Raw genomic sequence first — 112,676 nt, 5'->3', positions numbered from 1 at the left:
TCGCTGATTCTGGCGTCTCCACTGTCCAGGGAGGGCGGTTCAACCCTCGACCTGGTTCTGCGCCGCGCCCGCCGCCCAGGTCGCGATGTTGTGCAGCGTGGTTGCGGCAATCGCGCCCAGCGCCTCGCGGGTCAGAAACGCCTGGTGCGCAGTAATGATCACGTTTGGAAAGGTCAGCAAGCGCGCGAGCACATCGTCCTGCAACGGCAGGTCGGAGCGATCCTCGAAAAACAGCTGCGCCTCTTCTTCATAGACATCCAGCCCCAGATAGCCGAGTTGACCGTCCTTCAACGCGTCGATCAGCGCTGGCGTGTCCACCAGTGCGCCACGCCCGGTGTTGATCAGCATCGCGCCCGGTTGCATGTGCGCCAGGGATTCACGGTTGATCAGGTGTTGGCTCTGCTCATTGAGCGGGCAATGCAGGCTGATGATCCGCGATTGCGCGAGCAGTTGCGGCAGGCTCAGATAACGCGCACCCAAGGCCAGCACGTCGGGATTGGGATACGGGTCGTAAGCCAGCAGCTCACAACCGAAACCGTGCATGATTTTCGCGAACGTTGCGCCAATCTGCCCGGTGCCGACGATGCCGACAGTCTTGCCGACCAGGTCGAAACCGGTCAGGCCATGCAGGCTGAAATCGCCTTCGCGGGTACGGTTGTAGGCGCGGTGCAAACGGCGGTTGAGGGCGAGGATCAGCGCCACGGCATGTTCGGCGACCGCGTGGGGCGAGTACGCCGGCACGCGCACGACGGCCAGGCCCAGACGTTTCGCCGCTGGCAGGTCGACATGGTTGTAACCCGCCGAGCGCAGGGCGATCAGCCGCGTGCCGCCAGCCGCCAGACGTTCGAGCACTGGCGCGCTGAGGTCATCATTGATAAACGCGCAGACCACTTCGTGCTGCTCGGCCAGTGCCGCCGTATCGAGGCTGAGCCGGGCAGCCTGAAAGTGCAGTTCGAGCCCGGCAGGGCAGGCGGCGGCGAGAAAGCTGTCGCGGTCGTAGGTCTGGCTGCTGAAAATGATCGTGCGCATGAGTCCTCCTGGAGCATCGACGCGGGCCCAATGGCCCGCGACAACTGTAGCGCTTTGCGCGCGCCGCGCCTTGCCGTGGATCAGGCGCTGATGCGGGCTTGCGCCGCGAGGCGGTTGATCGAGCGTTCCAGTTCATCCAGCGCAGCGGCGGATTTCGGATCGTCCTGCTTGAGCAGGGTTTCGCTGCGCTGGCAGGCGGCGCGCAGTTGCGGCACTCCGCAATATCGGGTGGCGCCGTGCAGCCGGTGTACGCGTTCGAGCAGCGCAGTCTGGTCGTTGCTGTCACGGGCGACGCGGATCGCTTCACGGTCGGCTTCCAGCGAGGCCAGCAGCATGGCGAGCATGTCCGCCGCCAGATCCGCCTTGCCCGCCGCCAGACGCAAGCCTTCTTCATGGTCGAGCACCGGCAGTTCCTGTTGGCCCGCCGCGTTGTCGCCGCTGCGCTCCGGCGCCTGATTGCGCAGGGCCAGTCCGGTCCACTTCAGCACCACCTGCGCCAGTTGCCGCTCGCTGATCGGTTTGGTCAGATAGTCGTCCATGCCGCTTTGCAGCAATGCACGTTTTTCATTGGCCATGGCGTGGGCGGTGAGGGCGACGATCGGCAGCGGCGTGCTATGCCGTTCGCTTTCCCACTGGCGGATGGTTTCGGTGCTCTGGCGACCGTCCATGCCGGGCATCTGCACGTCCATCAGCACCAGATCGAACGACTCGGTCTGCACCGCTTTCACCGCCGCGTAACCGCTTTCCACCGCGAGCACCCGAGCGCCCATGTCTTCGAGCAGGGTTTGTACCAGCAACAGATTGGCCGGGTTGTCGTCGACACACAGCACGCGCGGCGCCCGGCTCGACAGCGGCTCGCCCGGTTCGCTGCGCGGCTGGCGCGGGTTGACCAGATCCGACAAGGCCCGACGCAACTTGCGCGTGCACGCCGGTTTGGCTTGCAGCTGGCTGTGCGGGTTGGGTACCGACAGGTGGAACAGTGTCTGTTCGGTGGTCGGGCACAGCACCAGCACTTTGCAGCCCAGATGTTCCAGATCCCAGATGTGCTGGTTCAAACGCTCCGGCAGCATGTCGTTGCTGGTGATGCCGATGACCGCCAGATCGATCGCCTGATCGGTCTGATGGGCGCCAGTGACGCCATTGCTCAGACTCTCCAGGGTGTTGAACGGCGTGACGTCGAGCCCGCAGTCTTCGAGTTGATGCTGCAAGGCCTGGCGCGCCAGTTCGTGATTTTCCAGTACGGCAACACGACGCCCGAGCAGCGGCGCGGCGGGCAGGTCTTCGGCATCGTCACGCGTCTTGGGCAGGCTCAGGCTGATCCAGAATTCCGAGCCTTCGCCCGGCGTGCTGTCGACGCCGATCTCGCCGCCCATCTGTTCGATCAGACGTTTGGAAATCACCAGCCCCAGGCCGGTGCCGCCGGGTTGGCGCGACAGCGAATTGTCGGCCTGGCTAAAGGCCTGGAACAACGCGCGGACATCCTGATTCGACAGGCCGATGCCGGTGTCCTGAATGCTGATGCGCAACTGCACACTGTCTTCGTGTTCTTCTTCGAGCATGGCGCGGGCGACGATGGTGCCTTCGCGGGTGAACTTGATCGCGTTGCTTACCAGATTGGTCAGGATCTGTTTGAGGCGCAAGGGATCACCTACCAGCGACAGCGGCGTGTCGCGATAGACCAGACTGACCAGTTCCAGCTGCTTGGCGTGTGCCGCCGGGGCCAGAATCGTCAGGGTGTCCTGCAACAGATCGCGCAGGTTGAACGGGATGTGATCGAGGACCAGTTTGCCGGCCTCGATCTTCGAGAAGTCGAGGATCTCGTTGATGATCCCCAACAGACTGTCAGCGGACTTTTCGATGGTGCCCAGATAATCGAGCTGGCGCGGGGTCAGTTCGCTTTTCTGCAACAGGTGGGTGAAACCGAGAATGCCGTTGAGCGGCGTGCGGATCTCGTGGCTCATGTTGGCGAGGAATTCGGATTTGATCCGGCTGGCTTCCAGCGCCTCTTTGCGCGCCAGGTCCAGTTCGATGTTCTGGATCTCGATGGTTTCCAGGTTCTGGCGCACGTCTTCGGTGGCCTGATCGACGCTGTGCTGCAATTCCTCGCGGGCGTTCTGCAAGGTGCCGGCCATGCGATTGATGCCCGAGGCCAATTCATCCAGTTCCTGACTGCCGAGGGGCGGTAAACGGGTTTCCAGATGACCGTCCTTGAGTTGGGCGACGGCCTGTTTGATCTGGCTCAGCGGACGGTTGATGGTGCGGCCCATGCGCAACGCGAGGAGGGCAGCGCCAGCCAGTCCGGCGGCGATCAGCAGCAGGCTGGCGAACAGGCTGCGATAGCCGCGCAGCAGCATGCCGTTGTGCGACAGCTCCAGTTCGACCCAGCCGAGCAGCCGTTCGGATTCCTCGGGAATGACCTCACCGGCAAGGTTGCGGTGCTTGCCGAACACCGGCATCAGGTAGCGCGTGGCATCGTTGCCGCTGCGCCGTTGCAATAACGCGCTGTCGCCGCTGGGGGCCTGATTGAGCATGGTCGGGCCGGCGTGGGCCAGCGGCGAGCGATCCGGGGCGAGAAACGTCACCGCGCGCACGTCGGGTTGTTCCAGGGACTGGGTGGCGATGCGTTCGAGCAGGTCGGCATCGCCATGACCCATCGCCGGTGCCACCAGCGGCGCCAGTTGCTCGGCGATCATTTCGCCGCGCTGCATCAGTTGGCTCTGCAGGTCGGTCTGCTGCGTCCAGGTGAAATAGCCGCCCAGCACCAGCGCCATCAGGCTGGTCGGCAACAAGGTCAGCAACAGCACGCGACCCTTGATTCCCAGTTTCTTGAGCACGCCTAATCTCCCGCATCCAGCTGATCTGTTCACATGCGTGCATCCGGCACGCGACATGGGCGCAGTGTAGCGATTTGCAGGCGGGCAATCTCGCGCAAATTACAGCGCCTGGCACGCGCTCGTTCGTCCGACGGGCGATCCTTGTGTTGCCCGCTGTCGGACAATCTTGAATAATCCGCCAACTGAGAATTACTTGCAGATACTCATGACTCCTGTTTCCGTTGGCCAGCCACGCATCCTTTCCATTGAAGACGATCCGGTTCTCGGCGCTTATGTGCACGAGCATCTGGGTCGCAGCGGTTTCCAGGTGACCTGGTGCCAGAACGGTCAGGAAGGTCTGCGCATCGCGCAACGCCAGCCGTTCGACGTGGTGCTGATGGATATCCTGCTGCCGGGGCTTGATGGCCTGAAACTGTTGACGCAACTGCGTCAGAGCCACTCGACCCCGGTTTTGCTGATGTCGGCGCTGGGGGCCGAGGCCGATCGCATCAGCGGTTTCCGCTTGGGCGCTGATGACTACCTGCCCAAGCCATTCAGCATGGCCGAGTTGCACGTGCGCATCGAAGCGATCCTGCGGCGGGTGGCACTGGATCGGCGTCCGCCTGCGGTGGCCGCTGTGGTGGCCAGCGGCACGCTGCGTTTCGACGACGAACAGTGCGAGGTGTTCTTCCGCGAACAAGCGGCCGGACTGACCCGCAGCGAATTCCGTCTGCTGGAGACCCTGCACCGCAACAATGAGGAAGTGCTGAGCAAAGCCTTCCTTTATCAGCACGTCCTGCAGCGCGGCTATGCGGCCCACGACCGCAGCCTCGACATGCACATCAGCCAGATCCGCCGCAAACTCAAAGCCATCGGTTACACCGAACGCGAAGTGCGCACGGTGTGGGGCAAGGGCTATGTCTTGAGCACCGCCGATGAAACTGTCTGAGCTGCCCGGTCGGCATTCACTGTTCTGGAAACTGGCGTGCCTGCTGGTGGCGTTCTGCCTGCTGATGATCTGGCTGAGCTGGTCGTGGGGTCGTTACATGGAGGAGCGCAATCAGTTCCTCTCCAGCGAAGCGCGCAACACCCTCAGCCGTTATGCCGCACAAGCCGAACAGGCGTGGCAGCGCGGCGGGCGCGACGGCGTCGATGACTGGTTGCAGAGCATGCAATTGCGCGAGGCCAGTTGGGTCGGCGTGATCGGCGCTGATTTGCAGTCGCTGAGCAGCCAGCCGCTGGACGCGGCAGAGGTGCAGCACCTGACCTTTCTGCGCGGTCTCGACTGGCCCGTTCACAAGAAAGGTCGGCCGTGGCTGCGCGTGCCGTTTCCCCAGGATCCGGCGGCTGGCATCCTCGTCATCGAGTTGCCCGAACGTTTCGTGCCGGGCAAGTACCGGGTGTTCTGGCGCGTTATCACCAACGGCGTGATTCCCGGGCTGTTCACCTTGTTGCTGTGCGTCGGCCTGTATCGCCTGCTGGTGGTGCCGTTGAACAACCTGCGCGAACAGGCCAACGCCTGGCGCGCAGATCAGTTGAACGTGCGGCTGTCGAGCGGTATCACCCAGCGCCCGGATGAGCTCGGGGAGCTGGCGCGGGCGTTCGACTCCATGTCCGAACGCCTGCAAACCACCGTGGCTGTGCAGCAGCAATTATTGCGTGATCTGTCCCACGAACTGCGCACGCCGCTGAGCCGCCTGCGCGTGGCCAGCGAGAGCGAACAGGGCTTGCTGCAATTGCGTGAACGCATCGGCCGCGAAGTCGACGGCATGCAACGGCTGGTCGAAGACACCTTGCAATTGGCCTGGCTCGACACCGATCGCTCGCCGTTGCCGGATGAAGCGATCCAGATTCAGGCCCTGTGGGAAATGCTCACCGACAACGCCTGCTATGAAAGCGGCTGGCCGAGTTTGCAGTTGCAATGCACGGTCGAGGCGTCGTGCTGGGTGCGCGGCAATCTCAATACCCTGGCGCAGGCGCTGGAAAACATCCTGCGCAACGCCATTCGTCACTCCCCCGAGGGCGGCATCGTGCGGCTCGAAGGCCGGCGCGATGGCGATTATTGGCATTTGTGGCTGGAAGACCAAGGCGGCGGCGTGGCTGAAGGGGATCTGGAGCGGATCTTTTCGCCGTTCATTCGACTGGACGGATCGAGGCCCGGGGATGGTGGGTTTGGGCTGGGGTTGAGCATTGCGCGCAACGCGGTGCAGCGCCAGGGCGGGGTGCTCTGGGCGGAAAATGCAGGGGCGGGGTTGCGCTTGAATCTGCGTTTGTTGGCGGATGATGGTGTCGTCCAGGCGGCCGCCTTCGCGAGCAGGCTAGCTCCCACATTGGAATTGCGTACGCCGCAGATTATTTGAACACCGTAGATCTCCTGTAGGAGGGAGCCTGCTCGCGATGTAGTCCGTTCGCGCCCCCAATCCAACTGACTTGCCGGAGTGCTCGTCTTTTTCTGTATGACATTTCCCAAGCTGCACCAGCGGTCATTTCAAGCTTCCTGAACGGTTTAGGCTCGTGCTTCACCAAACCTTCAAGGAATTGCGCATGAATGCATCCAGCCTTACCGGCAGCTCAGATGGCGATCGTTTCAATGAAGTGCTCGCGCTGATTCACAGTTCCAGACACAAGGCCATGCAAGCGGTCAATACTCACCTGATCGAGCTTTACTGGCAGGTGGGCGCGCATATCAGTCGCAAGATTGAGCGGGCGGAGTGGGGGGATTCGGTGGTCGGCCAATTGGCTGAGCATCTGGCCAAAACGCAACCGGGGCTGCGAGGCTTTACACGCTCCAACTTGTTTCGCATGCGCCAGTTTTATGAGCTTTATCACGCCGAAGAGAAAGTCGCACCACTGGTGCGACAATTGTCCTGGTCCCACAATTTGATCATTTTCAGCCAGTGCAAAAGGCCGGAAGAGCGCGAATTCTACGTACGAATGGCCGTTCGAGAAAAATGGTCAAAGCGCGAACTGGAGCGGCAACTTAAAGCCGCTCTGTTCGAGCGAACCATCGCCGATCCAGCGAAAGCCTCCGCCGCGCTCAAACAAACGCACCCGGCAGCGCTTGAGATATTCCGCGATTCCTACATGGTCGAATTTCTCGACCTGCCTTCTGCTCATTCTGAAACCGATCTGCACCAAGGGCTCCTGACAAGGCTAAAGGACTTCCTCATTGAGCTGGGTCGGGACTTCTGCTTTGTCGGCTCCGAATATCCGCTGCAAGTCGGCGGCCGGGATTTTGCTTTGGATCTTCTGTTCTTCCACCGGGAGCTTAATTGCCTGGTCGCTATCGAACTCAAGGTCGGGCGTTTCGAGCCAGAGTACTTGGGCAAGCTGGATTTCTATCTGGAGGCGCTGGATCGCAATATCCGCAAGCCCCACGAAAATCCGGCGATTGGCGTATTGCTCTGTGCCAGTAAAGAGGACGAAGTCGTCGAATACGCCCTTAACCGCAGTCTTTCGCCTGCATTGATCGCGCAATATCAAACATGCTTGCCGGATAAACAGTTGCTGCAAGCCAAGCTCCATGAGTTTTACGCCTTGGATACGGCCCATATGGAAAACACCGACTAGCGATCCCTTATTCCCAGAAACCATAAGCACCGCACTTTGCGTGATATGGCCTGCGCGGGTTTGCCGGTATGATAGGCGCCCCCGCACGTCTGGATTGCGAATACGCCATGACCCTGCAGTACCCAACCATTGCCGATTGCGTCGGCAACACGCCGCTGGTGCGTTTGCAGCGCCTGCCCGGCGCCACCAGCAACACTCTGTTGCTCAAGCTCGAAGGGAACAACCCGGCGGGTTCGGTCAAGGACCGACCGGCGTTGTCGATGATCACGCGCGCCGAGTTGCGCGGGCAGATCAATCCCGGCGATACGTTGATCGAGGCGACGTCCGGCAACACCGGTATCGCGCTGGCGATGGCCGCTGCGATCAAGGGTTACAAGATGATCCTGATCATGCCGGACAACTCCAGCGCCGAACGCAAAGCGGCGATGACCGCTTACGGTGCCGAGCTGATTCTGGTCACGCAGGAAGAGGGCATGGAAGGCGCCCGCGATCTGGCCCAGCGCATGGAAGCCGAAGGCCGTGGCAAGGTGCTCGACCAGTTCGCCAACGGCGACAATCCCGAAGCGCACTACACCACCACCGGTCCGGAAATCTGGCGTCAGACCCAGGGCAGCATCACCCATTTCGTCAGCTCGATGGGCACCACCGGCACCATCATGGGCGTGTCGCGCTACTTGAAAGAGCAGAGCGACAGCGTGCAGATCGTCGGCCTGCAACCGATGGAAGGTTCGGCCATTCCCGGCATCCGCCGCTGGCCGCAGGAATACCTGCCGAAGATCTATCAGGCTGATCGCGTCGATCGTATCGTCGACATGGCGCAAAGCGAAGCCGAAGACGTCACCCGGCGCCTGGCCCGTGAAGAAGGCATATTCTGCGGCGTGTCCTCCGGCGGTGCGGTGGCAGCGATGCTGCGCCTGTCCAGAGAAGTTGAAAACGCGGTGATCGTCGCGATCATCTGCGACCGTGGCGACCGTTACCTGTCGACCGGCATTTTCGACGCACCCAACTGATGGCCAGACACGAGAGAGGCCTGCGCTTCCAGCCCACCGGCGGCAGCAAGGCCCCGCAAGTCCCTACCGGTAAAAAGCAGCGCTTGAGCATCGAGCGCCTGGCCAATGACGGTCGCGGTATCGCGTTTTTCGAAGGCCGTACCTGGTTCGTTCTCGGCGCCCTCGCGGGTGAAGAGGTCGAAGCGCGGGTGCTTGGCGCCCACGGCAAAGTGGTCGAAGCGCGTACCGAGCGTGTGTTTACCGCCAGCGATTTGCGCCGCCCGGCAGCCTGCCCGCACTTCGGCCGTTGTGGCGGTTGCAGCGTTCAGCATTTGCCTCACACCGAACAGCTCGCCCTGAAACAACGCATGCTTGCCGAGCAGTTGTCGCGGGTTGCCGGTGTCGAACCGCGAGAATGGACAGCGCCGCTGACTGGCCCGGAATTCGGCTACCGTCGTCGCGCGCGCATCGCCGTGCGTTGGGACATGAAAGCGAAACAGCTTGAAGTCGGCTTCCGCGCTGCCGGCAGTCAGGACATCGTCGCGATCAGCGAGTGTCCGGTGCTGGTACAGCCCTTGCAGCCGATCATGACCGGCTTGCCGCAGATGCTGCGACGCTTGAGCAAGCCGCAAGCGCTGGGTCATGTCGAGTTGTTCAGCGGCTCGTCACTGGCGCTGTTGCTGCGGCACATGGCGCCGTTGTCCGAAGCGGACCTGACGATCCTCAAGGACTTCTGCCAGTTCCACCAGGCGCAGCTGTGGCTGCACGGCGAGGGTGAACCGCAACCGGTCGAGGCCGGTCAGAGCCTCGGTTATCGCCTGGAGCAATGGGATCTGCAGTTGGCTTACCGGCCGGGAGATTTCATTCAGGTCAACGCCGGGGTCAACGAAGCGATGGTCGCCCAGGCGCTGGACTGGCTGAACCCGACCGCCGAAGAACGTGTGCTGGATCTGTTTTGCGGTCTCGGAAATTTCGCTTTGCCGCTGGCCAGACACGTGCGCGAAGTGGTGGCGGTAGAAGGTGTGCAAACCATGGTCGAGCGGGCGGCCGGCAACGCCGTCAGTAACAATTTGCATAACACAAAGTTTTTTCAAGCCGATTTATCCCAGCCTTTGACCGATGCCCAGTGGATCGGAAGCGGCTTTTCTGCGGTACTCTTGGACCCACCGCGTGACGGTGCTTTCGAGGTGGTGCGCAAGCTCGCGACCCTGGGTGCCAAACGGTTGGTGTATGTGTCGTGCAACCCGGCGACGCTGGCGCGCGACACGCTGGAATTGATCAAGCAGGGCTACCGGTTAAAACGTGCCGGGATTCTCGATATGTTTCCTCAGACGGCACATGTCGAGGCCATGGCGTTATTTGAAGCGAGCCAGGACGGCTCGTCTGAATCCGTCTGATCTGTCCGCGCAGCGCTCGCCTGAGCCCCGCGAGCGCGAACCGACACTGAGGATCAGCGATTTGACGCATTGAATCTGCGTCGTAGGGAAGGTAAAGCAGCATGGTACAGGTGAGAGCACACCAGCCGATCAACACCGACGGCAGTATCAATCTCGAGGCTTGGCTCGATCACGCGGTCAGTGTCGATCTGGCACTGGATCGCGAGGCCTTGAAAGAAGCCTGCGAGTTCGCTCGCGAGGCCGAGCAGCAATCCAACGCTGCGAAGAATCTGTGGGCTGAAGGCTCCGGCAGTTTCAGTACCGGGCTTGAGATCGCCGAAATCCTCGCCGACCTCAAGCTGGATCAGGATTCGCTGGTCGCCGCCGTGCTGTATCGCGGCGTGCGCGAAGGCCAGATCGAACTGGCGGCCGTCAGCCAGCGCTTCGGCCCGGTGGTAGCCAAGCTGATCGACGGCGTGCAGCGCATGGCGGCCATCAGCGCCAGCCTCAGCCCGCGGCAGTCGATGGTCATGGGCACCCAAGGGCAGGTCGAGAACCTGCGCAAGATGCTCGTGGCGATGGTCGACGATGTGCGCGTTGCGCTGATCAAACTGGCCGAACGCACCTGCGCCATCCGCGCGGTAAAAACCGCCGACGACGAAAAGCGCAACCGCGTTGCCCGGGAAGTCTTCGACATCTATGCGCCCCTCGCGCATCGCCTCGGCATCGGCCATATCAAATGGGAGCTGGAGGACTTGTCCTTCCGCTACCTTGAACCGGATCAATACAAGCAGATCGCCAAGTTGCTCCACGAGCGACGGCTGGATCGCGAGCGCTTCATCAGCGACGTGATGACCCAGCTCAAGGACGAACTGCAGGCCACAGGCGTCGACGCCGACATCAGCGGTCGGGCCAAGCACATCTACTCGATCTGGCGCAAAATGCAGCGCAAGGGTCTGGAATTCAGCCAGATCTACGACGTTCGCGCCGTGCGCGTGCTGGTCCCGGAAATGCGCGACTGCTACACCGCGCTGGGCATCGTCCACACCCTGTGGCGGCACATCCCGAAAGAGTTCGACGACTACATCGCCAACCCGAAAGAGAACGGCTACCGCTCGCTGCACACCGCAGTGATCGGCCCGGAAGGCAAAGTCCTCGAGGTGCAGATCCGCACACATTCGATGCACGAAGAAGCCGAACTCGGTGTTTGCGCGCACTGGCGCTACAAGGGTACCGACGTCAAATCCGGATCGAACCATTACGAAGAGAAAATTTCCTGGCTCCGTCAGGTCCTCGAATGGCATGAAGAGCTGGGCGATATCGGCGGGCTGGCCGAACAGCTACGCGTCGATATCGAGCCGGACCGGGTCTACATCTTCACCCCGGACGGTCACGCCATCGACTTGCCGAAAGGCGCGACGCCGCTGGATTTCGCTTACCGCGTACACACCGAGATCGGCCACAACTGCCGGGGCGCGAAGATCAATGGGCGTATCGTTCCGCTGAACTACAGCCTGCAGACCGGCGAGCAGGTCGAAATCATCACCAGCAAACACGGCACGCCGAGCCGCGACTGGCTGAACCCGAACCTGGGTTACGTCACTACCTCGCGGGCGCGGGCGAAGATCGTTCACTGGTTCAAGTTGCAGGCCCGTGACCAGAACGTTGCGGCCGGTAAAACCCTGATCGAGCGCGAGCTCAATCGCCTTGGCCTGCCGGCGGTGGATTTCGACAAGCTGGCTGAAAAGGCCAACATGAAAACCGCCGAAGACATGTTCGCCGCCCTCGGCGCAGGCGATCTGCGTCAGGCGCATCTGGTCAATCTTGCGCAGCAACTGGTCGAGCCGGAACGCGGCAACGAACAACTGGAGCTGATCCCGCGCAAGGCCACCGGTTACAAACCGGGCAAGCGCGGCGACATTCAGATCCAGGGCGTCGGCAACCTGATGACGCAAATGGCCGGGTGCTGCCAGCCGCTGCCCGGCGACGCGATCGTCGGTTACATCACCCAAGGCCGTGGCGTGAGCATTCACCGTCAGGACTGCGCCTCGGTACTGCAACTGGCCGGGCGCGAGCCGGAGCGGATCATTCAGGTCAGCTGGGGGCCGGTGCCGGTGCTCACTTATCCGGTGGACATCATCATCCGCGCCTACGACCGTTCCGGGCTGCTGCGTGACGTCTCGCAGGTGCTGCTCAACGAGCGCATCAACGTGCTGGCGGTCAACACCCGCTCGAACAAGGAAGACAATACCGCGCTGATGTCGCTGACCATTGAGATCCCGGGCCTGGATGCGCTGGGGCGTTTGCTCGGGCGGATTTCGCAATTGCCGAATATCATCGAAACACGGCGTAACCGTACCCCGTGATGCGATTGATTGTTCCCTGTGGGAGCGAGCCTGCTCGCGAAGGGGGCGAGTCAGTCGACATCTTTGTTGCAGACACGCCGGTTTCGCGAGCAGGCTCGCTCCCACATGTGTTTTGTGGTGAGACAGATAAATGATGTATTCACTTGAAGACCTGCTCCACCTGATGTCCCGCCTGCGTGACCCGCAGTTCGGTTGCCCGTGGGACATCAAGCAAACCTACGCGACCATCGTTGCGCACACCCTCGAAGAAGCCTATGAAGTGGCCGATGCCATCGAGCGTGGCGATCTCGATCATTTGCAGGGCGAATTGGGCGATCTGTTGTTTCAAGTGGTGTATTACAGCCAGTTGGCCAAGGAAGAAGGGCGGTTCGAATTTGCCGGGGTGATCGACAGCATCACGCGCAAACTGATCCGCCGGCATCCGCACGTCTTTCCCACCGGCGATCTGTACGCGCCACTCGATGTGCCGCGCTTGAACGAAGAGCAGGTCAAACGGCGCTGGGAAGAAATCAAGGCCGAAGAGCGCGCTGAGAAAGCCTTGGCGCCTGAGCAATTGTCCTTGCTCGATGATGTCCCGGCGACGCTGCCGGCACTGTCACGCTCGGCCAAATTGCAAAAGCGCGCCGGGCAGGTCGGTTTCGACTGGCCGGACGCCTTGCCGGTGCTCGACAAGGTGCGCGAAGAGCTCGATGAAGTGCTCGAAGCCATGTCGGAAAATGATCCCGTGGCAGTGGCGGACGAGATTGGCGACCTGCTGTTTTCCGTGGTCAATCTGGCCCGGCATCTGAAGGTCGACCCGGAAACCGCCCTGCGCGGCGCCAACGGCAAGTTTGAACGACGTTTCCGTTTTATCGAACAGGCATTGCGCGACACCCACCGTCCCATGGAAGATTGCACCCTCGAAGAGTTGGACGCCCTGTGGGGCGAAGCCAAACGCCAGGAAAAGAATGAGCCCAGCTGCGGCTGAGCCGTTGCCCAAGTGAGTAAGCATTGATGAGCCTTTCCCTTCGCGACCAGTTGCTCAAAGCAGGCCTGGTCAACCAAAAGCAGGCCAAGCAGGTCAGCAAAGACAAGCAGAAGCAACAGCGTCTGGCGCACAAAGGCCAGGCCGAGCTGGACGATTCACAGGCGCGCGCCGCTCAGGAAGCCATGGCCGAGAAGGTCAAGCGCGACCAGGAACTGAACCGCCAGCAGCAGGAGAAAGCCGAAGCCAAGGCCCGCGCCGCGCAGGTCAAGCAGTTGATCGAGGTCTCGCGTCTGCCCAAGCTGACCACTGAGGACTACTACAACTTCGTCGATGACAAGAAGGTCAAACGCATCTCGGTCAACACGCTGATGCGCAACAAGCTCAGCAGCGGTTCGCTGGCGATTGTGCACCACAACGGCGGCTACGAAGTGATCCCCCGTGAAGCGGCGCTGAAGATCCAGGAGCGCGACCCGCAGCGCATCGTCCAGCTCAACGTGCAGACTGAAGAGGTCAATGCCGAGGACGATCCGTACGCGGCCTATCAGATCCCAGACGATCTGATGTGGTAAGCGACTGTGGCGAGGGAGCTTGCTCCCGCTGGGGCGCGAAGCGGCCCCGCTCTTTATCCTGAGAGCAGGGCCTGCTGCGCAGTCCAGCGGGAGCTAGCTCCCTCGCTACAGTGTGCAATGTTTGCCTGATCAGGCGGACTTCAGCTCTCTTTGCTGTTCCTGCGCTTCGAGTTCGGCCTTGTAATTGTGGGCATCGATCTCGTTGTGGAACATGCCGACCAGCAAGTCCTGTTGATGCACATCCCAGATACGGATACCGGCGGCCAGGCCTTCGTGGGACATGTGTGAATCGTCGCGTTCAGTTACTTTTACAGTCATCTGCTAGCTCCAGATCTCAAGTTATCTGCACCAAGGCATGTGCAGGACTCTGTTATAGGATTTGTTAGCCAGCTAAGTAAACCGCTGATGGGCGCAAGGTGTTGTTGCGGATTTCGCAACAGTGCTGCAGGCCGCGTAATCCGCGACATTCGGTCGCAGGGCGGTTGGTTTCATGACGAATCTTTCATCTCCAGACCCATGCGAACCCTTGTGTAGGAGCTGCCGAAGGCTGCGATCCTTTGATCTTGTCTTTTAAAATCAAAGTCAAAAGATCGCAGCCCTCGGCAGCTCCTACACAGGGGATTTGTGTTGAGTCATGAGGTTTTCTGCAGGCAAAAAAAACGCCCCGAACCAGTCGGGGCGTTTTCATGGGTGACTCAGCAGCGGGGAATTACTTGCCTTCCCAGCGCTTCAGTACCAGCGTTGCGTTGGTGCCGCCGAAGCCGAAGCTGTTGCTCATCACGGTGTTGATGGTGGCGTTTTCGCGGGTCTTGGTCAGCACCGGCAGATCGGCCACTTCCGGGTCCAGCTCGTCGATGTTGGCGGAGCCAGCGATGAAGTTGCCTTCCATCATCAGCATGCAGTAGATCGCTTCGTGAACGCCGGCGGCGCCCAGAGAGTGACCGGACAGGCTCTTGGTCGAGCTGATCGCTGGCGCCTTGTCGCCGAACACTTCACGCACACCTTTCATTTCCGCGACGTCGCCGACCGGAGTCGAAGTACCGTGGGTATTGAGGTAGTCGATCGGGGTGTCGACGGTGGACAGCGCCTGCTGCATGCAGCGGATCGCGCCTTCGCCGCTTGGAGCGACCATGTCGTAGCCATCGGACGTCGCGCCGTAGCCAACGATCTCGGCGTAGATCTTCGCACCACGGGCCAGAGCGTGTTCCAGCTCTTCGACTACCACCATGCCGCCGCCGCCAGCGATGACGAAACCGTCACGGTCGGCGTCGTAGGCGCGGGAAGCTTGCTCAGGGGTGTCGTTGCGTTTGCTGGACAGGGCGCCCATCGCGTCGAACAGGAAAGACTGGCTCCAGTGCTCTTCTTCGCCGCCACCGGCGAAAACGATGTCCTGCTTGCCCATCTGGATCTGTTCCATGGCGGTACCGATGCAGTGCGCACTGGTGGCGCAGGCAGACGCGATGGAGTAGTTCAGGCCCTTGATCTTGAACGGCGTGGCCAGGCAAGCGGAAACGGTGCTGCTCATGGTCCGCGTGACGCGGTACGGGCCGACGCGTTTCACGCCCTTCTCACGCAGGATGTCCAGCGCTTCCATCTGGTTCAGCGTGGAAGCACCGCCGGAGCCGGCGATCAGGCCGGTGCGCGGGTTGGACACCTGCTCTTCGGTCAGGCCGGAGTCAGTGATGGCGTCTTTCATGGCCAGGTAGGCGTAAGCCGCTGCGTGGCCGACGAAGCGATAGATCTTGCGATCGATCAGTTCTTCAAGGTTGAGGTCGATGGAGCCGGAAACCTGGCTACGCAGACCCATTTCAGCATATTCCGGGTTGAACCGGATGCCAGGGCGGCTTGCACGCAGGTTAGCGGAGACGGTCTCTTTGTCATTGCCCAGGCACGAAACGATGCCCAGACCAGTGATAACGACGCGGCGCATGCGAATAACCCTTAGAAGTTGTCAGTGGAGGTGAACACGCCGACGCGCAGGCCTTCGGCGGTGTAGATTTCGCGTCCGTCGACACTGACCGAGCCATCGGCGATGGCCATGTTCAGCTTGCCTTTGAGGACGCGCTTGATATGAATGTTGTAAGTGACTTTCTTCGCGGTCGGCAGCACCTGACCGAAGAATTTCACCTCGCCCGAACCCAGCGCACGGCCGCGGCCCGGCAGGCCTTGCCAGCCCAGGAAGAAACCGACCAGTTGCCACATGGCGTCCAGACCCAGGCAGCCCGGCATCACCGGATCGCCTTCGAAATGGCAAGCGAAGAACCACAGGTCAGGGTTGATATCCAGTTCGGCGACCAATTCACCTTTGCCGTACTTGCCGCCTTCTTCGCTGATATGGGTGATGCGATCCACCATCAGCATGTTCGGGGCGGGCAGTTGCGCGTTACCTGGGCCGAACAGCTCACCGCGACTGCAGCGCAGCAGATCTTCCCGAGTAAAGGCGTTTTGTTTGGTCATGCGAGCTCCTCAATAATCCCATGCGGCAGGTGGGGCGAATCTTCCCGACCGATCAAAGCGTTCATGCCTCGAACCGGCAGCCTACTCATAGACTATTGCGTTGTGGTGAAAGTCACAGCATCAAGGACATGAATGTACACTTGTGCACTGAAATTTTTAATCAAGCCCCTTTTGGGGCTCGTTCGGGTGCCTAAGACTGCCGCACTTTCGCTTTTCACGCCAGTCGCAGATGGTCGAAAGGCCCACACTACGACACCCAGCGCTGCAAAATCTGCTGCAGGTCATTGCGTTTGAACGGCTTGGCCAGGTAATCGTTCATACCCGCCGCCAGACAGGTTTCGCGGTCGCCCTGCAAAGCGTTGGCGGTCAGCGCGATGATAGGCACGTCGCGGCATCCGGGCAGGTCGCGAATCTGCCGCGTGGCCTCGTAGCCGTCGATGATCGGCAGCCGGCAGTCCATCAGAATCACCTCGAATTCGCCGCCCTCGGCACTGCGCACCGCTTGCGCGCCATCGGTCGCCACGCTGACGGCAAAACCCAGGCTGCGCAGCATCGCTTCGATCACGGTCTGGTTGACCGGGTTGTCTTCGACCAGCAATACCTGTCGTCCTTCACCCTGGCCACTGCCGTTCAACGCACGCGGCGCGGCCAGTGCTGGCATTGCCTGCTTATAGAGCGCCAATGGAATTTCCAGCGTGAATACCGAACCGCGTCCTTCTTCGCTCTGCGCGCGCAGGGTACCGCCCATGCGTTCGGCCAGCGTCCGGGCGATCGGCAGACCCAGACCGGTGCCACCATAACGGCGGGAGATCGAGCTGTCAGCCTGCTGGAAGGCATTGAACATCAGCTCCAGACTCTGCGATGAAATACCGATGCCGCTGTCGCGCACCGAACAGGTGAACCACACCAGCTCATGGTCCAGCGATTGCCATTGCGCCTCGATGCTGACCCGGCCCTGTTCGGTGAATTTCAAGGCATTGCCGACCAGGTTGACCAGAATCTGCCGGATTCGCGTCGGGTCGCCCTGCACTTGCAAGCCGCGCATGTCGTCGGGGATGCGCAGATTCAGCGCCAGGCCACGCTGCACTGCGCTGTGCTGGAACGACTGCGCACAGGCACCGATGAGTTCGGCGAGGTTGAAGGGAATGTGCTCAAGCTCCAGTTCCGAGCGCTCGATCCGCGAAAAATCGAGAATGTCATTGATGACCTTGAGCAGGTGCTCGGTCGATTCCGAGGCGAGTGCCGCGTACTCGACCTGCTCCTCGGTCATCTCGGTGGTTTCCAGTAACTGCAGCATGCCCAGCACGCCGTTCATGGGCGTGCGCAGTTCATGGCTCATCATCGCCAGAAAGTCGGATTTGGCATTGTTGGCCTTTTCCGCTTCCTCGCGGGTCTGGATCAGTTGCGCCATCGCCTGCTGCTGTTCGCGACTGGCCTGTTCCAGCGCCTGGGCGAGGTTGTTGATGTGCTGTGACAGCGCACCCAGTTCGGTGTCATCGACAATCGGCAATGGGGTTTTGTAGTCGCCTTCCTGAATCGCCTTGACCGCGTCGCCAATGTCGCGGATCGGCTGCGACAGGCTGCCGGCCAAACGCCGCGCCAGCAAAAACGTGAAGAGCAAGGCGAACAGCGCCAGAATCGCGGCCTTCAACAGGATTTCCTGCTGACGCTGGCTGAAGGCATCGTTGGACAGCCCGACGATCACCCGCCCCAGATAATCCTCGCCGGCGGCACTGGTGCTGACTTTGCCGTCCTGGAAAAAATCATTGTGCAGGGCGATCCGTTGCAGACGCACCGGGGCCTGGAACACTTCGACCTGATGCGGACGACTGTGGGCGGCGGCCGGTTGTTCGACATAGACCAGAATCCGGTTGGCGCTGTCCTGCACCTCGAGAAAGCGCACATTGGGTGTGGCCAGTGTCGCTTTGAGCAGGCTTTCGAGCACTTCGTTGTTGCCGGAAATCACCCCGTATTCCGTGGCCGGGGCCAGTTGGTTGGCGATCAACTGGCCGGTGTGGTTGAGCTCCTGCCGCAAATCCTGGATACGCACGAAGGTAAAGAAACTGATCAACAGCAACGTCAGCAGCAGCGCCGGCCCGAGGCTGATCAACTGCGTGCGGGTGTTGATGTCCCAGCGGCGACGGAAACTCATGGGCGGCGCTCTCCTTCGGCCAAGGCACTGGCAACAGATGCTTCATTCAACGGTTCGATGCCCAAGGAACGAGCCACCTGCGCATTACTTGAGACTTTGAATCGAGCCGGGTACAGCGTTCGCGGCCATGCGCTCGGTGGCTGGTCGAGCAAGTGGTCGAGGATCGCCAGCCAGTCGCTCTGATCGCTGTAGGTGCTGGCGAGGCTGCCGGCCCGGACGAATGCAATGTTGGGGCCGATCAGCGCTACCTGCCGCGAGTAGCTGCTGAGCAAGAGATTCTTCGCCGTCTGCGAGTTGTACAGATCGGGGTCGTCGAGGCCGAGCAGCACGTCGCTGTTCTTCAGCACGGTTTGCAGCGCGCGATTGTCGTGGGTGTCGTCCCAGCGCTGACTGACGATGTCCAGCTTCAGCGGCCGGGCAGCCAGGCGCAATTCATCGAGGAGGAATTCGCCGTGCGCGTCGAACAGCACGCCGACGCGCCGGGCCTGCGGCAGGATCCGCCGGATCAGTTGCAATTGCCGGCTCAGCGGCGGGTCGCTCCACAACAGGCTCAGGCGCGCCGGTTGGGCATCACCGAAACGCTGGCGCGCCTGCAATCGGCTGATGCGCAACACCAGCGTCGACGGGCCTTGAGCATCCTGCAGGCGCCAGTCGAGGCTCGGCAGATCGAGCAGGATCAGACGCAGGCTGGCCGGCAGCTTGCCCGGCGCGGGCAGGCTGGCCAGCGGCTGGAATCGCACACTGTCGGTCGGGCGCAATTCACTCAGGGCGTGAACGAAAGCCTGCACGCCGGGGCTTTCCTCGGCACCGGTCAGCAGAATGTCTGCGGCCTGCACCGCGACGCCGTGCAGCCACGCAGTCAGGAACAGGCAGCACCCTGCCAGCCAATGGCCAAGGGCTGGCGTCTTGCGTGACGGGCGGTTGCGCATCCTAGAACTCCAGCTCGGCGCTGAAATACAGCACCCGGCGTTCGTCATAATTGTTATCGACGAAGGTGTTCGGCTGATGGTCGAGACGCTGTTGCAGCACGCCCGCCAGTTGCAGTTGCGCTGTGCCAATGGCGATGCGTTTGGCGATGCGCGTGTCGACGCGTTCAAAGCGATAGCCATTGAGCGCGTTGTCACCGTAATAGAAGAGGGCGCTGTTCCAGCCATGGCCCCAATTGCGCAGCCAACCGGCAGATCCGCTGTTGCGCGAGGTGAATTGCTGGTCCAGCGGATTGCTCGCCTGGGCATCGACGAAGGCGTAAGTGAAGCGCAAACGGTCGGCGTTGCTGAAGCGCCAGTCGAGTTGCGTTTCCGTGCCGCGAAAGCGCGAGCTGTTGGCGTTGCTGGCGATGTATTGGTTGTTGCGCAGCGGCTCGCTGATCATCCCGGTGATTTCGTCGTAGAACAGCTTCACGTCCACCGCCAGACCGAGCTCGGCGAAGTAGCCGTTGTAGCCCAACTCGCGCGAGCGCATGTGCTCCTGATCGAGATCGCCGGGGCCACGGGTCTTGACGAAATAGCGCGCCGACGATTGGCCGTAGGCCGAGGGCCGCAGGTTGCTGACCTGATAGCTCCAGTTGACGTTGTTCTCGAACATGTCCGGCGAGCGGATCGCTTCCGAATACACCGCGCGCAGGCCGTGGCGCGGGTTGATCAGGTAATTGACCGCGAAGCGCGGCGTCAGCGAATTGCCCACCAGTTGCGTGTCTTCGAACATCGCTCCGCCCTGCAACAGCCAGTGCTCGCTGGCGCGCCATTCCAGTTGGCCGAAGGCGCGCCAGGTGCTGTCGTCGAGTGTGCCGTTGAAGTAGGTCTCGGAGTCGGCGCGGTCGTAACGGTAATTGACGCCGCTGACCAGACGCAGGCCGTCGGACAGGCTGAGGGTGTCCTGCAGTTCGAGGTCGTAGCGCGATTCGCGGGCGCTCTGATCGATGTCGCCGCACAGGGTTCGGCTGGCACCGTTGCGCCATTGCTCGAGCACCTGATTGGCCAGGGCCATTTCCTGCGGCGTACCGGGCGCCGCGCCAGGCCCGGTGAATTGGCTAATGTTGCGTGCCAGCCGTTCGGTGTAATTCGGGTTGAGCTGCCACAACTGCGTGAGCTCGGGGCTGAACGACACCTCGGCATCGCAGGCGCGCCAGACTTGCTGGCGATCCCAGTGCTGCGCCGAACCTTGCACATAAAGGCTGTGCTCGGGATTGATGTCGAGATTCCAGCGCACCGAACCGGCGTAATCCTTGGCCATCACGTCGGAATTGTTACCGGCATCGGTAATCCCCGAGAACACCGGGCGGTAGGTATAAGGCCGCTGGTTGCTGCCGTCCTTGGCGTTGAGCTGCCAGTCGAGGCTCTGGTCTTCATTGAGGCTGTGGCTGACCGCCAGATTCAGCCGATTCAGGCGCCGGCTGTCGCGGTAATCGGCGCCGTTGCGATCGCTGTCGAAACCGTCATCCTGCTGGCCGGACAGCGACAGGCGCAGGTCGCCGCCATGCCAGCCGGTGCCCTGGCTGGCATAAAAGTCGTTGATGCCGCGCTGACCGCGAGTGATCTTCAGGCGCGTGCCGTGGCTGTCGGCCGGGTGGCGAGTGATGATGTTGATCACCGCCATCAGCGCGTTGGCGCCATAGCTGACGGTGTTCGGGCCGCGAAACACTTCTACCCGGTCGACGTCATCCATGGCCACCGGGATATCGCTCCAGTCCACCGTGGCCAGACCGGCGCGATACACCGAGCGGCCGTCGATCAGCACCTGCATGCGCCGTGCTTCGCTGGCGTTTGTGCCGTGGTAATTCACCGCCGGCTGATTGCCGTTGATGTTGCCGACCATCATCCCCGGCACTAGCCGCAGCAGTTCGCTGATGTCGCGGGCCCCGCTGGCGATGATCAATTCGCTGTCGAGCACGGTCATGCTCCCGGGCACTTGCGCCGGCGTCTGTTTCAGGCGCGTCGCCGTCAACACTTGCGGCAGCGCCTGGCTGTCGACGAACAGGTCGTCCGCCGGCACCAGCGGGCTGAACAGCAGCGCCAGTATCAGGGACGAGCGTGGGGGAGGAGGGCCAGAAAACACGACACAACCTGTATAGAAAAGAATTGGCGCGCATGTTAACCGAGGGCATCGACTTTTCCAGTGACGTTGCAGGCATTTTCCTAGGTTTTATTGGTCTTCTTCCTACAAGTGTCGGTAATTGTTGCTGGGGCTGGCCGCGACCGGGTCGCCCCGTATAATGCCCGGCATCGCCACTGGTATGGATTAACGGATTGCATATGACTGAACAGCGCCCGATTGCGGTCCTGGGAGGCGGAAGTTTTGGTACCGCCGTGGCCAATCTGCTGGCCGAGAACGGCCATCAAGTCCGGCAGTGGATGCGTGACCCCGAGCAGGCCGAGGCCATCCGCGTCAACCGGGAAAACCCGCGTTATCTCAAAGGCATCAGGATTCTGCCGGGCGTGACCGCCGTCACCGACCTGCAGGCGACCCTCGACGCCTGCGACTTGTGCTTTGTCGCGCTGCCGTCCAGCGCTTTGCGCACCGTGCTCGCCGCCCACGCTGAACGCTTGAGCGGGAAGATGCTGGTCAGCCTGACCAAGGGGATAGAAGCGCAGACCTTCAAGCTGATGAGCCAGATCCTCGAAGAAATCGCTCCGCAAGCGCGCATCGGCGTGTTGTCCGGGCCGAACCTGGCACGGGAAATCGCCGAGCACGCGCTGACCGCCACGGTGGTTGCCAGCGAAGATGAAGCGCTGTGCAAGCAGGTGCAAGCGGCGCTGCACGGTCGCACCTTCCGTGTTTACGCCAGCGCCGACCGTTTCGGCGTCGAGCTGGGCGGGGCGTTGAAAAACGTTTACGCGATCATCGCCGGCATGGCGGTGGCGCTGGAGATGGGCGAGAACACCAAGAGCATGCTGATCACCCGCGCACTGGCGGAGATGACCCGGTTTGCGGTGAATCAAGGCGCCAACCCAATGACCTTCCTCGGTCTGGCCGGGGTTGGCGATCTGATCGTCACCTGCTCGTCGCCCAAGAGCCGCAATTATCAGGTCGGCTTCGCCCTCGGCCAGGGGTTGAGCCTCGACGAAGCGGTATCGCGTCTCGGTGAGGTCGCTGAAGGGGTCAACACCCTGAAGGTGCTCAAGGCCAAGTCGCAGGAAGTCGGCGTGTACATGCCACTGGTCGCCGGGCTGCACGCGATCCTGTTCGAGGGACGCACGCTGGAGCAGGTGATCGGTCTACTGATGCGTGCCGAGCCGAAAACCGACGTCGACTTTATTTCCACCAGCGGTTTCAACTGATTCAGCTGTTACACGGACAGGAAGCAAGCCATGAACGATCCGAAAACCGAAGCCCAGTACGAATCCATCCTCCTGCGGGTGTTGTGGATGATCGTTTATCTGCTCGTCTGGCAAGTGGCGCAGTTCATCCTCGGCGCGGTGGTGCTGGTGCAACTGATCTATCGCTTGATCTACGGGGCGCCGAGCGCCAGCCTGATGAATTTCGGCGACAGCCTGAGCCAGTTCCTCGCGCAGATCGGCCGTTTCGGCACATTCCACAGCGACCAGAAACCCTGGCCGTTCGCCGACTGGCCAGCGCCGCGCGCCCCGGAAGGAGAAGCGCCGCACGCCGTCGCCCCTGCAGCGCATCCGGTGCGCGATGAGGAGCCCAAGCTATGAAGATCTGGGTATTGCGTCATGGTGAGGCGGTGCCTCACGGGTCGAAAATCGATTCCGAACGTGAGCTGACCGAGCACGGCCGCGAGGAAGTCCTGCGCAGCGCCGAGCATCTGATGGGCGAGCCGCTGACGGCGATTTACGCCAGTCCTTATCTGCGCGCGCAGCAAACCGCGCAGATTGTTCGCGAGGCACTGGGTTTCGAACCGGAGATTCGCACGGTCGAGTGGCTGACGCCGGAAGTTGATCCGGACAAGGTGACTGATCAACTGGTGTCGGTAAGCAACGTGCTGCTGGTCAGCCACAACCCGTTGGTGGGCAGTTTGCTCAGTTACCTGCAACACGGCGCCGGGCATCCACCGGAGCGCGTGAGTACAGCGGGACTGGCGGAGCTCGAGCACAGTGAACTGCTGATTGGCTCGATGAAGCTCAATAGCCTCAAGCACCCTTAAGCCTGGCCCTTGTGGGAGCGAGCCTGCTCGCGAAGGCGATGGTCCATTCGACACAAATGTTGTCTGACCCGACGCTTTCGCGAGCAGGCTCGCTCCCACATTGGTTCTGCGGACATCATGAAATTATTTGTTTGAAAATTCCGACCAAGCACTTGCTTGGTTGACTACGCTTGCTCCAGACCAAAAAAACAGGAGCGAGTCGCATGTCTGCTGCCTTCCGTTTGCCGCTGGACGTGTTCTACGAACGGGAAGCCCGGCACCCGCGCCAGCGCTTTCTGGTGCAGCCCATCGGTGGCGGCCAGGTCGAGACGCTGAGCTGGGCGGATGTCGGCCATCAGGCACGCTGCGCCGCGCATTGGTTGCGAGCCCGGGAGTTGGCGCCGGGCAGCCACATCGCCCTGATCTCGAAAAACTGTGCGCACTGGATCATCGCCGACCTGGCGATCTGGATGGCCGGGCATGTGTCAGTGCCGCTGTATCCCAACCTCACCGCTGAATCCGTGGCGCAGGTGCTGACCCACTCGGAGAGTGCGCTGGCGTTCATCGGCAAGCTCGATGACTGGGCAGGCATGTCCCAAGGTGTGCCGGCGGGTTTGCCGACCATCAGTCTGCCGCTGCATCCGCCCGGCGAATTCGATTTCAGCTGGGCGGACCTGCAAAGCTGTTCGCCGATCCAGGACGATCCCCGTCCGGCCGCCGAGCAACTGGCGACCATCATTTATACCTCCGGCACCACCGGCCTGCCCAAAGGCGTGATGCACAGTTTCGCCAACCTCGGTTTCGCCACCAGTCGCGGTACGCAGTTGTTCGGCCTCAATGAAAACGACCGGCTGCTGTCGTACCTGCCGCTGTGCCATGTCGCCGAGCGCATGTTTGTCGAGTTGGCCTCGATCTATACCGGCCAGACCGTGTTCTTCGCCGAAAGCCTCGACACTTTCATCGCCGATCTGCAGCGCGCACGGCCGACCGCGATGTTCGGTGTGCCGCGCATCTGGACCAGGTTCCAGATGGGCGTGTACGGCAAGATCCCGGCCAAGCGCCTGGATTTTCTTCTCGGGCTGCCCTTTATCGGCAAACGGGTCGGGCACAAAGTGCTGGCCGGGCTTGGTCTGGATGCCTTGCGCGTGGCGTTGTCCGGCGCTGCGCCCGTGCCGCCGACCTTGCTTGCCTGGTATCAGAAACTCGGCCTGGATGTACTGGAGGTCTACGGCATGACCGAGGGCTGCGGCTATTCGCATATCTGCCTGGCGGGGCAATACCGGCAGGGCTGGATTGGCAAGCCGTGCCCCGACGTCGAAGTGCGCATCGATGAGTCAGGTGAAGTGCAGGTACGTAGCCAGGCCAACATGCTCGGCTATTTCAAGGAGCCGCAAAAGACCGCCGAGACCCTGACCGAAGACGGCTTCCTGCGCACCGGCGACAAGGGTGAGCAGGACAGCGAAGGGCGCCTGCGCCTGACCGGGCGACTGAAGGAAATCTTCAAGACCAGCAAAGGCAAATACGTATCGCCGGCACCGATCGAAAATCGTTTGGCCGTGCATTCGCGGATCGAGCAGGTGTGCGTGGTGGGCGATGGCCTGAGCGCGCCGCTGGGGTTGTGCGTGCTCTCGAACGTGAATCAACAAGAGCCGCGGGCAAATCTGCAATCGAGCCTGGAGAAACTGCTCGAAGAGGTCAACACCGCGCTCGACAAACACGAGCGCCTGCGCCGGCTGGTGGTGGTCAAGGACAACTGGGCGGTGGATAACGGTTTCCTCACGCCAACCCTGAAAATCAAACGCAATGTCATCGAAGACCGCTACGGGGCGCGTTTCGAAGAATGGAGCGAGCGCAGCGAGGCGGTGCTGTGGCAGGATTGAGCGTCGACCAAAACAACAAAGGAAGTCTGCGATGAGCCTGTGGCGAACTACTCCCGACATCGAACAGTTGAATGCGATCCAGAAGAACACCATCGGCGAAGTGCTGGATATCCGCTTCGAAAAGTTCGACGAACAATCGCTGACCGCGAGCATGGTCATCGACCATCGCACCCATCAGCCCTACGGTCTGCTGCATGGCGGCGCTTCGGTGGTGCTGGCGGAAACCGTCGGTTCGATGGCCAGTTACCTGTGCATCGATGCCAGCAAGTTCTACTGCGTCGGACTTGAGATCAACGCCAACCATTTGCGCGGTTTGCGCAGCGGCCGAGTGACGGCGGTGGCTTCGCCGATTCATATTGGCCGCACCACGCATGTCTGGGACATCCGTCTGACCAGCGACGAAGGCAAGGCCAGTTGCGTATCGCGGCTGACCATGGCGGTGGTGCCGCTGGGGGAACAGCCGCCGCTGCGCTGATGGGTTAACGATCAAGGATCGCAGCCTTTGGCAGCTCCTGCATTGGATTCGGGTTCCTGTAGGAGTTGCCGAAGGCTGCGATCTTTTGCTTCTGAAGCGTCTCCACCACCATTTCTGGCAGTTATGGTCATTGCTGCAACGCGGGGTCTTACGGACAATCAACGCCACGTTCCCCGCTCATGGATTTGCCCGCATGTCGCAACCGATCTTTTTCGCCCACGCCAACGGCTTCCCCTCGGGAACCTATGGCAAGTTGTTCGCGGCGCTGGCGCCGGAGTATCGGGTCGTGCATCTGGAGCAGCATGCCCATGACCCGCGTTTCCCGGCGGACGATAACTGGTACAACCTTGTCGACGAACTGATCCATCACCTGGAGCAGCAGGAGCAACCGGTGTGGGGCGTCGGGCATTCCTTTGGCGGTCTGCTGCACCTGCACGCGGCGTTGCGTTGTCCCGAGCTGTATCGCGGCGTGGTGATGCTCGATTCGCCGGTGCTGACCCGCACCGATCAATGGGTGATTCGCGCGGCCAAGCGCTTTGGCTTCATCGACCGGCTGACCCCGGCCGGACGCACGCTCGGGCGCCGTGAAGAATTCGCCGATCTGGACAGCGCGCGTAGTTACTTTGCCGGTAAAACCCTGTTTCGTGGCTTCGACCCGGAATGCTTCGACGCCTATCTGCAACACGGGCTGCATCAGGTCGACGACAAGCTGCGCCTGCGTTTTGATCCCGCCACGGAGATCAGCATTTATCGCGGCGTGCCGCACACCAGCCCGGGGCGTACCCGGCAATTGCAGGTGCCACTGGCCATGGTGCGCGGGCACAAGAGCCGCGTGGTGATGCGTCATCACAGCCGTTTCGTCTCGCGCCTGCCGCAAGGCGAGGCGCTGAGCATGCCCGGTGGGCATATGTTTCCATTGGAACGGCCGCAGGATACGGCGCGGTTGCTGAAAAATCTGTTCACGCGCTGGGAACAGCGGCGGAACAAGGACTGCGCATGAGCCCGACCTGCGAAGAAGTGCGCCTGAACCTGCCCCATATCGAGTTGGCTGCGCATCTGTTCGGCCCCGAGAACGGCTTGCCGGTGATCGCGCTGCACGGCTGGCTCGACAACGCCAACAGCTTTGCCCGGCTGGCACCCAAGCTCAACGGCTTGCGCATCGTTGCCCTGGACATGGCCGGGCATGGCCATTCCGGGCATCGGCCGAACGGTGCCGGTTATGCCTTGTGGGACTATGCCCATGATGTATTGCAAGTCGCCGAGCAACTGGGCTGGAAGCGTTTCGGCCTGCTCGGGCATTCGATGGGCGCGATCGTCTCGATGGTGCTGGCCGGTTCGCTGCCCGAGCGCATCAGCCATCTGGCGCTGATCGATGGAGTGATTCCTCCGACAGACAAAGGCGAAAACGCTGCCGAGCGCATGGGCATGGCCCTGCAGGCGCAACTCGATCTGCGGGAAAAGCGCAAACCGGTCTACAGCACCCTCGACCGTGCCATCGAAGCGCGAATGAAAGGTCTGGTGGCCGTCAGTCGCGAGGCCGCCGAACTGCTGGCACAGCGCGGTCTGATGCCGGTCCCCGGCGGCTATACGTGGCGCACCGACAATCGGCTGACGTTGCCATCACCGCTGCGCCTGACCGAGGAGCAGGCAATGGCGTTCGCCCGGCGCGTCAGTTGCCCGGCCCATCTGGTGGTCGCGGCCGATGGCATGCTGGGCAAGCATCCAGAGTTGCTGGAACGTCTACCCCTCAGTCACGAACAGCTGCCGGGCGGGCATCATCTGCACCTGAACGACGAGACAGGCGCAGGTCTTGTCGCAGACTGTTTCAATCGCTTCTTCGTCATGCCTTGACTTGCTGCGGGCAACTGCCGAGGCTGGGCGGGTTGAAATGGGAGACAAAGACGATGGATTTCTATACCGCTGCGACCCCGACCCGCCCAGCCATGACCGTCCGGTGAGCCCGACTATGCGGTCACTCACGCTGTTGGCGCTGTGCTGCTTCAGCTCTTTATCGTTCGCCGCCGATGTGCCGGGCAGCCATGACTTGCAAATCGTGCCGCGTCTGGCCGATGCGCAAATCGTCGACTATCGCCCGGCCGCCGAGCTGGAGCGCATCTACCCGCTGGGCTCGATCCGCAAGATCAGTGGCCAGTTGCGCTTCGATGGCCAGATCACCGCCCGCGGCCAGACCACCTCGGTGACCTATGAGTTGCCGCCCGAGCATTCCGCCACCGAAGCCTTTACTGCCGCCCGCCAAGCCCTGCAAAAGCAGGACGCCGAGTTGCTGTTCTGGTGTCAGGCCCGTGACTGCGGCGAAAGCAGTCTGTGGGCCAACGAGGTGTTCGGCAACGCCAAGCTCTACGGTTCTGACGAGCAGCAGGCGTATCTGTTGTTGAGATTGGCCGCGCCCAGGGACAACACGCTGGTAGCGCTCTACAGCATCACTCGCGGCAATCGCAAAGCCTATCTGCACGTCGAGCAGTTCGAGGCGGCCGCGCCTTTGGGTGAGTCGCTGCCGACCTCGGCAACCCTGCTGCGCCAACTCAAAAGCACTGGTGAACTGGACTTTCCGAAACTGACAGATGATCCGGACGCCACCTGGCTGCGCCTGATTTCCCGTGGCCTGAACCTCGATACAACCTTGCGGGTCACGGTTTCCGGGCCCAAGGCCGAAGCCTGGCGCCAGGCGCTGATCAGTCAGGGCGTTCGTGCTGCGCGGCTGGAAACCGGCAATCTCGAAGGCTCTGGCCTGCGCATCGACCTGTTGCGATAAGCTGTGCCCGGCGAGCACGCACACAGTGTTCGCCTACTCTTTCGCTGACTGACTTTGCCGGGACTTCCCATGCTCAATAACGATCGCCTGCTGGTGCAGATTCTGCTGCTGGTGCTGTTCGGTGCCAGCCTCTGGGTAATGGCGCCATTCTGGTCGGCGCTGTTCTGGGGCGCGGTGCTGGCATTTGCCAGCTGGCCGCTGATGCGTTTGCTGACCCGCTCGCTCAATGGCCGCGAATCACTGGCTGCGGCGATCCTGACTGTAGGCTGGATGTTACTGGTGGCGGCGCCGCTGGTGTGGCTGGGTTTCAACCTCGCCGATCATGTGCGCGACGCCACGGCATTCATCAAGGATGTGCAGGTCGACGGTCTGCCGGAAGCGCCAACCTGGCTTGGTAGCGTGCCTTTGGTGGGTGAGCGGCTGGTGGCGATGTGGGACAGCATCGACCAGCAGGGCGCGGCGTTAATGGTCTCGATCAAACCGTATCTGGGGCAGGTCGGCAACTGGCTGCTGGCGCGCAGTGCGCAGATCGGCGGCGGGATTCTCGAGCTGACCCTGAGTCTGGTGTTCGTGTTCTTTTTCTACCGTGACGGACCGCGACTGGCGGCATTTGTGCACAGTCTGCTGCAGCGCCTGATCGGCGATCGTGCCGGCTACTACATCGAACTGGTGGCCGGTACGGTGCAACGGGTGGTCAACGGCGTGATTGGTACGGCGGCGGCGCAGGCGGTACTGGCGTTGATCGGCTTTTTGATTGCCGGCGTGCCGGGGGCGCTGGTGTTGGGGATTGCCACGTTCCTGCTCAGTCTGATTCCGATGGGGCCACCGCTGGTGTGGGTGCCGGCGACCGCCTGGCTGGCGTGGAAAGGCGAGTATGGGATGGCGGTGTTTCTCGGGATCTGGGGGACGTTCATCATCAGTGGCGTGGACAACGTGCTCAAGCCTTACCTGATCAGCCGGGGCGGGAATCTGCCGCTGGTGATTGTGTTGCTCGGGGTGTTTGGCGGGTTGATTGCGTTTGGATTTATCGGGTTGTTTATCGGGCCTACGTTGTTGGCGGTGGCTTATAGTTTGTTGACGGATTGGAGTAAGAGTCAGGCTCGGGTTTAGGGGGGCTTGGCGGCCTTTGGGCCGGCCATGCTGCTTGGGGTTTTGGGTGAATATCCGTTTCTGCGGGTGGTGCGGCTGGCGGTTTCGCCCTTAGCGGAACTCGAGCTTGCGCTCATCGTATGTAGGAGCTGCCGAAGGCTGCGATCTTTTGATTTTGCTTTGCTGTGTGCAAGTCTGCTCGCGATGGCGTCCTGGCGACCAACCAATTCTGCTACAATGCGCGCCGTTTTCGACCAGCCTGAGAGCCCATCCATGTCCGTCTGCCAGACTCCTATCATCGTCGCCCTGGATTTCCCTACCCGTGACGCCGCACTGAAGCTGGCCGACCAGTTGGACCCGAAACTGTGCCGAGTCAAAGTGGGCAAGGAACTGTTCACCAGTTGCGCGGCGGAAATCGTCGGCACCCTGCGTGACAAGGGTTTTGAAGTGTTTCTCGATCTGAAATTCCACGACATTCCCAACACTACCGCAATGGCTGTCAAGGCCGCTGCCGAGATGGGCGTGTGGATGGTCAACGTGCATTGCTCCGGCGGCATGCGCATGATGGCGGCCTGCCGTGAAGAGCTGGACAAGCGCAGCGGCCCGCAACCGTTGCTGATCGGCGTAACCGTGCTGACCAGCATGGAGCGTGAAGACCTCGCCGGGATCGGTCTGGATATCGAGCCGCAGGAACAAGTGCTGCGTCTGGCGGCACTGGCGCAGAAGGCCGGGATGGATGGTCTGGTGTGTTCGGCACTGGAAGCTTCGGCGCTGAAATCCGCGCACCCGTCGCTGCAACTGGTGACCCCGGGAATTCGCCCGGCGGGCAGTGCCCAGGATGACCAGCGCCGTATTCTGACCCCGCGCCAGGCCCTGGATGCCGGGTCCGATTATCTGGTGATTGGTCGTCCGATCAGCCAGGCGGCGGATCCGGCGCAGGCATTGGCTGCGGTTGTAGCCGAAATCGCCTGAAGATCGCAGCCTTAGGCAGCCCCTACAGGGTTATGCGAACACCTGTAGGCGCTGCGGCACGCTGCGATCTTTTTGATCTTTTGCGTTAAACCTTCAACACCAACTTGCCAAAGTTCTCGCCGTTGAACAGCTTCATCAACGTCTCCGGGAATGTCTCCAGCCCTTCAACCACATCTTCCTTGCTCTTGAGCTGCCCGCTGGCCATCCAGCCGGCCATTTCCTGTGCGGCGTTGGCAAACTGCGCGGCGTAGTCCATCACCACGAAACCTTCCATCCGCGCGCGATTGACCAGCAGCGACAGATAATTGGCCGGGCCTTTGACCGCCTCTTTATTGTTGTACTGGCTGATCGCGCCGCAGATCACCACCCGCGCCTTCATGTTCAAGCGGCTCAGCACCGCGTCGAGAATGTCGCCGCCGACGTTATCGAAGTACACGTCCACACCTTTCGGGCATTCGCGCTTCAAGCCGGCGACGACGTCTTCGGCCTTGTAGTCGATAGCGCCGTCAAAGCCCAGTTCGTCGATCAGGAATTTGCACTTGTCGGCACCGCCGGCAATGCCGACGACGCGGCAGCCTTTGATTTTCGCGATCTGTCCGGCAACGCTGCCCACAGCGCCCGCTGCACCGGACAACACTACGGTGTCACCAGCTTTCGGCGCGCCAACATCGAGCAGGGCGAAGTAGGCGGTCATGCCGGTCATGCCCAGCGCAGAGAGGTAGCGCGGCAATGGCGCCAGTTTTGGATCGACTTTATAGAAGCCGCGCGGCTCGCCGAGGAAATAATCCTGCACGCCGAGGGCGCCGTTGACGTAATCGCCGACGGCAAAGCCAGGGTTGTTGGATGCGATGACTTTTCCCACGCCCAGCGCGCGCATGACTTCACCGATACCGACTGGCGGGATGTAGGACTTGCCTTCGTTCATCCAGCCACGCATGGCCGGGTCGAGGGACAGGTATTCGTTTTTCACCAGAATCTGCCCCGCCTGTGGTTCGCCGACCGGTACTTCCTGAAAGTTGAATGTCTCGCGGGTAGCGGCGCCCACCGGGCGTTTGGCGAGCAGGAACTGGCGATTGGTCTGGTTGGTCATGACAGGGCACTCGAGCGGAATGAAGCCTTGTTGATAGACCTTCGGCGGCGATGTCGCAAGGTTGGCTGATGCGGCGAATGCACGTCGATCCAGTGCAGTGATGGTTGCAGGGAGGGTTTCATCACTGCAGCGCATGGGCCCATAAACAGCGACTGGATAGTGCTGACGCGTTCGCGCTGCCGATGGCTATGCTGCAACCCCAATATCCCAGCTTTTTTGCGTTCGAGGACATACCCATGAGCATGACGTTTTCCGGTCAGGTGGCTGTCGTGACAGGAGCCGCCCACGGCATCGGCCGGGCGACCGCGTTGGCGTTCGCCGCTGAAGGCTTGAAGGTAGTGGTGGCTGATCTGGACGCGGCCGGCGGCGAAGGTACGGTGGCGCTGATTCGTACAGCCGGTGGCGAAGCGACCTTCGTGCGCTGCAACGTGACGCTGGAAAACGATGTGAAGAATCTGATGGACGAGGTGATCAATACCTACGGGCGTCTCGACTATGCCTTCAACAACGCCGGAATCGAAATCGAGAAAGGCAAACTGGCCGACGGTTCGATGGACGAGTTCGACGCGATCATGGGCGTCAACGTCAAAGGTGTCTGGCTGTGCATGAAGTATCAGTTGCCCTTGCTGTTGGCACAGGGCGGTGGCGCGATCGTCAATACGGCGTCGGTGGCCGGGCTCGGCGCAGCACCGAAGATGAGTATTTACGCGGCGTCGAAACACGCAGTGATCGGCTTGACCAAATCGGCGGCGATTGAATATGCAAAGAAGAAAATCCGCGTCAACGCGGTATGCCCGGCGGTGATCGACACAGACATGTTTCGCCGCGCCTACGAGGCTGATCCGAAGAAAGGCGAGTTCGCTAACGCTATGCACCCGGTCGGGCGCATCGGCAAGGTTGAGGAAATTGCCAGCGCAGTTCTCTATCTGTGCAGCGATGGCGCAGCGTTCACCACCGGGCACTCGCTGGCGGTGGACGGAGGCGTGACGGCGTTCTGAGTGTTGTGGCAACAAAAAGAACCCGCCTCGCGCGGGTTTTTTCTGTGCCTTGCGCTCGACGCCGTGAATACCGTTAAACAATGTGTATCAAATAGTTAGAACCGCTGTATTTGACGGCGTTGTCGCACAGCCTCCGCGGCGCGGCTGTGATTTACTGCTGCCAGCAAAACTGACAGGAGTTTGCGAGCTCATGGAACTGAGAATTGACCGACAGGCAATGGTGCCGGTCGTGCAGCAGATTGTGGACGGACTGACGGACTGGATTCTGCAAAGTGGCGTCCCGCCGGCCACCCGGTTGCCGTCCGTACGGCAAATCGCCCGGGGTAATCTGCTCAGCCAGTCGTGCGTTGTCGAAGCCTGCGAGCGCCTGGTTTCGCAGGGTGTCCTGACCACGCGTCAGGGCGCCGGTTTTGTCGTTGCGGCATCGCCAGCGGTGCGCGGTGCAGACCCTGAACTGGCAGCCTTCGAGGGGCGCCATGCCTGGTGCGATGAAGTCAGCGCCACCACCAGTCGCTTGAAGCTGGGGCAAGGCAGTTTGCCGCCGAGCTGGCGCGAGCCCGACGATCTCAGCTACGCATTGCGCGAGGTGGCGCGCACCGATATGGACAGCCTGTTCAATTACAGCTCGCCGCTGGGCCTGCCAGCATTGCGCGAGCAAATCGCCAAGCGGCTCAAACTGCTGAATATAGAGGCTTGCAGCAGCCGATTGATGAGTACGTGCGGAGCCAGTCATGCGCTGGATCTGATCGTGCGCACCTTGTTCAGGGCCGGCGACTGCGTGGTCGTGGAAACGCCCGGTTATGCACCGTTGTTTGACCTGTTGCGAATGCATGGCGTGCGCATGCTTGAAGTGCGTCGGACGCCGAGCGGGCCGGACATCGAAATGCTCGAGTCGGTGCTGCGTCAGTTTCGTCCCGTCGCCCTGTTCATCGGCAGTCATCACCACAATCCCACCGGCAGTTGCCTCACCCCCGCTGTGGCCCAGCGCATCGTGCAGTTGAGCAAGGCCTTCGACCTGCGGGTGATCGAAGATGATGTCTATGCCGATTTGCACACCGGCAACGGCACGCGGCTGGCGGCGCTGGACCATGAAGGGCGGGTCGTTTATGTGGGCAGCTTCTCCAAAACGCTGAGCAGTTCGTTGCGGGTCGGCTTTGTTTCGGCCGACAGTGAACTGCTGACGCGCCTGGCCGAGGTGAAAATGATCAGCGGCCTGGGCTGTTCAAGGCTGGCCGAGGCAGTGCTGGCGAGGCTGATGGCGACCGGCGCATATCGCAAACTGGTGCAGCGTCAGCGCCAGCGCTTGAGTGCCGATCGCGCGGCGGCATTGCAGGCTCTGGAAGACGCTGAGTGGGAAGTGTTCGGCAAACCGGTTGGCGGCTTGTTCATCTGGGCGCGGGCACGCGTCAGCGATCAAGCGTGGATACGCAGACAGGCGCAGCGTTGCGGGATCGTGTTATCGGCGGCGGATGCCTTCAGCCCCAGCGGCGAAGCGGGTGACTGGCATCGCATCAACGTCGCCTGCGCCTGCGATCCGCGTGCCCGCCAGTTTTTTCGCAATACTCGCGCGGATCGACCTCAAGCATTCTGAAAACGACGCGGGCGTAGCTTTTTGCCATTATTCCGACGCTTGAGACTTGTGCTGGTTCAAGCCCGTTGCGAATCTTCGTCAACAGACTTTGGCAGGGGACGACGCGCAATGATTTCCGCCGTGCAAGGACGTTTTGCCGACCTCGGTATGGCGAAAAAACTGGGGATCGGGTTTGTTCTGGTTTTGCTGCTGACTGCATTGGTTGCGGCGATTGGCGTCTGGTCCCTGCAAACCATCAGCCTGCGTTTCGACGGCCTGAAGCAGATGTCCGCGCTCAATAGCGGCCTGCTCAAGGTGCGCCTGCTCGAGCAGGAATACGCGTTGCGCGGCGATCCGAAAACCGCCGACGCGTTGCGCGAAGGCGTTGATGGGCTGGTGGTTCTTGCCGGCGAGCTCAAGGCACAATCGCCGGCCAATGTGCCGGTGATGAGCGATGTCGAGCAGGCATTGGGCGCGTATCGCCAAGCGTTCGATGAATTTGTCTCGATCAGCCAGGCCAAAGACCTCGCACTGGAAATGGCCAGTTGGTCAGTGTCCAGCGTGGCCAATAACCTCGATGTGTTGCAGTCGGGGCTGGCCGACGATGGCGCCTACACCCTGAAAGACACCGAGGGTAAAGACGGCGCTCAGTTCATCGAGCAGGCGAATCAGATCAGTCAGGTCTCGCGGCTGATGCTACAGGCGATGAATGAAGCACGCGTGCGTCTGGATCAAAGCCGCAAGGGGGCTTCCGACGCCGGCCAGGGCCAGATTGAACAGGCCGCTCAGGCGCAGGAGCAGGCCGAGGCGCTGAAAACCACGGTCAAGGACGAGGGCTATCTGACCGTGCTAAATGAGGTGTCGGGGCATATCGCTGGGTTCAACGACAAACTCGCCGAGTACACCGGCTTGCTGGCGCAGGAGAAAAATGTCTACGGGCAATTGCATCAGCGTGCCGCGCAAGTGGTGGATCGGGTCAATCAGGCGTATGTCGCTGAAGACGCGTCGATGCAGGCCGAACTCAAGAAAAACTCGATGCTGATTATTGGTTCTTCAGCGCTGGCCCTGTTGGTCGGATTGCTCGCCGCATGGCTGATCACGCGGTTGATCGTCGCGCCCTTGCGCAGTGTGATTCGCGTGGCGCAGCAGATCGCTGCGGGCGATCTGACGGCGAAGGTCGACGTGACGCGTCGCGATGAAATGGGCCAGTTGATGTTGGCGATGCAGCAAATGGCCGCCGGATTGGGCAGCATTGTCAGTGGTTTGCAGGCAGGGATCGAGCGACTGGCCGGTTCCGCGCAGTCGCTGTCGGCGGTGACGGAGCAGACCAATCTCGAGGTCAACACCCAGAAAGAAGAAACCGAGCAGGTGGCCACGGCGATGAATCAGATGACCGCCACCGTGCATGACGTCGCGCGCAATGCCGAAGAGGCGGCGCTGGCAGCGCAGACCGCGGATGACAAGGTCGAAAGCGGTCAGCAGGTAGTACGCCAGAGTATGGCGCGGATCGAGCAGTTGGCGGATTCGGCAACGTCGGCCAGTTCCAGCATCGAGAGCCTCAGCGCCGAGATTCAGAATATAGGCACGGTGTTGGAGGTGATCAAAAGCGTGGCCGAGCAGACCAATCTGCTGGCGTTGAACGCGGCCATCGAGGCTGCAAGGGCGGGGGAGCAGGGCAGGGGATTCGCGGTGGTGGCCGATGAAGTGCGCGCACTGGCGCGGCGTACGCAGCAGTCGACTGATGAGATCGAGCGACTGGTCAGTGCCTTGCGTGCGGCGGCGCAGTCGTCGGTGCAGCAGATTCGCAGCAGTGGCGAACTGGTGAAGCTGGCGGTCAGCGACGCGTTGCAGACCGAGAGTGCGTTGGGGAGTATTGCGGCGGCGGTGTCGTTGATTCAGCAGATGAATCAGCAGATTGCCGCGGCGGCCGAGGAGCAGAGTTCGGTGGCGGAGGAGATCAATCGCAGCGTCACGCAGATTCGCGCGAGTGCGGATCACTCCTCCGTGGCGATGCGCGGCAATGCTGCTTCGAGTGTTGAGCTGGCGCAGTTGGGGGGAGAGTTGCGCTCGATGGTTGGGCATTTTCGGCTTTGAGCCTTGGCGGCCTCTGGGCCGACCAGGCTCTTGGGGGGGCGTGAATATCCGTTGCTTCGGGGGGTTGCGGCTGGCGGTTTCGCCTTTACGGCGAGGCACTTTTTCCAGACGCCGAAAAAGTACCCAAAAAGGCTTTACCCTGACGTTCGGCCCGCTCGCTGGGGCTCGGGGTTCCTTCGCTGCGGGATCGATCCTCGCGCAGCGGCTCCGGTTTGCTTCGCTGCACCTGCACTCGCTGTGTTTGGCTGCGCCAAACGGTCGCTGCGCTCCCACGCCCGGATCGATCCCTCCGCTCAGCCTGCCGACGGGCTCCAAGATCAAAAGCTACTCGAGCTTGCGCTCATCGTGTGTAGGAGCTGCCGAAGGCTGCGATCTTTGGCTTTTGATTTTGCTTTCTGTGGGAGCGAGCTTGCTCGCGAAGGCGGCCTGACAGCCGACCTGTTCTCGAGTATTACGCGATCCAACTGTAGGAGCTGCGGGAGGCTGCGATCTTTTGACTTTGCTTTTTTGTGGGAGCGAGCCTCCTCGCGAAGGCGATTTTCAAGTCACACCCTCTTTAAGGCCCCCACAAAAAAGCCACCGATTACGGTGGCTTCTTCCCCGGCATTCCCGCTTCAGTCGTAAATCACTTTCTTCTTCCAGTCCGCATCCGCTTCGACATCCTTCAAGCCTGCAGTCAATTGGTTCTCTTCACCTTCAACCGGGGCGATCTTGTCCATGACCTGGGCGTTCGCGCGGGCGAGGAGTTTTTCCAGGTATTGCAGCTGCTCCGCGTAGATTTGCGGATCCTGCTGTTTACGCAGGTATTGCACGCCGCGTTCGAAGGCGAGGCGGGCCTGGCCGGGTTGGTTTTGTTGCAGGGACTGCTGGCCGAGGTTGTTGAAGAACTCGATGTGCAGCAGCACCAGGATGTGGCGCACTTCGCGAATCCATTGTTTGGCTTCGTTCGGTGGCAGGAAGCCGTCGTGGGCGGCGCGGGTGATCTGGCCGTGGAGGGCTTCGAGGAGGAAGCGCACGTCTTTGGCTTTGGCTTCGGTCAGGATCGGCGCCGGCGGGTTGTTTACCGGGATCGATTCGCCCTGGGCCACCAATGCGCTGAGTTCGGTGATGCGCGCCTTGGTGGTCGCGCTGGTTTTGTCCAGGTTCAGCAGGCGCTGGCAGACGTTGAGCTCCAGGCGAGTCAGCAGCAGCTTGAGCGCCGGCGTCATGAACTGGCCGGGAAAGGTCTCGGTCAGTTCACCGCAGCGACGCAGGCGGTCGTTGAGTTCGACTTTGGTGCGGGCCTTCTCCAGTTTGTTGTTTTCCACCACATGGTTCATGTAGCCAATGGCGATCAGAATTGCGATCCCGGCTACGACTAGCAGGGTGATCATGAGTGGTGTCACCGGTAAGACCTCTTTATAGGGTTCGCATGCGAGTGTAGTGGCTGGGCATTTAGGCGCCTAGCGCCGCTCGACGGGTTGGATCGGCTGGTGCAATCTGTATCGGCCGCCAGCGGTATAGATGAATGCTGGCGCCGGATGTGCAGATTGCCATCACTGTGCGGTGGACTATAACGTCTTGGCGAGTGGCGGAATATAGGCGTCAGGTTTCGAACGACGGAAAAGCCCTACGCGGCCCGTAAACCATGTCGAAGTCATTGATTTAAATAAATTTATATCAGGGGGTTGACGACCCCTCAATCCATCCATAGAATGCGCGCCACTTGCAGCGTAAAGCACACAGCGAAACGCGGCAGGGAGTGAATGTTGTAGTGTGTCCCCTTCGTCTAGTGGCCTAGGACACCGCCCTTTCACGGCGGTAACAGGGGTTCGAGTCCCCTAGGGGACGCCAATGCGGGAATAGCTCAGTTGGTAGAGCACGACCTTGCCAAGGTCGGGGTCGCGAGTTCGAGTCTCGTTTCCCGCTCCAATTTTAAACAGCAGTGCTTTCGGGCGGTGCTGAGTGAAACCAGAACCTGATCTTCGGATGCGGATCTGGACACCGAAACACACACCATGTGTTCCGGGTAGCGTGTCCCCTTCGTCTAGTGGCCTAGGACACCGCCCTTTCACGGCGGTAACAGGGGTTCGAGTCCCCTAGGGGACGCCATTTGCGGGAATAGCTCAGTTGGTAGAGCACGACCTTGCCAAGGTCGGGGTCGCGAGTTCGAGTCTCGTTTCCCGCTCCAATTTCACAAAAACGCCGATCAGTGATGATCGGCGTTTTTGTTTGTGCGCATTTTATGGCGGCAACAAAAAAGGATCCTGCCCTGGAGCCCGGCAGGATGCCTTTTCAGGCGCCTTTCAGTTTCAATGGAATCCCATAATCATACAGCTGCAGGATTCTGCTTCTCGGGGTCAATCCCATAAAGAACAATCGCTTCGGTCACTTTTTCCCGTGCCAGCGATCCGTCATCGGCCAGCGCTTTCAGGGCCGCCAATGCAATGAAATGGCGATCCACTTCGAAGAACCGACGCAACGATTCCCGGGTGTCCGATTGGCCAAAACCGTCAGTGCCCAATGCGACGAAGCGGCGTTTGGGCACGAACGGGCGGATCTGATCGGCGAATATTTTCATATAGTCGGTCGCGATCACCACCGGACCCTGTGCATCCTGCAGGCAGCTTTCAACATGGCTGATGCGAGGCGTCTGTTGTGGATGAAGCAGATTCCAGCGTTCGGCATCCTGGCCCTCCCGACGCAGCTCGGTCAGGCTGGTGACGCTCCATACGTCACTGCTGACGCCAAAATCGCGCTCCAACAATTGGGCAGCGGCAACGACTTCCTGCAGGATCGAACCGCAACCCATCAGTTGCACATGCTTGCCTTCGCCGGGCTGGGCACTGGCGCTGAGCCGGTACATGCCTTTGAGGATGTCTTGCTCGACACCCTCGGGCATCGGCGGATGGACGTAATTCTCGTTGAGCAGCGTGATGTAGTAAAAGATATCCTCGTTTTCGACATACATCCGCCGCATCCCGTCCTGGATGATCACCGCCAATTCATAGGCGTAAGTGGGATCGTAGGAAACGCAGCAGGGGATGGTGGAAGACAAGACATGGCTATGGCCGTCGTCGTGCTGCAGGCCTTCGCCCATCAGCGTGGTCCGGCCGGACGTGGCGCCGAGCAGGAAACCCCGGGCACGGGCGTCACCTGCCGCCCAAGCGAGGTCGCCAACGCGCTGGAAACCGAACATCGAGTAGAAAATGTAGAATGGCACCGTCATTACGGCGTGGGTGCTGTAGGAAGTACTCGCGGCGATCCAGGAAGAAATTCCGCCGGATTCGTTCAGGCCTTCCTGCATGATCTGGCCATCTCTGGCCTCCTTGTAATAACTCAGTTGGCCGGCATCCTGAGGCGTATAGAGCTGGCCGACATGGGAGTGGATGCCAATTTGTCGGAACAGGCTTTCCATACCGAAGGTGCGTGATTCGTCGGGGACGATCGGCACGATCAGTTTGCCAATATTCGGGTCCTTGAGCAGCGTGCCGAGGATGCGCACGAACGCCATGGTCGTCGAGATCGCCCGCTCGCCAGTCCCTTTGAGCTGTGTATCCAGCGCCGACAAAGGCGGAACCTGCAATGGCGCCACGGCATTGAAACGGGCCGGGATGTAACCGCCCAACCGGGTGCGCCTGGCTTGCAGGTACAGGGTCTCGACGCTGTCCGCAGCCGGTTTGAGGTAAGGCATGTCGCCGAGCTGATCATCGCTGAGTTCCAGTCCGAACCGATCACGGAACGCCTTGACCGCGTCCTCGCCCATCTTCTTGAGCTGGTGGTTGATATTCTGACCTTCGCCGGCTTCGCCCATGCCGAAACCCTTCACCGTCTTGGCCAGGATCACCGTCGGTCCGCCGGTGTGGCGCATGGCAGCGGCGTAGGCGTTGTGGACTTTCTCCGGATCGTGGCCACCACGGGACAGTTTCCAGATGTCGGCGTCGCTCAAGTTACTGACCAGCTCCAACAGCTCAGGGTATTTGCCGAAGAAATGCTCCCGCACATAGGCGCCGTTCTGCGACTTGTAATTCTGATAGTCGCCGTCGACACACTCCATCATCCGTTGGCGCAGCAGGCCGGTTCTGTCCTTCTCCAACAGGGCATCCCAGCCGCTGCCCCAGATGACCTTGAGTACATTCCAGCCAGCCGCCCGGTACAGGCTTTCAAACTCCTGAATCACCTTGCTGTTACCGCGCACCGGTCCGTCCAGGCGCTGCAGATTGCAGTTGACGACAAAGATGAGGTTGTCGAGCTTTTCCCGGCCCGCGAGAGAAATCGCCGCCAGGGATTCCGGCTGGTCCATTTCACCGTCGCCGAGGAATGCCCATACTTTTCGCCCCTGATGTTCCTTCAGCCCGCGGTCTTCCAGGTAACGCATGAACCGTGCCTGATACGCCGCGGTAATTGGCCCCAGCCCCATGGACACCGTCGGGAATTGCCAGAACTCCGGCATCAGCCGTGGGTGGGGATAGGATGAAAGACCGTCACGATCGGTTTCGCGGCGGAAGTTGTCCAGTTGCTCTTCACTCAGGCGTCCTTCCAGATAGGCCCGTGCATAGATGCCAGGTGAGGAGTGGCCCTGGATGTACACCATGTCGCCGGCGAACTGCGCGGTGCGGCCACGGAAAAAGTGCTCGAAGCCGACGTCATACAAAACCGCCGCCGACGCATAGGACGCGATGTGTCCGCCCACGTTCGAATGTTTGCCGGCACGCAGCACCATGGCCAGCGCGTTCCAGCGGATATAGGCATTGATCCGGCGCTCCACGGCCAGGTCGCCGGGGTAGGGCTGCTGACGGTTGACCGGGATCGTATTGACGTAGGGCGTCGTCACGCGCCCGTAGAAATCACCGTGACGGTTGGCGTCGAAATCAAGCATCTGATCGATAAGATAGTGGGCGCGAGGGCGTCCTTCGACACTCGCCACTGACTCAATCGATTCGAGCCATTCGCGAGTCTCTTGTGGATCCTCGTCGAGAAAAGCGGGTTGTTGTGCCATCGTTGTCGTCTCCTGAACATTTGCAGCAGCACCGAGTCGTTTGGTGCCTGACCAAGGGGCGTGGGTCAGCGCCAGCCTTCGAGTTTGTAGTTGCATTTGCAACTACGTGAAAGAACTTAGCCTGTCGTGCGCTACAATTGCAACTAAATCGACTTCATGAAAAAGGTGATGCATGTCTTCAAACGAGCCGGATACCTGGTTCAGATTCGTCAGGGCACACCGCTGCCTGATCCGCGAGATCGAGCGTCGGCTGGCGGCCGCCGGGCTGCCGGCCTACGCCTGGTACGACGCGTTATGGGGGTTGGAAAGCGGCCCCGAAGGCACCCGGCGAATGAACGAACTGGCGGATGTGATGGCCATCGAGCGCTACAACCTGACGCGCCTGGTGGACCGCCTGGAGGCCGAAGGTCTGGTCACCCGCAGCCGCGCCAGCGATGACGGTCGCGGCGCGTATGCCAGCATCACCGAGCAAGGCAAGGCGCTACGCAAGAAAATGTGGGCCATCTACGAAGGCGCAGTGGACGAACTGTTCTTGTCGCAATTTGACGACGCCCAGCAACGCCTTTTCAGCGATGCCCTCGAGCGCGCGGCCAGCGCGGCGCGCAGCAGTGGGCGGGCGAAGTGAGGGAGCTTTTCATTGGAGCAGGTACCGATCCATGGCCTGTTTGATGAACGCTTGGCTGATGACGCTTTCCTCAGCCAGAACCTGAAGGGCCAGCACCACGATCCAGCGCTGATCCACCCGGCCCAAGGCGGACCCGATCGAGTCGGCACCGAGAGCCACGAACCGTGACTTCACATGTGCACCGATCTGCTCGGCGACATGCCGGGCATACCCGGTCACGGCCACCACCGGCCACTCCTCGTTGTCCAGGCAATCGAACAAATGCGCTGACCTGCGCGGCATTTCCGGATGCAGGCGATTCCAGCGGTGCGCATTGTCCGCGTCGCGGGCAAGGCGGGTATAGCTGGGGCAGCTCCACAGTTCGCTGGCCACGCCCCAGTCCTCGCGTAGCAGTTGCGCCGCCGTCGCCACCGATTGCAACGCCAGCCCCGCCCCGAGCAAGCGCACTTTAGGGAGCGCTGAATCGGTATCGATGCTGCTGAGCCTGTACATGCCCTTGAAGGCCTCGCTGGCGTTGAGTCGGTTGGTTGGAGCGATGAAATCACTGGGCTCATCGTGAAGCGCCATGTAATAAAAACCGTCATTGCCTTCCACATACAAACTTTGCAAAGCCGCCAGGGTAATGGCCTGCGCTTCGGCGCCGCTGGCGGGGTCGAAGGGCAGGCAGTGTGCGTTAGCGACCAGCCAGAGTGGCACCCAGGGATGAGCCCCCTTGGGCCAGCGTGAGGGCAAGGTTTCGATGTCATTGCACAGAATGCCCCGATGGGCCGATTCATCGGAAAGCGCACATAACTCGGCCGATGTCGCCGAAGTGGTCAGGTACAGCAGCGGTTTTTCGCTTGAGCGAGCTATGGCGCTCAAACGCAGGGGCCAGGCGCTGATCCGGGTGTGGGCATTTGCGGCTTGGCTCTGCTTGCTGGAGCGGATGACCCAGATATGCCTGGCTGTTCCCGGATCCCTCTCGAGGCGATTGGCGATTTCGATCATGGTGAGCAGCGGCGAGGAAGAACCCGCAGTCTGCTGCGGTGAAACTGTGCGGATCTTATCGATGCAGGCCTGAGCGGCCAAGCTGGTTTCGGGCGTTTTAGTGAAGCTGCAAAAGCCGATCATTCCACAATCTCCGTACGTTCCGTCGTGGCTGCACCTTACTCAAGGCTTCAATGTGATTGCAAGTGCAATGAAGTTGAGTGTCGGCTGCAGGCGATCCAAGCCCGACTTGCTTAGGGGGCTGACAGCCTCGACGCGCGCGTTTTGTGGGGGCAAAAAAAAAGGACCCGATGCCGGGTCCTTCCGTATGTTTAACCCGATCACAAGCGACCGGGTAAATACAGTGCATCAGAGCTTCGGCAACTGCCCGACACGCCCCATCATTTCCGTGACGATTTGCAGATCCAGCAGGAACTGGTCGACGGTTTTGAATTCCCCATCGGTGTGGCCAGTGTATTTGGCCTCAGGTCGCGCCAGGCCGAACTGCACACCATTCGGCAATTCGTGAACCGAAGTCGCGCCAGCGGAAGTACCGAATTCCGACTTCATGCCGAGGTTTTCGCTGGCCACCGCGAGCAGCGCCTTGACCCACTCGCCCTCGGGATTGCGATACATCGGTTCGGCCACTGAATAATCGAACGCCACGGCGACGTGAGTCTTCTTGCTCCAGGCATCCAGTTTCTCGGCGATTTCAGCCTTGAGCTTTTCCGGGGACTTGCCCTTCGGTACACGCAGGTTCACCGCCAATTTGAAGGCTTTATCATCCTCGGCTACATAAGTCAGGGAGGTGGTCAGTGGCCCCATGAACGAGTCCGCGAAGCCCACACCGAGTTTTTTACCCAGATAGTCGAGGCCCCAGTTGTCATCGGCATAACGCGCGGCGTCAGTGAACTGGTTGTGCTTGAGCGCGACTTTGCCGTCCAGGCTGTTGATGAAGCTCAACATCCGCGCCACCGGATTGATCCCGGATTCAGGTTCGGAGGAATGCGCGGACACCCCGGTGACGGTCAGCTTGACGTCTTTGCCTTCGACCTTGGCAGCGATCTGGAAGTCGCCACCATTGGCTTTGGCATAGACGGCGCCGGCTTTTTCCAGACTGGCTGCCAGCTCCGCAGGATTGTCGGTTACCAGGGTAACCACAGAAGCGGATGGAATCTGGTTGGTTGCCTTGCCGCCGGTCATCGAAACGATTTCCGCGCCGTTGCCCTCGGCTTTGCGCTTGGCGAAATTGGCCATCACGGTGCCGTAGCCCTTCTCGGCAATCACTACCGGATAACCGCCGTCCAGCGCCATGTTGTAGGCAGGCGTCGGGTTGCGCTCGAAGTAATAAGGAATCGCGTCACCGCTGGTTTCTTCGGTGGTGTCGACCAGCAACTTGAAGTTACGCACCAGTGGCAACTTCTCGTCCTTGATGACCTTCATTGCGTACAGCGCAACGACGATGGCGTTCTTGTCGTCTTCGGTGCCGCGACCGTACATGCGATCGCCTATCAGCGTGACCTTGAACGGATCGAGCTTGGTGCCGTCCTTCAAAACCCAGTTTTCCGGGGTCACCGGCACCACATCGGCGTGCGCGTGAATACCGACGACTTCGTCGCCTTTGCCGTCCAGAGAAATTTCGTAGATGCGGTTATCGACGTTGCGGAATTTCAGGTTGAAAGACTCAGCGAGCTTTTGAATCTCGCCGGCGATCTTGATGAATTCCGGGTTGTCATGCTGCGCCACGCCGTCCTTGCGGAAGGTCGGAATCTCGACGAGTTGACGCAGGGTTTCCAGCGCGGCCTTGCCGTACTTCACCCGGGTGTAGATCCCCAGCAGGCGGTGGATTTCATTCTGCTGTTCGGCGTTCAGGGTCTTGTTGTCGAGGAAAGCGCTGATGGATGGGTTGAGGTTATCCGTCTTGGCCAGGTCGCTTTTCGCCAGGCTGCCAAGGAAGCTGCGGAAATCCGTCAAGCTCTGGCCGTCGAAGGATTTCAGGATCGCTGCGCTTTGCTCGGCAGTAATGTTGGCTTGTGCGGCGCTGGCAAACGTGGCGAGGCTGGCCATGACGAGAGTGGCGGCGGCCAGTTTTTTCAGGGAAAAGACCATGGAACAGGCATTCCTTTGCTAAGGGATGGAAGGAAAATTCTGACGCTTGCGACAGAAACATTTTGCAACCTAACACCCCGAGGGCGTGTAGAGGGAGCCTGAAATTTGATCTGTCGCACAGAAATGCAAAAGAGGCGCACAAATGAAAAAGTCCCGGCAGGTTATGCCGGGACTTTTTTGTGTAGGTCACATCGACAGCATCAAGCGCCCGGCGAAAAGAATCAGGATCACCCCCATGCTGCGCTCGAACCAATGCCCGAGGCGCATGAACAGCAGGCGCACTTTGTTGCTGGAGAAAAACAGCGCAACGACCACGAACCACAGCGCGTTGACGAAGCACATCCACAATCCGTAGAACGCCTGCACCTGCAGCGGTGTGCTGGCGCTGATGATTGTGGTGAAGATCGCCAGGAAAAACAGGGTGGCCTTGGGGTTGGTGGCGTTGGTCAGGAAACCGGTGCTGAATGCCTTGAACAGTGACTGTTCAACCAGCGGCTCATCAGCGCTTTTTTCGCCCTCGACGCTGGTTTTCGGTTTGCTGCGGATCAGGCTCACGCCCAGATAAAGGATGTATGCGCCGCCGACAACCTTGGCGACGGTGAGCAACCATGGCGTGGTGTGCATCAAGGCGCCGACGCCGAGCAAGGTATACAGCACATGCACGGAGATCCCCGCGCCGATGCCCAGCGCCGTACAGATTCCGACCAGGCGGCCGAAGCGAACGCTTTGCCGGATGGTCACGGCGAAGTCCGGGCCGGGTGCGACCACGGCGAGAAAGTGAATGGTGGCCAACGCGAGAAATTCGCCCAGGTAATTGGAAAACATGTCAGCTCCAGAAAGTCAGGGGGGAAGCGTTGCCGCGATAGCCGACAAAGAAGGACAGGCTCAAACGCGGGTCCGCCACGCCAGGTGTCACCGAGTGCATGCGGCGCGAGTTGAACATGATGAAATCGCCGGGCTGCGGCCGCACCTCAAGCGCGGGCGGCCCAAGCAGGGACGGCTCGATGCCGTAACTGTCGCCGCGCATTTCGTCGAACTGGTCCGGGGTAATCGCGTCGTTCCACATCTGCAAGGCGCCGCCTTCGGTGGGCATGTTGAGGTAGACATTGCAGGCGAACTGCGCTTCCAGGCTGCGCGCCTGAAAACTGTCCGGGGCGTCCTTGGCGAAAATGTCGTGGTGGGCGAGAAAGCACACGCCGGGTTTGACCACGCGCGACAAGCCGACATACATCTTGCGTCCGTAGAGGTTTTCCAAGTGCGCACCGGCGGGCCAGGATTCGTCGAGCATGCAGCGCAGGGTGTCGATCGGTGAGGAGTAGGGCGCGCAGCGCTGGCGCAATTCGGCGATGTTACGGGTGGCGCGTTCGAAGTAATCCTCGATCAGCAACGGCTGGTTTTCCGCCTCGTAAAAAGCCATGCCGATACGGCCGATGCTCGGCGCGTTGATGTAGCCCTCAAAGCCCGGGGCAAGGATCTTGTCGCCAATTTCGATGGCCAGCGGCTCAGGTAAAAAGCGTTTGACGCGGATGGCGAGGACTTCTTCGTTGGCCAGTTTTTTTATGCACGTCTCATCGAGACGCTCGACGTCTAGCATCATTTGTTTTAGGTCCGTCTATCGATAGTCAACGGAACCGGCGAATGCGGTTCCCCGGCGTCGGACGCCGCGCGACGGCTGCGTCCGAAATGCTCAATCCACGCTGTAGTGGACGGACAGCGTGCCCTTCTTCTGCGAAAGGGAGGCGATCGTGACTGTGCCCAGATCCTTCAGGCTGCGTACATGGGTGCCACCGCAGCCATAGGCCGGCAGTTCACCAAAACTGATTTCCCGTGCGCCTTCGCGCAGCGATGTCAGGCGCGGCAGATCGTGTTCGATCCACTGCTCGATGCCAGTTTGAACGGTTGGTGCATCGACTTCTTCCGCAGCATCGCCCGGCTTGAATTGCACCCGGCCTTCGTCTGGCCAATGGTGTGCCTTGATCGGCACCCAGCCCATGGCCTGAAGGAAATGCCCGATGAGGTGCCCGGCCGAATGCATGCGTGTGTTGAAGCGGCGGCGTTCGTCATCGATGCGGATAACCGTCATGCCGAGCGGTACCGGACGGTCAACGAAATGAACGATGCGCTCCGCTTCCTGTACCACCCGCGACACCCGGCTGTCACCGATCCAGCCAGTATCGCAAGGCTGACCACCGCCTTGCGGATGAAACAGGGTAGCGCGCAGCACCACGGCGAATTCGTTTTCGTGGGGTGTGCAGTCGAGGACTTCGACATTCGCCTTGAGGTCATCACTGTGAAAAAACAGGCGAAGCGTCATATTCCGTGCCCTGATCGAAGTTCTGTTTTTATTATATGAATCGTGCAATAACGTGATAATCCATTCCAACATCAAAGGACTTGTGCGTTGTGAGCATCAATCTACCGCTGCCGCTGCTTGGTGAAATGGCGATTTTCGTCAAGGTTGTCGAGACTGGCAGTTTCTCTGAAGCAGCACGGCAAATGGGCTCGTCGCCCTCAGCGGTCAGTCGCAGCATTTCCCGTCTGGAGAAGGCTTTGGCCACGCGCTTGCTGCAGCGCACCACGCGCAAATTGCGCTTGAGCGATGGCGGCGAAGAGGTGTTCAAGCGTTGCCGGGAAATGGTCAGTGCGGCCAGATCGGTGATGGAAATCAGCGGACAATTCACCCACGAAGCGGAAGGTCTGGTGCGGGTCAGCGTGCCGAAAGCGGTGGGGCGTTTTGTGATTCATCCGCACATGCCGGAGTTTCTGCGCCGCTATCCCAAGGTCGATGTCGAGTTGTTGCTGGAGGATCGTCAGGTCGATTTGATCGATGATCATGTCGACCTGGCGATTCGCATCACTGATCGTCCACCAGCCGGGCTGGTCGGGCGGCAGTTGCTGAACATCGACCATTTGCTTTGCGCCACGCCGCAATACCTCACCGAACATGGCACGCCGACGCATCCTCACGATTTGCTCAATCACAGTTGTATTTATCTGGGCGAAACGCCGAGCGATGCGCGCTGGAAATTCAAGAAGGGCAGCAAGGTGGTGACGGTTGGCGTGCGCGGGCGGTATGCCGCCAATCACACCGGCGTGCGGCTGGGGGCGGTGTTGCAGCATATCGGGATTGGCAGTCTGCCGTATTTCACGGCGCGTTATGCGTTGGAGCAGAAGCTGATTGTGCAGGTGTTGCCGGACTGGACGTTTCTCGCCTCTTATCACGGTGGGTTGTGGTTGCTGCATTCGCCGACGCGTTATCTGCCGCCGAAATTGCGGGTGTTTATTGATTATCTGGTGGAGTGTTTGCAGAAGGAGCCGACGTTGGGCAGGCCCGGGAAATCGGTGGGCGGGAGCAATGTGGCTGTGGCTTATGAGCTGCCGGAGAGTGAGGGGTTGCTTTGAGGTTTTTTTGGGGGGCTTGGCGGCCTTCGGGCCGACCATGCTCTGGTGGTTTGGGTGAATATCCGTTGCTTCGGTTGTTGCCTCTGGCGGTTTCGCCCTTACGGCGAGTCACTTTTTCAGACGCCAAAAAGTAACCAAAAGGCTTGCTCCTGCGTTCGGCCCTCGCAGGCTCGGGTTCCTTCGCTACGGGATTGATCCTGGCGCAGCGTTTCCGGTTTGCTTCGCTGCACCTCCTTGCGCTGTGTTCGACTTCGTCGAACGGTCGCTGCGCTCCCACGCCCGGATCAATCCCTCCGCTCAGCCTTCCGACGTCGCCGGTGGATCAAGATCAAGAGCTTTACTCGAGCTAACGCTCATCGTGTAGGAGCTGCCGAAGGCTCGGGCCGCGTTCGGACGATCTTTTGATCTTGATTCTGCTTTCTGTGGGAGCGAGCCTGCTCGCGAAGGCGTCTTTATTGCCGGCCATCTACTACCGAATGCACGCCATCCAACGAGCTGTAGAACGTGTGCGTCAGGCTTGAGTTGGTGCCCCTATCCCTCCGGGAGAGGGGGCTTTTGATCTTGAAAAAAGCCCGCATGGATCACCATGCGGGCCTCTTCATTATCTGTGAAAAATCAGTGCTTGCTGTCCTGTGCGGACATGGCCAGCAGTTGTTTTTCCTGGTTCCAGTCGAACGGTTCGTCGTTCTGTTCGGCTTCGTAGCGGCGTTCTTCGAGGGCCTGGTACAGGTCGATTTCTTCGTCGGAGAGGTAATGCAGGCAGTCGCCGGCGAAGAACCACAGCAGATCGCGCGGGATCAGGTGGGCGATTTGCGGGTAGCGGCTGATGACTTGGGTGAGGATGTCCTGGCCCAGGTATTGGCTTTCGATAGGGGCGATCGGCAAGGATGCCAGCAGTTCGTCGAAGCGCTCGAGGAACAGGGCATGGCTTTCTTCGGGCACCTGTTCGGCGTCACCTACGGCGACCAGGATACTGCGCAGGTGGTCGAGTAAAACGAGATGATCGGCAACGACGTTGGACACGAGATAAGTCCTCAAGAGCAAAACGGGCGCGGGAGTATAAAGCCCCCGCGCCGTTTTTTCACAAAAAACCAGGATCAGCGGACTTTGCCCTCAGCCTGTGTCAGCTCTTCCTTGGCGAAATCGTCGACATCGATCACCTTGCGGCGGGCCGCTTCAGCGTCGCGCAGGCTTTGCGCTTCGACGGGTTGCAATACGCCGGCTTCCAGCGCCGCGTCGATGGTGTGTTCGCCCGCTGCCGGTTTGACCTGACCGCTTTTCAGCGCGGTGTGCAGTTTCTTGTGCAGCGGTTGCGCAGCGTTCAGCAGGTCGCTGGCGTATTGCAGTGCGCCCACTGCATCATCGGCCGATTGCGGGCGATAGCAGCCGGCGAGCAGTTCTTCCAGCGCCGGATCACCCTTGGCGCGACCGATGACCGCGGCGACTTCGGCACCGAGTTTGTCCGATGGGCCTTTGTGGCGGCGACCGAACGGGAACACGATGACTCGCAGCAGGCAACCGAAGACCCTGTTCGGGAAGTTGCTCAGCAGTTCATCCAGCGCCCGTTCCGACTGGCCGAGGCTTTCTTCCATGGCCCAGCGGAACAGCGGCTCCATGTACGTGGGCGAGTCCAGATCGTGATAACGCTTGAGCGCGGCGGAGGCCAGATACAGGTTGCTCAACACATCGCCAAGGCGTGCCGACAGTCGCTCGCGGCGCTTCAGCTCACCGCCCAGCAGCATCATGCTGAAGTCGGCGAGCATGGCGAATGCGGCAGCCTGACGGTTGAGCGCACGGAAGTAGCCCTGACTGATGCTGTCGCCCGGTGCGTGTTCGAAGTGGCCAAGCCCGAGATTCAGCACCAGGGTGCTGGCAGCATTGCTGACGGCGAAGCCGATGTGCTTGAGCAGCAGACCATCGAATTCCTTGAGCGCCTGGTCTTTGTCTTCACGACCGGCCAGCGCCATTTCCTTGAGCACGAACGGATGGCAGCGGATCGCGCCCTGACCGAAGATCATCAGGTTGCGCGACAGGATGTTCGCGCCTTCGACGGTGATGAAGATCGGCGCGCCGTTCCAGCTGCGGCCGAGGTAGTTGTTCGGCCCCATGATGATGGCTTTGCCGCCGTGCACGTCCATGGCGTGGCTGATGCATTCGCGGCCGCGTTCGGTGAGGTGATATTTGAGGATCGCCGACAGCACTGAAGGTTTTTCGCCGAGATCCACCGCGTTGGCGGTGAGCATGCGCGCGGCGTCCATCATCCACGCGTTGCCGCCGATGCGGGCCATGGCTTCCTGAATGCCTTCGAAAGCGGACAGCGGTACGTTGAACTGTTCGCGAATCTGCGCGTATTGACCAGTGACCAGACTGGTGAACTTGGCCGCGCCGGTACCGACTGCCGGCAGCGAGATCGAACGCCCGACCGACAGGCAGTTCATCAGCATCATCCAGCCTTTGCCGAGCATTTCCTGGCCACCGATAAGGTAGTCCAGCGGAATGAACACGTCCTTGCCGGAGTTCGGGCCGTTCATGAACGCGGCGCCCAGCGGCAGGTGGCGTCGGCCGATCTCGACGCCCGCAGTATCGGTGGGAATGAGCGCCAGACTGATGCCGAGGTCTTCCTCTTCACCGAGCAGGTGCTCCGGGTCGTAGGCCTTGAATGCGAGGCCGAGCAGGGTGGCCACCGGACCGAGGGTGATGTAGCGCTTTTCCCAGTTCAGACGCAGACCGATGACTTCCTCACCTTGCCATTGACCTTTGCAGATAATCCCCGTGTCGGGCATCGCGCCGGCATCGGAACCGGCGAGCGGCCCGGTGAGGGCGAAGCACGGGATATCGTCGCCACGGGCAAGGCGCGGCAGGTAGTGATTGCGTTGTTCGTCGGTACCGTAATGCAGCAGCAGTTCGGCCGGGCCGAGGGAGTTCGGGACCATCACGGTAGAGGCGAGGTCGCCGCTGCGGGTGGCCAGCTTCATGGCTACTTGAGAGTGGGCGTAGGCGGAGAAACCTTTGCCGCCGTATTCCTTGGGAATGATCAGGGCGAAAAAGCCATGTTCCTTGATGTGCGTCCAGGCCTCGGCCGGCAGGTCCATCGACTGGCCGATCTGCCAGTCACTGACCATTGCGCAGAGTTCTTCGGTCGGGCCGTCGATGAAGGCCTGTTCTTCTTCGCTCAGTTGCACCTTGGGGTAGGACAGCAGTTTGTCCCAGTCCGGACGGCCGCTGAACAGCTCGCCGTCCCACCACACGGTGCCGGCATCGATCGCGTCGCGTTCGGTCTGCGACATCGGCGGCAGGGTTTTCTGGAACCAGTTGAACAGCGGCGCGGTGAAGTGCTTGCGGCGCAGGTCGGGCAGCAACAACGGCGCGGCGACCACCGCCAGCAAGACCCAGAATATGAACAGCAGCCAGCCCGGCGCGTGACTGAAAATCCCCATCGCCACCAGGTAGGCGGCAACGATGCCCAACGCGGGCAGGGGGGCGATGCGTCGATGGGCGAGGTACGCCACCCCGACGATCAAAACCAGTATCCACAACAACAGCATATTCAGTCCTCCGTGAACCAAGGCAAATCGACCCTCCAGAGCTTAGACGGCATCTGTAAAACCGGGTGGTCAGAGCATGGTGATTGAAATCGTGGGAAACCCCGGATGGTTTTCGTAGGTTCGGTGGGCAACACGTGTGGGAAATCGTTCGTTGCTGCGCAACTTTGCTTTCAGGTTTGCCCGAAACGTCGTTATCTCTGTGCTCAGGCTGTCGCTAGACTCCAGGCTCATCCAGGAGATCGCCGTCATGCACGAGTATCTGAGCCCCGGCCGCTTCATCGATAGTGACCACCCGGCGGTGGTGGAGTTCGCCGAAGCGCATCGTGGCGCCAGTCGTGATCCGCGCACGCAGGCGATCAGCCTTTATTACGCCGTGCGCGAGGCAGTGCGCTACAACCCGTACACCTTCAGCCGCGATCCGCAAACCTTGCGCGGCAGTTACGCGCTGGCAGCGGGGCAAAGTTACTGCGTGCCCAAGGCCACGCTGCTCGCCGGTTGTGCGCGACATTGCGGCATCCCGGCGCGTATCGGGCTGGCCGATGTGCGCAATCACCTGTCGACCCCGCGTCTGCTCGAGTTGCTCAAAAGCGACGTGTTTGCCATGCATGGCTACACCGAGCTGTTTCTCGATGGCCGCTGGGTCAAGGCGACGCCGGCGTTCAACCGGCAACTGTGCGAGTTGTTCAATGTTGCAGCGCTGGAGTTCGATGGCGTCAATGACAGCGTGTTCCACCCGTTCAACCGCGACGGTGCGCAGTTGATGGAGTATCTGGTCGATCATGGCCAGTTCACCGATGTGCCGGAAACCTTCTTCTTCGAGCACCTGCAACACTGCTATCCGCATCTGTTCAATGAGCAGTTGCCGGTCCTGCTGGGCGATATGCAGACCGATTTGAGTCGCACCTGATCCGGCGTATGCTGGCCGTCCACTCATGTGCAAAGAGGCGGTCATGCTGAAGATCTGGGGACGGAAAAACTCATCGAATGTCAGAAAGCCCTTGTGGGCTGCCGAGGAGCTGGGCCTGGCTTACGAGGCCATCGATGCCGGTGGTGCGTTCGGTGTAGTCGATACGCCCGAGTACCGTGCGATGAATCCGAATGGCCGGGTGCCGGTTATCGAAGACGACGGCTTCGTGCTGTGGGAATCCAACGCCATCGTCCGCTACCTGCTGGCCAAGCACGCGCCGGGCAGCGCTTGGTACCCGGCGGATCCGCAAGCCCGCGCCGGGGCGGACAAGTGGATGGACTGGACCACTTCCAGTTTCGCCGGGCCGTTTCGTACCGTGTTCTGGGGTGTCCTGCGCACACCTGCCGAGAAGCAGGACTGGACGGCGATCAATGCCGCCATCAAGGAATGCGATGAGTTGCTGAACATGGCCGACCATGCCTTGATCAGCCAGCCTTATCTCTCCGGCAATGAAATCGGCATGGGTGATATTCCTCTTGGCAGCTTTATTTATGCGTGGTTCGAAATGCCCATCGAACGTGCGCCACAACCCCATCTGCAAGCCTGGTACGAGCGCCTGAAACAGCGGCCGGCCTACCGCAAAGCAGTCATGACCGCGTTGACTTGATAATTACTATCGACACACTTGACTGTACTTGTGCGGCGGCGGCAAGCACCATTGCGAACTTGCGCCGCGGTTGTTTCCCCCGCCGCCTGCCCTTATTTATTCCTTTCCTTCCTTCTTGGTGCGTAAATCCGATATGAGTTCCGCTCTGTCCATCCGGCAGCTAACCAAAACCTACGGCAACGGGTTCCAGGCCTTGAGTGGTATCGATCTGGATGTCGCCGAAGGTGACTTTTTCGCCTTGCTCGGCCCCAACGGTGCCGGCAAATCCACGACCATCGGCATTCTCTCGACCCTGGTCAACAAGACCAGTGGCACCGTGAATATCTTCGGCCATGACCTGGACAAGAACCCGGCAGCGCTCAAGCGCTCGATCGGCGTGGTGCCCCAGGAATTCAATTTCAACCAGTTCGAAAAGACCTTCGACATCGTCGTGACCCAGGCCGGTTACTACGGCATTCCGGCGAAAATCGCCAGGGAACGCGCCGAGCAGTACCTGACCCAGCTCGGCCTGTGGGACAAGCGCGATGTGCCGTCGCGTTCACTGTCCGGTGGCATGAAACGCCGCTTGATGATCGCCCGTGCGCTGGTACATGAACCGCGCCTGCTGATCCTTGATGAGCCGACTGCTGGTGTCGACATCGAACTGCGCCGTTCGATGTGGACCTTCCTCACCGAACTGAACGAGAAAGGCATCACCATCATTCTGACCACGCACTATCTGGAAGAGGCCGAACAGCTGTGCCGCAACATCGGCATCATCGACCACGGTACCATTGTCGAAAACACCAGCATGCGTCAGTTGCTCGGTCAGCTGCATGTCGAGACCTTTTTGCTGGATCTCAAGGGTGATCTGTCGGCCGCGCCGCAACTGGTCGGTTACCCGGCGCGGCTGGTCGATGCGCACACCCTGGAAGTGCAGGTCGACAAGTCTGCCGGCATCACTGCGCTGTTCGGCCAACTGGCGCTGCAGAACATCGAAGTGCTGAGCCTGCGTAACAAAACCAATCGCCTCGAGGAGTTGTTCGTGTCCCTGGTGGAGAAAAATCTGTCGAAGGTGGCGGTATGAGTTCCGAGTTCGGCCCCAACCTCGTCGCCCTGCAAACCATCGTCTACCGTGAGGTCAAACGCTTCATGCGGATCTGGCCGCAGACCCTGCTGCCGCCGGCGATCACCATGGTTCTGTACTTCGTGATCTTCGGCAACCTGATCGGCCGCCAGATCGGCGACATGGGTGGCTTTACCTACATGGAGTACATCGTGCCGGGGCTGATCATGATGTCGGTGATCACCAACTCCTACGGCAACGTGGTGTCGAGTTTCTTTGGCAGCAAGTTCCAGCGCTCGATCGAAGAGCTGATGGTCTCGCCGGTCTCGCCGCACACGATCCTGATCGGCTTCACCATTGGTGGTGTATTACGCGGTTTGGCGGTGGGAGTGATCGTGACGATTCTGTCGCTGTTCTTCACCCATTTGCAGGTGCATCACCTCGGCGTAACCATTCTGGTGGTGGTGCTGACGGCGACGATCTTTTCGCTGCTGGGCTTTATCAACGCGGTGTTTGCGCGCAACTTCGATGATATTTCAATCATCCCGACCTTCGTGCTGACTCCGCTCACCTACCTGGGCGGCGTGTTCTACTCGATCACCTTGCTGCCGCCGTTCTGGCAGACAGTCTCGCTGGCCAACCCGGTACTGCACATGGTCAACGCCTTCCGTTACGGCATTCTTGGCGTATCGGATATCCGTATCGGCATCGCTATTACCTTCATGCTGGTGGCGACCGTGGTGCTGTATCTCGGCTGTGCGCGGTTGCTGGTGAGTGGGCGCGGGATGCGTACTTGAGCTGATACCGCGTTGCTTTTTTCGCGAGCAGGCTCGCTCCCACAGAGGAAAGCATTCCAATGTGGGAGCGAGCCTGCTCGCGAAGGGGCCACCCCAGATACAAAAAAAAAACGGTCTCCCATCGCGGAGGCCGTTTTTGCATTCATTTCTGCCGACTTTTCTTGCGCCGCCGCCATTGCCGTGCCACCCACCAGCGCCAGTACAGCATCACAAGGCAATAGGCGAGGGCGCCCAGCACCAGACCAACCACTACTGAACCGAGCAAAAACGGCTGCCACAACGTCGACAGTTCACCGCTGATCCATTCCCAGGTCAGTTCATCCGGCAGGTGCCGCGCCGGCACATCCATCAGCAATGCCCCGGCCTGATATGTGCAGTAAAACACCGCAGGCATGGTGATCGGATTGGTCAGCCAGACCAGACTTACCGCAATCGGCATATTGCCGCGCACTAGCACCGCCAATGCCGCGGCGACCAGCATCTGCGCCGGTATCGGCAGGAATGCCGCAAACAGGCCGACCGCCATCGCCCGGGCGACCGAGTGGCGATTGAGATGCCAGAGATTCGGGTCATGCAGCAACTTGCCGAGAAAGCGTAAGGATTTGTGTTCCCTGATGCTCGTCGGGTCGGGCATGTAACGTTTGAATAAGCGCCGGGGCATAAGGCTTCTCGGTCGGTTAAGGCGGCAAGTATGTCTGGATTCTACGAACCGCCCATTCAGACTTTGTGACAATTGTTGACGACGGTGGTGCCCCCGACCCGCTATGCCTAAGGAGGGACTCTCAAGGACGGGCATATGCGCACAGGGATGATGGCGCTGGCAGTCGGTCTGCTGGCCCCGGTTTTTTTGCCGGCATTGCCGCCGGGCGGATTATTGGTGGTGCTGCCGGTGGTGGCGCTGATGCTGCTGCCGTTTCGCAGCTATCCATTGGCGTTTTTGCTGTTTGGCTTTACGTGGGCCTGCGTCGGCGCGCAGTGGGCTTTGCATGATCGCTTGCCGCCGAGCCTGGACGGCGAAACCCGCTGGCTTGAAGGGCGTGTGGTCGGTTTGCCGCAGCACAGCGACGCAGTCGTGCGTTTCGAGCTGGCCGATGCACACTCACGGCACGAGAAACTGCCATCGCTGATGCGCCTGGCCTGGTACGCCGGGCCACCGGTCAATAGCGGCGAACGCTGGCGTCTGGCGGTGAAGTTGAAGCGCCCGAGTGGCTTGCTCAACCCAGACGCCTTCGATTACGAGGCCTGGCTGCTGGCACAACGTATCGGTGCAACCGGCACGATCAAGGATGGCCAGCGCCTGACTGAAGCCCGACATGCCTGGCGCGACGGAATTCGTCAGCGTTTGTTGGCGGTAGACGCGCAGGGACGAGAGGGCGCGGTGGCTGCGCTGGTGCTCGGCGACGGCTCGGGTCTCAGCGGCGAAGACTGGAAAATTCTGCAGGACACCGGCACCGTGCATTTGCTGGTGATTTCCGGCCAGCACATCGGTTTGCTGGCAGCAGTGATGTACTTGTTCGTCGCCGGGTTGGCGCGGTACGGGGTCTGGCCGTTGCATTGGCCGTTGCATTGGCCGTGGCTGCCGTGGGCCTGTGGCCTGGCATTCGCGGCGGCGCTCGGTTACGGCTTGCTCGCCGGTTTCGATGTGCCGGTGCAACGTGCCTGCGTGATGGTGGCGCTGGTGCTGTTGTGGCGCCTGCGCTTTCGCCATCTCGGCGCGTGGTGGCCGTTGTTGCTGGCGTTCAATGGCGTGCTGTTGCTTGATCCGCTGGCCAGTTTGCGTCCCGGTTTCTGGCTGTCCTTCGCTGCCGTGGCGGTGCTGATTTTCACCTTTGGCGGACGGCTGGGCGCATGGCGTTGGTGGCAGACCTGGACCCGCGCACAGTGGCTGATCGCGATCGGCTTGTGCCCGGTGCTGCTGGCCCTGAGCCTGCCGATCAGCGTGAGCGGCCCCGTGGCGAACCTGTTGGCAGTGCCGTGGGTCAGCCTCGTTATTCTGCCGCCGGCGTTGCTCGGCACGTTGCTGCTGCCCGTGCCATATATCGGTGAAGGGCTGTTGTGGCTGGCCGGCGGTTTGATCGACTGGCTGTTCACCGGGCTGGCGCTGATTGCCGGGCAATGGCCGGCGTGGATACCCGCGGCTATTCCCTTCTGGGCGTTGGCCTTGGGCAGTCTTGGCGCGCTGTTATTGCTCTTGCCCCGTGGCGTACCGCTGCGTCCGCTGGGCTGGCCGCTGATGTTGCTGTTGGTGCTGCCGCCCCAAGAGCGAGTAGAAGAAGGGCGGGCGGATATCTGGCAACTCGATGTGGGCCAAGGCCTGGCCATTCTTGTTCGTACCCGCCATCACGCGTTGCTGTATGACGCCGGCCCGCGTTTCGGCGATTTCGATCTTGGCCAACGGGTCGTATTGCCTGCGCTACGCAAGCTGGATGTGAAAAAGCTCGATGTGATGCTGCTCAGCCACGCCGACGCTGATCACGCCGGGGGGGCTCGAGCGGTGATGGGTGGATTGCAGGTGCAGCGCATCATCAGTGGCGATCCGCCAAACCTGCCCGCAGAACTGAGCGCCGAGGCCTGCGAAAGCGGTGAACGGTGGCAATGGGATGGCGTGCATTTCCAGCTGTGGCAATGGTCGGCCGCTCACGACAGCAATCAGCGTTCCTGTGTGCTGCAGATCGAGGCCAACGGCGAACGCCTGTTGCTGACGGGCGATATCGATACCCATGCCGAGCGCGTCCTGCTCGAAGGCCCTCTGGCGGTGCCGACGCAATGGTTGCAGTCACCGCATCATGGCAGTCGCAGCTCATCATCCATGGCCCTGCTCAAGGCGTTGCAGCCGGAGTCGGTGCTGATCTCCCGAGGCCATGGCAACTCCTTTGGCCATCCGCATCCGACGGTGCTTGCGCGCTACCGCAAGCAAGGGCTGCGCATCTATGACAGCGCCGAGCAGGGCGCGATTCATCTGCAACTGGGCAGCTTCAAACCACCGTGGACGATGCGGCAACAGCGGCGTTTCTGGCGCGATCCGCCAGCGTTTGCCCGTTGATCGGTGCCAGCATGGCTGGTACATCACGGTCGTCGGAGCGGCGGGTCTTAATCGCGGATCGGTATGGTAAAGTGGCGCACTTTTTCGAGGGGACTGTCACTGTGTGGGAATTGGTCAAATCCGGCGGCTGGATGATGTTGCCGATCATTCTGAGTTCCATCGCGGCCATGGCGATCGTTGCCGAGCGCCTGTGGACACTGCGCGCCAGTCGCGTCACCCCCGAGCATCTGCTGGGTCAGGTCTGGGTGTGGATCAAGGACAAGCAGCTCAATAAGGAAAAACTCAAGGAATTGCGCGCCAACTCGCCATTGGGGGAAATCCTCGCGGCGGGCCTGGCCAACTCCAGGCATGGTCGCGAGATCATGAAAGAGTGCATCGAAGAGGCCGCAGCCCGGGTCATTCACGAGCTCGAACGCTACGTCAACGCGCTGGGCACCATCGCCGCGATGTCGCCGTTGCTCGGGCTGCTCGGCACCGTGCTGGGCATGATCGACATTTTCAGTGCCTTTACCGGTTCCGGTATGACCACCAATGCTGCGGTGCTGGCCGGGGGGATTTCCAAAGCGCTGATCACCACGGCAGCGGGCCTGATGGTCGGCATCCCGGCGGTGTTCTTCCACCGCTTCCTGCAACGGCGTATCGATGAGCTGGTGGTCGGCATGGAGCAGGAAGCGATCAAACTGGTTGAAGTGGTGCAGGGCGACCGCGATGTCGACCTCGCCGAGGGCCGCGCGTGAAATTCCGTCGCAAGCCTCGGGAAACCATCGACATCAACCTCGCGTCACTGATCGACGTGGTGTTCATTCTGCTGCTGTTTTTCGTGGTCACGACCACCTTCACCCGGGAAACCCAGCTGCGCGTCGATCTGCCGGAAGCGGTCAGCGGTTCGCCGGCCGAAGATCAGCAAGTCAAACAGCTGGACGTTGCGATCAGCGCCGAAGGCGTGTTCTCGGTGAATAACAAGATTCTGCCGAAGAATGACCTGGCGACGCTGATGGAAGCCATGCAGAAAGAGTCCAACGGCGACACCAACATGCCGTTGTCGATCAGTGCCGATGGCAAGGCGCAGCATCAATCGGTGATCACCGCCATGGACGCGGCCGGCAAGCTCGGTTTCAGCCATCTGCGCATGACCACGGTCGAGGCGGCGCCCAAATCCTGATGAGCCTGTCCGATCGCTTGCTCGCCGCGTGGTATCAGGGGCATCCGGCCCTGACGTTGCTGCGGCCGCTGGAAATGCTCTATCGCCGCGTGGTCGTCAACAAACGCCAGCGTTTTCTCGACGGTGAGGGTGAAATCTATCAGTCGCCGGTGCCACTGATCGTGGTCGGCAATATCACCGTCGGTGGCACCGGCAAGACGCCGATGATCCTTTGGCTCATCGAACATTGCCGGCGCCGTGGATTGCGCGTCGGCGTGGTCAGTCGCGGTTACGGCGCCAGGCCGCCGCAACTGCCGTGGCGTGTCACGGCAGAGCAGAGCGCTGACATTGCTGGCGACGAGCCGCTGCTGATCGTCCAGCGCACCGGCGTGCCGCTGATGATCGATCCTGATCGCAGCGCCGCCGTCAAAGCCTTGATCGCCAGTGAGCCGCTGGATCTGATTCTTTCCGACGATGGCATGCAGCACTATCGCCTCGCGCGGGATCTGGAACTGGTGCTGATCGATGCCGCCCGGGGCCTGGGGAATCAGCGCTGTCTGCCGGCAGGGCCGTTGCGCGAGCCGATCGAGCGCCTGCAAAGCGTCGATGGCGTGCTGTACAACGGCGCCCTCAATGATCGCGACGACGGATTTGCCTTTCGCCTGCAACCGACCGCACTGGTCAATTTGCGCAGTGGTGCACGTCAGCCGCTCGATCATTTTCCTGCCGGGCAAGCGCTGCACGCGGTGGCCGGGATCGGCAATCCGCAACGTTTCTTCAACACCCTCGAAGCGCTAGACTGGCGCCCGATCGCCCATGCGTTTGCCGACCACGCCGAGTACAGCGTGCAGGCCTTGAATTTCAGCCCGTCATTGCCGTTGGTGATGACCGAAAAGGACGCGGTGAAGTGTCGTGCCTTCGCGGCGGCCGACTGGTGGTATCTGGCGGTCGATGCGCTGCCGTCGCCGGCCTTCGTGGCCTGGTTCGACACACAACTGATGCGCCTGTTGCCGGATCGTCTGTTGCCTTAACTTTTTTATTTCTGGGAATGTTCATGGACACCAAACTGCTCGATATCCTCGCTTGCCCCGTGTGCAAAGGCCCGCTCAAGCTCAGCGCCGACAAGACCGAACTGATCAGCAAGGGCGCCGGCCTCGCGTATCCCATCCGCGACGGCATCCCGGTGATGCTGGAAAGCGAAGCGCGCACCCTGACTACCGACGAGCGTCTGGATAAATGACCACTGCCTTCACCGTTGTCATCCCGTCGCGATTCGCCTCGACCCGTTTGCCGGGCAAGCCGTTGCTGGATATTGCCGGCAAGCCGATGATCCAGCACGTCTGGGAACAGGCGAGCAAGAGCAGTGCTACCCGTGTGGTGGTGGCGACTGACGATGCGCGCATTGTCGAAGCGTGCAATGGCTTTGGCGCCGAAGTGGTGCTGACCCGTGAAGATCACAACTCCGGCACTGACCGTCTGGCCGAAGTCGCAGCGAAACTGGGCCTTGCGCCTGATGCGATCGTGGTCAACGTGCAAGGCGATGAGCCGCTGATTCCGCCGAGCGTGATCGATCAGGTCGCCGCCAACCTTGCTGCCCATACCGAAGCGCGCATGGCCACGTTGGCCGAGCCGATCGAAGATGTGGAAACCCTGTTCAATCCGAACGTTGTGAAGGTTTCCAGCGATATCAACGGTCTGGCCCTGACCTTCAGTCGCGCCACCTTGCCGTGGGCCCGCGATGCGTTCGCCAAGAGCCGCGAGCAATTGCCTGCAGGTGTGCCGTACCGTCGCCACATCGGCATCTACGCCTATCGCGCCGGGTTCCTTAAGGACTTCGTGAGCTGGGGCCCGTGCTGGCTGGAGAACACCGAATCCCTTGAGCAACTGCGTGCCTTGTGGCACGGCGTGCGCATTCATGTCGCCGACGCGCTGATCGCGCCGCCGACCGGCGTCGACACCGTTGAAGACCTTGAGCGGGTTCGTCGCCTGCTGGGGGCCTGATGCGCGTTCTGTTTGTGTGCCTGGGCAACATCTGCCGTTCGCCCACCGCTGAAGGCGTGTTGCGTCACAAGTTGCGCGAAGCCGGGCTGGCGGACCTGGTCGAAGTAGCCTCTGCCGGCACCGGTGACTGGCACGTCGGCAACCCGCCAGACAAGCGCAGCCAGGCCGCGGCGAAGCTGCGCGGTTATGACTTGTCGGCGCAGCGCGCGCAGCAGGTCAGCCGGGCCGATTTCGCCAGCTACGACCTGATTCTCGCCATGGACAACAGCAACCTGCGCAACCTCAAGGCCTTGCAACCGTCCACTGGCAAGGCCGAACTGGATTTGTTCCTGCGCCGCTATGCCGGGCTGGTCGATGAAGTACCGGATCCTTACTACGACGGTGATCAGGGGTTCGAGCAGGTGCTGGACCTGATCGAAGCGGCTTGCGACCAACTGCTGATCGAAGTGAAGGGCCGCTTATGACACTGCAGATCCAAGCGCAAGTGTCGCTGAAGGCCTTCAACAGTTTCGGCGTCGATGTCCGCGCGCAGCTTTTTGCCGAAGCCTACAGTGACGACGATGTCCGCCAGGCGCTGGCGTATGGCGCTTCCCATGACGTGCCTGTGCTGGTGATTGGCGGCGGCAGCAACCTGCTGCTGACGGCCGACATTCCCGCGTTGGTGTTGCGCATGGCCACGCGCGGTATTCGCGTGCGCAGCGATGACGGCAATCGCGTGGTGATCGAGGCCGAGGCGGGCGAACCTTGGCACCCGTTCGTGCAGCACACGCTTGATCAGGGTTTTGCCGGGCTGGAAAACCTCAGTCTGATTCCGGGCACCGTCGGCGCCGCACCGATGCAGAACATCGGCGCCTACGGCGTGGAGATCAAGGACGTGTTTGCCGGGCTGACCGCGCTGGATCGCGAGAGCGGCGAGCTGCGTGATTTCAGCCTGGAGGAATGCAACTTTGGCTACCGCGACAGCGTGTTCAAGCAGCAGCCGGGACGCTGGCTGATCCTGCGGGTGCGCTTTGAGCTAGAGCGCGCCGCCCACCTGCATCTGGAGTACGGTCCGGTGCGCCAGCGCCTGAGCGAGCAGGGAATCGAACAGCCGACCCCCAGCGATGTCAGTCGCGCCATCTGCAGCATACGCAGCGAAAAACTGCCGGATCCAGCAGTGCTCGGCAACGCCGGCAGCTTCTTCAAGAATCCGCTGGTACCCGCCGCCGTGGTCACGCAGATCAAAGCGCAGCACCCGGATCTGGTGGCTTACCCGCAACCTGACGGGCAGATGAAGCTGGCCGCCGGCTGGCTGATCGAACGGGCCGGCTGGAAAGGTTTTCGCGACGGCGATGCCGGTGTGCACAAGTTGCAGGCGCTGGTGCTGGTCAACTACGGCGCGGCCACCGGCCTGCAATTGCTGGACCTGGCGCAACGCATCCAGAAAGACATTGCCGATCGCTTCCATGTCGAACTGGAAATGGAGCCCAATCGGTATTGAGGCAGCTTCAAGCTTCAAGCTTCAAGCTTCAAGCGGCAAGCGGCAAGCGGCAAGCGGCAAGCTACACTGCGTCATGAGCCACCTGCTGCTTCTACTTGCAGCTTGTAGCTAGAAACTTGCAGCTGAAATGCCCTGTATAAGCAGGGCTTTTTTGTTAATGCTGGGTTAACTTAGCGAGCTAACGATACCAACCATTTGTTTCACCCAAAGACCCGGTGCAGACGTTGCCGTCTGCGCAAGAGAGTCCTTGGTCAGATGCAGGTCAGCAAGCGAGGAATTCTGTGGCGAGGGAGCTTGCTCCCGCTGGGGCGCGTAGCGGCCCCCTCTTGAACAGAGAACTGCTGCGCAGTTCAGCGGGAGCAAGCTCCCTCGCCACAAAGTCTGTGTTCAGCTTCATTGATATGTATCGGCCGATTAGCCTGAGTCGATCTGCGCGAACCCACCGCTGGTTTCCGGCGGCAGATTGCTCGACCCCATAACCTCCAATAAATATGCGGGCGTGCCCATGATTACCCTGAAACTCAACGGTCAAGACCACTCCCTCGATGTCACCGAAGACATGCCGCTGTTGTGGGCGATTCGTGACGTCGCCGGTTACAACGGCACCAAATTCGGTTGCGGCATGGGCCTGTGCGGCGCGTGCACTATTCACATCGACGGCTTGCCGGCGCGCAGTTGCATCACCCCGATCGGCTCGGTCATCGGCCAGAACGTCACCACCATCGATAATCTACACGCCGATCCGGTAGGCCAGGTCGTCCAGCAAGCCTGGCTTGACAGCGCCGTGGCCCAGTGCGGTTTCTGTCAGGGCGGGCAGATCATGTCAGCCACCGCCTTGCTGAAAACCAACCCGAACCCGAGCGACGAGCAGATTGAAGAAGCCATGGTTGGCAACATCTGCCGCTGCGGCACGTACAACCGGATCAAAACCGCGATCCGCCAGGCGTCCACGCAACTGAAGGGGGTGAAGGCATGAGCCGCGTCCCGAATGATTTCGCCCTGAGCAACCTCAGCCGTCGTGGCTTTCTCAAAGGCGTCGGCGCGACCGGTGCGCTGGTTCTCGCCGCGAGCTGGGGCTGGCAGGATGCGCTGGCCGAGGACGCGCCGAAGAAGTTCGGCGCCGACGGCATGCCCAATGGCTGGATCGACGATCCCAAGGTGTATGTGAGCATTGCCGCTGACGGCAGCGTCACAGTGGTGTGCAACCGTTCAGAAATGGGCCAGGGCGTACGCACCAGTCTGAGCATGGTCGTTGCCGATGAACTGGAAGCCGATTGGGCACTGGTCAAAGTGCAGCAGGCACCGGGGGACGAGGTGCGCTTCGGCAACCAGGACACCGACGGTTCGCGCAGCATGCGTCACTGGTACGAACCGATGCGTCGTTGCGGTGCGGCCGCGCGGACCATGCTCGAGCAGGCTGCCGCTACGCAATGGAAAGTGCCGGTCGGCGAATGTCACGCGCAGTTGCACAAGGTCATTCACAAACCGTCCGGCCGCGAACTGGGCTACGGCGAACTTGCTGCTGCGGCCAGTGCGCTGGCGGTGCCGGCGCGTGACAGCCTGCGGCTCAAGCAGCCGTCGGAATTTCGCTACATCGGCAAGGAAGGCACCAAAGCCATCGACGGTGCCGACATTGTCAATGGCCGCGCGGTGTACGGCGCCGACGTGCATTTCGATGGCATGCTCTACGCCACCATCGCCCGCCCGGCGGTGTATGGCGGCAAGGTCAAAAGCCTGGATGACAGCGCCACGCTGAAAGTCCCCGGCGTGTTGAAAGTGATCCAGATCGAAGGCCGTCCGCTGCCATCGGAATTCCAGCCGCTGGGTGGCGTCGCCGTGGTTGCGAGCAATACCTGGGCGGCAATCAAGGGCCGCGAGGCGCTGAAGATCGAGTGGGACGACGGCCCGAATGCCAGTTATGACTCGATTGCCTATCGCAAGGAGCTCGAAGCCGCTGCGCTGACGGCCGGCAAAGTGGTGCGCAACACCGGAGATATCGAGAAAGCCTTGAGTGGCGCCGCCAGCACCCTGGAAGCGGCTTATTACCTGCCGCATCTGGCTCAGGCACCGATGGAGCCGATGGTCGCAATCGCCCGTTTCAACGATGGCGTGTGCGAAGCCTGGGCGCCGAGCCAGGCGCCGCAGGTCACCCGCGAGCGCATCGCCGAGCGTTTGGGCGTGCCGTTCGACAAGGTCACTTTCAATGTGACGTTGCTGGGCGGTGGATTCGGACGCAAGTCGAAGCCGGACTTCGTCGTTGAAGCGGCGATCCTCGCCAAGGAGTTTCCGGGCAAGGCTGTGCGGGTGCAGTGGACGCGCGAAGACGACATCCACAATTCGTATTTCCACACCGTTTCGGCCGAGTATCTGAAGGCCGGCGTCGACAAGAACGGTCTGCCCTCCGGTTGGCTGCATCGCACCGTGGCACCGAGCATCACCGCGTTGTTCGCGCCGGACATGAACCATGAGGCGGCGTTCGAGCTCGGCATGGGCTTTACCAACATGGCCTACGCGATTCCCAACGTGCGTCTGGAAAACCCCGAAGCCAAGGTGCACACGCGGGTCGGCTGGTATCGCTCGGTGTCGAACATTCCCCATGGCTTCGCGATTCAGAGTTTCGTCGACGAACTGGCGCACAAGGCCGGCGAGGATCCGCTCAAGTACCAGATCAAATTGCTCGGCCCGGATCGGCAGATCGATCCACGCACCTTGAGCGAAGAGTGGAACTACGGCGAATCTCCCGAGCGTTATCCAATCGACACCGCACGCATGCGTACGGTGCTGGAAACCGCCGCCAAAGCCGCCGGCTGGGGACGCAAACTGCCCAAGGGCCGGGGCCTCGGCCTGGCCGTGCATTACAGCTTTGTCACCTACGTTGCAGCAGTGATCGAAGTCGAGGTCAAGGACGACGGCTCGCTGATCGTACACAAGGCCGATATCGCCGTGGACTGCGGGCCGCAAATCAACCCTGAGCGGATTCGCTCGCAGTTCGAAGGCGCGTGCGTCATGGGCCTGGGCAACGCCGTGCTCGGCGAGATCAGCTTCAAGGACGGCAAGGTGCAGCAGGACAACTTCCATATGTACGAAGTCGCGCGCATGTCGCTGGCGCCGAAGGAAGTCGCGGTGCATCTGGTCACGCCGCCGGGCGACGTGCCGTTGGGTGGTGTTGGCGAGCCGGGCGTGCCACCGATTGCGCCGGCGCTGTGTAACGCGATCTTCGCCGCCACCGGCAAGCGCATCCGCAATCTGCCGGTACGTTATCAGTTGCAAGGCTGGCAGAAGGCGCAAGCGTAATGGACAGTGTCGATCTGAACGTTCTGCGCAGCGTCCTCGAATGGCGCCGCGCCGGGCAACGGGTGGTGCTGTTCAGCGTGGTGCAGACCTGGGGCACCGCGCCGCGGTCGCCCGGCGCCATGCTCGCCTTGCGCGAGGATGGCGTGGTGATCGGTTCGGTCTCGGGGGGGTGTGTCGAGGATGACTTGATCGCTCGACTGCACGACGGCCGCATTGCCACCGATGGCCCGCCCGTGCAGATGATTACCTACGGCGTGACCCGCGAGGAGGCCGCGCGTTTCGGCCTGCCGTGCGGCGGCACCCTGCGCCTGACCGAGGAGCGCGTCGGCGACCCGGCGTGGGTGGCCGAGCTGCTGCAGCGTTGCGAAAACCATGAAATCGTTGCGCGGGAACTGAACATCGAAACCGGCGAGGTGCTGCTGGCACCGGCGAGTAAAACCGATTCGCTGGTGTTCGACGGCAAGATTCTGCGAGCGATATACGGCCCACGCTGGCGTCTGTTGTTGATCGGCGCCGGGCAGTTGTCACGCTACGTCGCCGACATGGCGCGGCTGTTGGATTTCGAAGTGCTGATCTGCGATCCGCGCACCGAGTTCGTCTACGGCTGGGAAGAGCAGCATGGCCGTTTCGTCCCCGGGATGCCGGATGAGGCGGTGTTGAACATCCAGACCGACGAGCGCACGGCAATTGTCGCCTTGACCCACGACCCTCGGCTGGATGACATGGCCTTGCTTACCGCGCTCGACTCACCGGCGTTCTACGTCGGTGCGCTGGGCTCGCGGGTCAACAGCCAGAAGCGCCGGGAAAACCTCGCTCAGCTAGGCTTGTCGCAAGCGTCGATTGATCGCTTGCACGGGCCGATCGGCTTGCACATTGGCAGTCATTCGCCGGCGGAGATCGCCTTGTCGCTGCTGGCGGAAATTGTCGCGATCAAGAACGGTGTGGAGTTGAAACAGAAGAAACCGCTGGAGGGTGCATGAGCCAACCCATCGCTGTGATTGTGCTGGCGGCGGGCGAGGGCAGTCGCTTTCGCCAGATCGTCGGCCACGACAAAGACAAATTGCTCGCTGACTGCACGGGGCGTGACGGCGTCGTGCGCTCGGTGATCGAGCAGGTGCTGGTCAATCTGCCGGCCAGCCTCGGCAAGCGCGTACTGGTCACGACCCAAGCGCGACCGCAGGCGATGCGTATGGCCCAGGCTTATGGCTGTGACGTGGTCTCGATCGAGTCGACCGGCATGGGCGATAGCATCGCGGCGGGTGTTGCGGCGTGTCCCGATGCAGATGGCTGGTTGATTGTGCTTGGGGATATGCCGTTCATCTTGCCTTCGAGTATTGAGCGGGTGGTCGCAGCGATGGCTGATGATGCGGTAAGCGTGCCGGTGCAGGCAGGTGAGTATGGGCACCCGGTCGGCTTCAATCGCTCGTTTGGCGCGCAATTGCGAGCGCTGACGGGTGATCGTGGGGCTCGGCCGTTGTTTGCTCAGGGGCGGGTGGTGGAAGTGTCCGTGGATGATCCCGGGGTGTTGTGGGATATCGATGTGCCTGATTCTTTGGTATTTCCTCATTCCTGAGCTGTGCACAGATCCCCTGTGGGAGCGAGCCTGCTCGCGAATGCAGTGGTTCAGTTACATGAATATTGTCTGACCCAGCGCTTTCGCGAGCAGGCTCGCTCCCACAAAGGGTTCGGGTGATGCTTGGATTGCGGACATAAAAAAGCCCCGCCAGGTTTTCACATGGCGGGGCTTTTTAACGGCTTTGGGAATTACACGAGTGGTTTAGGCTCGTGCTGTTTCTCCTCGGCTTCTTCGCGCTGCTCGACCGCGTCCTGAACGGAGCGTGGTGCTTCAGCGATCACCGCTTCAACCGCTGCTTCTTCAGCGACCGGGGCAGGGGCTGCCTCGACCACGTCAGCAGCAGCTGGCTCGGCAGTCACTGAAGCCGCAGCGGCAGCCATTTCAGCTTCCTTCTGCAGACGCTCGGCTTCACGCTTGCGACGACGCACTTCACGCGGGTCGTTTGGCGCGCGGCCGTTTGGCGTCAGGGCGCTGACCGGAGCCGGTGCTTCGACCACAGGGGCTGGCGCTTCGACAACGGCTGGTGCTTCTTCAGCAACCGGTGCTTCCACCACTGGCGCTGGAGCCGGTTCGGCCGCTGCAACTACTGGCTCGGAAACCATGGCCTGCGGTACTTCGGCTTCAGCGACTGGCGCTGGAGTTTCGGTGACGGCTGGTTCAGCGACCCAGTTGAACGCGGTTTGCTCTTCGCGAACTTCACGCACGGTTTTGGTCACGTTTTCGCTGACGGTCTCGACCGCTGGCTCAGTGACGGCAGCTGGCGCTTCCACGGCAGCTTCTGGCTCGGCAGCCGCTTCAACCTGAGGCTGAGCTTCGCGAACCGGAGCCACTTCGATTTCCGGCGCAGCGGTCACTTCCACTGGTGTGGTAGCTTCGACAACCGGCGCTTCGACTGGAGCGGTTTCCAGTGTGGCGGCGGTGGCGCGTTCAGCCTGCTCATGGGCCTGGGCTTCCGCCGGGGCGCTGATGGTGCTGCTGGCAACGGCGGCGGTAACGGCCAGGCCAGCGGCCAGATCGGCACTGCTTGGCTCGGCAGCGTTTTCAGTGGATTCGGATTCTTCCGAACCTTCGATCACGTTGCCGTTGGCATCACGCTGACGCTCGCGACGGTTGCTGCGACGACGCTGACCACGGGAGCGACGACGTGGACGATCGCCTTCGGCGTGGTCCTGACCGTCTTCCGGCAATTGCTCTTCGTTGCTGGTATTCACTTCTTCTTCGGCAACGGCAGCAGCGGCTTGCTCGGCGCGCGGTTGGCGCTCTTCACGCGGCGGACGCGGGGCGCGCTCTTCGCGTGGCTGACGGGCCGGACGCTCTTCAGCGGTCACGGCAGCAGCGGCTGCGGCTGGCACAGCGTCCAGTGGCTCGCGCAGTTCACGCACGCGTTCTTCACGCTCGCCACGTGGCTTGCGCTCTTCACGCGGTGCGCGTGGTGCACGTTCTTCACGCGGAGCACGTGGTGCGCGTTCTTCGCGGGCAACTGGCGCTTCGCTGCGGGCTTCGCGTGGCTCACGGGCCTCACGTGGCTGGCGCTCTTCACGCGGTTCGCGTGGTGCGCGTTCTTCACGCGGAGCACGTTCTTCGCGCGGCTTGCGTTCTTCATCGCGGCGACCGTTACGGTTGCGGCTCTGCTGACGACCGTTGCGACGCTCTTCGTTACGGGCCGGACGCTCGGTGGCAGCCGGTTTTTCAACGGCAACCGGTGCGGCTGGCTCTTCCTTGGTGGCGAACAGGCTGACGAGCGACTTCACCAGACCCTTGAACAGGCTCGGTTCAGGCGCGGCAACCGGTGCCGGAGCAGGTGCGGCAGCGGCGACTTCGGTCGGCACTGGTGCGTTGGCGCGGGCCGGTGCGGTCTTGACCGCAGCTTCCTGGCGAACCAGGGTGCGGGTCGCAGCGGCTGGCTGGACTTCTTCGACTTCGGCAGCGGCCGCAGCGATTTCGTAGCTGGACTGGTTGGTCGCGGCCTCCGGGCTGTCATCACGCAGACGCTGAACTTCGAAGTGCGGCGTTTCGAGGTGATCGTTCGGCAGAATGACGATGCGTGCGCGAGTGCGCAGTTCGATCTTGGTGATCGAGTTGCGTTTTTCGTTGAGCAGGAACGCGGCCACCGGGATCGGCACCTGGGCGCGAACTTCGGCGGTGCGATCTTTCAGGGCTTCTTCTTCGATCAGGCGCAGGATTGCCAGCGACAGCGATTCAACGTCACGGATGATGCCGGTGCCGTTGCAACGCGGGCAGACGATGCCGCTGCTTTCGCCGAGCGACGGACGCAGGCGCTGACGGGACATCTCCAGCAGGCCGAAGCGCGAGATGCGACCGATCTGCACGCGGGCGCGGTCGGCTTCCAGGCATTCGCGGACTTTCTCTTCCACGGCGCGCTGGTTCTTGGCCGGGGTCATGTCAATGAAGTCGATGACGATCAGGCCGCCGATGTCGCGCAGGCGCAACTGACGGGCGATTTCTTCGGCGGCTTCAAGGTTGGTCTGCAGAGCGGTCTCTTCGATATCGCTGCCTTTGGTGGCGCGCGCCGAGTTGATGTCGATGGACACCAGGGCTTCGGTCGGATCGATGACGATGGAGCCGCCGGAAGGCAGTTCGACGACGCGCTGGAAAGCGGTCTCGATCTGGCTTTCGATCTGGAAACGGTTGAACAGCGGCACGCTGTCTTCGTACAGCTTGATCTTGCTGGCGTACTGCGGCATCACCTGCCGAATGAAGGTCAGGGCTTCGTCCTGGGCTTCAACGCTGTCGATCAGCACTTCGCCGATGTCCTGGCGCAGGTAATCGCGGATGGCGCGGATGATCACGTTGCTTTCCTGGTAGATCAGGAATGGCGCGGAGCGATCCAGCGAGGCTTCTTTGATGGCGGTCCACAATTGCAGCAGGTAGTCGAGGTCCCACTGCATTTCTTCGCTGCTGCGGCCAAGGCCCGCAGTGCGCACGATCAGACCCATGTCGGCTGGAGCGACCAGACCGTTCAGCGCTTCACGCAGTTCGTTGCGCTCTTCGCCTTCGATGCGGCGGGAGATACCGCCGGCACGCGGGTTGTTCGGCATCAGCACGAGGTAACGACCGGCCAGGCTGATGAAGGTGGTCAGGGCGGCGCCCTTGTTGCCACGCTCTTCTTTCTCGACCTGAACGATGACTTCCTGGCCTTCGCTCAGGACGTCCTTGATGTTGACGCGGCCTTCGGGGGCTTTCTTGAAGTATTCGCGGGAGATTTCTTTGAGGGGCAGGAAGCCGTGGCGCTCGGAGCCGAAATCGACAAAGGCAGCCTCAAGGCTTGGTTCGATGCGAGTGATACGGCCTTTATAGATGTTGGCCTTCTTCTGCTCGCGTGCACCGGATTCGATGTCCAGGTCGTAGAGGCGCTGGCCATCTACCAGTGCAACACGCAACTCTTCGGGTTGAGTTGCGTTAATCAGCATTCTTTTCATGTAGTACCGTCGGTTTCCGGGCTGCCGGAAACGGCGTTCGGCACACACGACTTCTCACGGTCGGTGTCAGGTGCGTCGGGAGTGGTTGGCCATTCCCGTGTCCAGCGATGTGCGGCCAATTGGGCCGATACCGCGACGTACGCGTCCTGCTTGCTGTGGCTACTTAAGCACTCAGTCAGGAGGAGGAATCAACCAGCGGCTGTGGACGAGATGAAGCGTCTTGATAAAACCTGTTGCTACACAGTCCGGCGGTTGTGCATCTCCACCCTACACGTATCCCTGATAATTCGGGTGCTGCCGCGCGCAGAATCCGCAGCGGGTTGGCATTTACCGTGAGCTCCGAAAGGGGAGGTCACGCATCATGGCTATTCAGGCGATGTTTCCGAAACATTCGCTCGGGGTCATTCGCAGTCGACTGCACTTTGTGAACTGGCCTCGAATGTTGCCTGCCGGGCGAGTGAAAACTCTGCTCGGCGGTGTAATTCAGGCCTCATGTCACCTGCGCTCGTTACAACCGCAAACTCCACCGTTACGTAGCGAAAGCCCCGTAGGACGGCCTCGCGCCCTGGTGAATTGCGTTGGTCAGGGCCGGTCTTTGACCGTGGTTCCGCTGTCCAGGCCGCTTTTGGCGGCGTTCGCGACTATAGCAGCAATGATTAAGTGCTTCAATTCCATAAAAATTGTTATCATCCGCGGCATGACAACTACTGCCTCTTCGACTCCAGGCGTTCAATTGCTTGAAGTCTCGCCGGAGTATGCCGGCCAACGAATCGACAACTTTCTCCTCGCCCGGCTCAAAGGCGTGCCCAAGACCTTGATTTACCGCATTTTGCGCAAAGGCGAAGTGCGCGTGAACAAAGGTCGGATCAAGCCCGAATACAAGCTGCAGGCCGGCGATATCGTGCGCGTGCCGCCGGTTCGCGTGCCTGAACGCGACGAACCGGTGCCACTGGCCCAGGGCCTGTTGCAGCGCCTGGAAGCGTCGATCGTCTACGAAGACAAAGCCCTGATCGTGATCAACAAGCCCGCCGGCATTGCGGTTCACGGCGGCAGCGGGCTGAATTTCGGCGTGATCGAAGCCTTTCGTCAGTTGCGTCCCGATGCCAAGGAGCTGGAGCTGGTACACCGGCTCGACCGTGATACCTCCGGCCTGTTGATGATCGCCAAGAAACGCAGCATGTTGCGCCACCTGCACGAGCAGTTGCGCGGCGATGGCGTCGACAAGCGCTACATGGCGCTGGTGCGGGGCAACTGGGCGACTTCGATCAAGCAGGTCCGCGCGCCATTGCTCAAGAGCAATCTGCGCTCCGGCGAGCGCATGGTCGAAGTCAATGACGAGGGCAAGGAGGCCCTGACCGTGTTCAAGGTGCTGCGCCGTTTCGGCGAGTTCGCCACCATGATCGAGGCCAAGCCTGTCACCGGACGCACTCACCAGATTCGCGTGCACACCTTGCATGCTGGCCATTGCATTGCCGGCGACAGCAAGTACGGCGACGACGATTTCACCAGGGAAATCCGCGATCTGGGTGGCAAGCGTCTGTTCCTGCACGCTTACATGCTGACCGTGCCGCTGCCCGACGGCGGCAAGCTGAATTTGCAAGCGCCCGTGGATGAAATGTGGGCCAAGACCGTGGAGCGATTGAGTGCGCCCATCTGATTACAAGCTGCTGATTTTCGATTGGGACGGCACCCTCGCCGATTCGATCCATCGGATCGTCGAGGCCATGCATTCGGCGTCCGGGCGTTCCGGCTTCGAGCTGCGCGATGATTTCGCAGTCAAGGGCATTATCGGCCTCGGCTTGCCGGAAGCGATCCGCACGCTATACCCCGAGATCAGCGACGCCGAAATGCTGGCGTTCCGCGAGTATTACGCCGATCACTACATCGCTGCCGAAGCCGTGCCTTCACCGTTGTTCGAAGGCGTGGTGGAGTCGATGGCGTCGTTTCGCGAACAGGGGTATCACCTGGCGGTCGCGACCGGCAAGAACCGTCGCGGCCTCGATCGGGTGCTCAAGGCCAACGGCTGGGAAGATTATTTCGATATCACCCGCGCTGCCGATGAAACTGCCAGCAAGCCGCACCCTCTGATGCTGGAGCAGATCGTCAGCCACTGCGGCGTACGCCCGGAGCAGGCATTGATGGTCGGTGATTCGTCCTTCGATCTACTGATGGCGCGTAACGCGGGGATGGATTCGGTGGCGGTCAGCTATGGCGCGCAATCGATCGAGTCTCTGCAACAGTTTGGGCCGCGCCTGTCGATCGACCGTTTTTCTGAATTGCATGCCTGGCTGGGTCAGCGGGCTTAATACGTTTTTGCTGGGGTAGATGGCATGACCGACGAATGGAAAGCACCGGCCAAGGCAAGTGCCGACGACGGTGACGGAAAAAGCTGGAAGCTGTTGGAGAAAACCCTGCTGGCGAGTGTGCAGGAGCAGCGTCGTTCGCGGCGCTGGGGGATCTTCTTCAAGCTGCTGACATTTGTTTATCTGTTTGTTGCGCTGCTTCTGTTCACGCCGCTGATGGACATGGAAAAAAGCGCCACGCGTGGCTCGAACTATACGGCGTTGATCGAAATTGACGGGGTGATCGCCGACAAAGAGCCGGCCAGTGCCGACAACATTGTGGGCAGTCTGCGCGCGGCGTTCGAAGACAAGAAGGTCAAAGGCGTAATCCTGCGCATCAACAGCCCGGGTGGCAGTCCGGTGCAGTCCGGTTATGTCTATGACGAGATCAAGCGTCTGCGTGCTCTGCACCCTGAGACCAAGTTGTACGCAGTGATATCCGATCTCGGCGCCTCCGGTGCCTATTACATCGCCAGCGCGGCGGACCAGATCTACGCCGACAAGGCCAGTCTGGTTGGTTCGATCGGCGTGACGGCGGCAGGGTACGGATTTGTCGGCACCATGGAAAAGCTGGGTGTTGAGCGTCGTACCTACACGTCGGGCGAGCACAAAGCCTTTCTCGATCCCTTCCAGCCGCAAAAGCCAGAAGAAACAGCGTTCTGGCAGAGCGTGCTCGACACCACGCACAAGCAATTCATCAATAGCGTCAAGCAGGGACGTGGTGATCGCTTGAAGGATAAAGAACATCCGGAGCTGTTCTCCGGGCTGGTCTGGTCGGGCGAGCAGGCGCTGCCGCTGGGTCTGATCGATGGGCTGGGCAGTGCCAGTTCGGTAGCGCGCGACGTGATCGGTGAGAAAGAGCTGGTCGACTTCACGGTGCAGGAATCGCCGTTCGATCGCTTCTCGAAGAAGCTCGGCGCCAGCGTGGCCGAGCAGTTGGCGATGTGGATGGGTTTCCACGGGCCGTCGTTGCGTTAAATCGTTGCAAGGTCAAAAGATCGCAGCATTCGGCAGCTCCTACAGAACTCACGTCGCCGCAAATGATGCGGTCGATCATTAATCCTGTAGGAGTTGCCGAAGGCTGCGATCTTTTGCTTTAAGGGATTTGCACGCCTTCAATCAGCAGCATATCGATCAGGCGAATCAGCGGCAGGCCGATCAGGCTGGTGGCGTCCGGGCCTTCGGTCGATTGGAACAGGCTCACGCCCAATCCTTCGGCCTTGAAGCTGCCGGCGCAGTCGTACGGCTGCTCGATTTGCAGATAGCGTTCGATGCGCGCCTGATCGAGCTGTCGCATGTGCACGGTGAACGGTACGCAGTCGACCTGACATTGCCCGGTCTGACTGTTGAGCAGGGCAAGGCCGGTCAGGAAGGTCACGCTCGCGCCGCTGGCGGCCATCAATTGTTCGCGCGCCTTCTCGAAGGTGTGCGGCTTGCCAATGATCTGCTCGCCAAGCACGGCGACCTGGTCCGAGCCGATGATCAGATGGGCGGGGTTGCCCCCGGCCAGCGCCCGGGCTTTTTCTTCGGCCAGGCGTTTGACCAGATTGATGGCGGACTCACCGGGGCGGTGACTTTCATCGATATCCGGCGAGCTGCAGACGAACGGCAGGTGCAGGCGGGCGAGCAAATCCCGACGATAAGTCGAGCTTGAAGCGAGTAATAAAGGCAACATGGGCGTCTCCAGAGGCAGGCGCCAATTCTAGCGAAGGCGCGCAAGTGACGGACAGGGCACAATTTCCTTTGACATGGGTGGGGGCATCCCTATAATGCTGCGCCTATGTTGAATGACCCGATTCCACCTCACGTTGACCCGCGCAAATTGGCTGACCGTGGCACCACCCTTCAGGGTGAACTGCTGCTGGCCGATTTGAAGAGACTCTGCGACCCGCTTTCCGACGATGTCGGTACGGTGCAGGCCAAATTCGTTTTTGAACGAGATGAACGTAAATCTGTGGTCATCCACAGCTTTATCGACACCGAAGTCAAAATGGTTTGCCAGCGTTGTCTTGAGCTGGTCACCCTGCCGATCCACAGCGAATGCAGTTATGCGGTGGTGAAGGAGGGTGCGAATACCCAGTCGTTACCGAAAGGTTATGACGTGCTGGAACTGGGCGAAGATCCATTGGATCTGCAGTCACTGATCGAGGAGGAGCTTCTGCTCGCCTTGCCCATTGTGCCTGCTCATCATCCGGAAGAATGCCAGCAGCCGGCGGGAGCAGATGAACCCGAACCGAGCGAGGACGAGGTAACGCGGTCCAACCCGTTCAGTGTATTGGCGCAGTTAAAGCGTGACCCAAACGTTTAGGAGTTAATCAATTATGGCTGTTCAGCAGAACAAAAAATCCCGCTCTGCCCGTGACATGCGCCGTTCGCACGACGCTCTCGAGGCTAGCACCCTGTCTGTAGAAAAAACCACTGGTGAAGTTCACCTGCGTCACCACGTATCGCCAGAAGGCGTATACCGTGGCCGTAAAGTGATCGACAAGGGCGCTGACGAGTAATCACTTGTCCGCTCAAGTCATCGCGATTGACGCAATGGGCGGGGACTTCGGTCCCCGCAGCATTGTTCAGGCCAGTCTCGCTTGCCTGTCTGCTACGCCCTCGTTGCATCTGACCCTTGTCGGTCAACCCTCCCTTCTTGAAGAACTGATCCACGGCCAGTCGGCTGCCGATCGCGCGCGCCTGACGATTGTCCCGGCCAGCGAAGTCATCACCATGGACGAAAAACCTGCTCAGGCCCTGCGTGGCAAGCCGGATTCGTCGATGCGCGTTGCGCTGGGGTTGCTGCGCGATGGCAAGGTGCAGGCCTGTGTCAGTTCCGGCAATACCGGTGCGTTGATGGCGTTGTCGCGATTCGTGCTGAAGACGCTGCCGGGTATCGACCGTCCGGCCATGGTCGCGGCGATTCCGACGCAGAAGGGTTATTGCCAGTTGCTCGATCTGGGTGCCAACGTCGATTGCAGTGCCGAGCATTTGCTGCAGTTTGCGGTCATGGGTTCGGTCGCTGCGCAGACGCTGGGCATTGCCCGTCCGCGGGTGGCGTTGCTGAACATCGGCACCGAAGACATCAAGGGCAACCAGCAGGTCAAACTGGCGGCGACGCTGTTGCAGGCGGCGCGCGGGATCCACTACATCGGTTTCATCGAAGGCGATGGCTTGTATCGCGGTGAGGCCGACGTGGTGGTATGTGACGGTTTCGTCGGCAACATCCTGCTTAAATCCAGCGAAGGCCTGGCGACGATGATTGCCGCGCGGATCGAGGCCTTGTTCAAGAGAAACCTCGCTTCTCGTGCGGTGGGTGCTGTGGCGCTGCCGTTGATGAAGCGGCTGCAGGCCGATCTGGCCCCGGCGCGACATAATGGCGCAAGCTTTCTCGGCTTGCAGGGCATTGTCGTGAAAAGCCACGGATCGGCCGGGGTGCAGGGTTTTCAGAGCGCGATTCAACGGGCGCTGATCGAGATCCAGGAGAACCTGCCCGAGCGTCTCCACGGTCGTCTGGAGGATTTGTTGTCTTAGGCGTTTTCGTCGGACAATGCTTAAATGTGACCGCCCGGTTCAAAGGGCCATCCAAACTGTCAGTTTCTGGCGTCCCGAGCGGGACGTTATTTTCCGACGACAAGATCATTAGGGGCTTGTTACATGTCTGCTTCCCTCGCATTCGTCTTTCCAGGACAGGGTTCGCAGTCCCTCGGCATGCTGGCCGAGCTGGGCGCGCAACATCCGCTGATCCTCGAAACCTTTCAAGAAGCCTCTGCTGCACTGGGTTACGACCTGTGGGCGCTGACCCAGCAGGGCTCGGAAGAGCTGCTCAATCAAACCGACAAAACCCAACCGGCCATTCTGACCGCTTCGATCGCCCTGTGGCGTCTGTGGCTGGCCGAAGGCGGCGCACGTCCGGCCTTTGTCGCCGGTCACAGCCTCGGTGAGTACAGCGCGCTGGTCGCGGCCGGCAGCCTGACTCTGGCTGACGCGGTCAAGCTCGTCGAGCGCCGTGGCCAGTTGATGCAGGAAGCGGTGCCGGCCGGGCAGGGCGGTATGGCCGCCATCCTCGGCCTGGAAGACGCCGACGTGCTGGCTGCCTGCGCCGAAGCGGCGCAAGGCGAAGTCGTCAGCGCGGTCAACTTCAACTCACCGGGCCAGGTTGTGATCGCTGGTGCAAAGGCTGCTGTCGAGCGCGCCATTGAGGGTTGCAAGGCTCGCGGTGCCAAGCGCGCCATGCCGTTGCCGGTGAGCGTGCCGTCGCACTGCGAACTGATGCGCCCGGCTGCCGAGCGCTTCGCCGAATCCATCGCCGCCATTGACTGGCAGGCGCCGCAGATCCCGGTGGTGCAGAACGTCAGCGCGCAAGTGCCGGCCGATCTGGAAACCCTCAAGCGCGATCTGCTGGAACAACTCTACAAGCCGGTGCGCTGGGTTGAATCGGTACAGACCCTGGCGGCCAAGGGCGCCACGAATCTGGTCGAATGCGGCCCGGGCAAAGTCCTTGCCGGCCTGAACAAACGTTGCGCCGAAGGCGTTTCGACTTCCAATCTCAATACCCCAGACGCCTTCGCTGCCGCTCGCGCAGCGCAGGCCTGAATCAGGAGAAACTTGCATGAGTCTGCAAGGTAAAGTTGCACTGGTCACCGGTGCAAGCCGCGGTATCGGCCAGGCCATCGCGCTGGAACTGGGTCGTCAGGGCGCCATCGTTGTTGGCACCGCGACCTCCGCGTCGGGCGCCGAGCGCATTGCCGCGACCCTGAAGGAAAACGGTATCCAGGGCGCCGGGTTCGAACTTAACGTCACCAGCGACGAATCGGTCAGCGCCGTGCTGGCAGGCATTCAGGAACAGTTCGGTGCGCCAGTGGCGATTCTGGTCAATAATGCCGGCATTACCCGCGATAACTTGATGATGCGCATGAAAGACGACGAGTGGTACGACGTGATCGATACCAACCTCAACAGTCTGTATCGCCTGTCCAAGGGCGTTTTGCGTGGCATGACCAAGGCGCGTTGGGGTCGAATTATCAGTATTGGCTCGGTGGTGGGTGCCATGGGCAACGCCGGCCAAGTAAACTATGCAGCCGCCAAGGCCGGTCTGGAAGGTTTCAGCCGGGCGATGGCGCGTGAAGTCGGTTCGCGTTCGATTACGGTCAACTCGGTAACCCCAGGGTTCATCGACACCGATATGACCCGCGAGCTGCCTGAAGCACAGCGTGAAGCCTTGCAGACGCAGATTCCGCTGGGTCGTCTGGGACAAGCTCAAGAGATCGCGTCCGTGGTCGCTTTTCTTGCATCCGACGGTGCGGCATATGTTACCGGGGCTACAATCCCGGTGAACGGTGGGATGTACATGTAAGTAAAATGTGACGGATTGCTTCAAAAAAATGTCATACGAGCTGTCTAAAATCCGTTATAAAGCTGCAATCTATTTATAGGCAGAGGGCCGCAGGGTTTGAGGAGTGAAGCTTTCAGTTGAAAAGCTGAAAAGCATTTCTATACACTTACCCACTGGCCAGCTGCCTGAATTTGTCCATTAGGAGTGAAAACAAGGTATGAGCACCATCGAAGAGCGCGTCAAGAAAATCGTTGCCGAGCAACTGGGTGTTAAAGAAGACGAAGTGGTCAACACCGCTTCCTTCGTAGAAGACCTGGGTGCCGACTCCCTTGACACCGTTGAGCTGGTGATGGCTCTGGAAGAGGAATTCGAGACCGAAATCCCTGACGAAGAAGCTGAAAAGATCACTACTGTACAAGCTGCAATCGACTACGTTACCAGCCACCAGGCGTAATAGTTTGTAATCGTTGCTTGCTGTCATGGAAAAACCGCACTGCCATCATGGCGTGCGGTTTTTTCTTTAGGCCTGATGCAAAATCGTCATTTGAAAAAGGAGAGTGCTGTGTCGCGTAGACGCGTCGTAGTCACCGGTATGGGTATGTTGTCGCCACTGGGCACGGATGTGCCGAGCAGTTGGCAGGGCATTCTGGCTGGCCGCAGTGGCATTGGTCTGATCGAACACACCGACCTTTCTGCCTATTCGACCCGCTTTGGCGGTTCGGTCAAAGGCTTCAATGTCGAGGAATACCTGTCGGTCAAGGAAGCGCGCAAGCTCGACCTGTTCATTCAGTACGGCCTCGCCGCAGGCTTTCAAGCCGTGCGCAACGCCGGTCTGGAAGTCACCGACGCCAACCGTGAACGCATTGGCGTGGCCATGGGTTCGGGTATCGGCGGGCTGACCAACATCGAAGAAACCAGTCGCACCCTGCACGAGACCGGCCCTCGGCGGATCTCTCCGTTTTTTGTGCCTGGCTCGATCATCAATATGATTTCCGGGTTCCTGTCCATCCACTTGGGCGCTCAGGGACCCAACTACGCCATCGCCACCGCGTGCACCACCGGTACGCACTGCATCGGCATGGCGGCGCGCAATATCATGTACGACGAAGCCGACGTGATGATTGCCGGTGGCGCGGAAATGGCCGCCTGCGGTCTGGGTATGGGCGGCTTCGGCGCGTCCCGTGCGCTATCGACCCGCAACGATGAGCCGACCCGCGCCAGTCGTCCATGGGACAAGGGCCGTGACGGCTTTGTGCTGTCCGACGGCGCTGGCGCTCTGGTTCTTGAAGAACTTGAGCACGCCAAGGCCCGCGGCGCGACGATCTACGCCGAGCTGATCGGTTTCGGCACCAGCGGCGATGCGTTCCACATGACCTCACCACCCGCTGACGGCGCCGGCGCCGCGCGCTGCATTACCAATGCCCTGCGCGACGCGAAGATCAATGTCGATCAGGTGCAGTACATCAACGCCCACGGCACCTCGACTCCGGCCGGCGACCTCGCTGAAGCCAATGCGATCAAATCGGTGTTCGGCGACCACGCCTATAAGCTGGCGGTCAGCTCGACCAAGTCGATGACCGGCCACCTGTTGGGTGCGGCGGGTGCGGTCGAGGCGATCTTCAGCGTGCTGGCGATCAACAGCCAGGTGGCGCCGCCGACCATCAACCTCGACGAGCCGGACGAAGGCTGCGATCTCGATTTTGTGGCGCACACCGCGCGCAACATGGACATCGATGTCGTGCTGTCCAACTCCTTCGGTTTTGGCGGCACCAACGGCACCCTGGCGTTTCGCCGGTTTGCAGGCTGATGGACAGCTGGGTCGACGGTCAACCGGCTGACGCGCTGTCGCTGAAAGACCGCGGCCTGGCTTACGGCGATGGTCTGTTCGAGACCATCGCCGTGCGGGCTGGCCAGCCGGTCCTGCTGGATCGGCACCTGACGCGCCTGGCCGATGGCTGTTCGCGTCTGGCCATCGCTACCGATTTCGAGCTGATTCGCCATGAGCTACTGAGCTATGCGGCAGCGATGAGCGAGGGCGTGCTCAAGCTCATCCTCACCCGTGGTGACGGTTTGCGCGGTTACGCGCCCGATCCTGCGGCCCAGGGCCGACGTATCCTGCAAGGCAATCCGCCGGCGGCTTACCCCGCTGCACATACCGAGCACGGCATCCGCCTGTTTCCCTGCAGCACTCGTTTGTCCACGCAACCGTTGCTGGCCGGGCTCAAACACCTCAATCGACTGGAACAGGTTCTCGCCCGCGCCGAGTGGCAGGACAACGAGCATGCCGAAGGCTTGATGCTCGATCAGGCCGGGCGTGTCGTTGAAGGCGTGTTCAGCAATATTTTTCTGGTGCGCGACGGTGGTCTGGTCACCCCGGACTTGAAACGCTGCGGCGTCGCCGGCGTGATGCGCGCTGAAATATTGTTTCAGGCCGAGTCATTGGCCATCCCCACGCAAATCGCCGACATCAGCCTCGAACAGCTGCAATGGGCCGATGAAGTATTTGTCTGCAACAGCGTTTATGGCGTCTGGCCGGTACGCGCTTGTGCCGCGCTGAGCTGGCCGGTTGGCCCGCTCACCCGTAAACTGCAAACCATTGCCCGCGCGCTACTGGATGCTTGATTCGTGAGACGTAAATTTTTGCTGCTGCTGGAAACCGGACTGGTTCTGGCAGGGCTGCTGTTGGGCGCCAGCGCCTGGAAGATTCATTCCGCACTGGAACAGCCCCTGAACATCACGCAGGAACAACTGCTGGATGTGCCGAAAGGCTCTACACCCACCCGTACTTTCCTTGAACTCGAAACCGATGGCCTCATCAAGGACGCGTTCTGGCTGCGGGTCTACTGGCGCTTCAACCTCGCCGACACGCCGATTCACAGCGGCGAGTACCGCATGCAGCCGGGCATGACAGTCAATGGCCTGATCGATTCGTGGAAGCGCGGCGATGTGGTTCAGTACAGCCTGACCTTGGTTGAAGGCTGGAATTTCCATCAAGTGCGCACCGCGCTCGCCAGGGACGACAAGCTCGAACAGACCCTCAACGGTTTGAGCGACAGCGACGTCATGGCCAGGATCGGCCACAAGGGGCTGTTCCCGGAAGGCCGGTTCTTCCCGGACACCTATCGGTTCGTGCGTGGCATGACAGATGCCGAACTGCTGAAAAAGGCCTTTGACCGTCTCGACGAAGTTTTGGCCAAGGAATGGGCGCAGCGTTCCGCCGATGTGCCTTACACCGAACCCTATCAAGCGTTGATCATGGCCTCGCTGGTCGAGAAGGAGACCGGCGTACCGCAGGAGCGCGGGCAGATTGCCGGTGTGTTCGTGCGGCGGATGGCGCTGGGCATGCAGTTGCAGACCGATCCGACGGTGATTTATGGCCTCGGCGATCGCTACACTGGCAAACTGACCCGGGCGCACCTGAAAGAGCCGACGCCCTATAACACTTACGTTATTCCCGGTTTGCCACCGACACCGATTGCGATGGTCGGGCGCGAAGCGATTCACGCTGCGCTCAACCCGGTGGAAGGCAGCAGCCTGTATTTCGTCGCCCGTGGCGATGGCAGCCATGTGTTCTCCGATGATCTGGATGCGCACAACAACGCAGTGCGCGAATACCAGCTCAAGCGCCGTGCCGATTACCGTTCCAGCCCGGCACCGGTGAGCACCCCGCAAACAGCGCCGGCAACCGATGACGCGGTTCCGGCGGCCTCGCCGAACACCGCGCCCGGGTCGCTGCCGCAGGTGCCGCCGCAAGAGCCTGCGCCAGACGCCGCCGAACCGCAGAACGCGCAATGACTTTGATGAAGGAACGCCCGTGACTGGCTTGTTTATTACCCTTGAAGGCCCGGAAGGCGCGGGCAAGAGCACCAACCGCGAATACCTCGCCGAGCGCCTGCGCGCCGCCGGTATCGAGGTGGTGCTGACCCGCGAGCCCGGCGGCACGCCACTGGCCGAGCGGATTCGCGAGGTGTTGCTGACCCCGGCCGACGAAGTGATGCACCCGGACGCCGAGCTGCTGCTGGTGTTTGCCGCGCGTGCGCAGCATCTGGCCGAGGTGATTCGCCCGGCGTTGGCCCGTGGCGCCGTGGTGCTGTGTGATCGCTTCACCGACTCGACGTACGCCTATCAGGGCGGCGGTCGCGGCTTGTCGCTGGAACGCATCGCCACTCTGGAAACCTTTGTGCAGGGCGACCTGCGGCCGGATTTGACGCTGATTTTCGATCTGCCTGTGGAAATCGGTCTGGCCCGCGCCAGTGCCCGTGGGCGACTGGATCGCTTCGAACTGGAAGGCCGGGAGTTTTTCGAGAGCGTGCGCAATGCGTTTCTGAAGCGCGCTGAGGCCGATCCTGCACGCTATGTGCGTATCGATGCCGGTCAGCCCTTGGCCAAGGTGCAACAGTCGCTGGATACCTTGCTGCCGAATTTGCTGGAGCTGGCCCGTGGCTGAGGCCTACCCATGGCAGGCCAGCCTCTGGCAGCAACTGGCCGGACGCGGTCAGCATGCTCACGCGTATCTGCTGCACGGTCCGGCCGGGATCGGCAAGCGTGCGCTCGCCGAGCGTTTGATGGCCAGCCTGCTGTGCCAGCGCCCGACGCCTGAGGCGTGCGGCGAGTGTAAATCCTGCCTGCTGCTCAAGGCCGGCAGTCATCCGGACAATTACATTCTGGAGCCGGAAGAAGCGGACAAGGCGATCAAGGTCGATCAGGTTCGTGATCTGGTCAGTTTCGTAGTGCAGACTTCGCAGTTGGGCGGGCGCAAAGTGGTGCTGATCGAGCCGGTCGAGTCGATGAACATCAACGCCGCCAACGCCTTGCTGAAAAGCCTCGAGGAGCCGTCCGGCGATACCGTTCTTTTGCTGGTCAGCCATCAGCCGAGCCGTTTGTTGCCGACCATCAAGAGTCGGTGCGTGCAGCAGGCCTGCCCGTTGCCGGGTGAGGCGATGAGCCTGGAGTGGCTGGCCGGGGCGCTGCCGGAGTGCTCGGAAGAAGAGCGCATCGAACTGCTGACGCTGGCCGCCGGGTCGCCGCTGATGGCGGTCAGCCTGCAATCGCAGGGTGTGCGTGAACAGCGCGCGCAAGTGGTCGAAGGTGTGAAGAAGCTGCTCAAGGGGCAGCAGTCGCCGACACAACTGGCCGAAGAATGGAAAAGCATTCCGATGCTGCGCCTGTTCGACTGGTTCTGCGATTGGTCGAGCCTGATCCTGCGCTATCAACTGACACAGGACGAAGCCGGCCTGGGCTTGCCCGATATGCGCAAGGTCGTGCAGTACCTGGCGCAGAAAAGCGCACAGGGCAGAGTGCTCGATATTCAGGACTGGATTCTCGCCCAACGCCAGAAAGTGCTGAGCAAGGCCAATCTCAATCCGGCTCTGCTGCTGGAAGCTTTATTGGTGCAATGGGCGGGATTGCCTGGTCAAAGATAAGGATGTGTACCTAGACTCTGAAGATCAGCAGTGGAGGTGACCATGATCGAACCTGTCAGCCCGGGGCCGCGTAACGGCATCTTGTCTCTGACCATCAAGGACAAGGCAGTGCTCTACGCCGCCTACATGCCGTTCATCAAGAATGGAGGCCTGTTTATCCCGACCAACAAAAGCTACAGGTTGGGCGACGAGGTGTTCATGCTTTTGCACCTGATGGATGAAGCGGAAAAGATTCCGGTTGCCGGTAAAGTCGCCTGGATCACCCCCAAAGGCGCACAAGGCAATCGTGCCGCCGGTGTCGGCGTGCAATTCAACGACGGCGACGACACTGCCCGCAGTCGCATCGAAACTCATCTGGCCGGAGCGCTGAAATCCGACCGTCCCACTCATACGATGTAAGTTGCAGCCCTTTTTATGCTCGTAGATTCCCATTGTCACCTTGATCGTCTCGACCTCGCCGCCCATGACGGCTCGCTGGATGCCGCACTCGATGCGGCGCGTCAGCGCGGAGTCGGACACTTTCTGTGCATCGGCGTCAGCGCCGACAACGCGGCCGACGTCAAAGCTCTTGCCGAGCGCTATGACGATGTCGACTGTTCGGTCGGCGTACATCCGCTGGATGTGCAGCCGGGCGCGGCTCCGGCGCTGGACTGGCTGCTGCATGAGCTCGATCACCCGAAAGTGGTGGCGATCGGTGAAACCGGTCTCGACTATCACTACGAGCCGGAAGCGGCCGAGTTGCAGCAGGCATCGTTTCGCCTGCACCTGCAAGCGGCGCAGCAGACCGGCAAGCCGGTGATCATTCACACTCGCGGCGCCCGTGCCGACACCCTCGAACTGCTGCGCGAAGCGGCGCTACCCCAGGCGGGTGTGTTGCATTGCTTCACCGAGGACTGGGACATGGCCAAAGCGGCGCTGGACATGGGCTATTACATCTCCTTGTCGGGCATCGTCACATTCCGCAACGCCGACGCCCTGCGCGATGTGGCGAGCAAAGTGCCGGCCGATCGCCTGCTGGTGGAAACCGACTCGCCGTACCTGGCGCCGATCCCGTATCGCGGCAAGCCGAACCTGCCGCAATATGTGCGCGAAGTCGCGGAATTTCTGGCGATGTTGCGCGGTGAGAACTACGAGCGTTTTGCCGAGCAGACCACGGAAAACTTCAAGCGCCTGTTTCCGTTGGCTCATGTAAAAGCCTGACCTGCAAAAGGCTGGGTGTCCTCAAATTGCAGGCAAAAAAAACCCGGGTTCTGGGGGGTGAATCCGGGTTAAGACCATTAGGAGTAAAACAAAGGTACGCGGTCCGTTGGTACCTTTACCGGCACGACACTTGGGGGAGATGTCGCCCGACAGTTCAAGTATTGATCAGTCTGGCGTGCAGTCCAGTGAGCCGGTCGGGGTTTTTAAACAAATTTGGAATACGTTTGCTTCAGTTGAGTTCTCATTACGCCCAAATCGTTCTCAAAATGAACAAGAAACTCAGATTTGGTCGATGAACCGTGCTTTTTTGTGCAAGTTAGGCATAATACGCGGCTTCGAATTTTGACCCATCAGACCTTTTTCTTATGCATAAAGAACCTCGTAAGGTCCGTGAATTTCGTCGCCGCGAGCAGGAAATTCTCGATACCGCGCTCAAGCTGTTCCTCGACCAAGGTGAAGACAGTGTCACCGTCGAGATGATTGCTGATGCCGTGGGTATCGGCAAAGGCACGATCTACAAGCACTTCAAATCCAAGGCCGAGATCTACTTGCGCCTGATGCTCGATTACGAGCGCGATCTGAACGAGCTGCTGCATTCGGCCGATGTCGACAAGGACAAGGAAGCGCTGTCCCGCGCCTACTTCGAATTCCGCATGCGTGACCCGCAGCGCTATCGCCTGTTCGACCGCCTCGAAGAGAAAGTGGTCAAGGGCAATCAGGTGCCGGAGATGGTCGAGGAGTTGCACAAGATTCGTGCCTCGAACTTCGAACGCCTGACCCTGCTGATCAAGGGCCGCATCAGCGAAGGCAAGCTCGAAGACGTGCCGCCGTACTTCCATTACTGCGCATCCTGGGCGCTGGTGCACGGCGCGGTGGCGCTGTATCACTCGCCGTTCTGGAGCAATGTGCTGGAAGATCAGGAGGGTTTCTTCCAGTTCCTGATGGACATCGGCGTGCGCATGGGCAACAAGCGCAAGCGCGATCCGGAAACGCCGAGCACTTGAGCCATTCAGCAGGCTGATTGCGCCATGTTTGCGCTTCATGGCGCGTTAACGCAGGAATATACTCAGGCATAGGGCTTGCTAAAACCTGATTTCTCAGTCAAGTTTTGCTCGCTCGATTTTCTTCCGCCGGAGTGATTCATGATCGTTGACCGTCAAGGCAGGCGTTTTCGCAACTTGCGTATCAGCCTGACCTCTGCCTGCAATTACGCCTGTACCTACTGCGTGCCCAACGGCAAGCGGCTGGTGGCTGCGCAGGACGAGCTGTCGGCCGAAGCCATGGCGCGCGGTGTCGAATATCTGATTGAAGCGGCCGGCATCGAGCGCCTGCGTATCACCGGCGGCGAACCGCTGGTCAGTCCCAAGCTCGAATCCTTCATGAGCGCCGTCGGCCAGATGGGCCTCGACGACATCAGCCTGACTACCAACGGTCAACTGCTCAGCAAAAAACTGCCGCTACTGGTGGACGCCGGTCTGCGCCGGATCAACGTTTCCCTCGATACCCTTGATGCCGTTGCCTTCCGCAGCATTGCCAGGGGCGGCGATCTGGCCAGCGTGCTGGATGGCATGGACAAGGCCGCTGCAGCGGGGATGAAAATCAAGGTCAACATGGTGCCGTTGCGCGGGCAGAACCTCGATCAGGTCATGCCGCTGCTCGATTACTGTCTGGAGCGTGGCTTTGAGCTGCGGTTCATCGAACTGATGCGCATGGGCCACCTGGCCAAGGATTCCAACGCCTTTTTGCAGCAATTCGTCAGCCTCGAGCAGTTGCTTGGCCTGATTGGCGAACGTTATGAATACGCTCAGACCGACGCGCCAGTGGACGCCACAGCCGTACGCTATGCGATCGCCGGGCGTGGCAACTTCGGTGTGATCGCCAACGAAAGCGTACCGTTCTGCCGGACTTGCTCGCGCTTGCGCCTGTCGTCGACGGGATGGCTGCACGGCTGCCTGTCGTCGAGCAACCGCCACTATGTCGGCGACCTGCTCGACAAACCGCGGCATCAGGCGTTGCCGGCGCTCCAGGGTTTGCTGGTCAAGGCGCTGGGCGACAAGCAAGAAGTGGCGTTTTCCGGTGGTGCGACGGTCATGAAAATCATCGGTGGCTGATTAATCGCCTTCGCGAGCAAGCTCGCTTCCACATTTGGAATGCATTCCAATTGTGGGAGCGAGCTTGCTCGCGAAGGCGATCTATCCAGAGACGAAAATCCCGAGCTGGCGCAAAAGCTGCATCCAACGGCCATTCGCCGGTTTTCCGACACCGGCTTCTGGAGGAATAGGATGCGTAGCCTGGTTTTGCTGCTGGCCGTTTTGGCGCTTGGCGGCTGCATGAATGTCAGCGATATGGCCGAAGGCACTCGTTATCACATGAGCGATGCGGGGCTTCTGGATCATAGCGACAGCCGCCGGGTGAACAATTTCCGTATTCAGCCGGACTCGTTCATCTACATCGCCCAAGGCGCGTTCGCGCCGCCGGGCGGTTCCTACCCACGGCCGAACGTGGTTGCCGAAGAAGCCTTCAAGGGCTTTGTCGAATATTTTCCGATGGTCCGCCGCGCCCGTGCTCCGGAAGGTCTCGACCAGGCGATGGGTGAAGCCCGCGATGCCGGCGCGCATTACCTGCTGTACACGCGTTTCGCCAAGGCTGATGACCGTATCGGCAACTCTGACGAGTGGCTGGACCAGGAAGCCGTGGACCGTCTCGGCATCGACGGCGGCGTGATTCAGATCATGTTGATCGAGACCAGCACCCAGTATTTGATTGATACTGCACGGATCAAGAGTCGTGGCGGTTTACTGACGTTCCATGACTCCAAACCCGAAGACCTCATCGGTCCGCCACTGGCGCAGTACGCACGCAGCCTGCTGGGGATCGGCTACCAGTAATCAAGGAGTACGCCATGAGTGGCCCGCAAACAGCCAATGACCTGCTGGGACAGATCCCCAAGACCAAAGGCCTGCCGCCGGTGCATTTATGGAATCCGGATTTTTGCGGCGACATCGACATGCGCATCGCCCGCGACGGCACCTGGTATTACCTGGGCACGCCGATCGGGCGCAAGCCGATGGTCAAACTGTTTTCCACCATCATCCGCCGCGACGGCGATGATTATTTCCTGATCACACCGGTCGAGAAAGTCGGGATCAAAGTCGATGACGCGCCGTTCGTGGCGATCGCTGTGGAGGTGGAAGGCGAGGGGGAGGCACAGGTTCTGCGCTTTATCACCAACGTCGAGGAAACCAGCGAGGCGGGGGCTGAGCATCCGATCCGCGTCGAGATCGATCCTGTCACTCAGGAGCCAGCTCCCTATGTGCATGTACGCAGCAATCTTGAAGCGTTGATTCACCGCAATGTGTTCTATCAATTGGTGGAATTGGCGGTGAGCCGCGAGATCGATGGCCAGCGCTGGCTCGGCGTGTGGAGCGGTGGCGAATTCTTTCGCATTGGCCTCGAACCCTGACACAAAATCAAAATGTGGGAGCGAGCCTGCTCGCGAATGCGGTGTATCAGTCGCAATCAATGTTGACTGACACGACGCTTTCGCGAGCAGGCTCGCTCCCACAATGGTTTATGCCGGTATCAAAATCCGATTGACTGTTATTCGTATGATGATTAGCGTACACCTCCATCGCGATTTGCCTTGAGGTGTCCATGTCCAGCAGCTTTCATGCGTCAACCGTTGACTGGCTGGGCAGTTGGATTGCTGCTGGCCAGGTCAAGCCGGGGCAGACCATCAAAGTCGAGGCGGATCTGGGCGAACAGCTCGGCGTCAGTCGCACGGTGATTCGCGAAGCAATCAAAACCCTTGTGGCCAAAGGCATGCTCGAAGTCGGGCCGAAAGTCGGCACCCGGGTGCTGCCGGTACGACGCTGGAATCTGTTCGATCCGCAGGTGGTCGGTTGGCTGTCGCGCAACGGTTTACCGGAAAATTTCGTCGATGACCTGTTGGACTTGCGCCGCACCATCGAGCCGATGGCGGTACGTTGGGCCTGCGAGCGCGCGACTCCAGAGCAGATCGAGGCGGTGCAACTGGCCTTCAACGCCCTTGAACGAGCCGTCGACAGCGGTGTCGATTACAACCGCGCCGACCAGGCTTTCCACGAATGCATTCTCGCCGCCAGCCATAACCAGTTCATCGAACAAATGGTCCCGGCCCTCGGCGCGTTGCTTGCGGTGTCATTCGAAGTGTCCGCCGCCGACCCCGATGAACTGCGCCGCACCTTGCCGATCCATAAAGACATGGCTGATGCCATTGCGGCGCGCGATTCCACCCGTGGCGTCTGGGCGTGCATGACCTTGATCGACAATGCCGATCTGGCGATAAAACGTTTTTACCCCAAGGTCGTGGCCGACAGAAAAGCCAGCTAGGCCACAGCCCCCCTGTGGGAGTGAGCCTGCTCGCGATAGCGGTGGTTCAGTACCAATGATGTCGCCTGATACACCACTTTCGCGAGCAGGCTCGCTCCCACATTGAACACAACAAGAACATGAAGGATTCCAGATGACCTGCACCGCCCTGACCCAACACCGCGCGCAACTCGGCGAAGGCCCGTTCTGGGACGCGCCGACCCAAGCGCTGTACTGGGTCGATATCGCTGGCAAACAAGCGTTGCGCCTGATCGGTCAGAACGTGCAGATCTGGCAGATGCCCGAGCACATCTCCGCCTTCATTCCCTGCGCCAGCGGCGATGCGCTGGTCACTTTGAGCAGCGGTGTCTACCGGCTCGATCTCGATTCTCCTGGCCTGGAACCACGGCTGACGCTGTTCTGTGTTGCCGACCCGCAACCGGGCAATCGCCCCAACGAAGCCCGTTGTGATGCGCAGGGCCGCTTGTGGCTGGGCACCATGCAGAACAACATCGGCGAGCACGGTGAGGATCTGCCCATCGTGCGCCGCTCCGGTGGCCTGTTTCGCATTGATCCCGATCAGCGCGTCACACCGCTGCTGTTTGGTCTGGGCATTCCCAACACCTTGCTGTGGAGCGATGACGGCACCTCGTTGCTGTTCGGCGAAAGTCTCGACAGCACGCTCAATCAATATTTCATCCGCACCGATGGCAGTCTCGATGCCCCGCAGGTGTTTTACAAATCCGAGCAAAACGGCGGCCCCGACGGCTCGGCAATGGACGCCGAAGGCTACGTGTGGAACGCGCGTTGGGATGGCAGTTGTCTTCTGCGCCTGTCCCCGGACGGGCAGGTGGATCGCAAAATCGATCTGCCGGTCAGTCGCCCGACCAGCTGCGTATTCGGCGGCGAGGATTTGAAAACCCTGTACATCACCAGCGCAAAAAGCCCGCTGAATCATCCGCTCGATGGTGCCGTGCTGACCATGCGCGTCGACGTTGCAGGAAAACTCTGTACGCGCTTTTCTGGTTAGATCCCAAAATATGGGATGCAAAATTATATATTGAGATTATTTGGCGGTCGGGTTTATAGTCGGCTCCAGCAGTAACACGCACTCACACTTAAAAAGAACAAAACAGGTGAAGTGATGCAGCGAATTCTTGTCGCCCGCTCAGGCGGGATCCGCCTTTCGTCACGGCTCAATGCCGTTGGCGACGCTTGCCTGTTTCTTTTCCCAAGCCGTGAATACCGGACATCGACCGATGCTCGGTTTTTTTGCGCCTGTGCGCAGGAGGCCTGAGCCATGGCTGAAGCGCTGACATTGCGACCAGTGCCGCCACCGCCGAAAGGCGAGCGCCTGAAAAACAAGGTCGTGCTGCTGACCGGGGCCGCTCAGGGCATCGGCGAAGCGATTGTTGCAGCCTTCGCCTCGCAACAGGCCAGATTGCTGATCAGCGATATCCAGGCCGACAAGGTCGAACAGGTCGCCGCCCATTGGCGCGAGCAGGGCCATGACGTGCATGCGCTGAAGGTCGATGTGTCGAATCAGCAGGACCTGCATGTCCTCGCCAGGCGCGCCGTGGCGATGCATGGGCGCATCGATGTGCTGGTCAACTGCGCCGGAGTCAACGTGTTCCGCGATCCGTTGCAGATGACCGAAGAGGACTGGCATCGCTGTTTCGCCATCGATCTGGACGGCGCCTGGTATGGCTGCAAAGCCGTACTGCCGCAGATGATCGAGCAGGGTTTTGGCAGCATTATCAACATCGCCTCGACCCACTCCAGCCACATCATTCCCGGGTGCTTTCCGTACCCGGTGGCCAAGCACGGCTTGCTTGGCCTGACTCGCGCGCTCGGCATCGAATACGCGGCCAAAGGTATTCGCGTCAACGCCATCGCGCCGGGCTACATCGAAACGCAGCTGAACGTCGATTACTGGAACGGTTTTGCCGATCCGCACGCCGAGAGGCATCGCGCCTTCGACCTGCACCCGCCCAAGCGCATCGGCCAGCCGCTCGAAGTGGCGATGACCGCGGTGTTTCTGGCCAGCGATGAAGCGCCGTTTATCAACGCGTCGTGCATCACGATCGATGGTGGTCGCTCGGTCATGTACCACGACTGAATTGAACGGATTTCCAGCGCTGAACTACGCTTGAAATCCAATCATCATACGATATGACTATTTTTAACCAGCTGTACCGAGATCAGCGTCATGACACTCAACCCTGTGGCAAGGGAGCTTGCTCCCGCTGGGCTGCGAAGCAGCTCTGGTCGCAAATGCAGTATTTCAGTAATACCGCATTCGCCGGATTTACGACTGCTGCGCAGCCGAGCGGGAGGTAGCTCCCTCGCCACACACGCTTTTCAAACCTTGCTCAAAAAAAATAACAAGGAGTCATCTGATGAAACGTCGTTTTGGGATTCGTACCCTGTGCAGCACTGCCCTGGCGGTCACTGCGTTCAGCCTGAGCAGTGCGCTGCTCGCCGCCGATGCGGTGAAGATCGGTTTTCTGGTCAAGCAGGCCGAAGAGCCGTGGTTCCAGACCGAATGGGCTTTTGCCGAAAAAGCCGCCAAGGACAAGGGCTTTGAACTGATCAAGATCGCCGTGCCCGATGGCGAGAAAACCCTCTCGGCCATCGACAGCCTGGCGGCCAATGGCGCTAAAGGCTTCGTGATCTGCCCGCCGGACGTGTCCCTCGGCCCGGCGATCATGGCCAAAGCCAAACTCAACGACCTCAAGGTGATTGCCGTGGACGACCGTTTCGTCGACGCCAACGGCAAATTCATGGAAGACGTGCCGTATCTGGGCATGGCCGCATTCGAAGTCGGCCAGAAGCAGGGCGCCGCCATGGCTGCAGAAGCGAAGAAGCGTAACTGGGAGTGGAAAGACACCTACGCGGTAGTCAACACCTACAACGAGCTCGACACCGGCAAGAAGCGCACCGACGGTTCGGTCGACGCGCTGAAAAAGGCCGGCATGCCGGAAGACCACATCCTCTTCGCCGCGCTGAAAACCCTCGACGTCCCGGGCAGCATGGACGCCACCAACTCGGCGCTGGTGAAACTGCCCAGTGCGGCGAAGAACCTGATCATCGGCGGCATGAACGACAACACCGTGCTGGGCGGCGTGCGCGCTACCGAAGCGGCCGGGTTTGCCGCAGCCAACGTGATCGGCATTGGCATCAACGGCACCGACGCTATCGGCGAGCTGAAAAAGCCCAACAGCGGCTTCTTCGGTTCAATGCTGCCAAGCCCGCACATCGAAGGCTACAAAACCGCCGAGATGATGTACGAGTGGATCACTGCCGGCAAAGAACCGCCGAAGTACACCGCCATGGATGACGTCACCCTGATCACCCGTGAAAACTTCAAGCAAGAGCTGGAAAAAATCGGCTTGTGGAACTGATGCAGCGACGGCCCGGGCAGCCGGGCCGTTTTTCGGTGTGAAGAGGTGGCTTTATGCACGCGCAAGTACAAACACAAGAACAACACAGCGCCAGCGGCAGCTTGCGCTTTAACGGGATCGGCAAGACCTTTCCCGGCGTTAAGGCGCTAGATGGCATCAGCTTCGTCGCTCACCCCGGCCAGGTTCATGCCTTGATGGGCGAGAACGGCGCCGGCAAATCGACCCTGCTGAAAATTCTCGGTGGCGCCTACATTCCGAGCAGCGGTGAACTGCAGATCGGCGAGCAGGCGATGGCGTTCAAGTCCACCGCCGACAGCATCGGCAGTGGCGTCGCCGTGATTCACCAGGAGCTGCACCTGGTCCCGGAAATGACCGTGGCCGAGAACTTGTTTCTTGGCCATCTGCCGGCCAGTTTCGGTCTGATCAATCGCAGTGAACTGCGCCAGAAAGCCTTGAATTGCCTCAAAGGTCTGGCGGACGAGATCGACCCGCAGACCAAAGTCGGCCGCTTGTCGTTGGGCCAGCGGCAACTGGTGGAAATCGCCAAAGCGTTGTCTCGCGGTGCTCACGTCATCGCCTTCGACGAACCGACCAGCAGCCTCTCGGCGCGCGAGATCGACCGCTTGATGGCGATCATCGGCCGCCTGCGCGATGAGGGCAAAGTCGTGCTCTACGTGTCCCATCGCATGGAAGAAGTGTTCCGCATCTGCGACGCCGTCACCGTGTTCAAGGATGGCCGCTACGTGCGCACATTCGAGGACATGAGCCAGTTGACCCACGATCAACTGGTGACCTGCATGGTCGGCCGCGACATTCAGGACATCTACGATTACCGCCATCGCCCGCGCGGCGCGGTGGCGCTGAAGGTCGACGGTTTGCTCGGCCCGGGCCTGCGCGAGCCGATCAGTTTCGAAGCGCACAAGGGCGAAATCCTTGGCCTGTTCGGGCTGGTCGGGGCAGGGCGCACCGAGCTGTTTCGCCTGCTCAGCGGCCTGGAACGCAACACTGCTGGCCGCCTTGAACTGCGCGGCCATGAGCTGAAACTGCGTTCGCCCCGTGATGCAATTGCTGCCGGCATTCTGCTCTGCCCGGAAGATCGCAAGAAGGAAGGCATCATCCCCCTGGCCAGCGTCGCCGAGAACATCAATATCAGTGCGCGCGGTGCGCATTCCGGGCTTGGCTGTCTGATTCGCGGTTTGTGGGAAAAGGGCAATGCCGACAAGCAGATCAAGGCCCTGAAAGTGAAAACCCCACACGCCGGACAGCAGATCAAGTTCCTTTCCGGCGGCAACCAGCAGAAGGCCATTCTGGGTCGCTGGCTGTCGATGCCGATGAAGGTTTTGCTGCTCGACGAACCGACGCGGGGCATCGACATCGGCGCCAAAGCCGAGATCTACCAGATCATCCATAACCTGGCGGCCGACGGCATTTCGGTGATCGTGGTGTCCAGCGATCTGATGGAAGTGATGGGCATTTCCGACCGCATCCTGGTGCTGTGCGAAGGCGCCCTGCGCGGCGAAGTGAGCCGCGACCAGGCCAACGAATCCAACCTGCTGCAACTGGCTTTGCCACGCCACCGCGCTGACGGCGTGGCGAACTGAGAGGTGACTATGATGACTACCCAAAACGAAACCCTGCCGACCGAGCGCAAACCGTTGGACATGCGCCGCTTTCTCGATGACTGGGTCATGCTGCTGGCGGCGATCGGCATCTTCGTCGCCTGTACGCTGCTGATCGACAATTTTCTCTCGCCGCTGAACATGCGTGGCCTGGGCCTGGCGATTTCCACCACCGGCATCGCCGCGTGCACCATGCTCTACTGCCTGGCGTCGGGGCACTTCGACCTGTCGGTCGGCTCGGTGATCGCTTGTGCCGGGGTGGTCGCAGCCGTAGTGATGCGCGACACCAACAGCGTGTTCCTTGGCGTCAGCGCGGCGCTGGTGATGGGCCTGATCGTCGGGCTGATCAACGGCATCGTGATTGCCAAGTTGCGTGTCAACGCGCTGATCACCACGCTGGCGACCATGCAGATCGTTCGCGGTCTGGCTTATATTTTTGCCAATGGCAAAGCGGTCGGTGTTTCGCAGGAATCGTTCTTCGTTTTCGGTAACGGCCAGCTGTTTGGTGTGCCGGTGCCGATCCTGATCACCATCGTCTGCTTTCTGTTTTTCGGCTGGCTGCTGAATTACACCACCTATGGGCGCAACACCATGGCCATCGGTGGCAACCAGGAAGCGGCGCTGCTGGCAGGCGTCAACGTTGACCGGACCAAGATCATCATCTTCGCCGTGCATGGTGTGATCGGCGCGCTGGCCGGGGTGATTCTGGCGTCGCGGATGACCTCCGGGCAGCCGATGATCGGCCAGGGCTTCGAGCTGACGGTGATTTCTGCCTGCGTATTGGGCGGGGTGTCGCTGAGCGGCGGGATCGGCATGATCCGCCACGTGATTGCAGGCGTTTTGATTCTGGCGATCATCGAGAATGCGATGAACCTGAAGAACATCGATACGTTTTATCAGTATGTGATTCGTGGTTCGATTCTGCTGTTGGCCGTGGTCATTGACCGCCTCAAACAACGCTGACACAAGCACTTCCCTGTGGGAGCGAGCCTGCTCGCGAAGGCATTGGCACATCCAGCATTGATATGTCAGGGATACCGCCTTCGCGAGCAGGCTCGCTCCCACAGTTGATCGCGCCATTCCTGCCTTCTGTCATCTCCCTTAAATAATTCTTGCTCGTCAGCGACCGTTTCGGTTATCAATTTGTACATGATTAGACAGGTACGATTCGACAAGAAACAAAGGGTGGTCGACGAGCTCGTCCGGCGCATCGAAAGTGGTCTCATGGAGGACGGCTTTCTGTTGCCCGGCGAACATCAGTTGGCTCAGGAATTCCAGGTCAGCCGTGGCACGCTGCGTGAAGCGCTGGCCGAACTGAAGCGGCGTAACTACATCGCCACGCAGAGCGGTGTTGGCTCCATCGTCACCTTCGACGGTGTTGCGCTCGATCAGCGCAGCGGCTGGGCGCAGGCATTGGCCGACAGCGGGGCGCTCATCAATACCGAAGTATTGCGCCTCGAGGCGGTGACTCGCCCGGATCTGCTGGTGCGTTTCGGCACCGATCAATTCATCACTCTCGACCGTCGCCGGCGCGCCACCGACGGTACGCTGGTGTCTCTGGAACGTGCATTGATGCCGGCCAACGGCGGCCTGGAAAGCCTGCCGCGCGTCGGTCTGATCGACAATTCCCTGACCATCACCCTGGCCGCCTATGGCTACATCGGTGAACGCGGCGATCAGTGGATCGGCGCCGAGCCGCTGAATGCCGAAGACGCCGAACTGCTCGGCCGCCCGGTTGGCACGGTGTTCCTCAAAGCATTGCGCACCACCTACGACCGGCAGAACCGCTTCATGGAACAGGTCGAAAGCCTGCTCGATCCGGTGCATTTTCGTCTGCACCTGCAATTTGGAGAATCGAAATGACCGCGCTCAACCGTGCGCTTGGCGCGTTCTATGGTCTGGCCCTGGGGGATGCGCTGGGCATGCCGACTCAGTCACTCGATCGCGAAACCATCAAGGCGCGCTTCGGGCAGATCACCGATCTGCAGGATGCCGGCCCGCTGCAACCGATCGCCGCGAACATGCCCAAGGGCTCGATCACCGATGACACCGAACAGGCGATTCTGGTCGGCCAGTTGCTGGTCGAAGGCCAGGGCCACATCGAACCCTCGGTTCTCGCCCAGCGCTTGATCGAATGGGAAGCCGAGATGCAGGCCAAAGGCTCGCAGGACTTGCTCGGCCCATCGACGAAACGCGCCATTGAAATGATCCTCGCCGGGCATTCCCCGGAAGAAGCCGGACGTTATGGCACCACCAACGGCGCGGCGATGCGCATCACCCCGGTGGGGATTGCCGTGAGCGTGGCCGATCCGGCGCGCTTCATTGCGGCGGTGGTGCAAGCCTGTCAGGTGACCCACAACACCACGTTGGGAATTTCCAGCGCGGCGGCGGTGGCGGCGGTGGTGTCCGCTGGCATCAACGGCGTTGATCTGGGCGAGGCGCTGAACATGGGCCAGCAGATTGCCCAACAAGCCGAAGCCCACGGGCACTGGGTCGCTGGTGGGCGCATGGCTTCGCGTATCAGTTGGGCGCGCAGCATCAGTGTCGACAGCGACAAGGCGCTGCTCGCCGATCTGCTCTATGACGTGATCGGCACCTCGGTGGCGTCGCAGGAGTCGGTGGTGGTTTCGTTTGCCCTGGCTCAGCAAGTAGCCATTGGCGAGATGAGCGCTTTTGACGCGTTGTGCATGGCGGCCAGCCTGGGCGGCGACACGGACACCATCGCGGCGATTCTCGGGGCAATGCTGGGCGCCTGCCTGGGGCTTGAATGCTGGCCAGTGCCGATGATTGAAACGGTGAAAGCCGTCAATCATCTGCAGCTTGAGCCCCTTGTGAAAAGCCTCCTCACCCTACGCTGAGGAATCCGTGTAGGAGCTGCCGAAGGCTGCGATCTTTTGATCTTCAGCAGTCTTCAGGTCGCTGGAAAATCAAGATCAAAAGATCGCAGCCTGTGGCAGCTCCTACAAAGGAGAGGTGCAGGCATTCAATTGCCCATAAACACAAGAATGGCAAACAGGAGCATTTTCATGAGTTCATCAACCGCCGGGCAAAGCGTCGGGCAACTGGAAACCCGGGGCATCGAGCCGGTGCCGGAAGCCGAGTGCAACGGCCATCCACTGCAGCTGTTCTGGGTCTGGTTCGCCGCCAATATTTCCATTCTCGGTCTGCCGCTGGGCGCCACGCTGGTAGCGTTTCGCGGGCTGGCGATCTGGCAGGCGATCATCGTCGCCATCCTCGGTGCCGCCGGTTCGTTTGCGGTGGTCGGGATCATTTCCATTGCCGGGCGTCGTGGCCGTGCGCCGAGTCTGACCTTGTCCCGGGCAATCTTTGGCGTGCGCGGCAATATCGGCCCGACGCTGGTCTCGCTGATGTCGCGCCTGGGCTGGGAAACCGTCAACACCACCACCGCAGCGTTCGTGTTGCTGTCACTGTGTTCGATCCTGTTCGGCTCGCCGGTCGAGGCGAAAAGTGCGCCGCTGCTGACACTGATCTTCATCGCCATCTTCGTCCTGCTGACGCTGGCGGTGTCCGGCCTCGGTCACGCAACCTTGCTGGTGATCCAGAAGTGGGCGACCTACGTGTTCGGCGCGCTGAACATTCTGGTCGGTGGTTTCCTCTGCGCGACCATCGACTGGAGCGCGGTATTCAACGCCACACCGGCGCCGCTGAGCGCGATGATCATCGGCATCGGCACCATGGCTGCCGGCACCGGGATCGGCTGGGCCAACGCCGGGGCCGACATGTCGCGCTATCAGCATCGCAGCGTTAAAGCCGTGCGACTGGTGGCGTCGGCGGCGTTCGGTGCGGGCATTCCGCTGGTGCTGCTGATCACCCTCGGCGGCCTGCTGTCGGTGGGCAACAATGACCTCGCCTCGGCGACTGACCCGATCGTGGCGATTCGCGACATGCTGCCCACGTGGATGGCCGTGCCGTACCTGATCACCGCGTTTGGTGGACTGCTGCTGTCGAACAACCTGTCGGTGTACTCCGCCGGTCTGACCACGCTGACACTCGGCCTCAAGGTCAAACGCGTGTACGCGGTGGTGGTGGACATCGTCGCGATCTTCGCCGGCTCGATCTATTTCATGCTGATCGCCGACAGTTTCTACGGCCCGTTCATCACCTTCATTTCCTTGCTGGCGGTGCCGATCACCGCGTGGGTGGGGATCTTCGTGGTCGACCTGATCCACCGTCATTACTACAGCCCCCAAGACCTGCTCGATGTCAGCCCGAGCAGCGCTTACTGGTATCGCGGCGGCATCGAGTGGCGCGCGTTCGGCGCGTGGGCGATCGCCATCATCCTCGGCTTCAGCTTCACCACCATCGGCACCACGGCGCAAAACGTCTGGTTCAAAGGCTTTTTGTCCGACTCCTGGCTGGGGCACAACGGCCTCGGCTGGATCGTGACCTTCGTCGTCGCCGGTGGCATTTACCTTGTACTTGGCGGCGCGAGGGATCGCCGCGCCGCGCAACCCGAGAATGCTCATGCCTAAGATGTTGCACACCGGCCAGGTCATCATCGACCTGGTCATGGCCGTGGATAAACTGCCGCAGATCGGCGGCGATGTGTTGGCGCAGTCGGCAACATTCGAGGCCGGCGGCGGCTTCAACGTGATGGCGGCGGCGGTGCGCAATGGCCTGCCGGTGGTCTATCTCGGCCGCCATGGCAGCGGGCGTTTCGGCGATCTGGCACGCCAGGCGATGCAGGCCGAAGGCATCTGTATTGGCATTCGCGAGGTTGCCAAGCGCGACACCGGCTTGTGTGTAGCGCTGACTGACGCATCCGCCGAGCGCAGTTTCATTTCCTACATTGGGGCCGAGGGCGAGATAACCGAGGAGGACCTGAGCAGCGTGGCTGCCGAGGCGGGCGATTATGCTTATCTCAGCGGTTACAGTCTGTTGCATGAGGGCAAGGCGCAGGCGTTGCTCGACTGGACGCTGTCGCTACCAGCGTCGATCAATGTGGTGTTCGATCCGGGGCCTTTGGTGGAGTCGCCCGAAGCACCGATGATCCAGGCCTTGCTGCCGCGCATTGATGTGTGGACCAGCAACAGCGTCGAAGCGCTGCGGTTTACCGGTGCTGACGAGATCGCTGTGGCGATGGATCGTCTCGCACAACTTCTGCCGGCCAGCGTACTGATGGTGGTGCGCGATGGGCCGCAGGGCTGCTGGATTGAGCAGCGCGGCGAGCGCCGGCAGGTGCCCGGGTTTGCGGTAGAAGCGGTAGATAGCAATGGCGCCGGTGATGCGCATGCCGGGGTGTTTATCGCCGGTCTGGCGCAGGGACTGAATGCGCCGGAAGCGGCGCGCCGGGCGAATGCGGCAGCAGCGCTGGCGGTAACACGCTGGGGGCCGGCGACTTCGCCGGGGAAGGCTGAGGTGGATGCGTTTATCTGCGAGTCCTGCGGCGACTGAGCCGAAGCCTTCGCGAGCAGGCTCGCTCCCACCTTGGATCTGCATCGTATACAAGCCTCCTGAAGGAGCTGCCGAAGGCTGCGATCTTTTGTTTTTGAAGATCAGAATATCGCAGCCTCCGGCAGCTCCTACAGAGGGGGGTGTTCTAACTGGCCTTGCGCAACGCCTCGATCAACTCCTGCTTGCGCATTGACGAGCGCCCCGGAATGTTCTTCGCTCGGGCCTCCTTCATCAGGCTGTCCACGGTCTGCGCGTCCTTCGAAGCCTCGCTGTTGCGCGAGTGGCCCTTGCGACTGGCCACCGCGCGGCGCGATGACTCTTTGCGATCCTCCGACTTGGCGCTGGCGAGCTTTTTGCGCCCCGAGCCGCCGGACTTCTCACCGCCGCCGGACTGCTTGTTCACCGTTGCCCAGGCCCGGGCTTCGGCTGCGTCTTTGGACATGCCTTTTGTCTCGTAGCTGTCTTCGATGTGCTCGGCTTTGCGCTTCTGTTCGGTGGTGTATTTGTCTTTGCTTCCACGAGGCATGGTATCTCTCCTTGCGTCAGGATGTGCTTCGTTACGCCGACGGCTGCGAACGTTCCGATGTGACTTAAGCCTGATGTCGAAAGTCCGCAGCCCGGCCAGCGTCAGCTGTCGAGTTTTTTCGCCGCTTCAACCCCGGCAGAACTCAGCTTGATCGGCAGGTTCAGCGAGTGTTCGCCCGCTTCGCTGCAGGTCACATGACCATGGTGAATCAGCCCGCGATCCTGCAGGGCGGCGAGGGTGCTGGCCACGACTTTCTCGCCGCGATAATTGTCCAGCACCTCTTTGCCCAAGCCATTGGGGTGCGCGTGGAGCAGGCGGGTGAGGACTTCTTTTTCCAGGTCTTTGTCGACGTTCATGGTTACCTCTTCATGGGAGTGAATAGGGCGCTCGCGTCGGCGAACTACTGACCGGCACCTTCGGAACCGGAGCCACCGGTGGTGGTTTTCGAACCGATACCCGGACCGGCATTGTCGGGTGTGGCGGCGGGAGAGTCAGGCGTGTTCATGCCGCCTTGACGGCCCGGATCGCTACCCTGAGTGCGCGGGTCGGTACCCGTGGCCGGTGGCTGATTGATCAATGGCACGCCGGAGCCGTCGGTATTTACCCCGGGGGCACTGTTGATGGCGGGGGCACGGGGTGGGGTCGGGTCGGTAGGGCCAGTGCCCGCTGCCGTGGATGAGGCGGCGAATACCGCAGGGCAGAGCAGGGCGCTGAAGACTAAAGCGGTCAACCTTGACGGGATCATAGGGCTTCTCCAGTGATTGGAATCCTTACACTTGGTTGGTCAGCCCTCGAAACGGATTGGTGCCTGATGATCGACGAACGGTCGCGGTCGGCTTTATGACTGCTTCGCAGCCAAGCGGGAGCAAGCTCCCTCGCCACAAAAGCGCTGCGGACTTAGTATTGCGTTTTTCCTTTGCAGACAAGGCCTGTCCATGACGAGCGAAATCCGCCCGGCGACTCCCAGCGATGCGCCGCAAATCCTCGCCTTCATCACCGAACTGGCAGATTTCGAAAAGGCCCGCCACGAAGTCATCGCCAGTGTCGCCGACATCGAACGCAGCCTGTTTGGCGAAGGCGCCACCGCCCATGGCCTGATCTGTCTGCGCGACGGTTTGCCGATCGGCTTCGCCGTATTCTTCTTCAGTTACTCGACCTGGCTGGGCAGCAACTGCCTGTACCTCGAAGACCTCTACATCACCCCCGAACAGCGCGGCGGCGGCGCCGGCAAAACCCTGCTGCGCCATTTGGCGAAAATCGCCTGCGCCAACGACTGCGGCCGCTTCGAATGGAGCGTGCTGGAGTGGAACACCCCGGCCATCGAATTCTACAAATCCCTCGGCGCCCAACCTCAGGAGGAGTGGGTGCGGTATCGCATGGACGGCAAGGTGTTGCGCGAGTTCGCAGAGGGGTAACACAGGATCGCAGCCGTCGGCAGGTCGTAGGAGCTGCCGAAGACCGCGATCTTTTTTTATCTTTTCCCATATTGTGGGATGTGTATTTATATATTGAGATTTGATCCCGCCCGGGTTTATAGTCCGTCGCACTCACTGCCAAAAACAAAACAGGTGAAGCGATGCAGGCGCAATTGATCGCGCTCGATTGGGGGACAACCTCATTACGTGCTTACAAACTCGCGGCGGACGCTGTGGTGCTGGAACAGCGTGCGCTGTCGTCCGGGATCATGCAGTTGCCCAAGACCCCGCGAATCATCCATGGTCGTGAATGCGCCGAAGGTTTTGAACTGGCCTTCGACGAAGCCTGCGGTGACTGGCTCGACGCGCAGCCGGATCTGCCGGTGATCGCTTGCGGCATGGTCGGCAGTGCGCAAGGCTGGCGCGAAGCGGCCTACTGCGAGACGCCAGCCGACGTCGCCAATCTCGGAAATTCCCTACAAACTGTCGTCAGCCTGCGCGGCACGTCAGTGCACATCGTCCCGGGCGTGATCCAGCGTTCGCGCCTGCCCAACGTGATGCGTGGCGAAGAAACCCAAGTCCTCGGCGTGCTGCAAAGTCTGCCGGCCGGTGCGGGTAACGATCTGTTGATCGGCCTGCCCGGCAGCCACTCGAAATGGGTGGAAGTGGTCGATGGTCGCATCACGCATTTCGACACGTTCATGACCGGCGAAGTTTTCGCCGTACTCAGCGAGCACAGCATCCTTGGCCGTACCCAGCAACCGAGCACAACGTTCGATGCGCAAGCGTTCGATCGCGGCGTGCAAATCGCGTTGTCGACGGATGCAGAGCTCGGCGTGCTGTCGACCCTGTTCAGCGCGCGCACTCTCGGCCTGACCGGTGAGCTGAGTCCGAGCGCTCAAGCGGATTATCTGTCCGGCCTGATGATCGGCCATGAGCTGACCGCGCTCGCCGATGTGCAGCGGCGCCGGCGCAACCAGCCGAATCTTCCGGCGATCGTGCTCATTGGCAATGCGCAACTGTGCACCCGTTATCGCCGTGCCCTCGACGCCTGCGGTTTTGCCCAGGTGACGCTCGCCGAGCAAGCCACCGAGCGTGGCCTGTGGCAACTGGCGCGCGCCGCCGGCCTGATCGATTCATCATCCCGTTAACCCTGACTGGAGGCCTGACATGCTCAAGCAAGCACTGGCACAAAACGGTCTGATCGCGATTCTGCGCGGCCTGCAACCGCAGGAAGCGGCGGCTGTCGGAGAAGTCCTTTATTCCACCGGATTTCGCGTCATCGAAGTACCGCTCAATTCCCCTTCACCGTACGAAAGTATCCGCATCCTGCGTGATGCGCTGCCCGACGATTGCCTGATCGGTGCTGGCACGGTGCTCACCCCCGAGCAGGTCGAGCAGGTCAAAGCCGCTGGCGGCCAGGTGATCGTCATGCCGCACAGCGATGCCAGGGTTCTGCGCGCGGCGAAAGCGGCGGGGCTCTATCTGTCGCCGGGCGTGGCCACGCCGACCGAAGCCTTCGCGGCCCTGGCCGAGGGCGCGGACATTCTCAAACTGTTCCCTGCCGAGCAGATGGGCCCCGCAGTCGTCAAAGCCTGGCTCGCAGTGTTGCCGGCGGGCACGGTATTGGCGCCGGTCGGTGGGATTACGCCGGACAACATGCAGGCGTTTATCGACGCCGGCGTGAAAGGCTTCGGCCTCGGGTCCGGCCTGTTCAAACCGGGCATGACGCCGGAACAGGTGGCGGTGAATGCCAAGGCCTACGTGGCCGCATGGAAAGCCCTGCGTTAAGACTTTTCGGCGCTGTGTGCGCTGCATCCGAACAAGAGAGACAAGCAGATGAAAATCACCAAACTCACGACCTTCATCGTTCCGCCGCGCTGGTGCTTCCTCAAGGTCGAAACCGACGAAGGTGTGACCGGCTGGGGCGAGCCCGTGGTTGAAGGGCGCGCACACACGGTCGCCGCTGCGGTGGAAGAATTGTCCGACTACCTGATCGGCAAAGATCCACGCAATATCGAAGACATCTGGACCGTGCTCTATCGCGGCGGCTTCTACCGTGGCGGCGCGATTCACATGAGCGCGCTGGCCGGTATCGATCAGGCGCTGTGGGATATCAAGGGCAAGGCGCTCGGGGTGTCGGTCAGCGATCTGCTCGGTGGCCAGGTACGTGACAAGATACGCGTGTATTCGTGGATCGGCGGTGACCGTCCGGCCGACACGGCGCGTGCGGCGAAAGAGGCGGTGAGCCGTGGTTTCACGGCGGTGAAAATGAACGGCACCGAAGAGCTGCAGTTCCTCGACACCTTCGAGAAAGTCGACCTCGCCTTGGCCAACGTTGCCGCCGTGCGCGATGCGGTCGGGCCGAACGTCGGTATCGGCGTCGACTTCCACGGCCGGGTGCACAAGCCGATGGCCAAGGTACTGATGAAGGAACTCGACCCGTACAAACTGATGTTCATCGAAGAGCCGGTGCTCAGCGAAAACTACGAAGCGTTGAAAGAGCTGGCGCCGCTGACCAGCACCCCGATCGCCCTGGGCGAGCGGCTGTTCTCGCGCTGGGACTTTAAACGGGTGTTGAGCGAAGGCTACGTCGACATTATCCAGCCAGATGCCTCCCACGCTGGCGGCATCACCGAAACCCGCAAGATCGCCAACATGGCCGAAGCCTACGACGTCGCGCTGGCGCTGCATTGCCCGCTGGGACCGATCGCGCTGGCTGCCTGTTTGCAGCTCGATGCCGCTTGTTACAACGCGTTTATCCAGGAGCAGAGCCTGGGCATCCATTACAACGAGAGCAATGATTTGCTCGACTACGTGAAGGATCCGCGCGTGTTCGATTACGACCAGGGCTTCGTGAAGATCCCGAACGGCCCGGGTCTGGGCATCGAGATCAACGAAGAATATGTGATCGAGCGTGCCGCCGTCGGTCACCGCTGGCGCAACCCGATCTGGCGCCATGCCGATGGCAGCTTTGCCGAGTGGTGAGTCTTCTCTGACCCACCGCCGTCACCTGTGGGAGCGAGCCTGCTCGCGAATGCAATGTCACATCCGCCATCCATGTGACTGACCCGACGCTTTCGCGAGCAGGCTCGCTCCCACAGTTTTCGATCTCCAGGGAGAGGAGATCTGCGTCATGACCTCAACAAACACAAGAAGAGGCATCTCTCATGCAAACGCACACCCTCTCCGGGCAGGCGTCTTTAGTCACGCCCAGTCGCAAGCGATTTTTCATCATGGTGTTGCTGTTCATCACCGTGGTCATCAACTACCTCGACCGCAGCAACCTGTCGATTGCCGCGCCAGCGCTGACCAGTGAACTGGGCATCGATCCGGTTCACGTCGGGCTGATCTTCTCCGCGTTCGGCTGGACCTATGCCGCGATGCAGATCCCCGGTGGCTGGCTGGTCGATCGCGTGCCGCCGCGCATCCTTTACAGCGTCGCGCTGCTGCTGTGGTCGGTGGCCACGGTGATGCTCGGGTTTGTCAGCAGTTTCATCGCCCTGTTCGTGTTGCGCATGGCCGTCGGAGCCCTGGAAGCGCCGGCCTATCCGATCAACAGCCGCGTGGTCACCACTTGGTTCCCTGAGCGCGAACGTGCCACGGCGATCGGTTTCTACACCTCCGGGCAGTTCGTCGGTCTGGCCTTCCTGACCCCGGTGCTGGCGTGGCTGCAACATGAGTTCGGCTGGCACATGGTGTTTGTCGCCACCGGCGCGGTCGGCATTCTCTGGGCTGCGATCTGGTACGCGGTGTATCGCGAGCCGCGCAATTTCAAAGGCGCGAACGAGGCGGAGATCGAACTGATTCGTGAAGGCGGCGGGCTGGTCGATATCCAGGCCGAGACGGCCAGGGTCAAGGCCAGATTCAGCTGGACCGATCTGGGTATCGTCCTCAGCAAACGCAAGTTGTGGGGCATCTATCTCGGTCAGTTCTGCCTGAATTCGACGCTGTGGTTCTTCCTCACCTGGTTCCCGACCTATCTGGTGAAATATCGCGGGATGGACTTCATCAAGTCAGGCTTGCTGGCGTCGCTGCCGTTTCTCGCTGCGTTCGTTGGCGTGCTGTGTTCGGGATTCTTTTCCGACTTCCTGATCCGTCGCGGTTACACCGTTGGCTTCGCGCGCAAATTGCCGATCATTGGCGGGCTGTTGATTTCCACCTCGATCATCGGCGCCAACTTTGTCGAATCGACGCCATTGGTGATTGCCTTCCTCGCCCTGGCATTTTTCGGCAACGGTCTGGCGTCGATCACCTGGTCGCTGGTGTCGACGCTGGCACCGGCGCGTTTGCTCGGCTTGACTGGCGGCGTGTTCAACTTCATCGGCAACCTGTCGGCGATCGCGACACCGATCGTAATCGGCTTCCTCGCCAGCGGTGATTCGTTCGCGCCGGCGATCACCTACATCGCCGTACTCGCGCTGGTCGGTGCCTTGTCCTACGTGCTGTTGGTGGGCAAGGTCGAGCGTATCGAGTTGTAGTGCTCAGCATCGGGCGACCATAATGCCGCCCGTTCCTTCGCTCAACGGTAAAAGGCTGGATATGCAGGAAGACGCTCTGGAAAAAACCAAGGACGCCGCGCCCACCGGCACCCAGACGCTATTGCGCGGCCTCGGTGTGGTCCAAGCGGTGGCCAGCGGCGCGCGTGATCTCAAGGAGATCGCCCGGCTGATCGGCACCACGCGCAGCACCACCCATCGTCTGGCCAGTTGCCTGGTCGATGAGCGTTATCTGCGGGTGGTGCCGCAAATCGGTTACCTGCTCGGGCCGAAACTGATCGAGCTGGGTTTTCAGGCTCGCGAGGAATTGCCGCTGGTGACATTGGCCGGCCCCTATCTTGACGAATTGTCGGCACTGACTGGCGACACCGTGCATCTGGGCATTCGCGAAGGCGATGAGGTGCTGTATCTGCTGAAGAATCCTGGACGCAACGGCCCGGAAATGCGTTCGCGGGTTGGTCACCGCATGCCATTGGTGCGCACCGGGATCGGCAAGGCGCTGATGCTTGATGACTCGCCGCAGGATTGGCGGCGGCTGTACGACATCAGCCTGCCGGCGGGTGGCAAAAGTCAGTTCTGGCCGCAGCATCCCCAGCAGTCGTGGGAACAGCTCGAGCAGCGCATGAGCGAATACGTCGCCGGTGGCTACGCCTTCGATCTGGAAGACAACGAACCGTCGATCCGCTGCGTGGCGGCGCCGATTCGTGACGCGAGCAAAGGCATCGTCGCGGCGATCAGTATCGCTAGCACCGTGCCGTACATGCCGCTGGAAAAAATGGCCGAGTTGATTCCCCTGCTCAAAGGCGTCACAACCCGGCTGTCGGCGGAGCTTGGCTTAAAGGTATAGCCTTGGGGTTCAGGCCTTCAGCGTCGCCATGTCAATGACGAAGCGGTACTTCACGTCACCGGCAATCATCCGCGCGTAGGCTTCGTTGATATTGCGGATGTCGAGCATTTCGATGTCGCAGGTGATGTTGTGCTCGGCGCAGAAATCCAGCACTTCCTGGGTTTCGGCAACACCGCCGATCAGCGAGCCGGCCAGCACCCGACGGCTCATCACCAGTTTGCCGGCGTGGACCGGCGGGTTCACCGGCTCGATCAGCCCTACCAGAATGTGCACGCCATCAAAGCGCAGGGTGTCGAGGTACGGATTGAGGTCGTGCTGCACCGGAATGGTGTCGAGCAGAAAATCGAAGTAGCCGGCAGCGGCTTTCATCTGCTCAGCGTCGGTAGATACGATCACATGATCGGCGCCCTGACGACGGCCTTCTTCAGCCTTGCTCGCCGAGCGGGTGAACAGCGTCACTTCGGCGCCCATGGCCTTGGCGAACTTGATGCCCATGTGGCCGAGGCCGCCCATCCCGAGAATACCGACTTTGTCACCGGCCTTGACGCCGTAGTGCTTGAGCGGCGAGTAAGTGGTGATGCCGGCGCAGAGAATCGGTGCCGCGCTGGCCAGAGCCAGACGTTCCGGAATGCGCACAACGAAGTGTTCGCTGACCACGATGCTGTCGGAGTAGCCGCCCATGGTGTTGCTGCCATCGACCCGGTCCGGAGTGGCGTAGGTCATGGTCGGGCCTTCGAGGCAATATTGCTCCAGGTTCGCCTGACAGGCTTCGCAGCTGCGGCAGGAGTCGACCATGCAGCCGACACCAACCAGATCGCCTACCTTGTGACGGGTGACATTCGCACCGACAGCGGTGACTTTCCCGACGATCTCGTGGCCGGGCATCAGCGGGTAAACGGCGATGCCCCATTCGTTGCGCGCCTGATGGATGTCGGAATGGCAGACGCCGCAGTAGAGAATTTCGATAGCCACGTCGTCGGCGCGCGGACTGCGGCGTTCGAATTTCATCGGGGCGAGGGGAGTGGTGGCCGATTGGGCGGCATAGCCGATAGCGGTGTACATGAGTGACCTCGCAAAAGCAGTGACAGGTGAGGCGGTGAATTCTGGGCGCCGGGCACTGGTGCGGCCATGACGAATTCTCCGGGTCTCATGCCTAATCCTCCGGGATGCGGGTTGCGACGGTCGCATTGGCCAGCGGATCTGCGATGATGTTTTCATCCCTCTTTGCGTGTTTTTTACGAAGACCTATTCGATGCAGTTGACCCGTCATCTTGATGCCAATGCCCGGCTCGTTTCGTTGATCGAACCGCTGGCGCTGCGCGATGGCTACAGCCAGACCGGCCTGCCCGGTGTGCAGATCCTGCGCGCCAGTTGCGACGTCGCCCGTGGCCCGCACATTTACGAGCCAAGCCTGATGATCATTGCCCAGGGCAGCAAACTGGCGTTCCTGGGGCCACGGACGATGGAATATGGCGCCGGCCATTACCTGATCCAGGCGCTGCCGGTGCCGTTCGAGTGCGAGACCTTTGCTCTGCCCGATGCGCCGCTGCTGGGTGTCTCGGTGGCGATCGATCGCGTGCTGCTCGGTGAATTGGTGTTGGCCATGGGGCTGGCGCCGGGTCGGCACATCCCGGCGCAAACACCGGAGTCGATGACCTCGGTGGTGCTCGACGATGGCATGCGCGGTTGTGTCGAACGGTTGTTAAGCTGCCTGCACGATCCGCTGGAATGTCAGATTCTCGGGCCGGCGCGAGTACGTGAATTGTTGTTTGTAGCGCTGCGCGGGCCGCAGGCGGATGTGTTGCGCGCGTTAGTCGAACAGCAGGGACAATTTGCGCGGGTGGCGGCGTCGATCAGTCACCTGCATGCGCATTACACCGAACCGCTGAATGTCGAGACCCTGGCCAGTTGCGCGAACATGAGCGTGTCGACGTTTCACGAGCATTTCAAACGCAGCACCTTGTTGTCGCCGGTACAGTATTTGAAGCGCTTGCGGTTGTTGAAGGCGCAGACGTTGTTGGTCGCCGAAGGCCTGGGCGTGGCGCAAGTGGCGCACCGGGTGGGGTATCAGAGTACGTCGCAGTTCAGTCGCGAGTACAAACGTTACTTCGAACGCAGCCCGGGCGACGAACGCGTCGCTTGAGTTATCACTCATTCTTGTAGGAGCTACCGAGTGAAACGAGGCTGCGATCTTTTGATTCTGTCTTTTAAAAGCAAGATCAAAAGATCGCAGCCTCGTTTCACTCGACAGCTCCTACAGGTGGAATTGGGGGCAACAAAAAGGCCCCCAAATCGGGAGCCCTGTTGTTCAGCGATTCGACTTACATGTTCGGATAAGTCGGGCCGCCGGCGCCTTCCGGTGCCACCCAGGTGATGTTCTGCGCAGGGTCCTTGATGTCACAGGTCTTGCAGTGCACGCAGTTCTGGGCGTTGATCTGGAAGCGTTTCTCGCCGTCTTCCCTGGTGATCACTTCGTACACACCGGCCGGGCAGTAGCGCTGCGCCGGTTCGTCGTACAACGGCAGGTTCTTGCTGATCGGGATGCTCGGGTCGGTCAGCTTCAAGTGGCACGGCTGCTCTTCTTCGTGGTTGGTGCCGGAGATGAACACCGAGCTGAGTTTGTCGAAGCTGAGTTTGCCGTCGGGTTTCGGGTAATCGATCTTCTTGCAGTCGGCTGCGAGCTTGAGGCACGCATAATCCGGCTTGGTGTCGCGCAGGGTGAACGGCAGTTTGCCGCCGAAGATGTTCTGGTCGAGCCAGTTGAAACCACCGCCGATGATTGCGCCGTACTTGTGAATCGCTGCGCCGAAGTTGCGGCTGGCGAACAGTTCTTCGTGCAGCCAGCTGTTCTTGAACGCGTCGACGTAGGTGGTCAGTTCGACCGTGCAGTCTTGCTCGGCGAACAGCGCATCTGCCACCGATTCAGCCGCGAGCATGCCGGACTTCATCGCGGTGTGGCTGCCTTTGATCTTGGCGAAGTTCAGGGTGCCGAGGTCGCAACCGATCAGTGCGCCGCCCTTGAAGACCATTTTGGGCAGCGAGTTCAGGCCACCCTTGGCGATGGCGCGGGCGCCGTAGCTGACGCGCTTGCCGCCTTCCAGATATTGCTTGAGCACCGCGTGATGCTTGAGACGCTGGAATTCGTCGAACGGCGACAGGTAAGTGTTGCTGTAGGACAGATCAACGATCAGACCGACTACAACCTGGTTATTCTCCAGGTGATAGAGGAACGAGCCGCCGGTGTTCTCGGTGCCCATGATGTCCAGCGGCCAGCCTGCGGTGTGCACGACCAGGCCAGGCTGGTGCTTGGCCGGGTCGATTTCCCAGATTTCTTTCAGACCGATGCCGTAGTGCTGAACGTCGGCATCGCTGTCGAGGTTGTAGCGCTTGATCAGCTGCTTGCCGATATGGCCACGGCAGCCTTCGGCGAACAGCGTGTATTTGCCACGCAGCTCCATGCCCGGGGTGTACAGACCTTCTTTCGGGTGGCCTTCGCGGTCGACGCCCAGGTCACCAGTGATGATCCCGCGGACCACGCCGTTTTCGTCGATCAGCGCTTGCTGCGCGGCGAAGCCCGGGTAGATTTCCACGCCGAGGTTTTCGGCCTGCTGAGCCAGCCAGCGGCACAGGTTACCGAGGGAAATAATGTAGTTGCCTTCGTTGTGCATGGTCTTGGGCACGAAGAAGTCAGGAATTTTCTGCGCGCTGTCGGCGTTTTTCAGCACGAAAATGTCATCGCGGGTGACTGGCGTGTTCAGCGGGGCGCCGAGTTCTTTCCAGTCCGGGAACAGTTCGTTCAGTGCGCGGGGTTCGAACACCGCACCGGAGAGGATGTGTGCGCCGACTTCGGAGCCTTTTTCGACCACGCAGACGCTGATTTCCTTACCGGCGTCAGCGGCCTTCTGCTTCAAGCGGCAGGCGGCGGACAGACCAGCGGGGCCGGCACCGACGATGACGACGTCGAATTCCATGTATTCGCGTTCCACAGGCTATCTCCTACTCAAGGCTCTACAGTTTTTTCTAATTGGAGGTTGGGCGTTGCATCCGTCGTTTCTTCGCTAAAAGCGACAAAAATGACCCGGGATGACACGCGGTTCTCTCTTAAGCGGCGCATTATATCTACACCACTCCCAGGGTCCAATACAAACGTTTGTTTGAAATTGCCGCAGGCCAGATAAATCACTGACGTGCGGCTTATGACTGGCCATTTTGCCGTATTGACCGGAATAGGCGTTCCGGTCAAGATACGGGCGGTTTTGCGCTCGCCGTAGGCTGACTGTTGGTTTCAAGAGCACCTCTAAAGACAGGGCGAAGGCAGCACAAAGTGACGTATTGCGTGGTTTGGACGCGCAGTTTACACGCCGCGATAATGAATGACTCATCGGTCATCACTGACGAACGGTCTTCACTCCCGTGAGCAAGGTCATGTGTGGTTCATGCCGGCGTTTTTAGAGGTGCCCTTGCGCCCATGAGCATCAACCGCCAGGTTCGCCTAGGCGACTTTCTTTTCACCGGAGAGTAACGAGGAATCCATGAAGGTTCTTGTAGCTGTCAAACGAGTGGTCGACTATAACGTCAAGGTTCGCGTCAAGGCGGACAACTCCGGCGTCGACCTCGCCAACGTCAAGATGTCGATGAACCCTTTCTGCGAAATCGCCGTGGAAGAAGCCGTACGCCTGAAAGAGAAAGGCGTGGCAACGGAAATCGTCGTCGTCTCCATCGGCCCGACCACCGCCCAGGAACAACTGCGCACCGCGCTGGCACTGGGAGCCGATCGCGCCATCCTCGTCGAATCCGCCGAAGACCTGACCTCCCTGGCCGTGGCCAAGCTGCTCAAAGCCGTTGTCGACAAGGAACAGCCTCAGCTGGTGATCCTCGGCAAACAGGCCATCGACAGCGACAACAACCAGACCGGCCAGATGCTCGCGGCATTGAGCGGCTACGGTCAGGGCACCTTCGCTTCGAAAGTCGAAGTGTCCGGCGACAGC

The 112,676-nt window shown here is 60.8% G+C and carries 102 protein-coding genes, 4 tRNA genes and 2 pseudogenes; 82 read left to right on the top strand and 26 right to left on the bottom strand.

Annotated features, from left to right (window positions below):
* Window positions 1–39: 39 nt before the first annotated feature.
* The gene (locus tag VNV36_RS24880) at window positions 40–1,029 is read right to left on the bottom strand and encodes a 2-hydroxyacid dehydrogenase (RefSeq protein WP_325721567.1); all 990 of its coding nucleotides are present in this window, start codon (window positions 1,027–1,029) and stop codon (window positions 40–42) included.
* Between the two features lie 80 nt (window positions 1,030–1,109).
* Window positions 1,110–3,863: a response regulator gene (locus tag VNV36_RS24875; protein ID WP_325721565.1), complete on the bottom strand. Its 2,754-nt coding sequence runs from the start codon at window positions 3,861–3,863 to the stop codon at window positions 1,110–1,112.
* Window positions 3,864–4,068: 205 nt separating this feature from the next.
* Between VNV36_RS24875 and VNV36_RS24870 the strand changes: the two genes are divergently transcribed.
* The 8 genes from VNV36_RS24870 to VNV36_RS24835 all read left to right on the top strand — a co-directional run bounded on the left by VNV36_RS24870 (window position 4,069) and on the right by VNV36_RS24835 (window position 13,679).
* On the top strand, window positions 4,069–4,791 hold the full coding sequence (locus VNV36_RS24870) for a response regulator transcription factor (protein ID WP_325721563.1): 723 nt from the start codon (window positions 4,069–4,071) through the stop codon (window positions 4,789–4,791).
* The gene (locus VNV36_RS24865) at window positions 4,778–6,202 is read left to right on the top strand and encodes a sensor histidine kinase (RefSeq protein WP_325721561.1); all 1,425 of its coding nucleotides are present in this window, start codon (window positions 4,778–4,780) and stop codon (window positions 6,200–6,202) included. Before VNV36_RS24870 ends, VNV36_RS24865 begins: the two co-directional genes overlap by 14 nt.
* 184 nt (window positions 6,203–6,386) lie before the next feature.
* Window positions 6,387–7,412 (top strand): PDDEXK nuclease domain-containing protein, encoded by a 1,026-nt coding sequence (locus tag VNV36_RS24860; RefSeq protein ID WP_325721559.1) that lies wholly within the window; start codon window positions 6,387–6,389, stop codon window positions 7,410–7,412.
* Window positions 7,413–7,519: 107 nt separating this feature from the next.
* Window positions 7,520–8,422, top strand: coding sequence for a cysteine synthase CysM (gene cysM, locus VNV36_RS24855; protein WP_041479583.1), 903 nt, complete (start codon window positions 7,520–7,522; stop codon window positions 8,420–8,422).
* Window positions 8,422–9,798: a 23S rRNA (uracil(1939)-C(5))-methyltransferase RlmD gene (rlmD, locus tag VNV36_RS24850; protein WP_325721557.1), complete on the top strand. Its 1,377-nt coding sequence runs from the start codon at window positions 8,422–8,424 to the stop codon at window positions 9,796–9,798. Before cysM ends, rlmD begins: the two co-directional genes overlap by 1 nt.
* Window positions 9,799–9,899: 101 nt before the next feature.
* A complete protein-coding gene (gene relA / locus VNV36_RS24845; protein WP_325721555.1) occupies window positions 9,900–12,143 on the top strand; it encodes a GTP diphosphokinase in 2,244 nt (747 codons plus the stop codon).
* 133 nt (window positions 12,144–12,276) lie between these two features.
* Complete coding sequence (gene mazG, locus VNV36_RS24840) at window positions 12,277–13,110, top strand: nucleoside triphosphate pyrophosphohydrolase (RefSeq protein ID WP_325721609.1); 834 nt, start codon at window positions 12,277–12,279, stop codon at window positions 13,108–13,110.
* A 26-nt stretch (window positions 13,111–13,136) separates the two neighbouring features.
* Window positions 13,137–13,679: a DUF2058 domain-containing protein gene (locus tag VNV36_RS24835; protein ID WP_325721553.1), complete on the top strand. Its 543-nt coding sequence runs from the start codon at window positions 13,137–13,139 to the stop codon at window positions 13,677–13,679.
* 129 nt (window positions 13,680–13,808) lie between these two features.
* On the opposite strand, the gene VNV36_RS24830 is transcribed toward VNV36_RS24835, so the two are convergent.
* The 6 genes from VNV36_RS24830 to VNV36_RS24805 form a co-directional block, all read right to left on the bottom strand.
* Window positions 13,809–13,997: a hypothetical protein gene (locus VNV36_RS24830; protein ID WP_325721551.1), complete on the bottom strand. Its 189-nt coding sequence runs from the start codon at window positions 13,995–13,997 to the stop codon at window positions 13,809–13,811.
* Between the two features lie 391 nt (window positions 13,998–14,388).
* Window positions 14,389–15,609, bottom strand: a complete 1,221-nt coding sequence (gene fabB, locus VNV36_RS24825) for a beta-ketoacyl-ACP synthase I (RefSeq protein WP_015096439.1) — start codon at window positions 15,607–15,609, stop codon at window positions 14,389–14,391.
* Window positions 15,610–15,620: 11 nt separating this feature from the next.
* Window positions 15,621–16,136 (bottom strand): 3-hydroxyacyl-[acyl-carrier-protein] dehydratase FabA, encoded by a 516-nt coding sequence (gene fabA / locus VNV36_RS24820; protein WP_024013962.1) that lies wholly within the window; start codon window positions 16,134–16,136, stop codon window positions 15,621–15,623.
* Window positions 16,137–16,383: 247 nt separating this feature from the next.
* A complete protein-coding gene (locus tag VNV36_RS24815; protein ID WP_325721546.1) occupies window positions 16,384–18,288 on the bottom strand; it encodes an ATP-binding protein in 1,905 nt (634 codons plus the stop codon).
* Window positions 18,285–19,217, bottom strand: coding sequence for an ABC transporter substrate-binding protein (locus VNV36_RS24810; protein WP_325721544.1), 933 nt, complete (start codon window positions 19,215–19,217; stop codon window positions 18,285–18,287). The genes VNV36_RS24815 and VNV36_RS24810 overlap by 4 nt, the downstream gene beginning before the upstream one ends.
* A gap of 1 nt (window position 19,218) precedes the next feature.
* On the bottom strand, window positions 19,219–21,342 hold the full coding sequence (locus VNV36_RS24805; protein WP_325721542.1) for a TonB-dependent receptor plug domain-containing protein: 2,124 nt from the start codon (window positions 21,340–21,342) through the stop codon (window positions 19,219–19,221).
* 197 nt (window positions 21,343–21,539) lie between these two features.
* On the opposite strand from VNV36_RS24805, the gene VNV36_RS24800 reads away from it, so the two are divergent.
* The 10 genes from VNV36_RS24800 to pyrF all read left to right on the top strand — a co-directional run bounded on the left by VNV36_RS24800 (window position 21,540) and on the right by pyrF (window position 30,560).
* Window positions 21,540–22,565 carry an NAD(P)H-dependent glycerol-3-phosphate dehydrogenase gene (locus tag VNV36_RS24800; protein ID WP_325721540.1) on the top strand — a complete coding sequence of 342 codons (1,026 nt, stop codon included), beginning with the start codon at window positions 21,540–21,542 and terminating at the stop codon, window positions 22,563–22,565.
* Between the two features lie 30 nt (window positions 22,566–22,595).
* Window positions 22,596–22,943: a DUF4389 domain-containing protein gene (locus VNV36_RS24795; protein WP_325721538.1), complete on the top strand. Its 348-nt coding sequence runs from the start codon at window positions 22,596–22,598 to the stop codon at window positions 22,941–22,943.
* A complete protein-coding gene (gene sixA, locus VNV36_RS24790; RefSeq protein WP_325721536.1) occupies window positions 22,940–23,392 on the top strand; it encodes a phosphohistidine phosphatase SixA in 453 nt (150 codons plus the stop codon). Before VNV36_RS24795 ends, sixA begins: the two co-directional genes overlap by 4 nt.
* A gap of 203 nt (window positions 23,393–23,595) precedes the next feature.
* A complete protein-coding gene (locus tag VNV36_RS24785) occupies window positions 23,596–25,251 on the top strand; it encodes an AMP-binding protein (RefSeq protein ID WP_325721534.1) in 1,656 nt (551 codons plus the stop codon).
* A gap of 31 nt (window positions 25,252–25,282) precedes the next feature.
* Entirely contained in the window at window positions 25,283–25,726 is a 444-nt protein-coding gene (locus VNV36_RS24780) for a hotdog fold thioesterase (protein ID WP_325721532.1), read from the top strand.
* 193 nt (window positions 25,727–25,919) lie between these two features.
* Window positions 25,920–26,726 (top strand): alpha/beta fold hydrolase, encoded by an 807-nt coding sequence (locus VNV36_RS24775; RefSeq protein WP_325721530.1) that lies wholly within the window; start codon window positions 25,920–25,922, stop codon window positions 26,724–26,726.
* Window positions 26,723–27,577 (top strand): alpha/beta hydrolase, encoded by an 855-nt coding sequence (locus VNV36_RS24770; protein ID WP_325721528.1) that lies wholly within the window; start codon window positions 26,723–26,725, stop codon window positions 27,575–27,577. Before VNV36_RS24775 ends, VNV36_RS24770 begins: the two co-directional genes overlap by 4 nt.
* 115 nt (window positions 27,578–27,692) lie before the next feature.
* Window positions 27,693–28,499, top strand: a complete 807-nt coding sequence (locus tag VNV36_RS24765; RefSeq protein ID WP_325721526.1) for a DUF4892 domain-containing protein — start codon at window positions 27,693–27,695, stop codon at window positions 28,497–28,499.
* A 69-nt stretch (window positions 28,500–28,568) separates the two neighbouring features.
* Window positions 28,569–29,609: an AI-2E family transporter gene (locus tag VNV36_RS24760; protein WP_325721524.1), complete on the top strand. Its 1,041-nt coding sequence runs from the start codon at window positions 28,569–28,571 to the stop codon at window positions 29,607–29,609.
* 252 nt (window positions 29,610–29,861) lie between these two features.
* Complete coding sequence (gene pyrF, locus VNV36_RS24755; RefSeq protein ID WP_325721522.1) at window positions 29,862–30,560, top strand: orotidine-5'-phosphate decarboxylase; 699 nt, start codon at window positions 29,862–29,864, stop codon at window positions 30,558–30,560.
* A gap of 85 nt (window positions 30,561–30,645) precedes the next feature.
* Here the strand turns inward: pyrF and VNV36_RS24750 are convergent, their stop codons facing one another.
* The gene (locus VNV36_RS24750; protein ID WP_325721608.1) at window positions 30,646–31,650 is read right to left on the bottom strand and encodes an NADP-dependent oxidoreductase; all 1,005 of its coding nucleotides are present in this window, start codon (window positions 31,648–31,650) and stop codon (window positions 30,646–30,648) included.
* Window positions 31,651–31,886: 236 nt separating this feature from the next.
* On the opposite strand from VNV36_RS24750, the gene VNV36_RS24745 reads away from it, so the two are divergent.
* The 4 genes and pseudogenes from VNV36_RS24745 to VNV36_RS25875 all read left to right on the top strand — a co-directional run bounded on the left by VNV36_RS24745 (window position 31,887) and on the right by VNV36_RS25875 (window position 36,312).
* A complete protein-coding gene (locus VNV36_RS24745) occupies window positions 31,887–32,648 on the top strand; it encodes an SDR family oxidoreductase (protein WP_325721520.1) in 762 nt (253 codons plus the stop codon).
* 190 nt (window positions 32,649–32,838) lie between these two features.
* Entirely contained in the window at window positions 32,839–34,239 is a 1,401-nt protein-coding gene (locus VNV36_RS24740) for an aminotransferase-like domain-containing protein (protein WP_325721518.1), read from the top strand.
* Window positions 34,240–34,347: 108 nt separating this feature from the next.
* Window positions 34,348–35,451: pseudogene (locus VNV36_RS25880) on the top strand (HAMP domain-containing protein); the annotation flags it as partial.
* A complete protein-coding gene (locus VNV36_RS25875) occupies window positions 35,431–36,312 on the top strand; it encodes a methyl-accepting chemotaxis protein (protein WP_414705542.1) in 882 nt (293 codons plus the stop codon). The pseudogene VNV36_RS25880 and the gene VNV36_RS25875, both read left to right, overlap by 21 nt.
* Before the next feature lie 614 nt (window positions 36,313–36,926).
* On the opposite strand, the gene VNV36_RS24730 is transcribed toward VNV36_RS25875, so the two are convergent.
* On the bottom strand, window positions 36,927–37,685 hold the full coding sequence (locus VNV36_RS24730) for a hypothetical protein (RefSeq protein ID WP_325721514.1): 759 nt from the start codon (window positions 37,683–37,685) through the stop codon (window positions 36,927–36,929).
* Window positions 37,686–38,069: 384 nt separating this feature from the next.
* Between VNV36_RS24730 and VNV36_RS24725 the strand changes: the two genes are divergently transcribed.
* The 4 genes from VNV36_RS24725 to VNV36_RS24710 all read left to right on the top strand — a co-directional run bounded on the left by VNV36_RS24725 (window position 38,070) and on the right by VNV36_RS24710 (window position 38,482).
* Window positions 38,070–38,145, top strand: a tRNA-Glu gene (locus tag VNV36_RS24725).
* A gap of 2 nt (window positions 38,146–38,147) precedes the next feature.
* Window positions 38,148–38,223 (top strand) — tRNA-Gly (locus tag VNV36_RS24720).
* Window positions 38,224–38,327: 104 nt separating this feature from the next.
* Window positions 38,328–38,403, top strand: a tRNA-Glu gene (locus VNV36_RS24715).
* A 3-nt stretch (window positions 38,404–38,406) separates the two neighbouring features.
* Window positions 38,407–38,482: transfer RNA gene (locus tag VNV36_RS24710), tRNA-Gly, on the top strand.
* Window positions 38,483–38,620: 138 nt separating this feature from the next.
* On the opposite strand, the gene aceE is transcribed toward VNV36_RS24710, so the two are convergent.
* Entirely contained in the window at window positions 38,621–41,290 is a 2,670-nt protein-coding gene (gene aceE / locus VNV36_RS24705) for a pyruvate dehydrogenase (acetyl-transferring), homodimeric type (protein ID WP_325721512.1), read from the bottom strand.
* A 172-nt stretch (window positions 41,291–41,462) separates the two neighbouring features.
* Between aceE and VNV36_RS24700 the strand changes: the two genes are divergently transcribed.
* On the top strand, window positions 41,463–41,915 hold the full coding sequence (locus VNV36_RS24700) for a MarR family winged helix-turn-helix transcriptional regulator (RefSeq protein ID WP_325721510.1): 453 nt from the start codon (window positions 41,463–41,465) through the stop codon (window positions 41,913–41,915).
* 9 nt (window positions 41,916–41,924) lie between these two features.
* On the opposite strand, the gene VNV36_RS24695 is transcribed toward VNV36_RS24700, so the two are convergent.
* The 5 genes from VNV36_RS24695 to VNV36_RS24675 all read right to left on the bottom strand — a co-directional run bounded on the left by VNV36_RS24695 (window position 41,925) and on the right by VNV36_RS24675 (window position 47,304).
* Complete coding sequence (locus tag VNV36_RS24695) at window positions 41,925–43,025, bottom strand: transketolase-like TK C-terminal-containing protein (RefSeq protein WP_325721508.1); 1,101 nt, start codon at window positions 43,023–43,025, stop codon at window positions 41,925–41,927.
* 225 nt (window positions 43,026–43,250) lie between these two features.
* Window positions 43,251–44,990 (bottom strand): dipeptidase, encoded by a 1,740-nt coding sequence (locus VNV36_RS24690; protein ID WP_325721506.1) that lies wholly within the window; start codon window positions 44,988–44,990, stop codon window positions 43,251–43,253.
* A 186-nt stretch (window positions 44,991–45,176) separates the two neighbouring features.
* Window positions 45,177–45,815 carry a LysE family translocator gene (locus tag VNV36_RS24685; protein ID WP_325721504.1) on the bottom strand — a complete coding sequence of 213 codons (639 nt, stop codon included), beginning with the start codon at window positions 45,813–45,815 and terminating at the stop codon, window positions 45,177–45,179.
* A 1-nt stretch (window position 45,816) separates the two neighbouring features.
* Window positions 45,817–46,587, bottom strand: a complete 771-nt coding sequence (locus tag VNV36_RS24680) for a 2OG-Fe(II) oxygenase (protein ID WP_325721502.1) — start codon at window positions 46,585–46,587, stop codon at window positions 45,817–45,819.
* A 90-nt stretch (window positions 46,588–46,677) separates the two neighbouring features.
* Window positions 46,678–47,304, bottom strand: coding sequence for an alanyl-tRNA editing protein (locus VNV36_RS24675; protein WP_325721607.1), 627 nt, complete (start codon window positions 47,302–47,304; stop codon window positions 46,678–46,680).
* Window positions 47,305–47,393: 89 nt separating this feature from the next.
* Here VNV36_RS24675 and VNV36_RS24670 point away from each other — a divergent pair, with 89 nt between their 5' ends.
* Complete coding sequence (locus VNV36_RS24670; RefSeq protein ID WP_325721501.1) at window positions 47,394–48,392, top strand: LysR family transcriptional regulator; 999 nt, start codon at window positions 47,394–47,396, stop codon at window positions 48,390–48,392.
* Between the two features lie 615 nt (window positions 48,393–49,007).
* Here the strand turns inward: VNV36_RS24670 and VNV36_RS24665 are convergent.
* The gene (locus tag VNV36_RS24665) at window positions 49,008–49,415 is read right to left on the bottom strand and encodes a PA2817 family protein (RefSeq protein WP_325721500.1); all 408 of its coding nucleotides are present in this window, start codon (window positions 49,413–49,415) and stop codon (window positions 49,008–49,010) included.
* Window positions 49,416–49,489: 74 nt separating this feature from the next.
* On the bottom strand, window positions 49,490–51,937 hold the full coding sequence (locus VNV36_RS24660) for an acyl-CoA dehydrogenase (protein WP_325721498.1): 2,448 nt from the start codon (window positions 51,935–51,937) through the stop codon (window positions 49,490–49,492).
* Between the two features lie 247 nt (window positions 51,938–52,184).
* Here VNV36_RS24660 and VNV36_RS24655 point away from each other — a divergent pair, with 247 nt between their 5' ends.
* The 4 genes from VNV36_RS24655 to VNV36_RS24640 all read left to right on the top strand — a co-directional run bounded on the left by VNV36_RS24655 (window position 52,185) and on the right by VNV36_RS24640 (window position 55,353).
* Window positions 52,185–52,844 carry a transglutaminase-like domain-containing protein gene (locus tag VNV36_RS24655; RefSeq protein WP_325721497.1) on the top strand — a complete coding sequence of 220 codons (660 nt, stop codon included), beginning with the start codon at window positions 52,185–52,187 and terminating at the stop codon, window positions 52,842–52,844.
* Between the two features lie 43 nt (window positions 52,845–52,887).
* Window positions 52,888–53,511 (top strand): glutathione S-transferase family protein, encoded by a 624-nt coding sequence (locus VNV36_RS24650; RefSeq protein ID WP_325721495.1) that lies wholly within the window; start codon window positions 52,888–52,890, stop codon window positions 53,509–53,511.
* A gap of 133 nt (window positions 53,512–53,644) precedes the next feature.
* A complete protein-coding gene (locus tag VNV36_RS24645; protein WP_325721493.1) occupies window positions 53,645–54,577 on the top strand; it encodes an ABC transporter ATP-binding protein in 933 nt (310 codons plus the stop codon).
* The gene (locus VNV36_RS24640; RefSeq protein WP_325721491.1) at window positions 54,574–55,353 is read left to right on the top strand and encodes an ABC transporter permease; all 780 of its coding nucleotides are present in this window, start codon (window positions 54,574–54,576) and stop codon (window positions 55,351–55,353) included. Before VNV36_RS24645 ends, VNV36_RS24640 begins: the two co-directional genes overlap by 4 nt.
* Window positions 55,354–55,495: 142 nt before the next feature.
* Here the strand turns inward: VNV36_RS24640 and VNV36_RS24635 are convergent, their stop codons facing one another.
* Complete coding sequence (locus VNV36_RS24635; protein ID WP_325721489.1) at window positions 55,496–56,014, bottom strand: DUF2062 domain-containing protein; 519 nt, start codon at window positions 56,012–56,014, stop codon at window positions 55,496–55,498.
* A 135-nt stretch (window positions 56,015–56,149) separates the two neighbouring features.
* Here VNV36_RS24635 and VNV36_RS24630 point away from each other — a divergent pair, with 135 nt between their 5' ends.
* The 12 genes from VNV36_RS24630 to VNV36_RS24575 all read left to right on the top strand — a co-directional run bounded on the left by VNV36_RS24630 (window position 56,150) and on the right by VNV36_RS24575 (window position 67,885).
* A complete protein-coding gene (locus tag VNV36_RS24630) occupies window positions 56,150–58,396 on the top strand; it encodes a DNA internalization-related competence protein ComEC/Rec2 (protein WP_325721487.1) in 2,247 nt (748 codons plus the stop codon).
* Window positions 58,397–58,497: 101 nt separating this feature from the next.
* Window positions 58,498–59,133, top strand: coding sequence for a flagellar polar localization protein PocA (gene pocA / locus VNV36_RS24625; RefSeq protein WP_325721485.1), 636 nt, complete (start codon window positions 58,498–58,500; stop codon window positions 59,131–59,133).
* A complete protein-coding gene (gene pocB / locus VNV36_RS24620) occupies window positions 59,130–59,558 on the top strand; it encodes a flagellar polar localization protein PocB (RefSeq protein WP_325721484.1) in 429 nt (142 codons plus the stop codon). Before pocA ends, pocB begins: the two co-directional genes overlap by 4 nt.
* Window positions 59,558–60,568: a tetraacyldisaccharide 4'-kinase gene (lpxK, locus tag VNV36_RS24615; RefSeq protein WP_325721483.1), complete on the top strand. Its 1,011-nt coding sequence runs from the start codon at window positions 59,558–59,560 to the stop codon at window positions 60,566–60,568. Before pocB ends, lpxK begins: the two co-directional genes overlap by 1 nt.
* 23 nt (window positions 60,569–60,591) lie before the next feature.
* Window positions 60,592–60,777 carry a Trm112 family protein gene (locus VNV36_RS24610; RefSeq protein WP_003179363.1) on the top strand — a complete coding sequence of 62 codons (186 nt, stop codon included), beginning with the start codon at window positions 60,592–60,594 and terminating at the stop codon, window positions 60,775–60,777.
* Window positions 60,774–61,538, top strand: coding sequence for a 3-deoxy-manno-octulosonate cytidylyltransferase (gene kdsB, locus VNV36_RS24605; RefSeq protein WP_325721481.1), 765 nt, complete (start codon window positions 60,774–60,776; stop codon window positions 61,536–61,538). The genes VNV36_RS24610 and kdsB overlap by 4 nt, the downstream gene beginning before the upstream one ends.
* Window positions 61,538–62,002, top strand: coding sequence for a low molecular weight protein-tyrosine-phosphatase (locus VNV36_RS24600; protein ID WP_325721479.1), 465 nt, complete (start codon window positions 61,538–61,540; stop codon window positions 62,000–62,002). The genes kdsB and VNV36_RS24600 overlap by 1 nt, the downstream gene beginning before the upstream one ends.
* The gene (gene murB, locus VNV36_RS24595; RefSeq protein WP_325721477.1) at window positions 61,999–63,018 is read left to right on the top strand and encodes a UDP-N-acetylmuramate dehydrogenase; all 1,020 of its coding nucleotides are present in this window, start codon (window positions 61,999–62,001) and stop codon (window positions 63,016–63,018) included. Before VNV36_RS24600 ends, murB begins: the two co-directional genes overlap by 4 nt.
* A 505-nt stretch (window positions 63,019–63,523) precedes the next feature.
* The gene (locus VNV36_RS24590) at window positions 63,524–63,994 is read left to right on the top strand and encodes a (2Fe-2S)-binding protein (protein WP_325721475.1); all 471 of its coding nucleotides are present in this window, start codon (window positions 63,524–63,526) and stop codon (window positions 63,992–63,994) included.
* Window positions 63,991–66,312: a xanthine dehydrogenase family protein molybdopterin-binding subunit gene (locus VNV36_RS24585; protein ID WP_325721473.1), complete on the top strand. Its 2,322-nt coding sequence runs from the start codon at window positions 63,991–63,993 to the stop codon at window positions 66,310–66,312. Before VNV36_RS24590 ends, VNV36_RS24585 begins: the two co-directional genes overlap by 4 nt.
* A complete protein-coding gene (locus VNV36_RS24580; protein WP_325721472.1) occupies window positions 66,312–67,292 on the top strand; it encodes an XdhC family protein in 981 nt (326 codons plus the stop codon). Before VNV36_RS24585 ends, VNV36_RS24580 begins: the two co-directional genes overlap by 1 nt.
* The gene (locus tag VNV36_RS24575; protein WP_325721470.1) at window positions 67,289–67,885 is read left to right on the top strand and encodes a nucleotidyltransferase family protein; all 597 of its coding nucleotides are present in this window, start codon (window positions 67,289–67,291) and stop codon (window positions 67,883–67,885) included. Before VNV36_RS24580 ends, VNV36_RS24575 begins: the two co-directional genes overlap by 4 nt.
* Before the next feature lie 191 nt (window positions 67,886–68,076).
* Here VNV36_RS24575 and rne read toward each other — a convergent pair whose 3' ends face one another.
* The gene (gene rne / locus VNV36_RS24570) at window positions 68,077–71,328 is read right to left on the bottom strand and encodes a ribonuclease E (RefSeq protein ID WP_325721468.1); all 3,252 of its coding nucleotides are present in this window, start codon (window positions 71,326–71,328) and stop codon (window positions 68,077–68,079) included.
* Between the two features lie 697 nt (window positions 71,329–72,025).
* On the opposite strand from rne, the gene rluC reads away from it, so the two are divergent.
* The 3 genes from rluC to sppA are packed head-to-tail and all read left to right on the top strand — an operon-like array spanning window position 72,026 to window position 74,648.
* The gene (rluC, locus tag VNV36_RS24565; RefSeq protein WP_325721466.1) at window positions 72,026–72,985 is read left to right on the top strand and encodes a 23S rRNA pseudouridine(955/2504/2580) synthase RluC; all 960 of its coding nucleotides are present in this window, start codon (window positions 72,026–72,028) and stop codon (window positions 72,983–72,985) included.
* On the top strand, window positions 72,972–73,634 hold the full coding sequence (locus VNV36_RS24560) for an HAD-IA family hydrolase (protein WP_325721464.1): 663 nt from the start codon (window positions 72,972–72,974) through the stop codon (window positions 73,632–73,634). Before rluC ends, VNV36_RS24560 begins: the two co-directional genes overlap by 14 nt.
* Before the next feature lie 24 nt (window positions 73,635–73,658).
* Window positions 73,659–74,648, top strand: a complete 990-nt coding sequence (gene sppA, locus VNV36_RS24555) for a signal peptide peptidase SppA (RefSeq protein WP_325721462.1) — start codon at window positions 73,659–73,661, stop codon at window positions 74,646–74,648.
* Window positions 74,649–74,766: 118 nt separating this feature from the next.
* Here sppA and VNV36_RS24550 read toward each other — a convergent pair whose 3' ends face one another.
* Complete coding sequence (locus VNV36_RS24550) at window positions 74,767–75,345, bottom strand: Maf family protein (protein ID WP_325721460.1); 579 nt, start codon at window positions 75,343–75,345, stop codon at window positions 74,767–74,769.
* A 105-nt stretch (window positions 75,346–75,450) separates the two neighbouring features.
* Here VNV36_RS24550 and VNV36_RS24545 point away from each other — a divergent pair, with 105 nt between their 5' ends.
* From VNV36_RS24545 to VNV36_RS24415, 27 genes are all read left to right on the top strand, one after another.
* Window positions 75,451–75,978 (top strand): YceD family protein, encoded by a 528-nt coding sequence (locus VNV36_RS24545; RefSeq protein WP_003204262.1) that lies wholly within the window; start codon window positions 75,451–75,453, stop codon window positions 75,976–75,978.
* Between the two features lie 13 nt (window positions 75,979–75,991).
* A complete protein-coding gene (gene rpmF, locus VNV36_RS24540) occupies window positions 75,992–76,174 on the top strand; it encodes a 50S ribosomal protein L32 (RefSeq protein WP_003179396.1) in 183 nt (60 codons plus the stop codon).
* A 4-nt stretch (window positions 76,175–76,178) separates the two neighbouring features.
* The gene (gene plsX / locus VNV36_RS24535) at window positions 76,179–77,189 is read left to right on the top strand and encodes a phosphate acyltransferase PlsX (RefSeq protein ID WP_325721457.1); all 1,011 of its coding nucleotides are present in this window, start codon (window positions 76,179–76,181) and stop codon (window positions 77,187–77,189) included.
* A gap of 123 nt (window positions 77,190–77,312) precedes the next feature.
* The gene (gene fabD / locus VNV36_RS24530; RefSeq protein ID WP_325721455.1) at window positions 77,313–78,251 is read left to right on the top strand and encodes an ACP S-malonyltransferase; all 939 of its coding nucleotides are present in this window, start codon (window positions 77,313–77,315) and stop codon (window positions 78,249–78,251) included.
* A gap of 16 nt (window positions 78,252–78,267) precedes the next feature.
* Window positions 78,268–79,011 (top strand): 3-oxoacyl-ACP reductase FabG, encoded by a 744-nt coding sequence (gene fabG / locus VNV36_RS24525; protein WP_016770989.1) that lies wholly within the window; start codon window positions 78,268–78,270, stop codon window positions 79,009–79,011.
* 196 nt (window positions 79,012–79,207) lie between these two features.
* Window positions 79,208–79,444 (top strand): acyl carrier protein, encoded by a 237-nt coding sequence (acpP, locus tag VNV36_RS24520; protein ID WP_005892238.1) that lies wholly within the window; start codon window positions 79,208–79,210, stop codon window positions 79,442–79,444.
* 108 nt (window positions 79,445–79,552) lie between these two features.
* Window positions 79,553–80,797, top strand: coding sequence for a beta-ketoacyl-ACP synthase II (fabF, locus tag VNV36_RS24515; RefSeq protein WP_038860467.1), 1,245 nt, complete (start codon window positions 79,553–79,555; stop codon window positions 80,795–80,797).
* Window positions 80,797–81,612 (top strand): aminodeoxychorismate lyase, encoded by an 816-nt coding sequence (pabC, locus tag VNV36_RS24510; protein ID WP_325721448.1) that lies wholly within the window; start codon window positions 80,797–80,799, stop codon window positions 81,610–81,612. The genes fabF and pabC overlap by 1 nt, the downstream gene beginning before the upstream one ends.
* A gap of 3 nt (window positions 81,613–81,615) precedes the next feature.
* Window positions 81,616–82,785, top strand: coding sequence for an endolytic transglycosylase MltG (gene mltG, locus VNV36_RS24505; RefSeq protein WP_325721446.1), 1,170 nt, complete (start codon window positions 81,616–81,618; stop codon window positions 82,783–82,785).
* 19 nt (window positions 82,786–82,804) lie between these two features.
* Complete coding sequence (gene tmk / locus VNV36_RS24500; RefSeq protein WP_325721444.1) at window positions 82,805–83,437, top strand: dTMP kinase; 633 nt, start codon at window positions 82,805–82,807, stop codon at window positions 83,435–83,437.
* Window positions 83,430–84,413, top strand: coding sequence for a DNA polymerase III subunit delta' (locus VNV36_RS24495; protein ID WP_325721442.1), 984 nt, complete (start codon window positions 83,430–83,432; stop codon window positions 84,411–84,413). The genes tmk and VNV36_RS24495 overlap by 8 nt, the downstream gene beginning before the upstream one ends.
* 42 nt (window positions 84,414–84,455) lie before the next feature.
* The gene (locus VNV36_RS24490; protein WP_325721440.1) at window positions 84,456–84,812 is read left to right on the top strand and encodes a PilZ domain-containing protein; all 357 of its coding nucleotides are present in this window, start codon (window positions 84,456–84,458) and stop codon (window positions 84,810–84,812) included.
* 15 nt (window positions 84,813–84,827) lie between these two features.
* Window positions 84,828–85,613 carry a TatD family hydrolase gene (locus VNV36_RS24485; RefSeq protein WP_325721438.1) on the top strand — a complete coding sequence of 262 codons (786 nt, stop codon included), beginning with the start codon at window positions 84,828–84,830 and terminating at the stop codon, window positions 85,611–85,613.
* A gap of 365 nt (window positions 85,614–85,978) precedes the next feature.
* Window positions 85,979–86,617 (top strand): TetR/AcrR family transcriptional regulator, encoded by a 639-nt coding sequence (locus VNV36_RS24480; RefSeq protein WP_016770981.1) that lies wholly within the window; start codon window positions 85,979–85,981, stop codon window positions 86,615–86,617.
* Between the two features lie 138 nt (window positions 86,618–86,755).
* Complete coding sequence (locus VNV36_RS24475; RefSeq protein WP_325721436.1) at window positions 86,756–87,724, top strand: GTP 3',8-cyclase MoaA; 969 nt, start codon at window positions 86,756–86,758, stop codon at window positions 87,722–87,724.
* A 171-nt stretch (window positions 87,725–87,895) separates the two neighbouring features.
* A complete protein-coding gene (locus VNV36_RS24470; protein WP_325721434.1) occupies window positions 87,896–88,501 on the top strand; it encodes a DUF4823 domain-containing protein in 606 nt (201 codons plus the stop codon).
* 14 nt (window positions 88,502–88,515) lie between these two features.
* On the top strand, window positions 88,516–89,076 hold the full coding sequence (locus VNV36_RS24465; RefSeq protein ID WP_325721432.1) for a DUF1285 domain-containing protein: 561 nt from the start codon (window positions 88,516–88,518) through the stop codon (window positions 89,074–89,076).
* A gap of 191 nt (window positions 89,077–89,267) precedes the next feature.
* Entirely contained in the window at window positions 89,268–89,984 is a 717-nt protein-coding gene (locus VNV36_RS24460) for a FadR/GntR family transcriptional regulator (protein WP_325721430.1), read from the top strand.
* A 133-nt stretch (window positions 89,985–90,117) separates the two neighbouring features.
* Window positions 90,118–90,993 (top strand): SMP-30/gluconolactonase/LRE family protein, encoded by an 876-nt coding sequence (locus tag VNV36_RS24455; protein WP_325721428.1) that lies wholly within the window; start codon window positions 90,118–90,120, stop codon window positions 90,991–90,993.
* A gap of 270 nt (window positions 90,994–91,263) precedes the next feature.
* Window positions 91,264–92,082: an SDR family oxidoreductase gene (locus VNV36_RS24450; RefSeq protein ID WP_325721426.1), complete on the top strand. Its 819-nt coding sequence runs from the start codon at window positions 91,264–91,266 to the stop codon at window positions 92,080–92,082.
* Window positions 92,083–92,362: 280 nt separating this feature from the next.
* Window positions 92,363–93,367: a substrate-binding domain-containing protein gene (locus VNV36_RS24445; protein WP_325721424.1), complete on the top strand. Its 1,005-nt coding sequence runs from the start codon at window positions 92,363–92,365 to the stop codon at window positions 93,365–93,367.
* A 53-nt stretch (window positions 93,368–93,420) separates the two neighbouring features.
* Window positions 93,421–94,968: an L-arabinose ABC transporter ATP-binding protein AraG gene (araG, locus tag VNV36_RS24440; RefSeq protein ID WP_325721422.1), complete on the top strand. Its 1,548-nt coding sequence runs from the start codon at window positions 93,421–93,423 to the stop codon at window positions 94,966–94,968.
* Between the two features lie 12 nt (window positions 94,969–94,980).
* Window positions 94,981–95,949 (top strand): L-arabinose ABC transporter permease AraH, encoded by a 969-nt coding sequence (gene araH / locus VNV36_RS24435; RefSeq protein WP_042610738.1) that lies wholly within the window; start codon window positions 94,981–94,983, stop codon window positions 95,947–95,949.
* A gap of 186 nt (window positions 95,950–96,135) precedes the next feature.
* On the top strand, window positions 96,136–96,849 hold the full coding sequence (locus VNV36_RS24430; RefSeq protein WP_325721419.1) for a GntR family transcriptional regulator: 714 nt from the start codon (window positions 96,136–96,138) through the stop codon (window positions 96,847–96,849).
* Window positions 96,846–97,844 (top strand): ADP-ribosylglycohydrolase family protein, encoded by a 999-nt coding sequence (locus tag VNV36_RS24425; protein ID WP_325721417.1) that lies wholly within the window; start codon window positions 96,846–96,848, stop codon window positions 97,842–97,844. The genes VNV36_RS24430 and VNV36_RS24425 overlap by 4 nt, the downstream gene beginning before the upstream one ends.
* A 168-nt stretch (window positions 97,845–98,012) precedes the next feature.
* Entirely contained in the window at window positions 98,013–99,479 is a 1,467-nt protein-coding gene (locus tag VNV36_RS24420; protein WP_325721415.1) for a purine-cytosine permease family protein, read from the top strand.
* Window positions 99,472–100,401, top strand: a complete 930-nt coding sequence (locus VNV36_RS24415; protein WP_325721413.1) for a PfkB family carbohydrate kinase — start codon at window positions 99,472–99,474, stop codon at window positions 100,399–100,401. The genes VNV36_RS24420 and VNV36_RS24415 overlap by 8 nt, the downstream gene beginning before the upstream one ends.
* Window positions 100,402–100,546: 145 nt before the next feature.
* Here the strand turns inward: VNV36_RS24415 and VNV36_RS24410 are convergent, their stop codons facing one another.
* The 3 genes from VNV36_RS24410 to VNV36_RS24400 all read right to left on the bottom strand — a co-directional run bounded on the left by VNV36_RS24410 (window position 100,547) and on the right by VNV36_RS24400 (window position 101,672).
* Window positions 100,547–100,927, bottom strand: a complete 381-nt coding sequence (locus VNV36_RS24410) for a Rho termination factor N-terminal domain-containing protein (protein WP_325721411.1) — start codon at window positions 100,925–100,927, stop codon at window positions 100,547–100,549.
* 101 nt (window positions 100,928–101,028) lie between these two features.
* Window positions 101,029–101,283, bottom strand: a complete 255-nt coding sequence (locus tag VNV36_RS24405; RefSeq protein WP_325721410.1) for a hypothetical protein — start codon at window positions 101,281–101,283, stop codon at window positions 101,029–101,031.
* A gap of 44 nt (window positions 101,284–101,327) precedes the next feature.
* Window positions 101,328–101,672 carry a hypothetical protein gene (locus tag VNV36_RS24400; protein WP_325721408.1) on the bottom strand — a complete coding sequence of 115 codons (345 nt, stop codon included), beginning with the start codon at window positions 101,670–101,672 and terminating at the stop codon, window positions 101,328–101,330.
* A 190-nt stretch (window positions 101,673–101,862) separates the two neighbouring features.
* Here VNV36_RS24400 and VNV36_RS24395 point away from each other — a divergent pair, with 190 nt between their 5' ends.
* The 6 genes from VNV36_RS24395 (at window position 101,863) to VNV36_RS24370 (ending at window position 107,688) form a co-directional block, all read left to right on the top strand.
* A complete protein-coding gene (locus VNV36_RS24395) occupies window positions 101,863–102,342 on the top strand; it encodes a GNAT family N-acetyltransferase (RefSeq protein WP_325721406.1) in 480 nt (159 codons plus the stop codon).
* Window positions 102,343–102,503: 161 nt separating this feature from the next.
* On the top strand, window positions 102,504–103,493 hold the full coding sequence (locus VNV36_RS24390) for a 2-dehydro-3-deoxygalactonokinase (RefSeq protein WP_325721404.1): 990 nt from the start codon (window positions 102,504–102,506) through the stop codon (window positions 103,491–103,493).
* A 19-nt stretch (window positions 103,494–103,512) separates the two neighbouring features.
* Window positions 103,513–104,133 carry a 2-dehydro-3-deoxy-6-phosphogalactonate aldolase gene (locus tag VNV36_RS24385; protein ID WP_325721402.1) on the top strand — a complete coding sequence of 207 codons (621 nt, stop codon included), beginning with the start codon at window positions 103,513–103,515 and terminating at the stop codon, window positions 104,131–104,133.
* 48 nt (window positions 104,134–104,181) lie between these two features.
* The gene (dgoD, locus tag VNV36_RS24380; RefSeq protein WP_016770960.1) at window positions 104,182–105,330 is read left to right on the top strand and encodes a galactonate dehydratase; all 1,149 of its coding nucleotides are present in this window, start codon (window positions 104,182–104,184) and stop codon (window positions 105,328–105,330) included.
* 182 nt (window positions 105,331–105,512) lie between these two features.
* Complete coding sequence (locus VNV36_RS24375; protein WP_325721399.1) at window positions 105,513–106,823, top strand: MFS transporter; 1,311 nt, start codon at window positions 105,513–105,515, stop codon at window positions 106,821–106,823.
* 61 nt (window positions 106,824–106,884) lie between these two features.
* Complete coding sequence (locus VNV36_RS24370) at window positions 106,885–107,688, top strand: IclR family transcriptional regulator (RefSeq protein ID WP_325721604.1); 804 nt, start codon at window positions 106,885–106,887, stop codon at window positions 107,686–107,688.
* 9 nt (window positions 107,689–107,697) lie between these two features.
* Here VNV36_RS24370 and VNV36_RS24365 read toward each other — a convergent pair whose 3' ends face one another.
* On the bottom strand, window positions 107,698–108,750 hold the full coding sequence (locus tag VNV36_RS24365) for an NAD(P)-dependent alcohol dehydrogenase (protein ID WP_325721397.1): 1,053 nt from the start codon (window positions 108,748–108,750) through the stop codon (window positions 107,698–107,700).
* A 190-nt stretch (window positions 108,751–108,940) separates the two neighbouring features.
* Between VNV36_RS24365 and VNV36_RS24360 the strand changes: the two genes are divergently transcribed.
* A complete protein-coding gene (locus VNV36_RS24360) occupies window positions 108,941–109,831 on the top strand; it encodes an AraC family transcriptional regulator (protein ID WP_325721395.1) in 891 nt (296 codons plus the stop codon).
* Between the two features lie 178 nt (window positions 109,832–110,009).
* Here the strand turns inward: VNV36_RS24360 and VNV36_RS24355 are convergent, their stop codons facing one another.
* Window positions 110,010–111,674: an electron transfer flavoprotein-ubiquinone oxidoreductase gene (locus VNV36_RS24355; RefSeq protein ID WP_325721393.1), complete on the bottom strand. Its 1,665-nt coding sequence runs from the start codon at window positions 111,672–111,674 to the stop codon at window positions 110,010–110,012.
* Between the two features lie 546 nt (window positions 111,675–112,220).
* Between VNV36_RS24355 and VNV36_RS24350 the strand changes: the two are divergent.
* Window positions 112,221–112,676: pseudogene (locus VNV36_RS24350) on the top strand (electron transfer flavoprotein subunit beta/FixA family protein); the annotation flags it as partial.

The organism is Pseudomonas sp. (genome assembly GCF_035554175.1).
Classification (GTDB): domain Bacteria; phylum Pseudomonadota; class Gammaproteobacteria; order Pseudomonadales; family Pseudomonadaceae; genus Aquipseudomonas.
The sequence above is the reverse complement of the archived record's forward strand: the minus strand, read 5'-3'. Positions and strand labels throughout refer to the sequence as shown.

What these genes read in the sequence shown, in the direction of transcription:
- VNV36_RS24445 (WP_325721424.1), top strand. Translation starts at nt 92,363, where the DNA reads ATGAAACGTCGTTTTGGGATTCGTACCCTGTGCAGCACTGCCCTGGCG.
- VNV36_RS24360 (WP_325721395.1), top strand. Translation starts at nt 108,941, where the DNA reads ATGCAGTTGACCCGTCATCTTGATGCCAATGCCCGGCTCGTTTCGTTG.
- VNV36_RS24640 (WP_325721491.1), top strand. Translation starts at nt 54,574, where the DNA reads ATGAGTTCCGAGTTCGGCCCCAACCTCGTCGCCCTGCAAACCATCGTC.
- araG (WP_325721422.1), top strand. Translation starts at nt 93,421, where the DNA reads ATGCACGCGCAAGTACAAACACAAGAACAACACAGCGCCAGCGGCAGC.
- VNV36_RS24780 (WP_325721532.1), top strand. Translation starts at nt 25,283, where the DNA reads ATGAGCCTGTGGCGAACTACTCCCGACATCGAACAGTTGAATGCGATC.
- rluC (WP_325721466.1), top strand. Translation starts at nt 72,026, where the DNA reads ATGACAACTACTGCCTCTTCGACTCCAGGCGTTCAATTGCTTGAAGTC.
- VNV36_RS24370 (WP_325721604.1), top strand. Translation starts at nt 106,885, where the DNA reads ATGCAGGAAGACGCTCTGGAAAAAACCAAGGACGCCGCGCCCACCGGC.
- VNV36_RS24575 (WP_325721470.1), top strand. Translation starts at nt 67,289, where the DNA reads ATGAGCCAACCCATCGCTGTGATTGTGCTGGCGGCGGGCGAGGGCAGT.
- relA (WP_325721555.1), top strand. Translation starts at nt 9,900, where the DNA reads ATGGTACAGGTGAGAGCACACCAGCCGATCAACACCGACGGCAGTATC.
- fabD (WP_325721455.1), top strand. Translation starts at nt 77,313, where the DNA reads ATGTCTGCTTCCCTCGCATTCGTCTTTCCAGGACAGGGTTCGCAGTCC.
- VNV36_RS24660 (WP_325721498.1), bottom strand. Translation starts at nt 51,937, where the DNA reads ATGCTGTTGTTGTGGATACTGGTTTTGATCGTCGGGGTGGCGTACCTC.
- VNV36_RS24550 (WP_325721460.1), bottom strand. Translation starts at nt 75,345, where the DNA reads ATGTTGCCTTTATTACTCGCTTCAAGCTCGACTTATCGTCGGGATTTG.
- pyrF (WP_325721522.1), top strand. Translation starts at nt 29,862, where the DNA reads ATGTCCGTCTGCCAGACTCCTATCATCGTCGCCCTGGATTTCCCTACC.
- VNV36_RS24730 (WP_325721514.1), bottom strand. Translation starts at nt 37,685, where the DNA reads ATGATCACCCTGCTAGTCGTAGCCGGGATCGCAATTCTGATCGCCATT.
- VNV36_RS24655 (WP_325721497.1), top strand. Translation starts at nt 52,185, where the DNA reads ATGCACGAGTATCTGAGCCCCGGCCGCTTCATCGATAGTGACCACCCG.
- sppA (WP_325721462.1), top strand. Translation starts at nt 73,659, where the DNA reads ATGACCGACGAATGGAAAGCACCGGCCAAGGCAAGTGCCGACGACGGT.
- VNV36_RS24815 (WP_325721546.1), bottom strand. Translation starts at nt 18,288, where the DNA reads ATGAGTTTCCGTCGCCGCTGGGACATCAACACCCGCACGCAGTTGATC.
- lpxK (WP_325721483.1), top strand. Translation starts at nt 59,558, where the DNA reads ATGAGCCTGTCCGATCGCTTGCTCGCCGCGTGGTATCAGGGGCATCCG.
- VNV36_RS24590 (WP_325721475.1), top strand. Translation starts at nt 63,524, where the DNA reads ATGATTACCCTGAAACTCAACGGTCAAGACCACTCCCTCGATGTCACC.
- VNV36_RS24700 (WP_325721510.1), top strand. Translation starts at nt 41,463, where the DNA reads ATGTCTTCAAACGAGCCGGATACCTGGTTCAGATTCGTCAGGGCACAC.
- VNV36_RS24395 (WP_325721406.1), top strand. Translation starts at nt 101,863, where the DNA reads ATGACGAGCGAAATCCGCCCGGCGACTCCCAGCGATGCGCCGCAAATC.
- VNV36_RS24450 (WP_325721426.1), top strand. Translation starts at nt 91,264, where the DNA reads ATGGCTGAAGCGCTGACATTGCGACCAGTGCCGCCACCGCCGAAAGGC.
- fabA (WP_024013962.1), bottom strand. Translation starts at nt 16,136, where the DNA reads ATGACCAAACAAAACGCCTTTACTCGGGAAGATCTGCTGCGCTGCAGT.
- fabB (WP_015096439.1), bottom strand. Translation starts at nt 15,609, where the DNA reads ATGCGCCGCGTCGTTATCACTGGTCTGGGCATCGTTTCGTGCCTGGGC.
- VNV36_RS24455 (WP_325721428.1), top strand. Translation starts at nt 90,118, where the DNA reads ATGACCTGCACCGCCCTGACCCAACACCGCGCGCAACTCGGCGAAGGC.
- rlmD (WP_325721557.1), top strand. Translation starts at nt 8,422, where the DNA reads ATGGCCAGACACGAGAGAGGCCTGCGCTTCCAGCCCACCGGCGGCAGC.
- VNV36_RS24645 (WP_325721493.1), top strand. Translation starts at nt 53,645, where the DNA reads ATGAGTTCCGCTCTGTCCATCCGGCAGCTAACCAAAACCTACGGCAAC.
- VNV36_RS24775 (WP_325721530.1), top strand. Translation starts at nt 25,920, where the DNA reads ATGTCGCAACCGATCTTTTTCGCCCACGCCAACGGCTTCCCCTCGGGA.
- VNV36_RS24685 (WP_325721504.1), bottom strand. Translation starts at nt 45,815, where the DNA reads ATGTTTTCCAATTACCTGGGCGAATTTCTCGCGTTGGCCACCATTCAC.
- VNV36_RS25875 (WP_414705542.1), top strand. Translation starts at nt 35,431, where the DNA reads ATGTTGGCGATGCAGCAAATGGCCGCCGGATTGGGCAGCATTGTCAGT.
- VNV36_RS24470 (WP_325721434.1), top strand. Translation starts at nt 87,896, where the DNA reads ATGCGTAGCCTGGTTTTGCTGCTGGCCGTTTTGGCGCTTGGCGGCTGC.
- VNV36_RS24415 (WP_325721413.1), top strand. Translation starts at nt 99,472, where the DNA reads ATGCCTAAGATGTTGCACACCGGCCAGGTCATCATCGACCTGGTCATG.
- aceE (WP_325721512.1), bottom strand. Translation starts at nt 41,290, where the DNA reads ATGGCACAACAACCCGCTTTTCTCGACGAGGATCCACAAGAGACTCGC.
- araH (WP_042610738.1), top strand. Translation starts at nt 94,981, where the DNA reads ATGACTACCCAAAACGAAACCCTGCCGACCGAGCGCAAACCGTTGGAC.
- VNV36_RS24580 (WP_325721472.1), top strand. Translation starts at nt 66,312, where the DNA reads ATGGACAGTGTCGATCTGAACGTTCTGCGCAGCGTCCTCGAATGGCGC.
- VNV36_RS24375 (WP_325721399.1), top strand. Translation starts at nt 105,513, where the DNA reads ATGCAAACGCACACCCTCTCCGGGCAGGCGTCTTTAGTCACGCCCAGT.
- VNV36_RS24680 (WP_325721502.1), bottom strand. Translation starts at nt 46,587, where the DNA reads ATGATGCTAGACGTCGAGCGTCTCGATGAGACGTGCATAAAAAAACTG.
- VNV36_RS24545 (WP_003204262.1), top strand. Translation starts at nt 75,451, where the DNA reads ATGTTGAATGACCCGATTCCACCTCACGTTGACCCGCGCAAATTGGCT.
- VNV36_RS24870 (WP_325721563.1), top strand. Translation starts at nt 4,069, where the DNA reads ATGACTCCTGTTTCCGTTGGCCAGCCACGCATCCTTTCCATTGAAGAC.
- VNV36_RS24745 (WP_325721520.1), top strand. Translation starts at nt 31,887, where the DNA reads ATGAGCATGACGTTTTCCGGTCAGGTGGCTGTCGTGACAGGAGCCGCC.
- VNV36_RS24810 (WP_325721544.1), bottom strand. Translation starts at nt 19,217, where the DNA reads ATGCGCAACCGCCCGTCACGCAAGACGCCAGCCCTTGGCCATTGGCTG.
- pabC (WP_325721448.1), top strand. Translation starts at nt 80,797, where the DNA reads ATGGACAGCTGGGTCGACGGTCAACCGGCTGACGCGCTGTCGCTGAAA.
- VNV36_RS24880 (WP_325721567.1), bottom strand. Translation starts at nt 1,029, where the DNA reads ATGCGCACGATCATTTTCAGCAGCCAGACCTACGACCGCGACAGCTTT.
- acpP (WP_005892238.1), top strand. Translation starts at nt 79,208, where the DNA reads ATGAGCACCATCGAAGAGCGCGTCAAGAAAATCGTTGCCGAGCAACTG.
- VNV36_RS24430 (WP_325721419.1), top strand. Translation starts at nt 96,136, where the DNA reads ATGATTAGACAGGTACGATTCGACAAGAAACAAAGGGTGGTCGACGAG.
- sixA (WP_325721536.1), top strand. Translation starts at nt 22,940, where the DNA reads ATGAAGATCTGGGTATTGCGTCATGGTGAGGCGGTGCCTCACGGGTCG.
- VNV36_RS24785 (WP_325721534.1), top strand. Translation starts at nt 23,596, where the DNA reads ATGTCTGCTGCCTTCCGTTTGCCGCTGGACGTGTTCTACGAACGGGAA.
- VNV36_RS24610 (WP_003179363.1), top strand. Translation starts at nt 60,592, where the DNA reads ATGGACACCAAACTGCTCGATATCCTCGCTTGCCCCGTGTGCAAAGGC.
- VNV36_RS24465 (WP_325721432.1), top strand. Translation starts at nt 88,516, where the DNA reads ATGAGTGGCCCGCAAACAGCCAATGACCTGCTGGGACAGATCCCCAAG.
- VNV36_RS24740 (WP_325721518.1), top strand. Translation starts at nt 32,839, where the DNA reads ATGGAACTGAGAATTGACCGACAGGCAATGGTGCCGGTCGTGCAGCAG.
- VNV36_RS24650 (WP_325721495.1), top strand. Translation starts at nt 52,888, where the DNA reads ATGCTGAAGATCTGGGGACGGAAAAACTCATCGAATGTCAGAAAGCCC.
- VNV36_RS24865 (WP_325721561.1), top strand. Translation starts at nt 4,778, where the DNA reads ATGAAACTGTCTGAGCTGCCCGGTCGGCATTCACTGTTCTGGAAACTG.
- VNV36_RS24600 (WP_325721479.1), top strand. Translation starts at nt 61,538, where the DNA reads ATGCGCGTTCTGTTTGTGTGCCTGGGCAACATCTGCCGTTCGCCCACC.
- VNV36_RS24405 (WP_325721410.1), bottom strand. Translation starts at nt 101,283, where the DNA reads ATGAACGTCGACAAAGACCTGGAAAAAGAAGTCCTCACCCGCCTGCTC.
- rne (WP_325721468.1), bottom strand. Translation starts at nt 71,328, where the DNA reads ATGAAAAGAATGCTGATTAACGCAACTCAACCCGAAGAGTTGCGTGTT.
- VNV36_RS24630 (WP_325721487.1), top strand. Translation starts at nt 56,150, where the DNA reads ATGCGCACAGGGATGATGGCGCTGGCAGTCGGTCTGCTGGCCCCGGTT.
- murB (WP_325721477.1), top strand. Translation starts at nt 61,999, where the DNA reads ATGACACTGCAGATCCAAGCGCAAGTGTCGCTGAAGGCCTTCAACAGT.
- VNV36_RS24485 (WP_325721438.1), top strand. Translation starts at nt 84,828, where the DNA reads ATGCTCGTAGATTCCCATTGTCACCTTGATCGTCTCGACCTCGCCGCC.
- VNV36_RS24400 (WP_325721408.1), bottom strand. Translation starts at nt 101,672, where the DNA reads ATGATCCCGTCAAGGTTGACCGCTTTAGTCTTCAGCGCCCTGCTCTGC.
- VNV36_RS24420 (WP_325721415.1), top strand. Translation starts at nt 98,013, where the DNA reads ATGAGTTCATCAACCGCCGGGCAAAGCGTCGGGCAACTGGAAACCCGG.
- VNV36_RS24365 (WP_325721397.1), bottom strand. Translation starts at nt 108,750, where the DNA reads ATGTACACCGCTATCGGCTATGCCGCCCAATCGGCCACCACTCCCCTC.
- mazG (WP_325721609.1), top strand. Translation starts at nt 12,277, where the DNA reads ATGTATTCACTTGAAGACCTGCTCCACCTGATGTCCCGCCTGCGTGAC.
- VNV36_RS24425 (WP_325721417.1), top strand. Translation starts at nt 96,846, where the DNA reads ATGACCGCGCTCAACCGTGCGCTTGGCGCGTTCTATGGTCTGGCCCTG.
- cysM (WP_041479583.1), top strand. Translation starts at nt 7,520, where the DNA reads ATGACCCTGCAGTACCCAACCATTGCCGATTGCGTCGGCAACACGCCG.
- VNV36_RS24860 (WP_325721559.1), top strand. Translation starts at nt 6,387, where the DNA reads ATGAATGCATCCAGCCTTACCGGCAGCTCAGATGGCGATCGTTTCAAT.
- VNV36_RS24635 (WP_325721489.1), bottom strand. Translation starts at nt 56,014, where the DNA reads ATGCCCCGGCGCTTATTCAAACGTTACATGCCCGACCCGACGAGCATC.
- VNV36_RS24385 (WP_325721402.1), top strand. Translation starts at nt 103,513, where the DNA reads ATGCTCAAGCAAGCACTGGCACAAAACGGTCTGATCGCGATTCTGCGC.
- fabG (WP_016770989.1), top strand. Translation starts at nt 78,268, where the DNA reads ATGAGTCTGCAAGGTAAAGTTGCACTGGTCACCGGTGCAAGCCGCGGT.
- kdsB (WP_325721481.1), top strand. Translation starts at nt 60,774, where the DNA reads ATGACCACTGCCTTCACCGTTGTCATCCCGTCGCGATTCGCCTCGACC.
- VNV36_RS24690 (WP_325721506.1), bottom strand. Translation starts at nt 44,990, where the DNA reads ATGGTCTTTTCCCTGAAAAAACTGGCCGCCGCCACTCTCGTCATGGCC.
- VNV36_RS24800 (WP_325721540.1), top strand. Translation starts at nt 21,540, where the DNA reads ATGACTGAACAGCGCCCGATTGCGGTCCTGGGAGGCGGAAGTTTTGGT.
- VNV36_RS24830 (WP_325721551.1), bottom strand. Translation starts at nt 13,997, where the DNA reads ATGACTGTAAAAGTAACTGAACGCGACGATTCACACATGTCCCACGAA.
- VNV36_RS24460 (WP_325721430.1), top strand. Translation starts at nt 89,268, where the DNA reads ATGTCCAGCAGCTTTCATGCGTCAACCGTTGACTGGCTGGGCAGTTGG.
- VNV36_RS24795 (WP_325721538.1), top strand. Translation starts at nt 22,596, where the DNA reads ATGAACGATCCGAAAACCGAAGCCCAGTACGAATCCATCCTCCTGCGG.
- VNV36_RS24695 (WP_325721508.1), bottom strand. Translation starts at nt 43,025, where the DNA reads ATGATCGGCTTTTGCAGCTTCACTAAAACGCCCGAAACCAGCTTGGCC.
- VNV36_RS24490 (WP_325721440.1), top strand. Translation starts at nt 84,456, where the DNA reads ATGATCGAACCTGTCAGCCCGGGGCCGCGTAACGGCATCTTGTCTCTG.
- VNV36_RS24760 (WP_325721524.1), top strand. Translation starts at nt 28,569, where the DNA reads ATGCTCAATAACGATCGCCTGCTGGTGCAGATTCTGCTGCTGGTGCTG.
- VNV36_RS24675 (WP_325721607.1), bottom strand. Translation starts at nt 47,304, where the DNA reads ATGACGCTTCGCCTGTTTTTTCACAGTGATGACCTCAAGGCGAATGTC.
- dgoD (WP_016770960.1), top strand. Translation starts at nt 104,182, where the DNA reads ATGAAAATCACCAAACTCACGACCTTCATCGTTCCGCCGCGCTGGTGC.
- VNV36_RS24765 (WP_325721526.1), top strand. Translation starts at nt 27,693, where the DNA reads ATGCGGTCACTCACGCTGTTGGCGCTGTGCTGCTTCAGCTCTTTATCG.
- VNV36_RS24750 (WP_325721608.1), bottom strand. Translation starts at nt 31,650, where the DNA reads ATGACCAACCAGACCAATCGCCAGTTCCTGCTCGCCAAACGCCCGGTG.
- rpmF (WP_003179396.1), top strand. Translation starts at nt 75,992, where the DNA reads ATGGCTGTTCAGCAGAACAAAAAATCCCGCTCTGCCCGTGACATGCGC.
- VNV36_RS24585 (WP_325721473.1), top strand. Translation starts at nt 63,991, where the DNA reads ATGAGCCGCGTCCCGAATGATTTCGCCCTGAGCAACCTCAGCCGTCGT.
- VNV36_RS24835 (WP_325721553.1), top strand. Translation starts at nt 13,137, where the DNA reads ATGAGCCTTTCCCTTCGCGACCAGTTGCTCAAAGCAGGCCTGGTCAAC.
- VNV36_RS24390 (WP_325721404.1), top strand. Translation starts at nt 102,504, where the DNA reads ATGCAGGCGCAATTGATCGCGCTCGATTGGGGGACAACCTCATTACGT.
- VNV36_RS24770 (WP_325721528.1), top strand. Translation starts at nt 26,723, where the DNA reads ATGAGCCCGACCTGCGAAGAAGTGCGCCTGAACCTGCCCCATATCGAG.
- VNV36_RS24480 (WP_016770981.1), top strand. Translation starts at nt 85,979, where the DNA reads ATGCATAAAGAACCTCGTAAGGTCCGTGAATTTCGTCGCCGCGAGCAG.
- VNV36_RS24475 (WP_325721436.1), top strand. Translation starts at nt 86,756, where the DNA reads ATGATCGTTGACCGTCAAGGCAGGCGTTTTCGCAACTTGCGTATCAGC.
- VNV36_RS24410 (WP_325721411.1), bottom strand. Translation starts at nt 100,927, where the DNA reads ATGCCTCGTGGAAGCAAAGACAAATACACCACCGAACAGAAGCGCAAA.